This is a genomic window from Clostridiales bacterium (assembly GCA_015243575.1).
Classification (GTDB): Bacteria; Bacillota; Clostridia; order Peptostreptococcales; family Anaerovoracaceae; genus Anoxybacterium; species Anoxybacterium hadale.
In genome coordinates, this window is sequence record CP042469.1 from 2,767,818 (window position 1) to 2,883,160 (window position 115,343).

A 115,343-nucleotide genomic window follows, 5' to 3' on the forward strand; every position below is an offset into this window, starting at 1 on the left:
CTGCAACTTTAAACGGCCTTCTGAGACCTGGTTCTTTTGCACGTAATTGGAAGAAGGAGATCAAGCTGATGAAATACAGACCTACCGATCCGAATACGGACAGTGTAATAACTACGGAGGTCAAGCCTGTGGAAGCTGCGATGATACCAATGATGCCAGCAGTAATCAGCGCTGCGGTTGGGGTATGTCTCTTCTTGTTGACTGTAGCAAGAAGCTTTGGAAGATAACCTGTTCTTGCCATTGCATACAGTTGTCTTGAAGAACCGACAATAATACCGTTTAGAGATGCCACCAGACCAAATAAGCCTAAGAAGTTTACAATCAGAGTGAGTGCTCCTTTGCCATAGACAGCTTCCAACGCAGCAGGAAGCGGGAAGTCCACAGCGGAGACAACATTGTAGTCAACAATACCGGCAGTGAGATATAGAGTGAAGCACATCATGATGAAAAGTGTAAGCATTGCTGTTAAGAAGCCCTTGGGGATATCCTTCTGGGGATTGACCATTTCTTCTGCAGTCATCGCTCCGCCTTCCAGTGCAAGGTAGAACCAGATAGCAAAAGGTACGGAAGCCATCACGCCGGTCCATCCACCGGGGATATACTGCAGAAAGCCTTCAAAGCCGTTGTTCTCTGTCAATGGCTGCAGGAAATTCTCCATGGAGGCATGGGGCGCTGCTGCTGCCCAGAAAATACAAAGTCCTACTAAGGCTATGATTGTAACGACCAGTTCAAAGATAGCCGACGTTCGCATTCCCAGGAAATTGATGAATACGAAAACAACAAATGCAACTATGGTTGCGGGAATTGCAGGAACAGCAGGAACTAGATTATGTATGTATCCGCCTACTGCAAGTGCAATTGCCGGAGGAGCAAAGAGAAACTCAATGAGGCAGCTGATGCCGGCAAAATATCCGGCGGCAGGTCCCATGGCTCTTCTTGCATAGGCCGATGGACCTCCTGCATGCGGAATCATCGTTGCCATCTCCGTATAACAGAAGATAAAGGTTGCATAAAAGATTGTTACCGGGATACAAGCGATAAATAGTCCTAAAGGTCCTCCAGTTCCGTAACCGTAGCTCCAACCGAAGTAGTTGCCTGAGATAACCAACCCCACCGCTAAAGCCCAAAGGTGGAGCGGTTTTAAGGTTCTTTCCAGCTGTTCAGCTTCTTTTACTTTTTCTGACATTCAAATTCCCTCCTTAATAAAAATAAAAAATACCATGGATGCCCTGAAAATAAGAATAGGGCTCACAAAAGCAGATCGTAAATAGATCTGTTTTTGTGAGCCCTATCGCTCTATTTCCTTGTGTGAAATCTCTTTTAAGATATCATTAAAAAATGTCGAATGCAATAATTTTTTTTCAGAATATTACAAATAAATAGGAGCACTGATAAGTAAAAGAGCCCCGCACTAAAGACGGGGCTCTTTTGTATTTGTAATTATTTTACACTTTTGGGTTGGTAAGAACCTTTCTTAATACTTGTCCAGCTCATGCTCTGCAAGAGAAATCACCGGGATCTTCGTGATACGCTCTTCCTTCACGGGCGGCTGTAAGGCTATGTCAGCATGTATTGATTCGGAATTTCCCAGAGCCGCCAAATTTTTATTTATTTTAAATCTACTCATCATTTCTTTCAATAGTTCCGCCTGTCCGGAAAGCTCCTCACTGGCAGCTGCACTTTCCTCCGCTGTTGCGGAATTATTTTGAACAACCAAAGATACCTGCTCAATCCCGCGGTTGATCTGTGCAATACCTGACGCTTGCTCATTTGAGGCTTCTGCAATGCTTCGAACCAAATCGGCTGCCTGCTCGATTCCACCTACAATCACATTGAGGGAGGTAGCTGTTTCATTGGCAATCTTCGTTCCACTTTGTGCTTTCTGAACAGAGCCCTCGATCAGGTCGGTGGTTTCTCTGGCCGCAGCTGCACTTCTAGCTGCGAGGTTTCTAACCTCCTCTGCCACAACTGCAAAGCCTTTTCCGTGCTGACCGGCTCTAGCAGCCTCAACAGCGGCATTCAGCGCTAGAATGTTGGTCTGGAACGCAATATCATCAATTACCTTTATGATCTTTGAAATATTAGCCGAGGATTCATTGATTGCCTCCATGGAGCTCAACATTTCCCGCATCTGGCGATTACCGTCAGATGCCTGCTCACTGGCAGTTACGGCCAACTGGCTGGCTTCATTTGCGTCCATTGCATTTTTCTTAGTCTGCGACGCAAGCTCTGAAATGGAGGCGGTCAGCTGCTGTACGGTGCTTGCCTGCTCCGTAGAACCCTGGGAAAGGGACTGACTGCCGACAGAAACCTGCCTTGATCCAGAAGCTACCTGTTCTGCCGCTGTGTTGATATCTCCCATTACTTGAGATAGTGTGACAATGATATTGTTCAGAGAGTTTTTAATTTCTGTGAAGTCACCTCTGTAGTCTGCTTCCAGAGTGAGATCCAGATTCCCCTCACTAACTCCCGACAGAATTCTCGTGATCTCGCTGACATAATCTTGAAGGCTTCCCAGTGTCCTGTTTAGATTGTCCTTCAGCTTTGCATGATCTCCCCTGTAGTCACCGCTGACTACAACCTGCAGGTTTCCTCTTGCCATCTCTTCAAGAACTGACGAGGCCTCTGTAATCGGCGAAAGAATTGCATCAAGCGTTTGATTAATACCTTCTACTACGCTTCGATACTGTCCGCTGAACCTCGATGCGTCACCTCTGTTCTCAAGCCTTCCCTCCACAGCAGCATCGGAAAGAGATGAGGTCTCGTCCACCAGAGATTGAATGGCCCCCATCATTGTAATAACCGCAGGCATTAGCTCATCCCGCTCACTTAGTCTTCCCATCCCTCTAAGCCGTTCAAGATCGCTTAAATCACCATCTGCAACTCTTCTCATGACAAGAACCAAACGATTGATAAGGCCTGATGCCGCGTTAATAGACCTGCTGATATCCGCATAAATACCCTGATATTCCTCCGATGCGGTTTGGGAATAATCGTTGACACTCATACCCATAAGGATATCCCTGTTTTTCACCAGACCGTCCAGACCTTCAATACAGGCATTGATGCTGTTTTTAATTTCTTCCAGCTCACCTGCATAGGTCTCATTGATCGTCTCCGGCACTTCGCCCCTCCCAATTTGCTCCATATAGCCGGCTGCAATTCTCAAAGGATTTACCACTGCATCAAGAGAATCATTCATTCCTTGCATAATTCTTGCGTATCCGCCTCTCAATCTCCCCACATCTGCACGATGAGAAAGATTTCCCCTTTTCGTTGCTTGAGCCAGACCCATTGCTTCACTGGTCAGACTGTAAAGGGTGTCCCTTACCTGATTGAGATTTTCAATCAGCTTTCCGTATTCACCCTTGTATTGATTTTCCATAAGCTCCATGTTTTCGCCATCCGCCATCTTGGAGATGTATCCCAACGCCACAGACAGCGGCTCTACAATTCCGTCCAGCGTACGGTTAACGCCCTCTATGATTTCTCTGAAACCGCCGTCGAAAGCCTCTGCATTCCCACGGGCTTCCAAATTCCCTTCTGCAGCGGACTCTGTAAGGCCCCGAGTCTCGCTTACCAGCGCCCTAAGGGTTTCAATGACACTCTTCATGCTGAGAGCCAGTACATCCTTCTCCGATCTGGGATCCAGCTCCGCTGTGAGATCGCCCTTGGCAATCCTCTCTGCAGCCAAAGCCTGATCTTTGATGTGATCAGCCATTGTTCCAAATGAAGTCATAAGCTCACCAATTTCATCCCTGGTAGAAACGCTCAGTGAGATTTCCACGTCTCCAAGCGCCAGCTGATCCGCCGCCGCCTTTAGGTTTTTGATTGGTTTGCTGATTTGCCTGCCCACAAACCATGCGCAAAGTACTCCTAAGATTGAAACAACGATGGTTATGATAACGATCGATAATTTTAGGGCCGATACGCCTTCAACAACCTCGGCACGGTAATTTGCAATACCAAGGGTCCACCCTGTGCCGGGCACCGGCGTCAGAGCCGAAAGACGAGCCTCTCCGTCCAGTTCATACTCGAGAACGCCGGTATTTCCTACACCCAAAGCTTCGTACTTGGCTCCAAAACTATTGGCACCGTCATTCAGATCTTTAAAAACATTGATCTGATCGGCAACCACCTGTCTGTCCGGATAGGCGTAATAGGTTCCATCTGCTCCAAGGATGAAGCCGTAACCCTTTTTTCCAAGTCCAATTCCATCAGTCAACTCGCTCAGATATTCCACATCCCTCGCACCCATCAATACTCCTGCAACGGAGCCGTTGATCCTGATCGGCACTGCTTCAACGACACAGGGGCGATTGGTCACCTTGTTTACCACGACATCAGACGCCACTGATTTTCCCTGCATGACCTCTTTAAAGTATTGACGCTCACTGACATTGGCAGATTCTCCGGTGCCTGCATTGATCATGGTTCCATCAGGCTGAGCGATTGCGATGGTCGAATACCCCAATTCGTCCAGCTCGAACAAAAGAAGATCCCTCTGCTGGCTCCAGTCCATGGAAGTAATCACCGGATGCTCCGCAAGTTGATTCAAGACAGCAAGATTTTTTTCCACCTTGGCGCCTACAAATGCGGCACTCCCTTTTGCATACTGCTGCATTGAGTTATTGGTCTGCTCCATGAGAGCAGCTTCACTCATATACCCCGCAGTCAAACTCAAGGCAACCGATGCCGTCACGATGAGAACACCGGCCATCAGTGCTATTTTTCTAGATACACTCCATTTCATTCCTAAACTCCTCTTCTTTCACAGTAATGTAATATTTCATTAACGGCAATTCTGCTCCCTGCAGGCCGATGATGATCTTACTAAAATCAAAATGAACGAAAATAATATTAAAACGGAAAATGTGTAAACATATATTTACAGTTAATATAATCTGGGTAAAATTATGGAAACCTTGAAACCAATGTTAGTATAATGCATTGAAAAAATGGATGCAAGCCAAAATAATGCATAATAATACAAAATATTATCAAATTCGACAAAATGACACATGATCATCCCGCGAAATCATTTATGAAACGAAACTACTGCTTTTCAGACACCAACATTACACTGCAACATTTCAAATGACAAAAAGTGGCTTCGCCACTTCCGCTAGGGAACCCTATGGTTCCCTTCAACGGCCTTTGGCCTCCGACTCGCTTCGCTCCCTGCTGTCCGTTTTTCCATTGCAGCTGAAGCTGCGAAAAAAAGGCGGCGGCTGCCTTTTTGCCCCAAGCTTGCTTGGCTAGGCAAAACGGACAGCGTAGCAAGCTTGCTTGCGTAGGAGTTCCATTTATGGAACGTTGCAAGCAGCCTGAGCACCCTCCTTTATCGGCGAGGGGTGCCCCCTCTGCACTCCCCATTTTTTATATAGTAGGAAACGATATTTCCTACTATATAAAAAAATACCTCAGGAATCGTTAGGTTTGCTGATTCCTGAGGTAATATTTTTTTGGGCTGTCCATAGAAAAGTTCTCTATCGGAGAATCATATGATTCGCTTGGTATTCAATTCATTGGGGTTACCCGTTTCTTATAATTTCATCACATACATGAAATAGTGGCTTACTGCTTGCCATCGATAATTTTAAAATTGCGTTGTGCGCCTCAAACTCGGTGATGCCGTGCTTTAACGCATAGATTCCCTTTGCCCGTTCAATTCTCTTCTGATACTCGATTTTCTTTTTGATCAGATCGATCTCTTTGGAAAGCTTCTGCACCTCTTTCCACCGCCCATAAGCAATATGCAGCGCTGGTATGATGTCCTGCTGACGAATCGGCTTATTCAAGTATCCATAGACCCCGACCTTCTCCGCCCGATTAATAAAAGCCGGCTGATAATATGCCGTCATAAGCACTGTAGGAACCCCCATTAGCTTCAGCTGGCTAGCCACTTCAATCCCATCAAGTCCCGGCATTTTTATGTCCAGCAGTGCAATGTCCGGATTGGTCAGTCTGGCCAATTCTAATACATCCAGGCCGTTTCCTGCTTCGCCGCAGACGATATGTCCTTCCTTTGTTAAATGTTCCCGAATATCAAGCCTGGTCAACACTTCATCATCTGCCAGCAACACTGATAAATAACCCATGAAACACCTCCCTTGTCATTTGGTGAATATTACTTCTGCTTTCGTCTCACCGTTTACCTTACTGAGGGTAAAGGTACCATCCAGCTGCTCTGTAGAGAGCGCCTTAACGATCTGAAGACCCAGCTTATTTTCATTTCTGCTGTCATAGTTCAGATCATTTTTTCCGCTGTCGTAGAACTCCATAATGACCATATTTTCGTTTTCATTAATATTTATGCGGATTTCACCAGTCTCATCACCCTTTATGCCATGCTTCATCGCATTGCTGACAACCTCATTTGCGATGAGCGCGACAGGAATGGCCTGGCTGCTTGAAATTTCAACATTGCGTCCTTCCACCGCTGCCAAAATATTTTGATACTCAAATTTATAGCTTTCCAGCGTTGTGTTCATAACATAACCCAATAATTCTTTGAGTTTGACAGTGTCTATGTTCTGACGAGAGAATACATTTTGGGCTGCTGCAATGGACATAATCCTGCTGATGCTGGCCTGGAAAGATGTCCGCGCCTCTTCAGAATTGGTCCTTCTCATTTGAAGCTGCAGAATTGCCGCTATGTTTTGAAGATTATTTTTCACCCTGTGATGGATTTCCCGAATCAGCATATCTTTTCCCTGAATTTCCCGTTCCTTGATTCTTAGTTCGGTCATATCCTGAGCAATGATAACAGCGCCCTCCAGCTCATCCTGAATTCCGATGGGGTGTATATGGAGATTGTAAACCTCATCTCGCAAGCCTATTTCTGTCGGGCTGCTGATCTTGCTCAGCATATCATTGAGATCCCGGAAGGTTCCCAGCAATTTGGACAGGTCATTGCCCATGGGTTCCTTATTTTCCTCTCTGATATAAAGATCGTGTGCGGCTTTGTTGACATAGATAATTCTGCACTCACTGTTCAGTACAAAAATTCCATTATTGAACCAATCTGCAAAATAGGACTCGACGATATTTAATTCCATGAGAGACTTTTTTAGAAATTCAACCGTCTCCTTCAGTACGTTTACTTCCTGCTCCTGTTCGATTTCACGGGTAATGTCCCGCTCCATAATCAGGACGCCGATGATCTTGTTCCGATTCCTGATGGGGACGACAGTCTGTGCGATAGGAACTCCTTCCTGGCTTACGCCGCTGATTGCCCGGGAGACTTTTCCGGTTGTAATGGTCTTATACACACCGGGCTCATTTTCTGAATAGGCAAGATCCCCCACTACGCTTTTGTTGTAGAGGGACTTCTTTTCCGGTTTGGCCCATGCAAGAACAACGGAATCTTTATGATTGGACGTCAGCGCGTCAATAAAGATATCGTTGGATGTCAGCAGAGCGATGGACCCAATTTTTTCATCATACTCGATAAGGATTTGGATATCCTCGTCCGTAAGGTCTGTATAATCCTTACACAGCTCCATAATTTTGTTTCTCATACTCTGAATATACTACCGGGGTAAATGATGATCAAGTTTTTTATCTAATACAGCATTTTCTAAATAACTGAGCGGAAAACGCCTTTAACGCCCAGTTAATTTAGAGACGGTGTACTACGGAAGAACTGATTAATTCCGTTCGCACACTTCATGAAATCAGCTCTTCCTTGGATGCATCAGAGGCGTCTTCTCATTTTAGCCATTCCCCGTCCATGCATGGAACGAACCGTATTATAGTTCATGTTCAGCATCTCAGAAATTTTTTTGAACGGAAAGCCATAGTAATAATGCAGCACATATAGTTGCCGCTCTTCCTCTTTCAGACTGTTGATCAGTGCGGCAATGGAGACACGATCTTCCACGGATTGGGTGAAATCAATAATGCCGGACAAATTTGATTTCAGTTCATGTTCAGGCACGTGCTGTCTCCCTGCTTTATCTGCCGTTAGAGCTGCATAATAGCGTTTCGCCTCCTCCCTTGCAATGGCAAAAATCCAATCCTTTATCTTTTTTTCCTCCCTGAGTCCGCATATTCCTCGCAGTGCGCTGAGCATCGTATTCTGATAGATTTCCTCCATGGCAAAGGAATCGTTTCTTGTCAATGCGTAGATATACTGCTGCAGTTCTCTTTCATAGGAGGCACAAGCCCTTTCAAGAAGCCGTATTTTTGTTCTTTCATTCTCTTTTTTATTCATAGAAACACCTTGAAAAGAAACAACGAATTAGGGCGCACATGCGGCCTGTGGGCTGCATAGGTCAGGCATAAGCCTGACTCTGAAAGACATTCTGTTCACGATCTGGTTTTTCAGTACGCAAAATTACAATATTTTCCACTATTTGTTTCATGATATATAAAAATTTTTGATAAAGTAATGATAAGGTAGAAATTACTCTATTTTTCGATGAAATTTACAAAAAAAAGAAAACCCTTTTCCGCTTCTCCTGTAATTACTGGCAGGAAAGTGGAAAAGGGTTTGTGTGCTTATTGCTCAAACAGCTTAGTGTTCGCAGCGTTCGTAGTGTTCGCAGCGTTCGTAGTGTTCGCAGCGTTCGTTTCAATAGGACGCGTAAGGAACAATGCCAGAATCCCTATTAAAATGAGAATCATTCCGCCCCATCGGCAGACGCTGATCATCCCCCAAAAGTCACTAAAGAACCCGTTTCCATATTGCTCAATATAATATGCTTCGCCCCACTCGCCTTCATAGAGATAGAGCAGAATGGAACCTGCAAAGCCGGCTATGCCGCAGAGGATAAAATAAATGCTGATATGGGTCAGATCTCCAGCTGCAAGTTTTGTCTTGGGATTGATGGGATATTTAATAGGGTCGATCCGTTCCAATCCGCCATAACGCCATTTGCAGATTAAATAACCAAGAAGACTTATGATAAGCATGATAAATCCAGAGATAAAGTATTCCGTACCGTTTACATAAATAGCGATGATGGCAATCACCACAGGCAAGGCGGTGACAAAATTAAGTCCAGCATTTCCTCCCGGAATCACGTAAAGACCTTTTGCCCTACGCTCCGAAACAGGATGACTTTTCCTCAGCCTTCGAGTCGCTATCGCAAGTGCGATATAAAGATACAGCATTAAAGGCGTGGTAGCCATTACAAGAGTGGTGAAGTCCCAGCGGCACAGAATTACGGTGAATCCTGCCATAACAAGGATACTGACTGCCGGGACTTTTCTTTTTTTGCTCAGTCTAACCAAGAACCGCGGGAACAGGTGGTCATCTGCCATTACAAAAAATCCTCTTGATCCGGATGCAATGTAAGCATTAAAAATAGAGCACTGGGATAATATTGCTATGATCATGAACGCAAATCCAAAGGCTGGCCCCAGATAGGAGATGAGTACATCCATGTATCCAATCGCAGCGTCCCCTCCGGTTGCCCAGCGCTCCCACTGACCCACGGATACAAGTCCCGCAAGAGTAGGCAGAAAATAACTGAGTGCAATAATGGGCATTGCGATCCGGAGACCTTTTGGTATTACCTGCGGGTCTTCAATCTCTCCCGCAACATTGGCCATCGTCTCATAACCACAATACATCCAGATGGCAATGCAGATAGACCCCCCCAAAGCATCCACCAGCCCAGCTTCTGCGGGCATAAACGGCTCCATTGGGCTAAACTGCCAATTTGCCAGGCCTACAACAGTGACTAACGCAAATCCGGCAAGCACAGAGATGGACAGCACTGTGCTCACTTTGGAGACCTCGTGGATACCCAGAAGATTAATGATGGTAAAGGTTGCTATCATCAAAAGCTTTACACCAGTGACTGCCATGTCGCTCATTGGAATGAATTTCTCCATGTAACCTGCAACCAGTACCACGTACATCGCCTGCTGCAGCCACGTTCCAATGGTTCCCCAAAAGCCCACCTGCCAGCCCCAAAATTCACCCAGTCCTTCTTTTGCCCAGACGTATGCGCCTCCTTCTGAAGGAAGAAGTGATCCAAGCTCTGATACAATCTCACTGATGGGATATGCCCAGAAGATCGGAAAGAGGATCAGCATCAGGAGCGTAAGCCCCGGTCCGCTGATGGAAACCATCTCCTCGATGCCGAAGGCGCCTGCCGCTACCAGGCAATAAATCATAAACACAATCCCGCTCGTTTTAATTTTGTGCCTTTTTAAACCTGCCACACCATGAACATGGGTCTCGTTCATTATTCTTCTCCTTATCTTTCTTGCTGCAGCCAGCCAAAGGGAGAAACACGAGGAAACGCTGAATGAAGTCAGCGCTGCCTCAGCTCTGAGTTTTATGTAATCCCCTTTTGATTAAATCCTTGCTGTTCTTCCGTTTTTCAGAGCGTTTTTCGTTTCTTTTTGTGCTTTCGCAGCTTCTTTGTAAATCTGCGCCATGATTTTCTTATCGTTGACGGTTTTATATTCAGAATCCATCTCAACAATACCGTACTCAAATCCCGCCTCATCCATAATCTGCAGATACGGTATGGGGTCAAAATATTCCGGGGAGAAGACGCCTGCATCCTTCCAAATCTCCCTGCCAATCAGTTCAATGGCAACGGCCGCACCGAAACCTGTTTGTGCAACCACAACCTGCATTTCCCAATTCTTCATGGCGATTTGATTGTCAAAGGGCTGGTACATGAATACCTGCCTTGACTTGCCGTCCTTCAGACCTTTGCAGTGAATACCCACGCACATTTTTCCAATCATCTCATCCCCCAGATCGATGGGCTGAGGAGCACAGGCTGCCACCACGTCCCGGGGCACCACCTTCACACCATCCACATCGACGGCCTGCAGGCTTCTCAGACCCAATGCATTAATTACCTTGAGGGCTTTAACAAGATTATCATCCAGCGCAATCTTAAATGTACATCTTCTAAGTCCATACTTTTGCAGATATCTCGGTATGGTCACCGTCTCTTCATGCTCGATCTTCACCAAGGTGTTAAGTCCTACCCCCGCAGGCATTTCGAACTCTTCCTCCCCAGCGAAGGGCCGATCAACGATGAAGCCGTAATCCTTGTTCCATTCCACATTTGGGTTGATGCATTCATCCAGAACGGTCCACACATTAAATCCAAAGGATACGGTATCCTCACTGGCCCCTGGTATGGTTAGATTACCGCCATCCTTGACGTGAACTTCATAAAGCTCGTCAAAGAGGTATTCTGCGGCAAATTTTGCAAATACATTGACTACACCAGGATCAATCCCAAGGCAGATGACTGCCATATTTCCACGCTCTGCCCACGCTTCGTGCCTGTCAAAATTGTACTTGGTCATCGGCTCTTTATAGCAGTTTTCAAGTCCGATTCCATATTGCGGCGGGTCAAAGGGCACGGACCAGGTTCCCATATTTGCATATTTGGCTCCTGCCCTGAAAGACGCGTCAAATATTTTGTTTGTGACAAAGGGCGCTGCCGCATCCATAACAAAGTCACATTTGTGTTTTTTGATCAATGCGATCAGATCGTCTTCACTGTGAGCATCAACAAATTCTGGGATATACCGATCACTGTGATTCAGATGACGGCAAACCTCCTTGGCTCTTTCCAGATTGTAGTCAGATATAACTACATGCTCCAGCCAGTTCCGCTTGGGATCCCGGGTTTCCAAAATCCTCAAAATTGATTCTCCCACTGCTCCTGCTCCGACTAATAACATTCTCATCTTGTTTTCCTCCTTGCTTTTAGCGCCAGACAGCCTGCTTATTTTTGCTGTCCGCCCGCATCGTCCGCAGCACTTCTATGCCTTAGCCGACACTACTTATTCAGCAGTTGGAAACTAAATATTTCTATGACCGGTTCTACGCAAAACCTTCCATTATTTTGATTTATGGTTCTGCATCATACGACTCATAATTCCTCTGTCCTTTCGCCTGTTGGTTATAGCCTCGTTGGCGCCTCAATTCAATGAGATCTCTCCAAAGTATCGTCCCGCAACCTTCCTTTTGCCTGCCAGTTTCCAGTGAATGACTGCCACCACTCTCCTTTGCTGCTTCGGCCTTGCGCACCTAACCTCATTTGCAAAGCAAATGTCTGGTAGGTGCCATACGTTAATGCCCCGGCTTTAGCCGGTCTTTGGCATTTTTCCGTTCGCACCTAACCTCATTTGCGAAGCAAATGTCTGGTAGGTGCCATACGTTAATGCCCCGGTTTTAGCCGGTCTTTGGCATTTTTCCGTTGCGCACCTAACCTCATTTGCAAAGCAAATGTCTGGTAGGTGCCATACGTTAATGCCCCGGCTTTAGCCGGTCTTTGGCATTTTTCCGTTCGCACCTAACCTCATTTGCAAAGCAAATGTCTGGTAGGTGCCATACGTTAATGCCCCGGCTTTAGCCGGTCTTTGGCATTTTTCCGTTCGCAATGTCTAGGGTTGCTTTCTTCCGAAATATTTAGTTTGATGAAATCGCGCTGCAGCAACAAAAACAAAAAAAGACCTTCACAAAGCACGGCAGTGCTTCGTGTTGGTCTGTAGAAAGCTAATCTCAAAAGACTCTCATTCTATTACTGCAACATCATTCCATGGTTCGAGGCGATCCGCCTCTTCGAGATTCTGCACCTCACTCCTGATTTGCAAAATCCATGGATCGATTTTATCATAATTTTCACACAATTGTCAACACGATTCTATCTATTCGTTTTAGACCGTCAACTGCAATGGAGGTCACTCTCATAGGGCAACCAACTGCTTGGGTTGCGCGAGCCTCCAGCATTTCAGTGACTTCCTGGTAAAAAAGCGTTCGAAATTGTTCTGCGACAGCAATATTTCTTCTGTTTGCGCTCACGGTCTTCTCCATAGTCGTCCAAGCTTCCACAGCAAGGAACTCCATACGATCTTCAAAGAGCAGCACCTTAACATCCTGAGGTCCTTTCCCCGAAGTATTTTTCAGTATCCCAAGAAACTCTCGCCGCAGCACATCTTCAATCACCCCTCGCTTTTCAAGACTGATACGCTCAAAAACACGATTGCAGTTCTGCTTTCTCCTGATTTCCTCTGCAATGGCGAAAAGCTTCCGCTCCAAATCCTCAGTATCGATGGGCTTGATGATATAATGGACAATCCCCATATCAACCGCTTCCAAAACGGTATTTACTTCACTTACTGTGGAGGTAATGAGAATGGGGCAGTCCCTGTCCTGTTTCCTGATTTCTCCGATCATCTCCAGGCCCGACATGCCAGGCATTATAAGATCTACTATGAGCAGGTTGGGACAATACTCGCGAAATTTCCCAAGGCCCTCTTCGCCAGATGCCGCTGATGTCATCCTACCGACTCTTAATTTTAAAAATTTAGACAACGCTTCTCTTGTTGCAGCATCATCTTCGATGTAAAGAACATTCAAGTTTTCAAGATCTTTCATGGGTATCCTCCCTGGGAATTATCATTCTGCAGCAGACCCCGGTCTCGGTATTGAACAGTTCGATGGTTCCCGCCATATGTGCTTCAATAATCTCCTTTGTCAGATACAGGCCAATCCCAGTGCCGCCCTTCTCCTCCTTGGTGGTAAAGTAGGGATCGAAAACCTGCTGCAGGGATTCCTCCGGAATCCGGCTCCCGTTGTTTTCAATGTCGATGATCGAAACACCCTTCTGCTTACTTCCCTGTCCGGAGTAAATTTTGATCCGGATTTCTCGTTTATCGATGCCGGATTCAATGATGGCATCCCTTGCATTGTTGAGTACATTGAAGACACCGTGACAGAACTCATTCTTATAACCGTACGCGTTCAAGTTCACCTCTGAATCCTCTATGACCGTAATGCGATTGATCTTAATACTTTCCTGCATCAGGCTAAGCGCCGTATCCACAGCATCAGCGAGAGAGAAATAATCCTTCTTCCTGGAAGGTTTCAGAAAGTCCGCAAAATCATCCACCGTACCCGACATATTTTTGATGTAAGACCGCATATTGCTGATATGCTCCCGCAATTGTTGTTCTGTCAGATTTCCTTGCTTCCAATCATCCCAAAGGTTTGAAAGAGTAATGCTCATCACGTTCAGAGGCTGCTTCCACTGGTGCGCGATGTTTCCCACCATTTCACCCAGTTTTGCCTGCCTGGATTGATGATGCATGATTACGTCCTTTTGTTCATATTCTCTTACGATAGGACTCAGTGAGATTTTAGAGAAATAAAAGGAATATATGAGCACACCTGACAGAATCAAACCGGCTATGGTATAGATCATCTGCTTGAGGTGCAGAATCGGCAGCAGCAGGTGGTTCTCGCTCTGGGAAAGTGCAAGAATCCAGCCATTTGTAGTCTTGGAATAAGCGGTAAGATATCGATCACCCTTCACTTCTGCGTAGGTGATGGCTTCCTCTTCCGAGGCAACCACGCCCTCCTTGTCCGCTGGTGCAATGTGATCTGGAAGATTAAGAATTCCCGCCTGCTTCATCTCCATGAAAATCTCTTCTGAGGTACTTCCAGCAAGGTAGTTTCCAGCCCCATCCATCAGGAAGGCATATCCCCCGGCTTCCATTTGGATATTTTTTACCGTATCGAGCATATCGTCTATGAAAATATCAGTACCCGCCACACCAATGAGCTGCCCGTACTTGTCATTACAGGCGCGTGAGTACGTAACGGAATAGACGCCAAGGTACTTATCATACTCTACGCCGCTCCAGTTTTTCCCTTTCCTGATTGCCTGAAAGTAATATGCATCCGTTTCCTTTCCGTCAACAAGCCAGTCTGTTACAGTATTGTCCGCTTCCATGTGGAATACTTCACCAGCCTCGTTCCTCAAATACCAAACTTCATCATTGCCTCCGCTTGTCTTGGGATTAAATGTGACGTAAAGACTCTTTGTTTCTGGAATGTCCTCCATGGTCAGGCGAATGATATCGGCCAAGTTTTCTTCTATCTTCAAAAACTCCAAGCGATCTTTTGAAACCTTGGAGGCAGTAAAGCCACTTGATACAACCGTACTGATCAGATCCACTGCATTTTCATGGGTCTTCAGTTCTCTGCTGAATTGGCTGGCATATTTCGCAGATGCATGAACAAGTCCTCGCTTGACCTCTTCCTGCATGACCGCTCTGCTCTTACTAATAGCGGTACCGCTGAGGATCAAAGCGATGATCAAAGAGCAGCAAAAGAGAGATAAAATTATTTTTAACGTGATGTGCTTCATAAAAATACCCGCTTGCATACCGATTCTACTTTTTACCAAGGGAGCGCTGTTGGAAGGAAAGGAGCACAGCTTTGAATGAACCAGCGTTACCCTAAAACATAGCAGAGAATTTTTATCCTGTCAACTCACGGAACTGCCGATTCGTTTCCCATACACTTGCATTAGCGGGTCACGTGTCCGACATAATTCGAAGCGATTTTACAAAGAATTTACACGATCTTAAAATACTTTTATCCGTGACAGAATATAATTTTAGTAAGGAAGTAACGGTTCAATGAAAAGTGCGCAAATGATCGAGGAAATTTTTCGATTAGCACGAAAATGTGCGCACGGAATGACTCGGCACTTCCCCAAGAGAGGAAGGAGGTATTCCTTTGATTAAAAATTATATCCTTGATACAAATGTTTTGATTCATTTTCCGGGATCCATCCATACCTTTGCCGACAACAACGTCATCATACCGCTGATCTGCCTGGAAGAACTCGACAACCTGAAGAAAAAAGAAGGGATCCTAGGTTACCATGCCCGTGAGGCTATCCGCGAAATCAGCAACGTAAGACAATACGGCGATATTCGCAAAGGGGTTAAGCTTCCCGGCGGCGGAACGCTGAGAGTAGAAATGAATCACTTGAATCCAGTTGATATCCCCGATGGTGTAGATTTAAATAAAAACGACAACAAAATTATCATTATGGCTCTGAATTTAAAACGAGAATCAAAAAACATCAACACAATTCTAGTGACAAAGGACCTCTGTGTGGCCATCAAGGCCGAATCCCTCAACATTGAGGTTCAGGACTATCAAAATGACAAGATTGACGTGGACCGCATTTATAAAGGCTACCGAGAAATCACACTTCCATCCTCTCAAATCGACAAGATCTATGCAGGCGGTCTAAAGCCAAACAGAAAAACAGGTGCAGACATCAACCCAAACGAATTTTTCTGTATCAAAAGCAGCGACAGCAGCACCCACGAAACCTTAGCCAGATATGACGGCAGTAAGATCCTTCCCCTGAAATATGGTAATGAAAGGGCTTGGGGGCTGTCCCCTAAAAATCGGGAGCAGCGTCTGGCCTTTGAGCTCCTTATGGATGAAGACATTCATCTTGTCACCCTCAGCGGCGGCGCGGGAACAGGAAAATCCATCCTGTCGGTTGCAGTTGCCCTTCAAAAAGTAATAGAGAATAATGTATATGATAAAATTATCTTCGTAAAGCCGGTGGTTTCCGCAGGGGATCCCATCGGTTTTTTGCCCGGAACTGAAAATGCAAAGCTGAAGCCATTTATGGATTCCTTCGGTGACTCCATTGAAAATCTGATGACAGAACGCAGCAGACGTCAATCAACGGATAAAGGGAATAAGATTAAGAAAAATGCAAAAAAACACGGTGAGTACCAAGAAAAGCCTTCCTTCTCAGCGGAAAGCTTTCTCGAGCAGTATCAGGATGCAGGGGTGATTGAAATGAAGACCTTTGCGTTTATGCGTGGCCGAACTCTAGCCAATGCCATGGTGATCATTGATGAAGCGCAGGAAATTACGCCGCATCTTGCCAAACTCATGCTGACAAGAGCCGGTCAGGGCGCAAAGTTTGTCATGATTGGTGATCCTTCAGATAACCAGATAGACAATGCACTTGTGGATTCCAAGTCAAACGGTTTGGTTTACGTCATTGAAAAGATGAAATCCTATGGTATCACAGGCCATATATCCCTGGAAGAAGTAGAACGCAGCCCTCTGGCAAAGATTGCGGAGGAATGTCTGTAGTCATTGTATGAGCCGACTGAAATATCGATTTAACCGAAGGATAGGCATTGCAACAAAAGGCAAAAGTCTATCCTTTCGTTTTCTATCAGTGTTCGGTGTTGCTGCAGCCATTGCTTTTGCTTTTTCTATGAACAGCTCTTGTATATTTATTTCATTCAAATGATCAGGCTGACGCTTGTAGGTTCCGTTCTTCTGCATGATCCGTGCCTTTTCCGTATCGTATAACATCGAATCAAAAATCTCATTAATTCTATCCCTGATTTCTTCTGAATAGATGGGACAGGCAATTTCCACCCGCCTCTGCATGTTCCTTGTCATCAGATCTGCTGAGGAAATATAGAGTTTTTGCTCTTTTCCAATCCCAAACCGAAATATGCGAGAGTGCTCTAAAAACCGCCCTACAATATTGACAATATGTATGTTTTCTGTTTCTCCGGGGACACCCGGGAGGATACAACAGATTCCGCGGACGATCATGGTAATCTTGACGCCTGCGCAGGAAGCTTCTCTAAGTTTATTGATGAGATCAACATCTGTTACGGAGTTTACCTTGATTGCGATTCGCCCCTCCTCTTTCTTCGCAGCTTCTTCTTCAATGAGTTCTATGAGCTTGCTCTTCATGCTGAAAGGAGCCGCAAGCAGATGGAAGTATTCACCGCGCAGATTTGATATGGTCATGTTTTTAAAGAAATCGGATGCATCTTTTCCGATATCCTGATTTGCGGTAATCAATGAAAAATCAGTATAAAGTTCTGTGGTCTTCTCGTTGTAGTTTCCAGTTCCTACCTGGGTGATGAACTGATACTCTCCGTGGATTTTTCGTGTTATGAGACACAATTTCGAGTGAACCTTATATTCTCCGATTCCGTAAATCAACCTGCAGCCCGATTCTTCCAAGCGTTCGGACCAATCGATATTGTTCTGTTCATCAAACCGCGCCCGAAGTTCTATGAGCACCACGACTTCTTTTCCGTTTTCTGCGGCAGCACATAGGTACTCTACCAGCTTCGTCTTGTTGGCGAGACGGTAGATCGTAATCTTGATAGAAATTACACCGGGATCATAAGCCGCTTCCCGAATCATTCTTAGGAATGGCTCCATACTCTCATAGGGGTAGGTCAGGAGCAGATCTTTTCTGACGGCCTGTGCCAGTATACTTTCCCGACCTGAAATCATCGGAGAAGCCTGAGGCTTAAAGGGACGATAATACAGTTTTGCTTTCAGTTTATGATCTATAACGGCAGAAATCTGGGAATCAAAGTTCATCGCGATGGGTGATCTACTGCAATAAATTTGGTTTTGTGTGATGTTCAATTTATCTTTCAGCGTTTCTTTCAGCCATCCGCTGATTTTTTGCTCCGTTTCCAGGCGGACAATCTCCAGGCGGCTTCTCTTTTTCAGCAGTTTCTTCATGGTGCTTCTGAAATCGTCTACAATGTCGATATCCTCATCCTCAAGGGTAAGGTCTGCATTGCGTGTCACATAGAAGAGCACCTTCTCCTTGATGGGATACATATTGAAAATCATGTGAGCGTATTCCCGGATTAGCCTTACCGATGGGAGGAACCTTGTTTCTTCAGAAGGCAAAAAGATCAACTCCGGGATGGTTTCAGGAATAGGAATCAGCCCCAGCAAATCCTTGTTCTTATGTTCCAGCTGAAGCGCCATAAATCCCTTTTTATTCGGTATAAAAGGAAATGGGTGATGGTTGTCCACAATTTGCGGAGACAGAATGGGTAAAATATATTTCAAAAAATACTCACTTAAGTATTGGTTTTCTTCTTCACTCAGATCTTTCATGGAAAGATGGCAGATGCCCTTATCTTTCAGCTGCCGTCTGATATCGAAATAAGTCAAATCTCTCTGGAGGTACAGAGGCCTGACCGCTTCGTAGATTTGATCCAGCTGCTGTCTCGCAGTCATCCCCGTCTTGTTGTCAACTCCCGCTTCCTTTTCACCGGCCAGATCACTGAGACTGCCTACACGTATCATGAAAAACTCATCCAGGTTTCTGGAAAATATCGTGATAAATTTCATGCGCTCAAGGAGAGGCACCTCCGGGTCCTGCGCTTCCTGGAGCACACGTTCGTTAAATCTGAGCCAGGAAAGCTCACGATTTTGCATATACAAATATTGATTGGCGCTGCAATCCTTATGATCCATTTTCCCACCCGATCACTGTCTTGATCAAATATCCTTCCCTCACACCGTATTCGCTGATTATGATATCCTGGCTGTTGAAACAGGAAGTAATGGTTCTAAGTATGATCATCCCCGGAATGATGGTGTGAATTCGATCCGGAACCACACGAAGAATCCGCTGTACCCCATCCTTATCATGATAAAAGGATTTCATCACCTTTTTCAGTTGATCCGGCTGGAATTTTCGGTTGGTCAACGGCTCACCATAGAAATCATTGACCAGTTTACAGGCTGCTCTCGTAGTCCCTCCAACGCCGCAAAGGATTGGGGCGGGGGCAGCTCCCTGGTCGAGAGTCTGGAGCTGCTCCTTAATATATTTCTTCATTTTTTTATACTCATCCTTAGTTGGTGTCAGCCCAGAAACAAAATTTGCATAGAGACTCAGAGAGCCCATTGGAATGGAGTAGGTTTTTGATATTTTTCTATTTTGATAAAAAACAAATTCTGTACTTCCTCCGCCAATATCCACAAGAAGTCCTGAATCAACATTAATATGATAAGCCGCCCCTACAAAACCACAGACCCCTTCCTCTTCACCGGAAAGAACCGTGACCTCAAACCCTGTTTTTTCTCTAAGGAGCGTTAAAATCTCGTCCCGATTTTGAACGTTGCGAAGCGAAGCTGTGGCAAGAACAAAAATGTGTTCCACCTTTGTATTCTCTATTATTTTTTGAAAGCCTGACAATACAGAAATCGCCTTTTGAATTCCTCGTTCTGTCATACATCCATTTTGGTCTACATAACTGATCAGTCCAGCGGTATTTTTTCTGCTGAACATTGGTTTGATTTGGCCGTCTTGAATTGCGTAGACGGACAGCCTTATGGTATTGGAACCGATATCGATTACTGCATACATCTTTTTTACTCCCGGAATCATCTTATACTTGATCTTTGCATGATTCATTACCATAATTGTACCGGAATCATGTAACTCTATTGTTAACCCTGTGTTAAAAGAATGTTAAAAAACTGAATTTCCATCCTCCTTTGGCGACGGGAGGTAAGCAGTTCATCAAAGTGCCCGCAAACAAAAACGCCATCGGCCGAGGCCGATGGCGCGAGCGCTGAATCTCTATCGATCCAGGCTTTCCATAACATTATAGTAAATACCTTCATCCGAATAGTTCGGTATATTTCCAATTCTCCAAAGGGAAACACCGTCAATCCCAAAGAGTCTCGCCAGCATAATTTTATCTCCTACGCTGCGTTCATCCTCATACCAAACAAAGTAGTCCTTCCCATCCTCTGTGGTATAGGTAATATATGGATTTCTGTAAAGCTCTGAATAACCCATCTGTGCTCCGCCTTTCAGCCGGTTATAGATTGTCTGCGGCGGCGGGTTAACGGATTTTGCATTGATCAGTTTTCCATTTTCCAGTTCCCATCCGACACTGTTGAAACTGATGGCGAGCGCAACCTTGGAGAGATCCTCTACTCCTGTGGTTTCATCCGTTACAGCTTTTAGTCCATAGTAAACACTGTAAAACGGTGTTAAAGGAGTATTGCGGTAATACTCGGAGTTTAATAAATTATCCGGCATAACGGTCTCATGATAATCATGGGCCATCAGGATCAGCTTATCTGCGGTCTGCCCAATGGTGCGGAAATCATACCCATCATAATAGTACCCATCTGCTGCTGCTGGGGGTACCGCAACATAGAGACTCTTTCCCAAAGGCTTAAGTCCGGCAGACAGTTCCTTCAGAAATTGATTAAATCCTTCTTTCAGTGCACTGCCTTTCATTCCTTCAAAATCTATGGTTACCCCATTGTACGGGTTATATCCAATTGCGTTGTATGAGACGGTAAGCTCGTTAAGAATGGCTTGAACCGCTTGGGTTCTCTGCTTTCCGTCCAGAAGAATGGCGGAGCATACATCTGTGCTCCCATCTGCCAGCGTCACCTTTGTTGTAGTATCAGCATAAATGCTGAGATTCGTTTTCGTATTCCGTTCTTTTAAGTAGGATGTAATGCTTTCATATCCAGAAGGAATGCTGAATTCATTGTTTTCGGATGAAGTTGTATTCAGATAGGCTCCCTTCACCGGGTCATAACTCATCCTGCTCCAACCTGTTGAGACAGCATCCATTTGATCAATCAATTCTTTCTGAGAATAGGATGAGATGGCATAAAATCCGTGGAGCCACTGGGTTTTTGCTGTGTACTTTTCATAAACTCTCACCATCATCGCCGCGGCTTCTTCCCGTTTGGCGGTTTGATCCGGTGAGAAGGTCGTTTCGCTGGTACCTTTCGTCATTCCGATATCTTTGGCAACCGTGATATATCCAACATTGGTTTTCACATCAGCAAAGGTCGTGCCCAGTGCTGCCGCTGATTGAGCAAGCGAATTATATCCGAGAGCCCGTACCAACATAACCGCCATTTCTTCCCGAGTTATAGCTGCGCCCGGAGAAAAGCTGCCGGTATTTTCGATGGCTTTCTGTTGAAGTGCTGTTTCAACACTGCTGAAGTACCAGTCACTTTTTCCCACATCGGAAAAAGACTGAACTTCAGGCTTTACCTGCTGCCAGCCAAACATTCTTCCCAATACCGTGACAAACTCCGCCTTGGTCATGGAGCTGCCAAAACCAAAGCTTCCGTCTGAGCTTCCTTCCATCAGCCCGAAGTCTCTCGCTGAATGCGCTGCATCCACAGCCCATGCCTCAGCGGGCAGGTCCGTAAACTCAGCCGGTGCTGCCAGTACCGATGTCGGCACGGCAGAAAACAGCAATGCTGCGGACATAATCGTTGCAATCCATTTTCTTTTCATGATAATCTCTCCCTTTTGTAAGACGGATCAAGCAGGCGTATTTAATATTTTTTATATCTCCTGCACTGTATCCGAGTGGGTACACCAATCAATTGAGTCGATTCATCCGTGCTCCCCTAATAAAAATTATATCATAATTTGACTTTAAGTGGTGCAATCAGAAATAAATCAAAGCACAAATTCCTTTCTGTCTCAGGAAACGGTCATCTATGCGCATGTAATGAATGAATGAATGAATCAATGAATGAATCAATCAATCCTTCGTAATGAATATATGACAATAAAAAAGAAAAATATTTTGTAAAAACCGTTGACAAATGTATCGCACTGTATTATTGTATTAATTGCCTAATACAATAATACAAAAGGAGGTTTTTATAGATGACGAATCAGTTTCAATCAAATCTGCCGATCTATTTACAATTGGTCAGCAATTTCAAGCACCGAATCGCCTCAGGGGATTTAACGGCCGGTTCCAAGCTTGAATCTGTGAGGGATCTGGCAATCCGTTTCGAGGTCAATCCAAATACCATGCAGCGAGCATTGGCCGAATTGGAACGGGACGGATTGGTATATGCGGATCGAACAGTGGGGCGTTTTATTACCGAAAATAAGGAGTTGATTAAAGAGATGCGTGAATCAGTGGCAAAGGATATCGTAAGTCAGTTTATTCATCAGATGAGTAGTCTTGGTTTTTCAAGCCGGGAGGCTATGGATTTATTTCAAAAATTTCTGGAGAATGGGGGTGATGTGAATGAACACGCAAACTAACAGCACAGAGAAAGAATTGAGATTGAATCAAGGTGACAGTCTGGTAGAAGTAAAAGGTTTGACCAAATCTTATAAATCTAAAGCAGTTTTAAACAATATCAACCTTACCCTCGAACCCGGCCACATCGTCGGCTTGCTCGGGCCCAACGGAAGCGGCAAAACAACGCTGATTAAGATTCTCACCGGCGCAATCAAAGATTATCAGGGAAGTGTTTCCATCAATGGCTTTCCTGTGGGATCCACTTCCAAAGCCCTGGTATCTTATTTACCGGATACTGCTTATTTCAGCCCATGGATGCGCCCAACCGATATGATTTCACTGTTCAAAGACTTTTATTCTGATTTTGACGAGAAGAAATGCCTCGATATGCTTCACCGGCTGGGACTTTCTGAAACGCAAAAAATCAAAAGCATGTCAAAGGGCATGATAGAGAAATTCCAGCTTTGTCTTGTAATGTCCCGAAATGCCCTGTTCTATGTGCTCGACGAACCCATAGGAGGCGTTGATCCTGCTGCAAGAGACTTTATTTTGGATACGATTCTGACAAATTACAATGAAAATTCCACCATACTGATGTCAACACATCTGATCTCGGACGTTGAAAGAATCTTTGACACTGTAATCTTTCTGAGGGAAGGCGAAATTGTTCGAAAGGGTAATATCGACAACATCAGAGAGGAAGAAGGAAAATCCATCGACCAATTATTCAGGGAGGTATTCAAATGCTAACGAAGCTTATGAAATACGACATCCGCTCCACGTGGAGGGATTTTGCGGGAATCTATATGGCCATCTTGCTTGGCGTCATCATCGTTCCGCTGCTGATCAACAATTTTGATATCCCCATTGCCGGAACATTGGCAATGCTGATTATAACCAGCATCATAATAGGAACTATTGTAGTCACCGTCATCAACCTGTTCCACATCTTTCTCAAGAACGTGTTCTCCAAACAAGGTTATCTGACCATGACACTGCCCGTAAGCTCGGGTCAGCTGGTGTTTTCAAAACTGCTGGTAAGCACCATGTGGATTGTTTTAACCGGGATCGTTTCTGTAATCGGACTATTCATATTTGCTTTCGTCATGAATCCTGCAGCAAATATCAAATTAACTGAAATTATCAGTGAAATCCATGCTGTGCTGAACGGTCAAGGATATCTGTCTGCAGCCCTGATCATTCTCATGACGACTGCATCGGTAGTCAAAGAAATTGCAAAGCTGTTTCTTGCTTGCTCGATTGGCCATCTAAAACAGCTGAGCCGTTTCAGAGTTCCTGTTGGCATCGCAGCCTATTTCGCTTGTTCGTGGCTTGAAACCCTGCTGATCCAGGGAATCGGCAAAGCCGTAAGCTACCTGCCTCAGTCCAGCGAACTGGTAAGGCAGATCAATGCGGTGGCAGATACCGGCCAGCTCCAAGATTTTGTCGGTATTTTTAACGGAGTGCTTTTCACAGGCATCCTATTCGCACTCTTCACTGCCTTTGTATACAGTGCCGGAACCGTTTGGATCCTCAATCATAAATTGGATCTTGATTAATTCAGAAAATCATAAGAGCAGCCAGATTTTGAACCGCTCCCCGTCAAGTAGACAATTAAAAAAATAAAATCTTTTCTGCCAGTAGGTCATACCTGCTGGCAGCTCTTTACGCCGCCTGTAAGTATATTTCGTATTTTTCCATAGGCGTTAAAACGCCTAAGTTTCTTTGCAACCGTTTTGTGTTATAATACTTCATATAATCAGTAATCATTTTCACTACTTCTTCTCTGCTGGTAAATCTTTTTCCATAGTAACGCTCTCTTTTTATAATTCCCCAGAAACCTTCCATCGGTCCATTATCAATGCACTTAGCTACTCTTGACATGCTTTGAGTCATCCCAGCCGCTTCCAGCTTTGCGTGAAATGTTCGGTTGGTATACTGAAATCCTCTATCACTATGAAACAGGGGCTGAGCCTCTGGATTGGCTTTTACAGCTGCATCAAAAGTATCAAAAACCAATGCATTATTATTTATGTCATTTATAATGTACGATACAATACGTCTGTCATGCAGATCAAGGATCGCGCTTAAATAAATTTTCCGTTTTTCAATTCCCATATAATAATGGAATTCCGTCACATCAGTCAGCCATTTCTCATTTGGTTTTTCTGCTGTAAACTCACGGTTGAGGATATTCCCGGCTATATACTGGGGATTTTTTGCCTGTCGTGTACATCCATTGTTGGAATACTTAATGGTTGATTTGATGCCTTGTTTTCGACATATACGTAAAACACGTTTATCATTTACATCTATACCATGGTATCGCTCAAGTTCATCTCTAATACGGCGATATCCTTTATCAGGTGATTCTGTATGTATTCTTTCTATCTCACTAGCGATACATTTATTGAGCATTTCATTTTCAGGTTCTTCTCTACGAAGCCACTTATAGTACGCTGCTCGTGATACGTCTGCAAACTTACGCAGTGAACGTATCGGATAATGATGGATTTCATGCTCCTCTTTTATTGCCTGATAGATATACTCATGGCGAACCAGACTTAGCCCCGCCTCCTCTCTATTTCCCCGAGTTTTTTTAAGAAAGATGCCTCCATTTCAGCACGCTCTTTTTCTGCCCTTAAAATCTTCACTTCAGCCCTTAATTTTTCCAATTCGCTCATATCATCTGGATTTTTCCGTTTTCCACGCTTATCCCGCAACGCTTCCACTCCACCAGATCCGTATTTAACGGTATAATTGCGCACCTGTTGATAAGAAACCAGATATTTTTCAGCGGTTTCAGTATAATTATGTTCATGCGAAATACAATACTCTACGATTTCGACTCTTTCATCAAATGCTGTTTTTCTGCCTTTGGTCATGATAGGACATCCTCCTGTTCCAGAAGTCTTTAGCTTCTCATGACCATTATACTTCAAAATCCAGTTCCGTAGTTGAGTGGAGGAACGAATTCCGTACTTCCTGCAGATAGAAGCATAGGAATCATTCCCATTCAGGTAATCCAGTACGGCTTTTTCTTTGATATGTGAAGAATAGGCAGTATTTTTAGAAGTAGTAATTAATCCTTTTTCTCCTAAGGACTGAAACAATGAAATCCATTCAAGAACACGTGTGCTATCAATTCCTAATAATTTTGCCTCGTGATTTGCAGATGTTTTTCCATTCAAGCACCTCTGAACAATATCTATTTTGACTTCAAAAGAAAACTTTGCTTTTCTGCCCATTATGCTCCCTTCTAAGTGACAAGTTTTTATTATTTCACTTGTCTACCTAGAAGGGAGCATATCATTTCTCATACCTGGCTGCTCTTTATTTTCTTGGATTTCCATCAGAAAGCGCCTCTTCAGACGAAAGGCTGCCTGTCAAATTGCGCTTATCACCTTTATGATTCGAAGCTTACTGCAGCTGATGGTACACTGATATGATGGCGCTCCATGTAATCGGTCCGATCAGTACATCTCCCTGACCTTCTCCCAAATACTTACTGTCAAAGGCACTCACAGCGGCTTCCGTAACAGCATCGAAAACACCTGTAACAGATACCATCGGGATATCAGGATCTTTTTCTGCTATTCCTCGCAAATAGCCCTGAATCAGCCTGACGTTATTGTCTCCCATCCCACGGTATAATAGATATCCCGGATAAACGGGTTCCTCAGGAAGACAATCCTCCGGAATATTCTTTAATTTAACAAGGTAGTCCTGATAAAACCTCGCCAGAACATCAGCATCAATCAATCCGTTCCAGGGAAGCCCATAGATACTCACCAAAGCTTTTGCCGCTTCGCTGGTTTCTGGACCGAAGGTACCCGAAATTTCTACCAGAGGAAGGATATGGTAGTAGCATGAGAGGGAACGCATATAATACTGGATCAACATCACCCAGATTCCTGAATCCCCTTCTTTCCAAGAGGCGTCTGCAGGCCGCTTGAAATCGCCAGACCCCACTCTTCCGGAAAACAGTTCTCCCAGTCCCTTGACACTGTCATAAACATATTTTATCTTGTACCAGGTGCTCTTTCCCACCACACCATCCTCTGGAAGACGAAAGATTCGCTGAAAGGCTTTGATCGAGGCTTCCATTTCTCTTGTAAAATTACCGTCTGGGTTCTGAATTCTTGGTATGACTGGATAGTTTTCAGCAATGCGATTTATTTCATGCTGTATAATACCGACCTCCCGGCCGCTGGAGCCAACCCGCAAAGGATATCGAGGATAGGATTCAAAATTTGCATCTATAGGAATGTCCCGTACTAAATCAATGTCTTCTCCGTAATAAAATGTTAGAATCTCATAAGGTTTTTTTCCCTGTTTCGCCAGTTCTACCGAACCCCACTGTGATAGGCCCTCACAGGTTGTTTCCACACCGTCGCAGTAGGGCGTAAACGCCGCCGCTTTGCTTCCACTTCTGACGATATAGCTGTCAAAGTTTTCATCGACAATCCGGCTGATATTTTCATAGATATCACGACCCGGAACGAAATTCTGTTCATAAGGTTCATGGTTTGTCAAATCGAACAGATAACCTTTGTCCCGATACGATTCCGTTTGAATCCGATTTAACGCCAGACTGATTTGTGCGTATATGTTTGCCAGAAGTGCGGCGTCGGGCCATGTTGGGTTCAGGGTACCGGAAGCAACATTTTTAATATATTCGGGAAAGGGAACGGTTATGTTTTCTGCAGCCGCATCGGGGGCACCCAGATGGACCGTTATGTTTTCGGGGATAGGCGCTACGTCCGGCCTGCTGATGATTGCCATAGCCTCACCCTCGTTTTCCATTGTTCTCAAAGGTATCAGGCATGCAAGTTTCCTGAGGCTGACGGTTCTGAAGCAGCTCCATCTGCTGCAGCGTTGTAACTCCCTCGAAAATCCGAATGTCATAGACGAATTTTTTTTGATATTCCGGTGCTTCTACACTAGCATAGTAGTTTGTAAATCCGTTTCTCTCTCCTGGTCTTTGAGCCTGGTCCTTGCTCACCGTTCGGAGGGAAAGCCGCTCTGTTTCACCGTTTTCATCTGTTGTCATCACCTTAGAAAGGTAGTAATCATCACCCAAAAGCTTGCTTACCGTCACCTTTGCACCTGGGATTGGGATTCGTCCTCGAATGGGGGAAAGTTCATATACCTCGAAGGTAAGATAACCCGTTGCAGGATTCATTTTTAAATATGTGTCAAAATACTCCGGTACAGGCGATTCTCTACTCCGCAGCAGAGGAACCTCAATGCAGTTACAATTCCTCACTTTCATATCTCGCCTCCTAGTTTGCGAATGTATCTGAAGAAAAAAACAGCAGGGAATCCTTTAAGGGACGCCCTGCTTCAGTATATTCAGCCTGGTATGGAATTGACGCTTAGCAGCGGTATAAATAATCTCTGCAAAAAGGAATATCTTCCGTTATATCTTTTGTAAAAAGAAATTGGTGAAGATCAATATTCCCACTGTTGAAAGATGCAGCACAGGAATTCAGGTACATTCTCCACATCCGAATGAAAACCTCATCCTTGGTCTTTCTGATTTGCGGTAAGGCCTCTTCAAAATTTTGGGCCCAATGTTCTAACGTCTTACCATAATGCCTTCTGAGGCTTTCCACATCGACCAGATGCAATTCCTCTCCGGAAATATGTGCAACCAGCTCCTGTATGCTCGGGATGTAGCCTCCGGGAAAAATATACTTATTGATCCACGAGTTGGTTCCGCCTGCTCCCTCGTGAATTCCTGTGATGCAATGCAGAAGCGATACTCCGCCGTCCTTAAGCATGGAGCTCACATGGGAGAAGTATTCCTGTAGATGATCCTTGCCCACATGTTCCAGCATTCCGACACTTACAATCCGATCGAACGTCCTATCCTTCAATTCCCTGTAGTCTCGAAGTTCCACCGCAAGGCTGTCTTCCAGCCCTTCCTCTTTAATTCTTTCCTTCACCTTGTCATGCTGCTCAGAACTCAGTGTGACGCCTAAGGCCTTCACCTTATACTGCTTTACTGCCGTGAGAATCAGTTGTCCCCAGCCGCAGCCAATATCCAGCAGTGTCTGCCCTTCTTTTAGGTTCATTTTTTTTAAGATATAGTCAACCTTGTTTTTCTGAGCCTGGCAAAGGGTATCATCTTGGGAATGAAAGTATCCGCAGGAATAGGTCATGGTCTCATCAAGCCAGAGCTTGTAAAATTCATTTCCAATGTCGTAATGATGTTCTATATTTTCTCTGCTTCGCTTCTTGTTGTTTGAGAGAAGTTTTAATGCTCGATTGTAAAGATGCCCCTGTCTTAGGAAACTATTTTTGTTGTTATACAGTGATTCCACTGCTTCCCGAACACTGCCTTCAATATCGATGATTCCATGCATATACGCTTCACCGAATGCCATGGATGGATCGGCTATAATATCCGCTTTGGGAATCGGCTCATTGAAGGTCAGTCGAAATTTACTCTCACCAGAGCCGTAGTGTTCCTCTTCTCCATCCCAGAAGTGTACTGTGCACGGATCGGCAAACAAATCCTTAAACATAGTCTTATAAAACATTTTGTCGATCCCATGATGCTGTACACCGCTGCTCTTTCTTATTGTTGAATCCATGAGTATCACTCCCCCTTCTGTTCCACTTGAAGGATTCTTGTACTATTCTCCATTTGCATGGAAGACATGATTGTCTTTCCAGATCGTTACCGAGAGGAGAACAGTCTAACAGTTAGCATTGACTCTTTACCAGTATTTTACTCCTTCTTCCTGATTTTTCAATCTATTATTTATTATTTAACAAACAGTCCTAACAAAAGTTAGGACTGTTGCGAATACACGCCATAAAAAAAAGTCCGCATGATCAGCGGACTTCAGTAATTCTTATTCTATTTTCCCTCGTCGAAAGGCTCAACTTTTCACCAGATCGGCAATGGTACAGTCCGATTGACTTGTCAGTGCCTTAAGATTCTTGCGGAATCGTTCATATCTGATATTGCAGTAATCCAGAAAATCATCCCCATTATAGTGTCGTATTAGAGCCCATACGGTCCAGAGCAAATCCTGAACTGCCATGAAAGCTTTTATCTTTACCAATTCTTCCTCCGAGGGCTGCTCTGCATAATATTCCTGAAGTAAATACTGAATGGCATCCTCAGTGAGTCTGGATTCAAGAATATAGGCCGCGACATCCCAGCTTGGGTCATTCATACCGGAATACTCCCAGTCAATAAGGTAGGTTCTGCCATCCTGAGCAATTACGAAGTTTTCCGGCACGGTATCATTATGACAAGGCACAATCAGTGTGCTTGTGATATGCTTCCCTACAAAATCTTTCAGTTTATTTTTCAAGGTGAAGTAGTCGAAGAAGAAATCCCCTTTTTGCTCCCTCACAATCTGTTCATACTTGTTGAGCTCCGCCTCCCAGTCAAACCGATTGGGAAAGGGCTTAGCGCTTTGATGGACTCTCTTCATTAAGCCAGAGACAGCTTTAATATTGACGAAATCGCATGGATCTGCTTGGGCAATGTTTTTGCTGTTCTTTAGATAGACACTGATTTTGATGCCACTGATATCGTCAAAATAATAACATTCTGAGTTCAGTCCCAAATCACAAGCGATCGTATTGTTTACTTTCTCGATTTTACGATCAATCATTTGATTGGTCATGCCACCGGGAAGCCTAACAACATACTCTTTCCCCTGAATCTCCATGATATAGTTATAATTCGTCAGACCACCTGCGAAACGAGATCTGTCAAATATGATGTTGTCATCCTGAAATATGAGCCTCAGTTTTTTTTGTACTAATTCATCCATTTAAAAGTTCACCATGCTTCTCCCTCTTATATCGTGTCAGCCTTGGGCTGTTTAAAATCTCTTTCGGATCTTTAAATTGTAACCTCAATGGCATTTATTTAGACGTCGGCAAAGCAATGCTCCGGCAAAAGAGGTGCTCCGGCGAGACGATGCTCCGGCTTGTTTCAAGCGTCGTAATAAATGTATTGGCAATAAATGCATTGGCACAAAATCTTTGTTTTTGATCCTTTATTGCATTTATTTAGACATCAAGCAAGGCGATGCTCCGGCTTGCTTCAACCGTCGCAATAAATGCATTGGCACAAAATCTTTGTTTTTGATCCTTTATTGCATTTATTATACCAGTTAGTCTACCCAAAATCAACGTATCCTTTCTTGATTCATGGCGATAGTCCAAGAATAGAGATTTAATACAATAATTGTTGAAAATTCAATGGAATTATGCCACAATTATATGACAAATCTTCAATATAAAGCTGTCATACTATGGTATGATATTTTTATAACAAAGATAACATTGAATCTTTCAAATAACAAAGATACTACAAGTTATTCATTTAAGATACAAGAAATCAGACGATAGGAGGGATTCATCATTAAAGAAGATAAGTTTATATTAAAATCAAAGGTTTATTTCAATAATCAGTCCATCCAGCTCCTGGAACAGATCTCCGGAACAAAAGCGTTTATCGTATCGGACGGCATCATGGATAAGCTGGGTTATCTTCAGAAAGCAGTGGATTTTCTTAGCAATGCAGGAATCAGCTCTGTAGTTTTTACAGATGTTCACCCAGATCCTGATGTTAAGGTCATTGCCGACGGCATGAAGCTTTATAAAGACAGCGGTGCTGACGTTTTGGTAGCGCTGGGCGGCGGGTCCGTCATCGATACGGCAAAAGGGATTCTATATTTTGCCTCTAAGCTTGTTGAAACGGAAGGCAAGAATTTTAGAAAGCCGCTTTTTATAGCCATTCCTTCAACGAGCGGTACAGGTTCTGAAGTAACAAACTTCTCTGTCATTACAGGAGAGGATGGAAAAGTTTGTATCGTAGATGAATTCATTGCACCCGATATGGCAATTCTGGATTCTACGTGCATTCAGCATGTTCCTCAGCGCGTGGTGGTGGATACAGGGATTGATGTATTGGTTCACTCAATCGAAGCTTTTGTTTCCAAGGATGCTACCGATTTTACCGATGCTCTTGCAGAAAAATCAATTAAATTGATCTTTGAAAATTTAGAGCTTATTTATAAGGATATTAATAATGCCGATGCAAGAGACCGTGTTTTGAATGCCTCCTGCCTAGCTGGAATGGCCTTCACCAATGCGGGCCTGGGCATCAACCATAGCTTGGCCCATGCTGTAGGCGGCACTTTCCACATTCCCCATGGCCGCTCCAACGCAATGATGCTCACTGCCGTTATGGAATATAACGCTGATTTGGCCGGTACCGCGAACGGATATGCAGCGGAACGATACGCTAAGCTTGCTGAGATGCTGCAGCTTCCTGCCAGAACAAAACGCGAAGGCTGTGTCAGCTTGATCAGAGCTGTAACTCGTCTGAAAAGTGTTTTGGGAATCGAAGATCATTTGAGTGCTCTTGGTATCGACAAGACTGCATTCGAAAATGCTCTTGAATCTATGGCAGAAGCTGCAATGGCGGATCGCTGTACTCCTACAAATCCAAGGCAGCCTTCAAAAGAAGATATCATTTCAATTTATAAGAAATGCTATTGAAAAACATCATTGTGGAAATATCATACTGTTCATACAATCCAATCGGAAACCCCGCAGAGCAATGAGTCCGACGCGGGGTTTTTCCATTTTACAAGCTGTTTACTTTTACGACATTTTATATTACAATATTAACTATGAAAACACAAAATAACCCACTGAAAAACTTAATAGCTTCGAATTTATATGCCCGATACAGCGGGATACTTTCTCTGTCTGATATTGCGCTTTTTCTTGCTGATACCAGCGGCGAAATTCTCCTTGAGTTCATACCTTCTCCTGATTTCTGCACGAAGGTATGTATGGAAAGAGGCGGACGGGTATGTCCTGATTATAGCAGCAGATTTCAACCCGGCGGTGAAGGAAGCTTTGTATGCAGGCACGGACTGGAGAACATTCTAATTCCAATAAAAATAGAGGATGAGATTTTAGGTTATATCGGCGGTATGCAGGTTTATCTGCCGGAAACAGAATATCAAAAATATATGATTGATGTTCAATCCCTTCAAGATGAAAAGAGCGCTGAGCTAGAATTCATTGCAAAAGCGATATCATCCCTGAAGACAATAGAACAGAATAAAATCAGTATCCACGAGCAACTGTGCGGACATATTGCAAAGAATATATCTCTTGACCTTACAGAATCCGTCAACAATACAGATTCCGATGTGGCAAGATTGTCTATTGAAAAGGAAATTCTCGAGAAGAAGATCATTGATTTGGAAGCAAAAAATATGTCTCTTGTAATCAATCCGCATTTTCTATTTAATACGCTGAATTGCATTGCACGTATTGCGTATTTTGAGCATTCCCATACAACAGAAGAGCTTATTTACTGTCTCTCAGACCTGCTTCGATATAATTTGAAGCAGGACGACCAGCTTCATACCATTGGATCTGAGATTGACAATATAGAAAAATATCTCTATATCCAAAAGGTTCGCTTTAAGAACCGCTTGGAATATGACATTGATATTCCGGATAAAATAAGATCCTATCGGATCCCGAACATGGTGATTCAGCCCATTGTTGAGAATGCTCTGATTCATGGTATTACACCAAAGAGAGACGGGGGCAAAATCAGCATCTTTGCCGAAGAGCAGAAGAATGGTATTGTGATTTCCATTTTGGATAACGGCAACGGATTTTCAAAGGAAATACTTGATAAAATCAGAAATTCTGAAAAAGTACAGCAAACGGAAAACAAATCTGGCCTTGGAATTTGGAGTACAGACAACCGTTTGAAACGGTATTATGGAGACGGATACGGCCTGGAGATTGTAAAATCCGACTATAGCGGCAGTACCGTAACCATCACAATACCCACCCAATCTAACGGGAGGTGACAGTTTTGAGCGTGGTCTTAATCGTAGAAGATGAACTGCTTGAACAAGATTTTCTAAGATCGGTCGTACTGGATGAGCTTCTCCCAGAAGATACCTTGCTAACTTGCGAAAGCGGTGTGGAAGCGATCAACCTTGCGAAAGAACACCGACCTGACATTATCATCATGGATGTACGAATTCCCGAGTTGGACGGCATCTCTGCAATCGAGGAAATCAGAAAATTTCTGCCCAATGCATGCATTTCCGTTCTATCCGCATATTCGGATTTTTCCTATGCGCAAAAAGCAGTAAGCCTCAGAGTTTTTGAATATCTTCTAAAACCAATTAAGCCTACTGATTTTAAGGATGTATTCTGCCGTATGATGGGCACTGTCAGTACAAGTGAGGTTCAGCCAGAGCTCAAGCAGGAAGAAAAAACAACAGAAGTGAAGCCGGAGCGGCAATATTTTATAGAGGAATCCTTAAAGTTTATCAAAGAGCATTTCAGAGAGAGGCTTACCCTGGAAACGGTAGCTTCCAAGGTTTTCGTCAACCCAAAATACTTTAGCCATGTCTTTAAACGTGAAATGGGTGTCGCCTTTACAGAATATGTGATTGGGCTGAAAATAGAATATGCCTGCAAGCTGCTGGAAACCACCAACTATCATGCTTACCGAATTTCCATAGAATGCGGCTTTTCTGATCCGTCTTACTTCAATCGAGTATTTTGTGCACAAATGAACATGACTCCGCAGACGTACAGAAAATATGTTGGTTCCCTGAAGTCAGGTCACTAACCGAAAAGTATGATTGATATGATTGATATGAATGAAGATAGATATAGTACGATGTAAATCAAAAGACTTGAATGCAATCTTCAAGTCTTTTTCATTTTTATTTAGCTTATTTCATAAGACGTTCAAAGATTAGTTCAAATATAAATTCCTTCACTTCCTCGCTTTCCCTAATCTCCCCATCTGAAATTTTATTTGCAAAGTTTAACGTTGCATTTATAATGTGCTGCCAGATGTTAACGTATCCGATGATTTGATACGCGGAATCAAACATTTTTCGGCCTTCCATAAGCTCTCTATATTTGACATACGTGCCCAGCCCCGCCTCTTCCGTCGCAGTGTGCACTTTATAATCGTACAGCGCTGACCGGAAGAATGAAGCGTAATACTTTGTCTCTAAGGGACGCTCCAACCAGAAGTCCAGATATGTCCTCCAAATTTCCCAAGCTATCATTCTCTCATCAGGATGATCAAAAAGCTCACGTCTTATTCCAGAAAGGGCTTCCGCCTTTGCTTTGTCAATTATCATAAAAGCGTTTGAGAGTAAATCCTTGATTGTACCGAAATGGAAGAATATCGTACCCTCAGCAATACTGCAAGACTTTGCGATCTTTCGCGTTGTAACAGCACTGATCCCTTCCTGTGCACCAATTTCAATGGCTGCCCTAATGATTTTTTCCCGGGTGATCTCCCTGTTTCTCATCTAAACTTTACCTCCCTGCAGACGAGTCATATGTCACTGAACGACACTGTTTTCGAATAAAACCATAATGATATTGAAAACAATACGATAATAGTAGAATTGCATAAAGGATGAAGAAAATCAATACGTTGGCGTATTTTTCCATATAATTCCTATTCGAATAGTTCCATTAAAGTCCTTTTTATCTGTGGAGAAATGTCCATTCTCCGCAGATAAAAAGGCTCTCTATTAAATATTTGGGGTACATCCAAAAAGAGCAGGCGACATCATTGCCGCCTGCCCTTTTTTTAATGATCGCTTGATGTCCCCGGGGACACCCTGCCGAAACGATTCCATTGAAAGGCCTTTTCAACTGGATCAGTTTTCGTTACTATTTTACGTCTTTTCCAGCGTTTCCTGCAGGAAGAATGCTTTCTACTTCTGCGTGTGGTCTTGGAATTACGTGAACGGAGATCAGTTCTCCAACTCTCTGAGCAGCAGCAGCACCGGCATCGGTAGCAGCTTTAACAGCTCCAACATCTCCTCTAACCATTACAGTTACAAGACCTCCGCCAACGTGCTCTTTACCAACAAGGTATACGTTAGCAGCCTTTACCATAGCGTCAGCAGCTTCGATGGATCCTACGAGACCTTTTGTTTCGATCATTCCTAATGCATCATATTTCATTTCAAATTCCTCCTATTGATTATTTGATAATTTTAATTTTTGATAACGAATTAATACTCATTGCATTTGCCTCTTCGTTGTCGATATGACACTCAAGAGCAGATGTCTTTGTGGCTCTTACGGCTACATTTCCGTAGATTCCACCTCTGGGACCTTCGACCTGAATGGAAACGGTCTGTCCGTCTGCAACTCCAATCCGCTGCGCATCCTCAGGTGTCATATGAATGTGTCTTTGCGCTACGATGAGTCCTTCGGCGGTCTGAACCGAACCCTTCGGTCCGATGATGGTGATTCCCGGTGTTCCCTGGAGATCTGCAGAGAGTCTTGCGGGAGCTTTTGCTCCAAGCTTGAAGCAGTCACCGGCCAGAATCTCAATCTGTGTCTTGCTTCTGACTGGTCCGAGAATCCTCACATTTTCAATGGCGCCCTTCGGTCCGCAAATGGTTACGGTTTCCTTGCAGGCGTACTGTCCTGGCTGGGAGAGATCTTTGATCTTTGTCATTTGATAACCCTCTCCAAACAGCAGGTCTTGATCTGTCTGAGATAGATGAAGGTGCCGGTTTGATATTCCCACAGGGACGATGGATGGGTCCTCCGCCGCTGCTTCCGGTGCGGAGAGAGTTGTCTGTACCGCTTCCATGAAGAGTTTCAGCAGATTTTCATAATTGTTTTCCATCTAGTTTCCCCCCTTCATCGCATCAACCAAGTCATTGATCAGCTTGAGAAGCTGCTCTTTGTCAGTGTCATTAATGGTTGATGTGTATGAAGGACTGGATCCCTGACTGCAGCTCTGGCTGGACTGACTGGCTGCGGAACAGCTTCCTGTATATTGCACTGCCGCTCCTGTCAGTTCAGGATAATTAAAAGATGGATCAGAAGCTAATGAACCGCAATCTTTGATTCCGTAAGCCACTCTCTTGATGTTGATCAAGTGAAGCGGGCTGACGTTTTCCGATACGGAGCTTCCTCCCCATGTTCCGCATCCCAGTGTGAAGGATGGCAGAAGTCCTGTACTTGCTCCGACTGCCCCCTGTGTGCTACCTGTGTTAACCAGGATACGCGCAGCAGGCTTTCTGGTAAATTTCATCACCATATCTCTGTCTTCCGTATGAATACTCATACTGTGTCCGATCCCGTTCTGAAGCAGTTTGATGCAAAGCTCGCATGCTTCTTCCCAGTCCCTTACTGTATAAAACGCCAGTACAGAAGTCAGTTTTTCATAAGAGAGCGGATCTTCCGGTCCGACACCCTTCTGTTCCCCGATGAGAACCTTGATCTCATCCGGTACGGAGAATCCTGCTGCAGATGCAATCACCTGCGGGGATCTTCCTACAAATTTTGCATTCATCGCATGACCGTTCTTGAAAAGCAGGCCGCAGACCTTCTTTGTTTCTTCTGCCGTCATGAAATAAGCGCCTTGCTTTTTGAACTCAGCTACCACCTGGTCTCTTTTGCATTCCTCAACGATGACGGACTGCTCTGATGCACAGATCGTTCCGTAGTCAAAGGTTTTGCTTGCCAGAATGTTGCTGACTGCCTTTGGAATGTCAGCCGTTTTTTCTATGTAGGCCGGGCAATTTCCTGCTCCTACACCCAGCGCCGGTTTTCCTGCGCTGTATGAGGCTTTGACCATTCCGGGGCCTCCGGTTGCGATGATCATTTTCACTTCTTTGCTATGCATCAGTTCATTGGTTGCTTCCATGGTTGGCATTGAGATGCATCCGATGATGTTTGCCGGCGCACCTGCTGCAACCGCTGCTTCATGCATCAGTCTTGCTGCCTGCATGGTGCATTTTGCCGCTGATGGGTGGGGCGAGAATACAATTGAGTTTCTCGACTTCACCGCAATCATTGCTTTAAAGATAGCAGTTGATGTTGGATTGGTGGAAGGCACAATTCCCATAATCAATCCCATGGGCTCTGCGATATCCATAACCTGTGTATTGATATCTTCTTTAATAACACCAATGGTTTTCATTTCCTTGATGGCATCATATAAAACAACAGAAGCCACATGGTTCTTATAGGTTTTATCAGCCACTTTGCCAAATCCAGTTTCTTCAACGGCCATCTTGGCCAGACTTACCGCATTTTCCCTTGCAACTTTCACCATATTTTTTAGTATCGCATCGATTTTTTCTTCGGAATAGTCTGCAATCTGGTCTGCTGCAATTTTGCCCAGGCGCGCAAGATTTCTTACTTCCTGAACTGAGCGTAAGTCATAATCGTAATTTTCCAAGTTGTGATTCCTCCTTTCCTTGTCTCCTCAAGTCATCCAGTCAAAATTCATTTTCCGGAAGTGCTGATTACAAGCGCTTCCTTCGTCATTCTCTATTGTTTATTTCTGACCGTAATATTTGTTAAATTCAGCAAGGATCATCTGTTTGTCGGCTTTGGATATCATTCTTCCGGCAATACCGAAGTCCTTGTACTGGCGAGCCAGATTTCGCAGTTTTACGACTTTCATGCCGTTTAGGACTGCAATTGCTCCCTCAAGCCCTTTTTCCAGGACGATTTTATCAACGGTCTCCTTGTCAAGCTCACCCGGGTCTTCCGTCAGGGTTTGATCTGCAGTATTTGCCTCCGTATCAACCAGAACCGTTTTCTTCGTTACAGCCTCTGGTACCTCAGGAAGTTCCTCCTTATTTACCATTTCTGGTGCAACGGTTTGTTTCACTTCCTCTGCCTTTTCCAGCAGAGGTGCGATCGGTGTAACGGGATCTGCAGCGGGTTTCTGGTTCTCACTCTGTTCCGGCTTTTCGGCCGAAACAATGATGCCCTCCAGTTCCTGATGGGGACGTGGAATCACGTGTTCCGAAATCAATAAGGTGCTGTTCAGTTTTCTGATTGCAGCCGCTCCTGCTTCCACAGAAGCTTTGACTGCGCCGACATCACCGGTTACAGCGATGGTCACCAATCCTCCGCCTACAAGGGTCTTCTCAACAAGACTGACCTCTGCGGCTTTCAGCATGGCATCGGCACTTTCGATTGCTGCGATTAGACCTTTTGTTTCTATCAAGCCAAGTGCCTGCATTTCTTATCCTCCTTACTCTGATTCGGCATTCTAATAGGTTGCGTAGAATGCTTTCATCTTGTTGGGAGATCCAAAGGTCACCTTTGCTCCCTTGGGGAAGAATACTGAATCTCCAGGGCCTGCCGTGTAAACCTTTCCGTCTACTCCCACCGTCAGAGTCCCTTCCACAACGTGGTACAGTTCCTGACAAGCGCATTCCCAGTCGAAGTTGCAGGTCTCGATGGTGATGAAGCCTGCATTCATGGAGCAGCCATCATCGGCATTGATGATTTCCTGATAGAAAACCTTGTCTCCAGGGTTTCCAGTGTCAAGAGCCTCATACTTTACCGAAGCACCGCGGACGATTTTCAGTCCGCTGCTGTCGCGTTCCGCAACATAAGGCAATTCAGGCTGGCCTTCAAAGACGCCTTGCAGCAGTCCCTTCTCCATCATCAATTTCAGTACGTTGTAAATCATGTTGCTATCGATTTCGCCGCCAGCGGCTTTCACCGCTTCAGTTGCCGCTTCACAGCATACGGCTGCTGGAGCCGCTGCAGGAGCTTCGGTAGAAAGTTCAATACCAGCTGATTTTGCAGCATCCTTTGCAGAGGGTGTGACGATGGTGTCACAATCTATGTAAAGTACTTTCTTTCCTTGCTTTATCACAGCTTCAACATCTTTAGCACAAATCAATTTTTTCATGATTTCACCTCCTTTCACATTCTTAGCAAATTTGGAATCATACTACTATTTATTAAAATTTCTATTAGTACGCGATAGAAACCTGCTCGCCTTCTAATACAGGCTTGGGATCAGTCTGTCCGATGGTGACGGAATGACTTCCGCGTTGACCATGAGACCCTTTTCCTCGGAAACAGCCATTCCGGCTTCCACGCCGGTCTGCACTGCGGCTACATCACCGGTAAAAGTGAAGTAGGCTTTCCCTCCCAGTCCATTGCCCAGCCTCAGCTCCAATGGCTCAAGATCTGCTGCTTTCAGCACTGCATCAGCTGCGATAATCATGGTGGCCATAGAGAAGGACTCCATGATGCCAAGGGCTCTGATTCTGTCCGGCATTGTGGTTCCGGTAATTGCAGGAAACACTTGGGGGCTTACATTGGGGATGACGATGGAATCCACCAGGTATTCCTCCGCAGTTCTTTCTCCCACACTTACAGAATCCTGCACCGCAGCCACATCACCGTGGACGATTGCGATGTATTTTCCGGGACATGCAGACCCTGCTGTTACGATTTCCACATCGGAAATCTTCACCATCTGGTCCGCAGCATAGATGCCGCGCGCTATACTTGTAAATTCAACCATGCCGATCGCTTTAGCCATCTTAGTCCCTCCTTATTGCGATGAAGCCGTTTTCCGTCTCAAGGACGGTTCCGGATATGCTTGCATGAATCGGTGCGCCAAGACTTCCCTCCGGCACTGTACCGATAAGCTGTCCTTCCGTTACTCTGTCTCCTGCTTTTACAGCGGGAACCGCCGGAGCACCAACGTGCTGACAAACAGCGATCTGTACCGTTTCAGGCCTTAGCTCAAGCTCCGTCACAGGAGCAGGTTTATCAAAATCCTTCAGTCCCAGTCTAGCAACAAGGCGTTTGCTGGGAAGCAGGCGATACGCTCTGGCGGTTCTTACCGCATATTCTTTCGGTTTTGCCTGGAAGCGAAGATTCTGCTCCATCAGACTTTGTTTCACCATCATATTGGCCGACTTAGGATACAGGCCGGCAGGACAGGCAAACAGTTCGCAAAGATTGCACTGACAGCACAAATATGCTATTTTCTGCTCCTCCATATCCTTCAGCGAGTAAGCCAGGGTTCTCATCATCTTATGAGGCTGCATGTTGTGTCCCAGCAAATACCGCGGACATAGGTCGGTGCACATACGGCACTGTTCACAGGTAGCCCTGTTGATTCTTCTCGCCTGTTCCGTCTTAACAGTCTTTCTCCGAATCAGGTGATGCTGTTTTTTTAAAATGACATAACCTTTACTTTTCTTTGTAACAAACCCGTTTAGATTTGCCATGACAGGCCCCATCATGGGACCGCCGTCAATTACGGCATAGTCGTCAAAATTCTCAATTCCTGAAAGCTTCAGGACATCCATGACCGGCGTACCAACCGGTACCTTTACGGTCAATCGATTTGGAATGTCTCCTGCAACGGTGATATATTTCTCCGTTACCGGTTTTCCCTGAATGGCTTTATATATATTCAGAGCCGTTTCCGAATTTACCACCACGCATCCCACGTGAATGGGAATGCCTGCTTCCGGAACAATTCTTCCGGTTAATTCGTAAACCAGCACCTGCTCATCTCCTGCGGGATAAACGTCGGGCAATTCCTTTACCGCTACATATTCACCAAGCTGCAGCGCTTGGATCTTATCGCGCAGGATGGCAATTACTTCCTTGTGCTTGCCCTTGATTCCTATGATGGCCTGCTGCGCACCGGCAAGCTTTCCTGCCGCTTCGAAGCCTTTGATGATCTCTTCGGGATACATCGCCATCAGCTGCTGATCGACTCTGAGAAGCGGTTCGCATTCGGCGCCGTTCATCAGGATATATTCAGCTTTTGACGCCAGCTTCGCGTGGGTGGGAAAACCTGCCCCGCCAGCACCGATAATTCCAGCATCCTTTATCATATCAAGAAGATTCATTTCTGCCTCCACAATTCAATCAATCCACTCTTCATCTGCCCGACGTATGAAATCAGCATCTATATTTTGCTTCTTTTATACGCTGCTACAGGGCTGACTCGTTCCTTCTCAGCCAAACTGGCAGTCTTCATCAATGATTCCAACAACCACAGCGTCAACAGGCAGATTGTCGTCTCCCAGCATTCTTCTCGCAGAAGAACCGGTGCATACGATGACTCTGTCGCCTATTCCGGCACTGATGTTGTCAACAACGATCATGCGCTGTCCGTCTTGGCTGCCGCCGCCGATGACCTCTGCAAGCATAAACTTATATCCGCTCAGAGTATCCGCTTTTCTGGTAGCCCATACATTGTCAATCAATTTTGCTGTTAACATATGTTTTTCCCTTCTTCCAGTTTGTACTTGATCTCCTGGATTGCCGATTCAACGGAAGCCGTGTCGCCGAAAATAGCGATCAGTATCATGTTTTGCGGGCAGCTGCCCTTCACATCTTCCACTGTGACTCCTACTGCTTTCTCTGCAATGTCTGCCGCACAGATCATTTCGATCATCCGGCCCTGAACCAGACCCACCGCATCGGCATGTCTCAGCTCTTCGTTCACTTTGGGTCCCATTCGTCTCATCAGGATATCAACGGTTCCTGCAGACGGGGATTTAATAATTCTAAATTCCATAACAACCTCCCTGTAAGCCTGCTAATAGCTGCTTTCCTGCGTGCAGGAAAGAGCGATTCCAAGCGGCGTCACAAACATGGGATTTTGGGGTTTATGTGTAAACACTCCGGTTTGTTTCTCAATGATGGTCTCGATTCCCGTCAGGCAGCATGTTCCGCCTACCAGTGAAATTTCTTGGACATCAAAGTCCTTGATATGCTGGCTGATGATGGAAGCGACCTTTTCAACCACCGGCTTCAATACCGGAAGAAGCTCCTTGTGGTTATCCGGATTTCGTTTATATACATCCGCATCTTCAAAGGACTTTCTGTAGGCTCCTGAGATCACCAGAGAAAAATGAGTACCTCCCGTGGGCTCGTCGGCAATATAGATTACCTTGCCGTCCTTCATGATAGAGATTCCGGTGGTTCCTCCGCCGATGTCCACCACCGCGCCGTTCTTCATTTTCAGAACCTCATTTGCGGCGGTAGATTCATCTAGAAGAGCGGTGAGTTCAAAGCCAGCCGCCTGAACCACGTTTTTCACAGCTCCGCCATCCAGCGAATCGGTTCCCGGAGGAATGGCTGCCGCTGCGTAGATCAGCTCTGTTCCAAGCTGTTCTTCCAGCTGCTGCTTCATCTCTCTGACGATCTGTATGGCACCGATGTAATCAACAACCATACCATCCCGTACTACATCCGCATATCGGTAAGCTCCTGCAACGGGCCTTTTGTTCTCATCCAGCACTGCAACTACCACGCAGGCTGTACCGAGATCCACTCCCGTATAATACACTGATGATTTGCTTTTCACCGGTCTTTCAATGACCTGTTCAAACTCACTAACCAGTTCATCGCAGTATTGAAATGTTTGATTTATCTCTGACATTTTTCTCCTCCGGCGGTGCAGCAGATCAACTGTGATATGGTGTTGATGATCTGATTTACCTTTCCAGTGATTCCTTCACACAGTGTTCTGTCCTCGTCGCATGTGAGCAGCATTGGCAGCTCCAGCTGCAGTTCTCTCAGCGCACAGCGCAGTCTGTGGAGGTGAATGATTTCTTTTCCTTTCGATAACTGAATATGAAATTCCGTGATTTCAAAGCAATCTCCCAAATCTTCCGAGTAGTTCACTTCGCTGATCCCACTGCAGGCCTCACAGCCGAGGGGTTCACAAGGTTTTCCGTCATTCAGCGTCTCTCTGATTTGTGCAAAGTTCTTTTTTAGTTTGATGACCTTCTGGGCCAGCAGAATATCCCTGCTCAGAAGCTCCTCTGCAACCAGCAGAAACAGTGCTTCTACCGACTTTACCTTGCTGGCAGCCAGTGGCTGGCAAGCTGCAGGCGCCGGAGTCAGTACCGATATCGGTGACGTTTCCGTCACTGCTTTCTTTCTCGGATTCTCTGCATCGTAGAGGACGATTTGCCGATCCGCCAGAAACTGACGTGCACCTGGAGTGATTCTTGTGCCTGGTTCCACATCATATTCGGTGAAAGCTCCCGCTCTGTACAAATCTCTCAGATCATCTTCCGTTATAAATATCATCTTTGATCCCCCTTCATTCGCTCCAGACGTTTCTCAGGTTCTTTCTTCAGCAGCCGGTCTTTTAAGGCCGCCATACCCGTTCCGTCAGGAACGGAGATTCTATAATAGGGTTCTTCGATTCCAAGCCGTTTCAGTTTCTTTACCGCAGCATCTTCGTTGGATGGCTGCAGATCACACTTCGTGATCACTCCGATTACCGGACACCGAAAGGTTTTGGCAAACCCCGGTGAATAAACATCGCCGGCGTCTGTGGGATCGACTAATATTAAAACATGGGATGCGTCCTGAGCCGCAGAGATGAGGTGTTTATACATCCATGCGTTTTCTATGTAAGACCCGGGCACATCAATGGTGTTTTCTCCATAAATCAGGTTCTGAGTTCTCCTAAGAGGTCCCTCATAATGGTTCAGCGCATTCACCAGACTGGTTTTACCGCAGCCTGTAGGTCCTATGACCATGATTCGCTTTCTTCTCATGTGAGGGTAACCGCAGCTGTTTCAAAACCCAGCATATTTTTCAACGTGTCATTGACTGCATTCAGTGCGGTCTTTACGCTCTGAACATCTCCAGAAATCACCACGGATCCTGTAAAGCGGTCCAGAAATACGATTTCGACGTCTGCTGTCTTTGTTGCAATATCCGCTGCTATAATGGAGGTTTCGTAAGGTGACAGAGTTAGAATGCCGATGGCACCTTTCTCGTCTATGCCGAGTCGCTCGTAGAGGTCAGGCATGGGCGAGGCGATGACATGGGCCAGCGTTACCTGTTTTCCCGGAACCGACTCTTGAATGATGCGTTCTATTCCTTTTTCACCGAAAGCGCTCATGTAACTGTCCTTTCTCGTACAAATGCTCGTGTTATGATTCGGGCAATGGGGTTTATGCCGAACTTCGTATCTATACAATCATCTATTTTAACTAGTTATCTTCTATATTAGTGGCTGAGTGCCTGCACCTGGATTCCTTCATCCTGAAACTGCTTTTCGATTCGTTCCAGGTCTTCAGCGGTTAAATAGGGATCTTCCATTCCTTCCAGCGGATATTCCATTCCCAGCTGGCAGTATTTGTTCACTCCAAATTTATGATATGGCAGCAGGTCAACTCCTTTAAAGTTTTTATAATCTTTGAAGGGTTTCAGAAATTCAACGACTCCCTGAATATCCTTTTCACTGTCATTGAGCCCTCTCAGCAAAGGCATCCTGATCTTTACATTAAATCTTCTGTTCAAAAGCTCTGTGATATTCTTCAGGATCTGCTCATTGTGAACTCCTGTCAGATCATAGTGCTTTGACGAATCAATCTGCTTAATATCGAAGAGAAACAAATCGGTAAATTCAGCAACCTGCAGCACTGTTTCAAGTTTTGCATAGCCGGAGGTTTCCATTGCTGTGTTGAATCCCTCTTTTTTGCATGCCATGAGCAGGTTTGTCACCGGTTCCGGATGCATGATGGGATCACCGCCTCCTATGGTAACGCCTCCCCCTGACATGTCATAAAACATTCTATCTTCTTCGATGATCGCCAGGATCTCTGAGATAGTCATTTTCTTTCCGGCGATGGAAAGCGCATTTTGCGGACATGCTGCTTCGCAGGCATGGCAGCCGATACACTCAATGGTTCGATCCACTTCATGAACTCCGGATGGAGACATCCTGTGGATTCCTACGGGACAGACCGGCACACAGGCTCCGCAGTCTACGCAGGCATTCCGGTTATACATCACCTGGAATTTCCGTTCCAGATTTTCGGGATTTGAACACCACTTGCATCTCAGGGGACAGCCTTTGAAAAATACCAGCGTCCTCACACCAGGGCCGTCATGCATGTTATATTTCTGAACATTGGTTACCAATGCTTTTCTTTCAATTGTTCCTGTATTGCCCATACTGTAAAATCTCCTGTCACAAGAGCCGGTGCTCTTAAATTACTCTCTGGTTTAAGCTCCGTCCGGCGTGAGGCAGCCTCCCGCCGGATCAGAACTTAATGAAGGGTTATTGCGATTGCGTTTTTAGATCTGTGTCAGCATGGTTCTGCTGATGATCTCATCCTGCACGTCCTTGCACAGTTCTACGAAGAATGCACTGTATCCGGCAACACGAACGATCAGATCTCTGTAGTTTTCAGGATGCTTCTGCGCTTCAACCAAAGTGTCGTTGCTCAGATAGTTGAACTGCATCTCTCCGTTTCCAAATACAGATGCGGTACGGAGCAGTGTGATGATACCATCTTCACCTTCCTGCGTGTCCAGCAGACCGGACATGATTTTGAAGTTGTGTACCATACCAATGTTCATGCTGTCTACTGCCATCTTTGAGATGGATTTGATGATGGCGGTAGGTCCTTTGTAGTCTGCACCCTGAGTTGGGCTGATTCCGTCGGACAACGGTGTCCAAGCTCTTCTTCCGTTTGCGGAAGCTCCGGTCAGCTGACCGAATGGTGTATTGTTGGAAATGGACAGAGTTCCATGGCTCAGTACAGAGTACAGGGTCTTGTACTTTCTGTGATCCATTTCTGTAAAGTGCGTAATGTCAGCTGCGATCAGATCTGCGTAGTCATCGTCATTTCCGTATTTCGGAGCATTAAGACAATCCTGCAGGATTTGGTCATAGCCTACGAAGTCTGCTTTCAGTGCTTCGTTGATCTGCTCAAGGGTATATTTTTTATCATCGAATACCAGCTTCTTGATAGCAGCCATGGTATCCGTATAGGTTGCAAGTCCTGACCATACGACTCCAGGTCCGAAGTTGTACATTGCGCCTCCGGCAGATACATCCAACGCCTTTTCCATACAGCCTTCATACATGATGGACATGAGCGGCTTCGGTGCCAGTTCTCTGTGAATACGCTGTGAGATAACCGTGGCAACGCTGGTCCATTTTGTGACCCATTTGATCTGCTCCTTAACGGCAGCATCAAACTCTTCGAAGGTTTTGTACTGGGAGAGATCTCCCTGATCAGGTGTAACCTGTTTGCCATACCAAAGCGGAACACCATGGTTCAAGGTCAGTTCGATACAAATCGGCCACTGGGTGTATGCGGTGGAGGTCCACTGATACAGACGTCCTGCCTTTTGAGGTTCTACGCAGCCCATGAGGCAGTAATCTCTCGCATCTTCGATGGAAACGCCCTTAGCAAGCATCATCTTGATGTGAGAGTCGTCGAAGTGGCAGGCTGGGAAGCCCATTCCGGAACGGATTACGTCGACGATCTTCTTCATATATTTCTGAGGCGACTTGTTGTGGATACGGCAGGCCAGTGAAGGCTGATAAATCTTTACATGGCGAACTGCATCCATCAGCAGATATGTCAGATCATTGGTTGCGTCACGGCCTTCACGGGTAACACCGCCTACGCACATGTTGACGAAAGGCTGATATCCTGCGAAGAATTTGGAACCGCCTTCGCTGGTGATCCACATCATCTCAGACATCTTGATCAGCATACAGCCTGCAAGCTCAAAGGCTTCAAAGTCGTTCATGCGGCCTTCTTCGATGTCTGCCTTGTAATAAGGATACATGTACTGGTCAACACGGCCGATGGACATACCTGTTTGGTTTTCTTCCACAACCAGCAGGGATTCAATGGTCCATACGGACTGAATTGCTTCCCAGAAGTTTCTTGGCTTGTGCGCCGGTACCCATGCGTTGACTTCGGAAATTTTCTGCAGTTCTGCTTTACGCTTCGGATTGGTTTCCTTAGCAGCCAGCTCAGCAGCATAGTCCGAAAGACGCTTCGCATAGATCATTACACCCTCTGTGGTGTCAATGATGGATTTATAGAAATATATTTTTTCAATATCATCCGGATTTTGATAATCCAGCTTTTCAAGATGATCCTTGGCTTCCTGCTGAATATCCAGCATCCCTTTGTTCATCAAAATTACGTCATACCCTGGGTTGGAGTCTCCGCCGCCGTTTACCGCATGGTAGGAGCAGTCGGAAACAAAGGATTCGCCTGACATTTCCCAAACACCCGCTTCACGATACTGGTCTTCGCAGTACTCATCTACGGATTTTCCCTGCCAGAATGGGAAAAGCTCTTCCTTCATAATCTTCTTGTCTTCTTCGGAGATATAGAACGGGTCCTGAGCCCGATTTCCGATGGAGTCGATTTCATCAACCATCCATCTCCAAGCAATATCAGGGGAGAATGCTCCGGCTCTTGGAGCTCCGTTTGGTGCTCCGACGATGAGTTCATCATCCTGTATGACAAGAGGTGCTGTTTCGCAGCAATAACGGAAGCACTTTGCACGGAGCAAAATCTTCGGCATGCCGGGGTTTTCTTTTGCAATCTTGGTGATCGCTTTAGCACGGTATGTAGTGATGGAAGGAACATGCTTCAGGTAATTTGCCTTCAGCTTTTCAAGACGGGGTGTGATTCCATCGGGTATTTCTGTTCCTCCTTCCGCGATGCCTGCAGTATATCCGGCTGATGCGGTGATCGGTTCTTCTTTCGTAATTTCTTTAGAAACGCTCTCAAACATCTTCATTAAAGACGCACGTTCTTCAGCAGACATATTTTGGGTTACTTCTGCCAACTTGTTTGAAAATTCACGAATATCCAAAATTCTACCTTCTTTCTAATAAATTTCAGATCCTTATATCTGATCGTTCAGGCCCCGTTAAGGAGCCGTAATATCTATGTTTTACATGCCTTCGCTTCGGAATTATCTCTTTAATTCACTGATAACTCCCTCTAAAATTCGCTGCAGCATTTTCATATTTTCTTGATTGATCCCAGGCTGCTGTACCGGCAGTTCAGCGGAGAAAACACGTTCTTCCGATAATCCGATGGCTTCAGGCTTTCTTACACCGTACCCGACTTTTCGCACATAGATCAGATTCATAGGAGAGACATTATCCGTTGTAATCCCTTCTCCGGCTGATCCGCTTCCCAGTGTCATTGCAGGGAACAGATTCGTCGTCACGCCCATACTGCCGAAGGTTGCCGGAGTGTTAACTAAAACTCTCCCAACTGGCTTTTTCAGGGCAAATTGACGGATTACGTCCTCGTCCTTGGAATGGATCACCAGCGTATGTCCGTTTCTTTCGCTGAGCAAAAGTTCAATACATTTTTCGCATGCATGCATCCAATCATCTTCGATGTAATAGGCCAGAACCGGGCAGAGCTTTTCTTTGGAGTATGGATTCTTATCGAACACATATTTCTGCTCCGATAGAAGCAGAACCACATTGCTCGAAACAAAGAATCCAGCCTTTTTCGCCAGCTCCCGGGCATTTTTTCCCACCATTTCCGAATCCAGACTTCCGTCAGGTCGGAAGAGCAGCGCACCAAGTTTGTTGGCCTCCTCGTCAGTCATGAAATACGCACCGTTTTGTTCCAGTTCTTTCTTTACTTCCTGGTGAATACAGCTGTCCACCACGATGGACTGTTCCGCTGCCGATACGATTCCATTGTCGAAGGTTTTGCTGATGATGATGTCTCTGACAGCCTGCTTGATATCCGCAGTACGCTCGATGAACGCCGGTCCATTGCCGGCTCCGCCGAAAATTACGGGTTTGCCTGATTGATGTGCCGCCTTGAGCATTCCCGGAACGCCTGTGTTAATAATCAGCGAAGTAGCCGGATGATTCATCAGTTCAACAGTACCGCTCTGGGTAACTGTATGCAGATACGCGAGGGCGCCTTCCGGCAGTCCGCTTTCCTCTGCGGCGCTGATGAGAACATCAAGGGTTCGGCCCATGACATTCTTTGCTCTTGGGTGAGGCGAAAAGATCATCGCATTACCAGATTTCACAGCGATGAGCGCTTTATAGATGGTGGTTGATACCGGGCTTGTTGCCGGGCATAACGCCGCAATCACTCCCACCGGAACACCTACATCCATGGTTTTATTCTTTTCGTCTTCCCTGATAATGCCAACACAGCGCATCCCCTGCAGGGCAGCAGGTAAATACTCACAGACAAATCGATTCTTTATGTACTTGTCTTGCCAGATACCATAATCCGTTTCGTCACTGGACAGTTTTGCAAGTTCATTGGCATAATGGCTGATTTCACGCGCCATATTTTCAACAATCTGATCCAGCTTTTCCTGTGAAAAGGTCGCCAGTTTTTTCTGTGCTTCACGGGCATTTTCCGCAAGAATTCGAGATTCTTGGATGGAGAGCAAATCATTGTCTATAATATTCATTTTGTAAACTCTCCTTTTTCTTTTAACTGCTGACGCAGTCTATTGATAACGATTTACCGCCGCTTACGCGAGCAGCTTATCAAGAGAATAACGTGCGATAATCTTTTCCAAATCCTGGTGAGGTCTGGCGATTACGACGGAGCTGTAAACTTCGGCGCCCATATCATTAACGGCTTTCACACCTGCTTCTACAGCTGTTTTGCATGCTCCAACATCTCCCCGTACCAGTACGGAAATATATCCAGAAGCAACATTTTCATATCCGATCAGTTCAACGTCTGCAGCTTTGCACATTGCGTCAGCTGCTTCCAGAATGAAAACCAGACCGAATGTTTCGATTAATCCTAACGCTTCAAATCTTTCCATTTGTTGTCGTCCCTTTCCTTAATAAATCATATTTTGAATTCTTATCTGCCGTACTACAGATCAATATCATGAACCGAAACGATATCGCCAACGCCTTTGATTGGTCTAGGCATAACATTATGGGCGGTCAGCTTTCCGATTGCTGCTGCTGCTTCCGCACCTGCTTCCACTGCTGCTCTTACTGCGGCAACATCACCTTTTACCATAATGGTAACAAGTGTGGAACCAACGTTTTCATAGGAGATCAGTTCTACTTCAGCTGCCTTAAGCATTTTATCAGCAGCTTCGATCGCAGGTACCATTCCTAATGTTTCAACAAGACCTAATGCTTCTTCACCGTAATATCTCACTTCTTCTTCCTCCTTTTTCAAGTTTGAACATTTATCTTTCTATCTATTTATCAGAGGCTGGTGCAGGCAGTCCGCCTGCACCCTTCCCCCGTAAGATTTGATTTTACAACCGATCTGCAATACTAGTCCGGGATGTAGCTGTTGATGGTAGCTGCACCTTCTTCATGCGCTCTGTAATAAACTCTCAGCTCTCCTTTAGAATCCACATCAAATCTGGTTTCTTCCAGAAGGCCATTTGCTTCCGCAGTCATGATTGCTTCGATTACAGCAGGCTTCTTCAGTGCCTTAAAGCTGCCATACTCGCCTTTTAATGCATTGATCACGTCATCTGCGCAGGCTTCTTTTACCTTGGTGAAATATTTCAAAATTGCGTAATTCAGTGGTTTCATTGGATTAAGCCTCCTTCTTTCTGAACAGGTCTAATGGATTCATAGAAATGATAAGGATACCGATAACCATTACGATTGCAGCAGCCCAAGCGATAGGAGCCAGTGCCCAGCCTTCCTGACCAACTACTACGCCCAGAACGATCCAGCAGAAGAACGGTCCCCAGAAGGAGTACGCACCGTTACAAGCCATACCGAGAGCAGCTCCGCACATGCTGTTTCCTTTGTACCATAAGCTATACGCAAATACTGCGAAGAATCCGCTGACGATGAACCAGATCATTGCAGGTCCGCTTGTGATTGCATCAACAACCAATCCTGTGGAAAGTCCGAATCCGCCTCCTGCGATGATTCCGAAGATAGGAACTAAGATGATTAAGTTGGACAGACCGGAGGTTACCTGACGAATGGTGATTCCGATTTCATAGTCGATCATGGATGTACCATAACCAGCTACGCAGCCTTCAAGTCCCCAACCAAATGCGGCGATAAACGCAATAACGATACCCAGCGCCAGACCTTCTGGAGCATCTCCGCCAAGGCTTGTGCTTCCGATCATCAAGGTTGCAGCGAAGCAGATGATGATACCGAGAATCATACGAGCATTTAATTTCTGTTTGAATAGAATTCTTGCAAGTATTGCTCCGATAGCGGGGCAAAGAGCAGTGATTGGAATAACGATGGAACCAGCCATCTGTAACGCTACAACATAAGCTGTGCTGGCTACAGGTCCGCCGATAACAGCAGCAAACATCATTACTCTACCCGGTTTTGTCTTAAGTGTTCTGAAAAAGTCTCCCAGCTTACCTTTGAAAGCTGCGATACCGATACACCAGATTGCACTGATGGTATCATTGATGGCGCTGCCTAGTGCTCCGAGCATGTATGTAATTACAAATGCAGACAATGCAGCAGTGTTTACACCATACCAGTCACCCCAGATACCGCTGGACATTCCAAGGGTCAAAAATGCAGAATAGAGCCCATAGCACATACCGGAAAGTATGGCTACACTAACACCCTTCTTAAAAAATTGAGATGATAACTTTTTTTTCGCAGCAACTGCAGATGCGTTAACTGATCCTGAAACTTCGCTCATAGAACAAAATTCTCCTTTCATTATTAAACGGCTTTTGCTTTGGATGTATTATCATTTATTAGAAATAATAATGACCGGTAATTGTTTTGCCACGTCGGGCTGGGTAAATCATAAACGTGCCACATCTAAATAATAACCGACCTCATACTTTTTTCATGGTATTAAATGAAATAGTTTACTGCATAATATCCTTTATTTTTTTTGATACAATTGCATTATCGTTATATTTTTGCACTTTAGCCAGTCAATTATTTAAAAAAATCAATTCAGGGAGCACGACGAGTACAAGATGAGGTCCAGGCCGTTACGTCTATGCCCAAGGCTTTAATTTCCAACGTTTAGGTGGGAATATTTCTATTTTTTTCTAAAAAAATTTATTGGATAATCTCCATGGACTCAACGGCACAATTTGTGCGAATTGTCTGATTTTTTTATTTTTCGAAGTAAAACAATCAAAAAAACAAGAGACTGCCAGGAGGCAGTCCCTACGATAGGCATGTGCAAACAAGATTGTTATCCTGTTACAAAATGAATGATGCCTTTTACCATATAATGAGCCATCTTCATGGCCTGATCCTGAAGTGGGCCTATCCTTTCACCGGTGCTCCATAAAGATTCAGTACGATGACTCCAGCGGTTATCATGATGAGTGCTGCGATTCCCGCAGGGGTAATTCCCTCTCGGAAGATGAAAACCGAAATACATGCAGTGATGATAAGTCCTACCGCTGACCAGGTGGCATAAGCGATGCTCAAATTGATTGTTAGAAGCGACTTTGAAAAAAGATAAAAGCAGATCCCATAAGCAACAATGCTGACAATTGTGGGAAGCGGCTTGGTATATCCCTCTGAATACTTGAGATATGTGGTTCCGATCAGTTCTCCGGCGATGGCCAATGCCAAATATAAGTATCCCATATTCTATTTCCTATGCTCCTTTTCCTTCTATTCCGCGGGCTGCGGTTCGTGCATCTTAACAAGGCAAAGTATAGCAAAGGTAGGCATTTGCTGTCAAATAGGAAATAGAGCCGCCGTGAATTTGAATTACAGGGTTATTTTTGCAATGGCTCGGTCTAGAATATCCATTCCCTCATGGAGCTGCTCGTCGGTGATTACCAGCGGCATCAGGAATCGGATGCAGTTGTCCCGAACTCCAGCACCCAAAACGACAAGTCCGTTTTGAATACACTCGGCAATAATGGCTTTTGTTTCTTCCTTCGCCGGCACCTTGCTGGTTCTATCCTTTACCATCTCTATCGCAAGCATGGCGCCCTTTCCCCTCACATCTCCGATGATGCTGTACCTTTCCTGCATTTCATGCAGGCGCTCCATTGCCATCTCGCCGATGTGATTGGCCTTCGCACAAAAATCATCCCGTTCCATAATCTCAAGAACCTTCAGCGCAGAAGCGGAAGCCAGTGCGTTGCCGCAGTAGGTTCCTCCCAACTCTCCCGGCGATACAGATTCCATAATATCTTTTCTTGCGGTAACACAGGCGATGGGGATTCCTCCGGCAACCGATTTAGCGCTGACGAGAATATCAGGACGAACACTCCAGTACTCACAGGCGAACATCTTTCCCGTTCGGGCATACCCTGCCTGAATTTCATCATCGATGAGTACGATTCCGTACTTATCGCAAAGTCTGCGCATCTCTGTTAAGAATTCATTAGGCGGTACAACGAAGCCACCCTCTCCCAGAATCGGCTCAAGAATTATAGCGGCAACCTGATCCGGTGCAACATATTCTAAAAAGAAGCTATCTTCAAACATTTTGGCGCAGTGCAAGCCACAGCTCTCACGTTCCAAACCGTAAGGACAGCGATAGCAATAAGGGAATGGGAATCGGTGAACCCCTTGAGGAAGAGGACCAAATCCTGTTTTATAGGGTCGGCATTTGCTGGTCAGCGCCATGGTCATATAGGATCTGCCATGAAATGCCCCTGCAAAGCTGATAATCTCGCTTCTGCCAGTAAATCTCCTGGCAAGTTTCACCGCATTTTCATCCGCCTCCGCCCCTGTATTGACCAGGATCGTCTTCTTCTCGCCTTCGATGGGGATGAGCTCGTTGAGTTTTTCCGCCAGACGCGGATACTGTTCATAATTGAAGACATTGATGTTTGGCGCGAAATATTTCTCACATTGTTCCTTCACCGCCTCAATCACTTCCGGGTGAGAATGACCGATATTCAGTACGCCAATTCCAGCGACAAAATCCACAAAGATATTCCCGTCCACATCCTGAACCATAGCGCCTTCCGCTCTGTCCACAAATACAGGGGCAAGCATGCCCACCGCATCCGTCACATGATCCTTTCTGATTTTCAAAAGCTCTGCGGATTTTGGCCCCGGAACCGCATCCGTCACAATCCTTGGCAGACTTGTTCTCAATGACATCTTTCTTCCTCCTTATCCTGTTTTCACCGAAGACACAGCTTTACTGCAGAGATCTCCATGAGATTTAACCAGCTCCATCTTCATAAATTATGTTATTTTTAAAGTAACAAGGTTCTGATTAGTAGGTTTCTCTATAAATTTCAACAATGAGCTCTCTGGTCAATGGTACATAGGAATTGATGACCAGGCGCTGCTGATTCATTAGTACGGAATCAGCAAAGAGTTCAATATCCTCCTCTGTAAATCCGTATTTCCGCAAGGGCCTCAAAGGCAGGATTTTATTCTCCAAATCTGCAAGGTTTTTGATGGCATCCTCTTCCGATCCGCCCAGTATCCTGGCAATGGTCTTTTTCAATTTTAAAAGCTTTCCATCTGGCTGAATCGTGTTGTATTTCTCAAGCACCTTCCCAAAAAGAGCATAATTTGCCTCACCGTGTGGGACATGATAGGTGCCGCCCAGTGGAAAAGACATGGCGTGAACCGTTGCACATCCGGCTTGCAGGAAAGCGATTCCTGCATAACAGGCTGCAGTAAGAAATTCATCCAGATACTCGAATCTGGCTTCAGGCCCCGACTCCCCAATCATTCTGAACCCTTCAAGTATTAATTCCATGGCCTTCACGCCAAAAAGCTCTGAAGTCATGGTTGCTCGGGATGGAGACAGGTAGGATTCCACCGCATGGATCAGGGCGTCAATGGCCGATGAAGCAAAAGGTTCATAAGGAAGAGTCTTAAGGAATTCAGGAATCAAGCAAACATCTGTAGGGATTAAAAGATCAGACACCAACCCCAGCTTTGTCGTCTTACCCATTTCATCCCTGACGATGGCCACAGATATGTTGGTCACTTCAGACCCCGTTCCGCAGGTGGTAGGCAGCGCAATATGTTCCTTTTCAGGCACCACCTCGGCAGTTTTGAAATACAGCTCATGAACGGTTCCAGTCCTCTTTAAGGAAAGGAGTTTCCCTATATCCATAATTGCACCGCCGCCCACAGAAATCACCCTGTCATAGTCCTTTGGGTCAATGTCCGAAAAGAGATTCGTAATCATTTCTTCGGAGGGTTCTCCCAATCCGAATTTCTCCTGAAATACATATTTACAGGGAAGCTCCAGGTCTTTCATAAAGGGTATGTAAAGGGACTCGTTCGTTAAAACCAGATCCCGTGAATCCAGTTGAAACTCCTGAGCAAATTCTTTAAAATCACCGAACTTGTGAAACTGAGGCTTGATTAATATTTCTCTCATATCCTGTATCCTTTCTCTCATTGATGCTTATTGAATGGTTCATTCCGATTCCCACTGAGAAATGATTTCCCGTATAAGATATAACAGATCTCTTAGTTCTTGCAAAATATCGTTCCTATTTGAAAACGTCTCCTGATATGACCATCTTCATTACTTCCGAGGTTCCTTCGTAGATTTCTGTGATCTTCGCATCTCTCATCATTCGTTCAACGGGATAATCTTTGATGTAGCCATATCCGCCGTGAAACTGTACTGCTTTGGTGGTCACATACATTGCTGTCTCCGAACAGGCGAGTTTTGCCTGTGCTGCTTCAACCGTGCTGGGCAAATCTTTCTGCCTTCTGTCACAGGCATAGTAAAGCAGCAGGCGTGAGCTGTCGATTCGAGTCTTCATTTCAGCCATTTCAAAAGCCAGTGCTTGGAACTGGTCCAACGTCTTTCCAAACTGCCTTCTCTGCTTCATATAAGATACCGTCTGATCAAAGGCACCCTGTGCGATACCCAGAGCCTGAGCTCCGATTCCCAGCCTTCCCACGTCAAGGGAGGTCATTGCAACCTTAAACCCCTTGCCCAACTCCCCAAGGAGATTCTCCTTGGGGACAAGACAGTCTTCAAAAACCAGCTCTGCTGCAATGGAGCCTCTGATTCCCATCTTGTTTTCCTTTTTACCTCTTGAAAATCCAGGCATTCCTTTCTCCACAATAAAGGCGCTGATTCCCCTGGTCCCCTTAGATCGATCCGTCATAGCCATGATGACATAGACATCAGCGATGCCGCCTCCCGATATAAATACCTTCGTTCCGTTCAGGACCCAATGATCCCCCTTATCTTCTGCCTTTGTCTGCTGCATGGCAGCATCGGTACCTGCATTGGGTTCCGTCAGCCCAAAGGCGCCAAGCTTTCTTCCTGCCAACAGATCGGGCAGGTACTTTTGTTTCTGTTCCTCAGTTCCGTATGTGTAGATGGGCCAGCAGCAAAGGGCATTGTGGGTCTGCACGATAACACCATGGGACGCACACACCTTAGAAAGCTCTTCCACCGCCATGATATACGAGATATAATCTGCTCCGGCACCACCATACCCTACAGGAAAGGGCATGCCCATAACCCCTAGTTTTCCAAGCTTCGCCACTGTTTCTGCAGGGAATTCCGCTTCTGCATCGATATACGAAGCAATAGGAGCGACCTCCTTTTCCGCAAACTCACGCATCATCTTTTTTATCATCTGCTGCTCTCTTGTTAAACTAAAGTCCATTCTCCTCCTCCTCTGCAGCCTCCACAATGCTTCTCAGTTTTTCTGCGATTTCCGGAGGAACTGGATCGTTTTTTTGATTTTCATAAATCGTAAGAGCCTTTTCTCTTGCGCGCTGATACGAATCCTTGGAGCCATCTCTGACCCAAACGTCGTTCATTCTTCTCTCAAAGAGCGATGAGGTTGAAAGCTCTTGTCTCATATGGGTCCTGGTGTGCTTTTGCCCCAGGAAATTCCCGACGGGCCCTACCGCCTTGATTACTTCCTTGGCTAAAGTTTCCTCATTGACCGCCATACCCTTCAAGATTCTGCGAACCATATGCACGATTTCACTGTCGATGACCAGCTGCTCGTAGCACATTGCAATTCCGCTGTCGATCATACCCATGCCATACAGCAGACTGGCTCCCGATAAAGCGGGAAGCATTGCCGTTAGCGTCTTTTCATGACCGATCTGCGCGTCGCACAATTTGCTGTCAGCCTAAGTACCGCCAGTATCTGCCGGTATTCCGTAGAATTTTCCCATTGCAGCTACGGCAGCACCAACCATCGCATGCTCGGGAGCTCCCACCGGCGTGGTCGCCCATTGCATATCCATGATGGTGGTTGAACTGCCGTAGATCATTTTGTTTCCTTTATTGACCAGCTGTGCCAGCACCATTCCCGCCATGAATTCAGCATTGGTAACAACCAGCGTTCCGGGTATGGTAACCGGGGAGGTTCCTCCGCAAAGCCCCATAGAGAGAACGTCGATGGGCAGACCCGCTCTGGCACACTCTATTATTATTTCACCGATATGTTCGGTTATTTCCAAAGGGCTGTTAGGACAAAGCACCATGGTTGTGATGGGCTTTTCTCTGAGCGTTTCTTTTCCGCCCACCATAGCTGCCGCCATTTCGATCCATCTTCTCGTATTTTTACCGCAGTTATTGTGATGAATAAAATGCTTTGTGGTATTAAGCAGCGCTGCCTCTCCTTCGTGGAGATCCTTTAGAAACGGCGTCACATCAGAGGCTGTTACCGGAACATGGAAGATATCAATCTCATCTAATCCACTGATAAAGCGCGCCAAATCTGCAATATCCTGTTTTGTAGAGGACCTTCGTTCTCCTGTCCTGATATCCTTTACTTCAACACCTGTGCCGAAGTTCATATATTTGGGCCGGCCATCACCCATGATGACATTATGTTTTGGGTCACGGGCATACAGTTCAAACTGAGGAGGACAGGCCTCAATACAGTCTATGACCAGATTTCCTGGGAATTTGACAATACCGGTTTCCCCATCGCATTGGCAGCCTGCCGAAGTATAGATTTCATGGGCTTCTTTTCCCGGCACCTTGACGCCTACGGTCTCCAGGATGTCTAACGTCGCCTCATGAATCATCTCTGCATCTGATTTTGTAATCATTGAAAAACCCAGAATCTGGTCCTGATAAGAATCCATTTTACTCATACTATTCCTCTTCCCTTTCCTGGATAGATGTTCTGAGTCCCAGTTCCCGTTCAAAATCTGCAATCAGCTTAGCAATTGCTTCCTCCGCACCGGGAATCAACGGAGCTACCTGATGGGTGTTCAGAATTCGAGCCGCTTTATCATAGGCCATGTCAGCTGCATCTTTAGCACCTGCTGCAGTCCATGCAGATCTCGTGCTTCTGGTAAACACCTCCACCTGAGAATGTGACCGCATATGGTCGAAGGTATGCTTCTGATACAGAAACTCACCGCCGGGTCCTGCCTTATGGATGATGTCAAGTGCCATGGTTTCCTTTGTCACTTCAATGCCGCCAAGAATCTTTCGTATATAACTCATCCCTTCACAGTCCAGAACCAGCTTCGCATAATCAATGGTCAGAGCTGCCTCCAAGGACCCAGCTCCGTAGACAATGTTTGCACCGGATAGCGCACCGTTCAGTGCATTGATCCCAAACTCGCAGCCTGCCTGAGCATCAGGCAGCATGCTGTCAGATAATCCAGCGCCAATCCAACTGGGCAGATGATAAAACTGGGCCATCTTCACTGTGGCTGCACTGATCATGCTCTGTTCAGGAGAACCGGTAGCAGAGATCATGTGTTTCAAGTCCATGATGGTACTCATGGAGCAGTACGTGCATCTGGCACCTTTCTGTACCATCTGCGCAAGCATGATCGCCGCCAGAACCTCTGCATTGTGGCTGATAACAGTCCCCGCGAGAGTTACCACCGAGGTCGCTCCCGCCAGTGCCATGGGAATAATTGCAATTCCTGCGCCTCCTCTGGCTGCCTCAATAATCTGGGCTGCGCACTCTTTTCCCAGCCTCAGCGGACTTGTGGGACAGACGAAGATATTCAGGAAAGGTCGTCTTCGAAAAGCATCCTTGCTCCCTGATGCAATGCAAGCCATCTCGATCATCTTTCTGCAGTTGACACCATTGACAGCACCGATAAAGATTGCCTTAGAGGTGTTCTTCATCATCGCTTCCAGATTGTGCAGCGGCTGTACCTCACTGGGATAATCCAGCGACCCGCATGCCCTTTCCACAACTGCAATTTCATCCATGTAATCGCAAACCTTTGTAATTCCTGCCAGATCCTCCTTGACGCAATCCCGAATCTCTCTCGTTTTAGGATCGATAATCTTGACGCATTCTCCGAAGGTACTAAAGCCCACATGGTTTTGAAAGGCTGCGAAATCCTTATCCGGTGTCCGTCCGTAGAAAATCAGCGGCCTTGCCGCCCATCGAATGGCATCCTCAACAAGATAGGATGGGAACTTAACAATGGCATAGCGTTCTCCATAAGAAACCTCCGCACCGTAATCCCTGTAGATATCCGCTGCCTCCATATGGTCTACTCTGATGCCGGTATGTTTCAGCAGGTCTAACGTCGCTTCGTGGATCAGCACCACCTGTTCCCTGCTGAGAATGTCTGCGGAAAAACCAATCTTCCAGGATTTTGCTATCGGATCATTCTGCCCACTTCTGTTATGAGTTATCATATCTTCTCCTTCCTGCCTGTTTCACTTGGTTCATTTGCCGCAACTCTGCCACACGCGAATTCACATTGTGAACGGAGTTGTCCCGGCGGGAGCGTTGCTCCCGCCGGCGCTAGTGTTAAAGGATTCCGTTATAGGGAAGTGCCCATCCGAACAGAAGAAAAAGCGTCACGCAAAGCCCTACTGCAACCATCACATTTCCGTATGCCCGGTCTCTCTTGTAATCCACTGCCAGCGTTTCTGCTTCCGGAAGGATGTGGAGCGTTTCGCGGTATGCGGTTTCTTCCTGCGTCAGAACCGATGTCTTCGTTCCGATTACGGCAAATACTGCGCTGGCATATAGGCCGATAAAGAAGGGGTCAAGCCAGTTCTGGAGAGAAACCCCGCCAAATACTGCAGCGCTTTTGGCTGCCAGGAACCCAATAAATCCTGCCGCCATGGACCATCTGGCTCCTTTCGCTGTAAGAGTTTTGCTCCATACGCTTCCAAAGCCGGATACACACCAGGATGCTGCGATAAGAGTGCTGGCAAACCAGGTAATGACTCTGATTCCCCCAACATTAAACAGCGCAAGCACCAATGCGATGATACCGACAATGATCATAACAACCCGGCTATAATAGAGCTTCTGTTTGTCGTCCTTAAAATCTATTTTCACTATATCAGAGGTTACACTAAATCCCACCACCGACAGGAAGGTAACAGCAGAGGACAGCCCTGCCGCCATAATTCCGGTTAATACCAGCATCCCAACAAACTTAGGAACTACATTGTAGGATGCCCAGATGAGAACCCGCTGGGAATCCTCCATACCTGGATTGATATTAATGACTGCGATAGCCATCAGATAGGTCAATCCGCAGAATACGGTGGTCAGCATACAGGCAATGGAGGAGGAACGGATTGCTACATGCTCATTCTTTGCCATCATCACCCTGCCAGCCTGCCATGGGCTGATTCCCACAGTTACCAGCCAAACGATACCAAACGCAATGGCATACATAACCGCACTAAAAATGGTGGTTCCTTCACCATAGGTCCCTGCAGGGCTTCCATGATAATCAAGAAGACCCTCAGGGGTATTGGGATTGTTCATCAGGTTGGTTAGAAGTTCTCCAATCCCTCCCTGAGCGTTAAATACGTAAGGTGCCGCAATGATGGAAGCCCCTACAAAAATCATGAACATTGCCGTTTCTGTTAGAATCGCACCTTTTGAGCCGGAGTAGAACGTAAAAGAGGTAAAGGCCGCCCAAGCAATGATGATACAAGCGGTCCTTGATAATCCCGTCAACTCCTGAAGGAGAATCCCCGTACCGGTCATGCATGCCAGCAGATATGCCGTCAGCGAACATACGAGGATTACTGCAGCAAGACGCCTGTTTTTCATATCATTAAATCTAGTTCCAAAAAATTCAGGCATGGTTTTGCATTCTGATCTTCTCAGATATCTGCCAAACCACAGAGCCCCAATAACATATCCACTGCCGCAGAGCGCATTGAGAAGGATAATGGAGGTTATATTTCCCGTATAGCACCAGCCCGTATCCCCCATAAATGCGTTGGTACTAAGCATGGAAGCAAACAGAGTACCCGCTATCAGGATCGTCGGTGCATTTCGTCCTGCTACGTAATAGTCAGTGGTGTTTTTCACCTTTTTTCCTGCGTAAAAGCCAAGGAACAGATACAGCGCAAAGCTGACCAAAACGCCAATCATATAGATGGTCATTTCTTAATTCCTCCCTTCCGCAGTTTTTTTCTGACGCGTATTCTTTTCCTCCCGAAGGAGCCACCAATTCATAAAAATTCCGGTAAGTATCATCCAGCCGCCTACAAATAACGAAAAAATAATTTCTCCCATAAAGCTTACCTCCTAAAACTAGCAGCCTGGCCCATGCCTCAGAAACCCTCGAATATGTGCCTGCGCTGCTTCTATTTGGCAATAACAGATAAAGTTTTCAGGTTGAATGTAAGGTTAAAGAGATATCCCTATCTTTTTCTTAAACAGTTCCACACTTGGTATTTTGATATCCAGCAGTTCTGCAATCTTAATCTTTGCTGCCATGCCGCTGCTTGCCCGGGGTCTCAGTACGACAGTGCCAATGTCCAGAGATTCCCTGATCTCTTTCATCTTCGCACTATCGGAAAGATCAAATACTGAACAGCCCAGCTTGCCTGCCACATATTCCTTCGCGGCATGAATCTTCATACCTTTCATGACCATTCTGGCAACCATGTCACCTGCAGTTCGGATTCCGCCCATTCCCGCAGCCATTTCATGCATGATGGCCATGCCGTAGGTATCACCGTGGCCTATCTACAATCCGTCTGCTTTTCCGATTTCCAGCATGGCTTTTGATGCCCTGGTTGAACAGTCTGTGGGAGAGGTAGTGGTCAGCGGAATTCCTCCAACCCCCATACCCACATTGGGAAGGACCGGTATGGAGGCGACTCTGGTTGCCTCCTGAACATGTGTGAGTGACCGAGCAAGATTCCATGCAAAGGATTTGCTGCTGTTGGTATTCACCACTGGGCCATAGCTATGTACACCTGCCGCAGCTACGGTTTTCACCTGCTTGGCTGGATACTGACCAGCGAGCCGTTCACCCTCAAATTTCAGTTTTCCATGCATACCAAGGGTGAATTCATTTGCCATCCCCATGGTAATGCTCAGATCCGGGTATTTCTCCGATAGAATTTTTGAAGCCTGCAAAGCTGCCAGAAGGTCTGCATCCCCGCTTGCTCCTGCTGTATCAAACTGAATCCCGCAAGCGCCCGACTCTGCCAGAACCGACCCAATATAGACCATGTCATTGGTGCAAAGCTCTGCTGCCTTCTCCTGAGCATCCATGGCCTCCAAGACCTTGCCCTGGGGCAGGAGTTCTGACCAGTTGTCAACTGGGCCGTCTGGTTTCGTATAAAGCCCCATATTGGGCATGGCTCCGTAAAAGATTGGCATAATACAGTTCATCTGCGCTCGTTCCATGGCCATAGCTTCTTCGTAGACGATATTTTTCAGCTGCTTGTAGCTGTAGTCCGTATTGCATAGTTCCATGGTATCTGAGCAAAGAGCTCTCTCGTGGATCAAGAGCGCTGTGGTACTGTCAATGGGAAGTCCGGATCGCACAGCCATCTTCAGCGTACCTGCATCAAAGGTTGTAATTCCTTCACAACCTCTCTCCACGCTTACATTCTTTTCTGGCATGGTGAGAATTTCAATGAGGTAATCGACATCACCACCGGACATGGGCTGAGCTTTTCCTTTGTTTACTGCATCCTCAATGCCTGCAAGAACCTCTTCGGTGATCTGTGTTTTCGACATCCATATTCCTTCTCCGTCTCCCATTCTGGTGAAGTAGTTGTCTTTCAAATGGTTCACACTCCTCTCATCCTCTATCAGCTGTTACCTTCCGTCTAAGAATTGTTTCGCTCTGACACAACATTCGGAAGCATCTTCCGTATAAGCATCCGCACCGATTCTATCAGCCCACCGCTGTGTAACTGGCGCACCGCCAACCATGGTTTTAAACCGCTCCTTTAGTCCTCTTTCCTTTAGTTTGTCTTCCAATTCCTGCTGATAGATCATCGTCGTTGTAAGGAGCGCTCCTGTACCAATGATGTCGACTTCGTATTCCATAGCTTTCTCTATGATCGTATCCGACTTGACCTCTCTGCCCAGATCAAAGACTTCAATTCCTGAGGTCTTTAGCAATGCGCAGCAGATCCCCTTGCCGATATCGTGTACATCTCCTTCTACGGTGGCCATGATCATTCTTCCTTTTTTCTCCATTTGTTTGCCGCTTTGTTTCATCTCCTCTTCAATCCTGCCGGTGACCGCCTTCATGACCTCTGTCGCAAAAATCAGCTCAGGAAGAAAAAGTTCTCCCCTTCCAAACCGCTCTCCAAGCTCTGTAATTCCTGCAGTAAATCCATCTTTCAGCAGCTCCAGCGAATCCATGCCCATTTCGGCCCCCTGGTCCAGTGCCTTCAAAGCCATGTCCTGATCGGCTTCGAGAATCGAATCAAATGCCATCTTGATAATTTCCTGTTTATCCATTACAAACTTCCTTTCTACACAATATCCGGAATCCTGATCTGTCGCAGCGCCGGCAGCCCAGACAGATCGGATTCAAGGTCTGCCAAACAAGCTGATTCGTTGGCAGGCTTCCCCAAATAAATGAGTACAAAAGAATCAATAGCAATAACCGTGCCACCAACCGCGGTTTTTTGAATATTATAAAAACTCCTTGAAATTGTAGTATTTTTAACAATTCAAGTCTTCATCAGCTGCTCGTTAGCATCGCAATGCACAAGCTAAAACAATAAAAAAACAATGAAAAAAATCATTGCTGTGATGAATTTTTTCATTGTTAGTGATATAAGATCATACGCATTTATGTTTGTGAAGCAGCTTGACAACGGTGGATTGATCTACACAAAGAACCTCTGCCACCTTATAAGTCGAACGATACTGCTGGTATGCAGAGCTAACCAGTTGCTTTTCAAGCTCCCACTTTGCCTCTTTTAGAGGGCGGAGACTTTCCGCCGGAACAAGAGAAGCAGAAGAAGTGTATGTGAAGCTACCAGAAACTTGACTATTTTCCCGAAGTACATTGATGATCGCATCCTTTCCGATTACATTTTCTTCGGTCATAACAAACAGTCTCTCTATTACATTTTCCAGTTCTCTGACATTTCCTGGCCAGCTATATTGGGTCAAAATCGGCAGATGCCCTCCCTCTAATTTTTTATAGCACCGATACCGTGAATTGCATCTGGATAAAAAATATTTAGCAAGAACACCAATGTCTCCGCTTCTATCCCTGAGCGGAGGAACCGTAATAGGTATTACGTTAAGCCGATAGTACAAATCCTTCCGAAAGTTCCCTTCTTCAGACATCTTCTTTAAATCTCGATTTGTAGCAGCAATCACCCTTGTGTTTACACTTAGGCGCTGGGTGCCTCCCACCCGTGTAAAGGTTCCATCCTGAATAAAATCCAAAAGCTTCACTTGAAGCTGAAGCGGAAGTTCGCCGATTTCATCTAAAAACAAGGTGCCCATATGTGCCATTTCTACCTTGCCCTTTTTTCCGCTGGTGCTAGCGCCAGTAAACGCTCCTTTATCATATCCGAACAATTCCGATTCAATAAGCGGCTCCGGTATAGTAGCGCAATTAATCTTTATGTATGGTCCATTGATCCTGCTGCCGAAGCGGTGAAGCGACTTGGCTACAAGTTCCTTGCCCACTCCTGTTTCGCCCTGTATCAGTACAGAGACATCCAAGGGCGCCACACGAATCAGAGTATCCTTCAGCTCATTCATGATGGGATCACCTGATATAAAGCCCTCCGCCTCAAACATGGATTCTCGTAGGTTATGGATTTCTGCTTTTGTTTTTTCTATTTCAACAGCCTGTTTTTCTACCGTATGCAGCAGCTCGTTTACTGCATCTACATCCTTTGAGGTACTGATGATCATCACGATCTCATCCTGCTCTTTATCAAAGATTGGCACGCTGGTGGCAAGAACAGTTCTGCCGTCCTTCAATTTCTGAAGCAGATTTACCGTTCTTTTTTGGCGAATTACCTCCATAGTGCTGCTGACGGAAAAATAACCCTCCTGCTCCAGTTGCTCCGCAGTTCTTCCAACGATTTGATCCACCGGCAAGCCGATCATCTTAACCGAAGCCGGATTTACAAACAAAATCTTTCCTGATCCGTCTGCAACGAAGATTTCTTCTCCCAAATATTCAACCATGACCTTGTAAAACTCACTGTCATATCCAGCCGATACCATCCGCTTGAGTTCCTTGCGCTTTAATACGTCCATGTTCCGCCTCTCTTTCTTTCTCGAGTCAGCTTAGTCCATTTCGGTCAGGGTCTGTCCCATTTTTTCCTTCTGCTCGGGCCCTTGGTGATTCCGCAGGTCGGACTTTCACCGACTTGTAAGTGATCAGCTTTGCCGGACACACTCGTATTAGAAAAAAAACGATGAGGCATAACCCCATCGTTGTCTGAAAACCCTTTCTGGTCAATATTTTAACATTGAATATTTTTTGATGCAATAAGAAATGTCCATTTGTCGCAATATTTGTAATTTTCAGTAATTTTGTCGATTATTTCCCGTCAAACATGACAGGAAGGCCCTTGATCCGCGGATCTTCAATCCTGCTCATAAGATCCCGGCAATGATTGTTGAGAAATGCGTCGTTACCGAAGATCAAACCCTGCCGCTTGAGCTCATCTCTCACTTTCATGCAGACCGATTCAATGAGATCCGCCTTTGTGGTTGTATTCTGCGGAATATCCGGCATTGCAGCCAGCTGTTCCAGCATAGGCTTAATTTCTTTCAGATGCTCCAGTTTGTCCATACCGCGGAACATCCATTTATAAAACGGCATATAACTTCCGTTCAGCAGATATACTGCTGAAATGGTATTCTTGATAAATTCCCCGCAGGATAGATATGCCGCTGCCGTTTCTCCCCGTTTCATACATCGTTCATAATTATATTGCCCCGCTTGTGACATCATGGCAATTCTTGCAGCCAGCTTCTTCAAAAGAGTATCCTGGGGATAGAAATTTAAAAGTCCGCTGCGAATTCTGCTGAACTCCCCCCAATGATCCACGAAGACCTTTCCGTTGGTGACGGTTGCCAGACTGGTTTCCGGCATAAAGAGCCACTCCACCGGATCCTTCGGAATATCTCCAGCACCAATATATTTTTTATAGTAATCATTGATACTGAAGACGCCTAATCTTCCGCCCCCCTCGGCAGTGGTCACACGGGATTGGTTCCGATATGTCTTCGGTAAACGGTTGTAAGCCTCCTGAATTTCTGCCCCCACAGCTCTATAAATATCATCGGGCAGCCAAATACAAAACCCGGGACCGAAATCGTGGCTTTCAGAAAATTCATCATCAAAACCAAAGCATTCGGAGCCTTCACCCACCAGGCCGACAGCCATGTATTTTTCGTACTGAAAAAATTGCTCTCTTATCATTGCCCTTCCGATCTCATCGAAATAGGCTTCCGAGAGCCCTAATCCTGTCATGCGCATATTCAGGCTGTGATTTTGCTCCCTCAATCCAGAAACATCAGGTGATGCTTTTTTTTGCAGCAGCAAATTCCTGGCTTTTTCTAAATTCTTCTGCGATACCTCCGCATAAGAACTTTTTTTACCATAATTTTCGGTTATAATGTTCAGTGCCTTTTCAAAGAACGATACCGCATCAGCATACCGCTGCTGACGAAAACGCAAGTCCCCAAAGGCATTCAAGGTAGCTGCGTAATGCACGTTCGACTTCCCTGGTAGTGAGATAAAGATCCGCTCTGCTTCTTTCAACGCCTCTTCAGCCTTAGCTTCTTCTTGCAAATTCAGGTATCTCACCGCGAGGGTCGAATAGGTCGTTGCTAACTCAACCTCCTGCCCTGAAAGCGTCTTAACAGCGGCCAATGATTTTTCCGCACAATGAAGCGCCTGATCCGCCTTCCCGAGCAAATCGTATACATGACTCAGGTTATTATACAAAGCTGCCATCCGGTAGTCTTGCGCCAGACCCTTTTTTGTAAAAATCTCTGCTGCCTGCTCGTAGAGGTCCAACGCCTTTGAGGCTTGCTTTCCTTCAGAATGAACACTGGCCAGATTCATCAGAGTTGTCCCATGCTGTTCTGTACCCTCCAGCTTGAGAAGACGTATTGTCTCCAGTGCTACATGATAAACCTTCTGTGCCTCCTCCAGCCGTCCGGTAACGCGAAAAACACCGCCCAGTTCGTTTGCAAGGGAAATGAGTGCCGGAAGATCATTCTCCTTCTGCACCTGCTCCATGGTTCTGATGATATAGTTCTCCGCTTCTTGGATACTTCCACTACGGAATAGCTCATCCAGCTTGTTGTAAAAATATTCCGATTTCATCTTGAAATCCGCCTTTTATTCTCCCATTTTTGCTTCTGCATCATCAAGGGATGCATAACCATACATTTTAACCATTTTATCCTTAACCAGAAAGGCAAAGTTTGCTCCGCTCTCCTTGCAGCCCCGGATATAATCGACGAAGTGTCTCAGGGTGTACTTCGAATAGGTTCTTAGTTCTCCCTTGGTATATGTCTCGGCAGAAGTTGCCGCCGAATTGTCCCTTGCGGCTTCAATTGGTCTGCCCTTTTTTCCAATCTTGGGGTATCTTGCTGCAAATTCTTTATCACAACCTACCAGATATGCTGCGATTTCATCGATAAGACGTCTTGTTTCCTCATCGATCGCAGGCAGATAGGGCTGTAGTCTGGTATTGAAATATTCCGGATCGGTGTACTCCATCATATAAGCATACTTCTCCGTAATTAAATTCCGCTCCGCATTCATTGCTTCTTCCAGATCTCTAACGTAACTTAGAATCATGCTGTTGCTCCAGGCGTTATAATAGGAGTATCTCATAATGTGGAAGGTGTGCCAGTCCTCCTGGCATTGAACCTTGCCATCGGTGCTTCCGACTCTCTGAAACATATCCCACTCAACTCTTAGCAATCGCTCAATAATAAAGTTCCGTTTTTCAGGTTTCATTGTATCATACATCAAAGGAACCTCCTTTTCTCGATATCTTTTACCGTGCTTCCGCTGCTTTGATTTTAGTCATTATTCGCTTTATTTCGGATTGATAGCGGCCTTAAATATATTGTTTGAATGTATGGCTGCCTGTAACATATTACTTTGGATTTAACTGTATGATAGCACATTTCCTTTTCAATTCAACGGAATTGAAAAATTGCTAGTTTTAGTACAATGAAAACTGGAGGGAATACAAGAAATGAAGAAATGAATTTTTATGCAAAATAATGTATATTATGTATTGAGCTTTGCATGAAAATCTGTTATGATATACGGAAATACTTTTGTGCGATAGGAAAGGAAACAGTATGATTATCAGAAAGGCTAGATTGTCCGACTCGGAGGCAATACATAAATTAGTGTATCATTATGCAAAGAAAGGTTTAATGTTAGCGCGCTCCAGAAGCGCCATTTATGAGGATATTAGAAATTACTCCGTGATGGAGGAGGATGGCGAAGTAGTGGGAATCGGTGCCCTTTCCATCCTTTGGGTTGATCTCGCTGAGGTAAGAACACTTGCTGTCAAGGAGAGCTTTTCGGGACAAGGAGTCGGGAAAAAGCTGGTACAGCATTTTTTAGAGGAAGCAAAAGAGCTGGGGATACAAAAAGTATTTACGCTTACGTATCAGACCGCATTCTTCGAAAAATGCGGTTTCAAAGAGATCAGCAAGGAAGGAATGCCTCATAAGATCTGGAAGGATTGCTTGAACTGTCCAAAGTTCCCCAATTGCGATGAGGTGTTGATGGAAATGGAAATTAAATAAAAACGAAAATCCTTGCTAAATTTGGTCATAAAAAAGTACACCTCCAAATGGTAGATTTCATCCAACATTTGGGGTGCACTTCTAGGCCGCCTTTTAGAAGGTCTTTATTACTGTTCCTCGAAGGTCTTCTTTTATTTGAGATACTCAACGCTGACCTTAGAGACGGTTAAATCCCGCTCTTTCAGCGGCTGGGTTGTTGCTCCAAGAGCAATGGCTGAGGCCGGAATAAAATCAGCTGGGATTTTCATATCTTGTTTCAGATCCGAGTCTCCACCAAGTGCCATGATGGATCCCATGAGATATACACTTCCAAGCCCCAGATCTGTAGCTGCAAGTGCCATATTTTCGATCATACAAGCCGCATTGCAAAATCCAACCATTCTCCTGTCAATTCCTGTATCCTTGGCAGACGCTATGATTACCGTCGGAGCTCCATATAATGGATGCATATCGGGATTCCCGTAAAATTTGGCTCCTGCCTCATCCAGTTTTTCAAGCAGATCCTTTTTCTGTACGACAGTAAGCATCATATCCTCAAATTTGCCCATGCCTACCGGAGACGCATTTGCCGCCTCCAAAACAGTCTTGAGCTCTGATTCAGTCAGCTGCTCCCCCGTGTATTCCCTGCACGATTGTCTCATCGCAATGGTCTTCATTGTTTCCATGAATCTTCCTCCTTCTTTTCATTAACACCCGATCCATTGATCAGGATCGAGCTTTCCATCTTATTTTACGGTTTTCATTACGGGCATATCACACCGATGAAGGACACCCTTGGATAGCCAAAAGCATCCCATTCCTGCTGCCAGCTCCCACAATGCGAGAACCGCCATCCCCAGCAAAACACCCATACCTCCAACCATGGTTCCAATCACAATTGCCGCAGCCAAACCTGGCAGCATAATCAAGACCACAGCAATCATATAGATCAAAATCATCAGACCGCCGCTGATATCCGCTCCGGTCCACCGCAGAGATAAATAATTGATTCCCAGCAGCAGAAATGAGAACAGGACATAAACCGCAGCGGATGCCAGAGTCATAAGGAACGACGCCCTTAGAATCAATCCTGCCGCAAGAAAAATCACAATACTTTCAGCCAATACTTTAAAAGCGATTTCAAAATTGCTCCACAGAATCTTTCGGAAGGAGCTCTCAGGAATCAGATAAATGTAATGCATGTAAAGCTCTTTCAGCCCGCGCCCGGTACCGATTAAGAAAATCTGCAGCCACATCAGCGTCTGAAGAAGTACTAATATCCCGTTGCCTCCGGCTTTTCGAAGAAACAACGACATTAGAATTACACCGGACACTGTGAGGATGGAGGACATTCCCCAAAACCCAAGAGTGCCTGCCCGAAATGATTCTCTCCAATGCTTATAAAAGATTGTGTTTGCACCAAGTCCCCCAATGCCCATTCCGACGATTTTTACCTTTTTCCCGGAAATCGCTTCTGTATTGATTTGACCTTCAGACAGCCCCCGTTTTTTCTCAAAGGTTGTCTCCGTTGCAACCAGGACGTCTTCATAATAATCTGGATTGCTGAGAGCAATGTAGAGAATCAGGAATGCCCCGGTGATTATAATGAGCCCGAAAAACATCAGCCCAGCACCAGTATTCCCCGAAATGATCGAAACAACTCCCTCTGCCGCCCATCCCACCACAGGCGTCCAGGATGCAACCGGTGCCTTTAACGTATTTTCAGCCGCCAAGAGGGGATCTCCTGTTCTGACCAGCGCTGACACCAGAGAAACTGCCAGCGGCAAAAATACAATCGCAGTCAAAATGCGGACTTTACGTTTCCGCTTAGGTTTCCCGTTAGCCAGGCTGTAAATTAAGAGCGAAATAATTTGAAGCAGGCTGACGGCAAGTACAAAAGCAAACAGCACAAGAAATACTGCCCAGAAACCGACCCCAAAATTTGAACTGAGTGAGTTGCTCTGAAATAAGATAAAAAAACCGGCTAACAGTGCCATTTTCGCCATTCGCAGGATTCCATACATCAAGATCTTACGGGAACTGACAGGCGATACAAACAGCAGGTTCACATCATTCATATCAAAGATGACATCACCGTTTGAAAGTCCCTTCTGCACTGCGATCACTGCAAAAATAAGCAGCAGCAGCATCAAAGCCCCCTTGAGCCACACAAGATCTGCGTAAGCTCCCCCACTCTTCTGGGTATACATCGTCAAAACGAATAGACCTATCATTAACCCAACCAAAACGAGCCAGAGAATGAGTTTTGCCGGCTTTCTCATCAGTTCTAGGAAAGTGTTTTTTCCACTTCTCACCAAAAGAAAAATCAGGCTGTTCACAGTACCGCCTCCTTCTCTTTTCCTTCGGTGATGGAGAAGTAGACGTCAGCTAGACTCTGGTCTGCGCCGATATCCTCGCGCCTGCAGACACGCTCTATCCGGCCTTTTACCATAATGTAAGTCACATCCCAGTTTTCTTCCATGCTTTCGATCATATGGGTACTGACAAGGAGTGCACATCCGCTGGCTCGAAGTTCAGAGATTACCCCTTTCAATTCCCTGATTCCGTGAGGATCCAGGCCGACAAGGGGCTCGTCAAAGATAACAGCTTGAGGCTGAGGAAGCAGCGCACAGCAAACACTTACTTTTTGTTGCATTCCCTTGGAAAGTTCCTTACCCAGCTTTTTCTTTTTATCATCAAGCTCGAACCTGGCAAGCAGTTCCTCGGCTCTTTTTTCCCATTGGTCGAGCCTGTACGCCTTTGCAATAAACTCCAGATGCTCTGTGACAGTCAGAATCGGATAGAGCACAGGAAATTCCGGAACATACCCCAAAAGGCGCTTTGCTTCCACTGTATGGTTCTCATGGCCTCCAATTTTAATATCTCCTTGAAAACGCAGCAGCCCGCAAACAGACTTGATCAGCGTTGATTTCCCCGCTCCGTTGGGCCCCAGGAGTATGGCCAGCTCCCCCTTTTCCACAGACAGTGTAAGCCTGTCGTTGGCCTTAAATTTGCCGTATTTTTTCGTCATCTCAAGTACATCAATCATAAATCCCCCGATTCCCTTCTGAATTTTTATACGCTCCTCTTTCAAAGGAGGGTGTCTTCCTTACATAGTATGCCCGGCTCATGCAGTTACGATTTCACATATTATACACCATTTAAGATGAAAATTCCATATCATGGCAGCACCCATAGCAAGAGGATCTATCCACCATCCATTTCACTGTACCAGTGAAGATAACCTGGAAAACACTTTAAGAATGTTGAACTTTCGGAACTTCCATGCTACACTCGTCTCATAGATAAAAGAAGACGGCACATCTTTCTTATTCGAATCATATCGGCAGGCTTAAAAAGGAGCTTTTCATGAACAGAAGACCCACATTGGATCAATGGATTCGTAATAAAATTAATGGTTCAAAACCCTTCGGCTTGAGGGAACTTGCTGCTTATCAGCTGAACATGATCAATCAGACACTGGAGCATGCCTGCAGAAACAGCCTTCATTACCGCACCCGAATTGGTAATCGCCAGCTGTCATCACTGACTCAAATGAACGAACTGCCATTTACAATACCGGGTGATCTGCAGGCTGATCCCTACAGCATGCTTTGTGTCCACCCCAACGAGATCGCACGAATCGTGACTTTAAATACCAGCGGGAGCACCGGCCCGTCAAAACGAGTCTTTTTTACAGAAGAGGATCTCGAACTTTGCCGGGATTTTTTCCACTATGGAATGCAGTGCCTTGTGAGTGAAGCAGACACAGTCGGCATTCTCTTCCCTCACGAAACGCCCGCATCGGTAGGCGACCAGCTGATCAAAGGTTTAGCGCGTTTTGGTTGCGCTGCAGTGCCCCTCTATTCGCTGTCTCTTGAAGACATCGTGTTAAAGATCGAAAAACATAGGATCACTTCCCTTGCCGGAATGCCGGGGCAAGTGTCCCTTCTTGCAGAAAAATTTCCCCAGTGCTCTTCTGTGAAAACCGTACTGCTCAGCGCAGATTTTGTCTCGGACAAGGTAAGGGAAACCATTGCAAAAGCGTGGGGTTCAGAAGTATTTGAACATTACGGCATGACAGAAATGGGCCTGGGCTGCGGGGTAAGCTGCGAGCATCAGCAGGGATACCATGTACGGGAAGCTGACCTCTATCTGGAGATCATCGACCCAATATCAGGACAACCATTGCCTGACGGTGAATGGGGCGAAATCGTATTTACCTCCCTCACCAGAGTCGGCATGCCCTTTATCCGATACCGCACCGGGGACATCAGCCGCTGGAAAAACGAGCAGTGCCCTTGCGGGAGCACCCTAAGGCTTCTGGACTATATCAAGGACAGAAATGTAATAAAGCGGCTGCCCCTCCGCTATGAAGGTTGAAAATAAAAAATGCCAGAGATAATTCTGGCATTTTGATCTTCCATCTATTATTTTATATTATTTGCCCAGAGCTTCCTCGTCAGCAACGACGATCAGACGCGGATGCATCTGGAGCACCGATCCCGGAACTTCAGGAGTTACTGGTCCATAGAGAACCTTTTGAAGGATATCTGCTTTCTTTGCCCCGCTGGCACAAAGTACAATGGCTTTTGCCTGCATGATTGCTTTGATTCCCATGGTAATGGCCCTCTTTGGCACATCTTCTCTTGTGGCAAAATACCGGGAATTCGCCTCAATGGTTCCCTCTTTGAGGTTGATGCAGTGGGTCATCTGTTCAAAGGCCTCATCCGGTTCATTGAAACCGATATGTCCGTTTTCTCCAATCCCCAGCAGCTGCATGTCAATCCCGCCCAGCTTTTCAATCAGTCTGTCATATCTGGCACATTCCTCATCTATGTTATCCGCCATACCGTTTGGAAGATGGCAGTTTTTCTCTTTCACATTGATCTGGCTGAACAAATGATAGTTCATAAAATAACGGTAGCTCTGTTCATTGGTTCCGTCAAGGCCTACATACTCGTCCAAATTAATGGTTGAAACAGAAGAAAAATCGATGTCCCCCTTTCGATACCATTCCACAAGCTGCTCATAGATGCCCTCTGCTGTACCGCCAGTGGCAAGTCCTAATACACTGTTTTCCTTAAGGATGACTTGTGCCGATAAAAAATTCGCTGCCTTGCGGCTCATGTCCTTGTAATCTTTTGCTCTTATTAATTTCACTTTTTCTCCCCCGCTTATCGCTATTTTTATGATTAGATTAGACTTAATTGACGTCTAATACACTTCCCTTTGATGCTTCCTCCAGAATTTTTTCAATCCAACGTTCTACAAGCAGCAAGACACATCCTTTCATTGCATAATGGTTTTTTTCCATTGGAAGAGTAACACTGACATGATTCCCAATAGGAGCAGATCCCAGACGTTCACATTTTTTCATTGTAACAAACCGGATCAATTCAGCAAGAATTGGAATACTCGAATCGATTACGATCATGCCGGGATTCAAAATCCAGCAAATATTGTAAAGGAATTCTCCTGCGAGGCCTAATATGGGATCAATCTTCTTTTTTTCTATTGTCCCCATGGCCGGATACCGCTTCAGAGTCTCCTCCAGTTCATCTTGTCCGGAAGCACCCAGCTGTCTGCATAGACCTGAGATGGAAAGGATACTTTCATAAGTGCATTCTTCCCCCTCAAATGAAGTAATCCCTTGTCCTATTTCACCCGCAGCATAGGAGTCTCCCTGTATCAGCTCCCCTTTTCGAACATAGGCACTGCCCAGTCCGTCACCCAGATAGAAATAATACAGGCTGTCGGTGTGAGCAAGCCGGTATTCTATCCCAGCAGAGGCGCATACGTCGTGAATAATGGTTATATTTTCAATGCAAAAGGATTCTCTCAGCAGCTTTTTCAATCGAATGTTCTCAAGCCCCGGAATCAGATCACAATTTACGGCATCCTCCTGCTCGTAATATACACTGGGAACAGATACGCAAACGCCCAGCAAAGGCATAGCCATCTGCCTGGCAGCTTGGCCGATTTGAAACAGACACTCTCCCAAAGCAGTATGAAAATCAGACTCTCGTTCGACCCGAACCAGTCCTTCTGAAAGCGGCTTGGAGTGGATATCATAGATAAAGTACCCGATCTGGCTTATTTTGCACAGATTGATACAGCAAAAAAACCCCAAGTCCTGTGGGAATGTTAATTCCTTCGGTTTTCGTCCAATACTGCTTTCGGCTGTAGTTTCTGTGAGAACCCCCGCAGCCAGCAGCTTATCCACTATTTTGTTTACAGTTATAACACTAACCTTACTGTAAACAGTAAGTTCGCTGCGCTGTAGCCTTTGCTGATCAACCAGAGCTTTCAGGATATTATAACTGTTATTGTTTCTGATGGATCTGCTTGTCAAGTTATCTTTAATCATGGGTAAATCAAAACCCTCTTATTTTTTAATAGAATTAATTAATACAATTAAATAATACGTTTCGGAGCTCTGATTGTCAAGAACCAATCCGGTTGTCAGGACTTGACCAGCTGTTTGACAATGATTTCGAAACACTGCATATGCAAAATATCATCCATAACAAAATCGCCCTGCGAGCTGACAAAGGCAGGGCGATCTTGTATTGAGGGTCTGTCATCTGCTATGCAGAGAACATATTGGAAAGGACAGTTTGAATTGAGGAGAAATGTCCATTTTCCCTTTGAATTTCAATGATATCTGCTTTAATTGATCCAGTCATTTACCGCCAAAGAACTGCCGCGATTACGCTCTGTTGCAGATAAGATCAGTTCCTGATTCTGCGTAACAAACACACCAGCTCCATACCGGAAATGTACACCAAACGTACCAATTCCACCACCGTTACTGATCATATGAATCTGATCGAGCTCTTGACCGATGGTCCAGTTTTGCGTATTGATTTGATACAGATATGCATAATCAGCATAAGAAGCTCCTGAATTCTGAGACCATAGACCGATCAAGTAAACAGCATTCGTTCCTTCTTCCGTAACCAGACCAAATCCCTGAAAGTCTTTTGCAAAACCAAAGCTTCCCACTTCAGTAAACGACGCATTTTCAAGCCCTCCGGAAGCCGGAGCGCGGTAAACATGATAAACGCTGTTACTTTCATCCAGATGGGCTACTATCATCAGGTAGTACTCTATTCCTGCCGCTTCATAGGTAGTAATACCCAAGGCACCAGCTTTATGGTTCACAGCCAGATCAAAGGGTTCCACCCTGCGCAGTTCCTGTACCGGCAGCGAGCGAAGATCATAAAGCGAGATATGGGCCTGCGTATCTTGCTCTGTGGGAACGAGCAAATAATCTCCGATGCTCTGGATTCCTCCCGGATGGTTCCAATTGCTCAGATACGTTTTAAATCCGTACTGATCGCTGCCGTTTTTCTTACCAGCAACGATGTGAGCATAGGAAGCAGATGAAACACTATGGGTCAGAAGAGCATAACGATTGCCTTCCGCATTATCATACTGTGTATATCCTTGGACATGACAGGAAATCGAATCATAGTTACCGGTAAAGCCCTGTAGGTTTGTCAGACTGCCATTAACTGGAAGTCCCCGGAAGGCTGCTCTGACATCAGGTATTGGAACCGCACGGTCTTTTGCGGTACCCGGAACATACAGCGCTTCCAGAGAGATTGTGCTCACATCATTCCCTCCCCGTAAAAACGAGGCATAAACCGTACGGCCGCTGGTATCGGTACCAAACACAAGAACACGTTCGGGGCCGTCACTATCACGGGTGTGCTGGCCTTTTTTCTGTCCAAACCACCAATTATTGCTCACTCCTGATTTCCCCTGTGCAAAGGCGGCATCAGGAAAAGTAACTGTAATCCCTTGAGAATAACCAGGAGCGGTAATAGCAAGTCTCAGATCCCCGATAAATGCAAAATTAAGATCTCCGGCCGAGTGATCAAAGGTTGTACGATCTCCGTTCACACTGTTGTCATTGTAACCCGAAAGCCGTGTATTAAACCAGGACGCTACCGTTCCCGATCCGCTGCGGCCGACTTCAAAAGAAAATTTTCCATTGGACAAGGTATGTACCTTTCCGACATAGTTTTTCCCATTGGGATCTTGACCCGAGGTGATACTGAATTCCTTTACTGTAAAAGTTCCGCTTGTAATCTGAATCCCGTCGGAACCCTTAACCGTCACTTCATTGTTGTGATAGGACATCGCGACGCTTACCTCCCCCGCAGGCGCAGCTGCTTCCGACAAAGAAGCTTCTTCCAACGGAATGGCTTCTTCCAATGAAGCAGCATCTCCCAACGGAATGGCTTCTGCCAATGAAGTAGATTCTCCCGATGGAATGGCTGCTTCCAACGAAGCAGCAGCTGCCATGCCTCCCATGCTGAAAAATAACCCTGTTGCGAGTAAAATGCTAAAAAAACGTCTGGAATGGTTTTTCATTGCGTTCTTCCTCCTAATTTTATTGCGCTTAAGCCAGCGCCTTCTTCTTGGCCCGTGAATTTCTCCAGGCAAACAGCAGAACAGAGCCTAATGCAATGAGCAGAAATCCAAGGCTGATGGGTCGAGTGACGAAAATACTAAGGCTGCCATCAGATAGAATCAAAGCACGTCTGAAATTCATTTCTGCGAGAGGTCCAAGCACGATCCCCAGAAGAATCGGCACTAACTGGAAGTCCATTCTCCTAAGGAAATATGCCAAAATACCAACCACGATAATGATATAGACATCATACAGACTGTTGCTGGTGGAATAGGCACCGGCAATGCAGAAGGTCAGCACAATACACGCCAGAAGTTCGTAAGGAATCCGTGTTATGTGTGCATAGAATCTTGTGAAGACACTACCGATGAGATACATGAAAATATTGACTACGAAAAGTCCCAGCATGATGGCATATAGAATATTGCCTTGTTCCCGAAACAGCATAGGACCAGGCACCATGCCATGAATCATGAAAGCGCCCATAAGAATCGCGGTTGCTCCGTCACCGGGCACACCAAGGGTCAGCATGGGGATCATAGTTGAGCCGCAGGCACCATTATTTGCAGATTCGGAAGCAGCGACTCCCTCAATTTCACCTTCGCCGAAGGTCTCCGGGTGTTTCGAGGTAGTTTTAACCTGATTATATGCGATAAACGCAGCTAATCCGCCTCCGGTACCCGGCGTTGCACCAATGATTACTCCGGTGAGAGATCCAATTCCAATGGGCTTCCGGCATCGTTTGTATTCCTCTCGCGTGATTTTGCTTTTGGTAATACTGGATGCATCAACAATTTTTCTGTCTGTACGCGGGTTATACTGAGATTTCATCATAATCTCAGAGATCGCAAATAATCCAATCAATGCAATAATAAGATTGATGCCGCTCATAAGGTTGATCTTTCCAAAAACAAAGCGTGTTGTTCCGCTAATATTGTCCATTCCGATGGTCGATATAAAGATTCCGATACAGGCACCGATCAAACCCTTAAAGATACTTTTATTTGATACGCTTGCAATGACGGAAAGGCCGAATATTGCAAGGGCCAGGTACTCTGCCGGGCCGAAAAGCAATGTAATCTTTGCAATCTGAGGTGCAAGAAACAACAAGGAACCTGCACTGATCAGTCCGCCGATTGTCGAGGCAAACAGTGCCATAGAAAGTGCCTTGTATGCCTCACCTTTCTTGGCCATGGGATAGCCATCAAAAAGTGTAGCAGCATTTGCCGACGTTCCCGGTGTATTAATGAGGATTGCGGTAATCGAACCCCCATATGTACCCCCGCAGTAGATCGCAAGCAGCATCAGAATCGCCATGGTAGGATCCATTCCATAGGTTAACGGGATACAGAGAATAATTCCCAGATCTGATGTGAGCCCGGGAATTGCTCCAACAACAATGCCTAGGGCCAAACCCACTGGGATAATCAAGAAATTTTGCCACTGCAAAAGTGTCTCCAGACCAGCAAAAAATAAGTCCATTTTTCTCCCCCTTTCTTGTTTACGGCAATGAAACCCTAAGCAACATCTTGAATATGAAATACACGACTCCTACCATGGCAAGCGGGATTGCATAATAATACCACCTGCGGGCGCCGTAAAAAACTAGAATTGCAATGGTCAGCAGCATAGTGGAAATCAGAAATCCCACCCATGTAAGCGCTACGAGATAAGCCAAAAAGATAGCCGCGTATATGATGCTTTTGAGTTCCTTTTGAAAGTGTTCTGAACTCAGGGTTGTCCTTGTTATGACAACTTCTTTTTTTGGCGCTGTAAAGATGCCTTGCAGGAGCAAACAGAATGAGAATATTCCCATTCCTCCGATTACAATTTTGGGCACCGTCTGCGCGTTGATCGCAGAGGTTTCCATTGTATCGATCTGACTTGGGATCAGCAGCCACAGCACCACAGCTGCGACCAAGAAAACAGATCCCGACATAATTTCCGAATTGTATTTCAGTTTCATGCTATCACCTCGGTTTCACAGGTGCGGAAGAGAGGCCCCATCGGAAAACAGGCCCCCCCACCGCACAGTAAGCTTGATGTTATGTTATTTGAGGAGCGTGATATAGTCTTCCATCGCCTTGCTTTGTTCATCGATCTTTTGCAGAATTTCGTCCTCCGTGCCGTCCCATGCTTTCATTCCCATTTCGGACATAAACTTCTGGAACTCAGGATCCGCATAAACCTTCTGAAGAAACTCAGTCAAAACCTTTTTCTTTGCATCATCCACACTGGATCTTACTGCAAAATAGTCCATACCGATAAACTCCGCATCAATTCCCTGCTCCTTGAAGGAAGGAATCCTGCCGATTCCATCAACCTCTATGCCATCGGGAATAAAGGTCCCAAGGCAGGCGAGCTCTCCGCTCTTGACATAATCGCGATAGACGGGAGGGGATCCAATGGCAATATCCACATGTCCGCCAGCCAGAGCATTGATTGCATCCTGACCGCCGTCATAAGGTACCGCTTCTGCCGGCAGACCCAACCTCTTGAAGAGCACTGAGATCATCGTATAGCTATCGTTGCCCGGACCACCGGTGGTTGCATATTTTATGGTTTTTCCCGATGCTGCATACTCCTTGAGCTGATCCAGGGTTTCGATACCACTTTTGCCCGGGTTTGACAGAACAACGAACTCAACCTCACGCATACCGATAAGAGGCGTTATATCATCGATTGTATAATTGACGTTCTGAAAGCTTGGTGTCAGTGAAAATAACGGGCCGTTTGCCACGATCATGGAATAACCGTCGTCCGCAGCCTGAAGCGCAGCAGCCATTGCAATTGTTCCTGCGCCACCAGTTTTATTCTCCACGATAACAGGTACACCCAAGTATTTTTCACCATAGGATGCGATTTGGCGTGCAATGGTGTCCGGTCCGCCGCCGAGACTCCAAGGCATAATGATGGTAACCTGCTTTTCAGGGAAGCCGTCTGCAGGTTTTTCACTATCTTCCGGCGTTGAGCCATTTGCCGCAGGCTTTGCACCACAGGCAGTCACCGATATCAGCAGCGCTAATGCCAAAAGGACGGTGAAGAATCGTTTCATCGAGCTTTTCATTGTAATTCCTCCATTCTTATCAAAACAAATTTATCTGATAAATTCCGTGTGAATCCCACGGGAATCAATCACAAGCTTTATGGCGCGAGCGCCGTCCGGGTTTTGGAAATAAGGGGGATAGTCTCGTTCATCTGTAAAAAGTAGAGTTACATTGGGATGTAAACGCAGTAAGGTGTTATATACCTCTGGGTTCGCACTGTGATAGCGTCGATCAGAAGATGCCGTTGTAATGACATGGGTCAGCGGCATTTTAGAAAATACTTCCTCGCTAATGCTGTCCTTTTGACCATGGTGCGGCAATTTGAGAACGTTTACATTTTGGAGCGCTGAAAAGAATTCCGGAGACCATTTGTCAGGGCAATGGTCTGCTGACAGCAACAATGCGGTGTTTTCGGCACTAACCTTGAGAAGCAGACTGCTTTCGTTTGCAGTACGATCAAGATCAAGAAGCGCTTTTGTCGAGTCCTCCGCTGTCAATGCCTCTGTCAGCAGATTCTCAAAAGACTGCTTCGTTTCAAAGGATGGTGCAAGTACATCAAGTTCTATGCCTGATGACAGAAGGATACGATCCCCGTTCTGCAGGACTTTCACTGGAATTGCCTGATGTTTTGCCAACTCCAGAATACGAATTGTAGCAAGGAGGGCTGAAGTGAATAGATGAACGCTGGGCGGCACGGATCGAGCAGCAGCCAACGTCGTTCCTTTTAGAAACAAAGCTGGGTCATAAGGCAAGCGAATCTCACCCACAGAAACCTGATCGAAAATAGCCTCTAATCCACCGATATGATCCTCGTGAATATGAGACAGAATCATCAGATCAATCTTTGACAGCCCTGTTTGCTTTATGTACTCCGCCGCAGGGATACGAAACGGAAAGTCTTTAAACTCTCCTGTCAATGCACTGCCGCCGTCCAGCAGCAGTGTAAATCCATTCGATTCAACTAAAATAGCGTCTCCATAGCCTACATTGATAAATGTTACTTCCAATACACACCTCACCATAGTTCATTTTTCGCCAAACAAAAGATGCCAATCCACGTTTCTAAGTAGTCTGTCGAATCACCAGCTCCACTGGTGTTTGAATTACTTGCTTCGGAGGAGTCTCCCCTTCTATTTGAGCAATCAGCTGCTCTGCTGCAATGCAGCCCATGGCAGCCTTATCCACACGCACCGTGGTTAATTCCGGTTCTACCAAATGACTGATTTCACTATCATCAAAACCAATGATAGCAACATCCTGAGGAATCCGTAATCCTGCGCGCAGCGCCGCCTTTAAAGTTCCGACGGCAATTGTATCATTGGTACAGAAAATGGCCGTAGGGCGATCGGGTAAGGACAGCATCATTGACGCACATTGGGTAGCTTGCTCTGCTGTTGGTTCTATGGTCTGCACAAAACGAAGATCAATCGTCTGTCCGATCTCCCTCAGTGCATCACAATAGCCATTGTAACGGGAAGTGCATACATGAGGCGAGAACGCACCTGCGATGATCGCGATTTTGCGATGTCCCCGCTCGGTCAGATGCCGCATAGCAAGCAGCGCACCACCATACTGATCGGTCGTAACGCAGGTCAAATCATCCACATCAATTGCGTTATTCAGCACTACAACCGGCATATTCTGGCGTCTTAGATCCATTACCATCTGTGCATCAGATTGACCGGCAAGAATAATACCATCCATTTGCTTTTTCACGCAGGTCTGCCCGTTAGGCAAGCGTAAATCCCGGTCAGACGAGATAAAAAGGCTATAGCCTTTTCGAGCACAGGTCTGCAGTACACTTTCAAATATCGGCGAATAAAAGGGATTCAGCACCACAGGATACTGCTTTTCATAGATAACAAACCCAATATTATCCGTACGACCTCGAACCATTGCCCGCGCTATAGCATCAGGTGTGTAATTCAATGCACGTGCAGCTTCATATACTCTCTGGCGCGTTTTTTCCGCAACCTGATCCGGGCTGGCAAACGCACGGGAAACAGTCGCCTTGGAATATCCGCACAAATCTGCTACATCTAAAATTGTTGCAGCCATATCCAACCACCTTTCCATGAAAACGTTCTCATTTTTTTATAAAAGAAAAGTTCTATAAAATGTTTATTAATCAGCGATTTCAACTTATAGAACTAAAATTACCATACATGAGAATGCGATCGTTCTCATGCTGCTATAATATCGCTATTTAAATTCGTTGTCAAGGGGTGTTTATTCATTATTGTTATTCATTATTGTTATTCATTATTGTTTATTCATTATTCTGTTTCTTTATTTTTCTGAACCACGTTTTCATTTTGGATTCATGACGGCTTCTATGGTCGGTTATCTCACTTTGCAGAAAGCGGACACAGATACCCCCATCCCGTCTTTTTAAGCCATTGAATCTGGCAGGAATCAAATTCTATAATGAAATTATTCTACTATCACTTGATTGAAATATTGAATAAAGGAGGATTTATTTATGAAAATCAAAGCTGCTGTAACTTACACGAAGGGGTCACCTTTCAAAATTGAAGAAGTAGAGCTGGCTTCCCCCAAGGATGACGAGATTTTAGTAAAGATCGTTGCATGCGGGGTTTGCCATACGGATCAAGCGGTCCGATTTCAGCACATTCCAGTCCCGCTTCCCGCGGTTTTGGGACACGAAGGCTCAGGTATCGTTGAACAGATCGGCAAAAATGTTACACAATTTGAGATTGGCGACAAGGTGGGGATTTCATTCGGGTTCTGCGGCAAATGTACCAACTGCATAACCGCTCACCAGCATGCTTGCGAGAATTTCAACGCAATTAACTTTGGGGGAGTCCAGCCCGACGGCACCACACGGCTGTCAACAGCAGAAGGAAAGCCGCTATCCACTTTCTTCGGCCAGTCTTCCTTTGCAACCCATGTTGTAGTTAATGAAAACAGTGCAGTTAAGATCCTTCATAATGACATCGATCTTGCTCTGATCGGTCCCATGGGCTGCGGCATCCAGACCGGCGCTGGTGCGGTTCTAAACCGCCTGCGGCCGCAATTCGGCTCCACCATAGCCGTATTTGGCTGCGGCACTGTTGGAATGAGTGCTATCATGGCTGCCAAAATTGCCGGCTGCGAGAAAATTATCGCCGTGGGGGGCAACCCCAAGAGTTTGGCATTGGCCAGGGAGCTGGGCGCAACTCATACGATCAACCGCAAGGAAGTAGAAGATATTGTTGGCACCATCCGCAATGAGATAACCAATGGTGGTGTCAATTATGCAATCGATACCACCGGTGTGCCTGATTTTGTAAAAAGTGCCCTGGCCTCTTGCCGTGTCATGGGAACCGCTGTAGTGCTGGGTGCTACTGGCGATTTAACTCTTAATATCCAAACCGAGCTTATGGGTGATGCCAAAAGTCTCATCGGCATTGTGGAAGGTGACTCCATTCCCAAGCTGTTCATTCCCCAGCTGCTTGATTACTATGAGAAGGGAATGTTCCCCTTTGATAAACTCATAAAGTTCTACCCCTTCGGACAGATTAACGAGGCCTTTGCCGCATCCGACTCCGGCGAGTGTATTAAAGCCGTATTAAAGATGGAAGGCTGAGAAAGCCAGCTGTACTCATAAAAAAACCCCCAGGAATGGCACCAAGTCCATAATCCTGGGGTATATTTTTTTAACCAATTACCTGGCATTTTTAACCAATATCGGATATTCCTTTAATCAATCATCGGGTATTACCTTAATCAATCGTTCCGACAAGGGGCATTGAAAATCAATTTTAGAGGGTGGTAAAAAAACCGCCGTCAATATTGATATCCACACCATTAACGTAGTCAGAGGCTTTGGATGCCAGGAACACCACGGCACCCATCAGGTCGTCAAGATTACCCCAGCGCCCTGCGGCGATGCGGTTTGTGATCTTATTGTAAAACGCCTGATCCTCACGCAGCTGGGCATTTACCTCAGTAGCAAGAAAGCCAGGGCAAATAGCGTTCGTCTGGATATTATACTGCCCCAGTTCATTGGCAAAGTTGCGTGTAATACCAAGCACACCGGTCTTGGCAGCAGTGTAGGGCGGGCAGTTTTTGTCAGAGGTATAGGACAATGCAGAGCCGATGTTTATAATCTTTCCGCCTCCCTGCGCTTTCATAATCTTTGCAGCTTCCTTAGAGAGATAATATACCACATTGAAGTCGAGATTGATGCACATCTCCCAATATTTGTCAGGGTAATCATCAAAATCTGCGAATGCACTGATTCCGGCGTTATTGACCAAAATATCCAAACAGCCGTATTGATTCATGCACTCGTCTATGCAAGCTTTACGGTAATCTTTGTCCGTCAGATCACCCCGCAGGAAAAAAGCCTTACGCCCTTCCTTCTCAATTAGCTGCTTAATCTCCGAAACATCCTCGGTAAAGTGCGGAATGAACAGGTCGGCTCCAGCCTTGGCAAAGGCCGCTGCATACGCCATTCCCAACCCTTGATTGGCACCGGTTACCATTGCGACCTTTCCCTTCAGGCTGAACCAGTCCATATTAAAGCGTTCAGTTGTCATCGTTAGACACTTCCTTTCTGAAACGAATGCTTCATTCCTTACCCAGCATTTTTCTCAACTCAGCAGCAATACCGGTTCGATCCATGCCATAATAATGATAGATTTCATCCGGCGTTCCCAGTACAGCAAATTCGTCGGGCATGCCGATGCGTTTGAAGTTGCCCTTATAGCTCGCTTCACAAAGGGTTTCTGCCACTGCACCGCCCAAGCCGCCGTTAATGGAATGATCCTCCACTGTAACAACATTGCCGGTCTTTTTACCCACACGAATGATCGCTTCGGTATCCAGAGGCTTAATGGTGTGCATATCCAATACCCCTATGCTCAGGCCATTTTCATTTTTCAAGGCTTTCGCTGCCATCAGACACTCGTAAAGATTAGAACCACAGGAAATGATATAACCATCCGTACCCTCCAGTGTTTCTATCGCTTTCCCAATCTCAAGATCGTAATCATCCACATAGACGTTTGACGAACCTGCGCGATCAATCCGGATGATCATAGGGCCGCTGAATTCCATGGACTGACGGATGAATTTGCAGCACTGGTCCGCATCGGCAGGCACCACAACTGTCAAGTTTGGGATCGCCCGATAAAGCGCCAGATCCGCAATGTCGTTATGAGTCGGGCCGCCGCCTGCGGTAACACCGGAGTGGGTTCCGATCAATCGTACGTTTACGTCATTATATGCGATATCCGTGTGCACCTGATCCGCGGCGCGCAGCGGCAGGAACGGTCCGAACACCTGAGAAAACACAATACAGCCAGATAGAGCCAGTCCGGCGGAAGCTCCCACCTGATTTGGTTCGGCAATGCCGAAATTAAAACACCGCTCAGGAAATTCTCTCAGTAGTTTTCCTGCTGACGAAGAAGGAGCTACATTGTCACTATAAGTAAATACGAATTCCTTGCCTTCTTTTGCCATCTTATAAAGTTCCTCGCCGAATGCCTCCCTGGCATTGGAAAGCATCATATCAAAATCATAGGTTGTCTTTACTGCCATATTAATCACACCTTTCTCATCTTTGACACATCTGCCAATGCAATTGCCAAATCCGCTTCTCCGATACCGCCGCCATGCCACTTGTGGTTGCCTTCCATGAAACTGACACCCTTACCCTTTATTGTGTTGCTGATGATAAATGTAGGCTTCGCATGTTTCTGGCAATCACGCTCCGGAAGCTGATCCAGTGCCGCGCATACCTGAGACATGTCATTCCCGTCCTCAACATCGATCACATTCCATCCAAATGCTCTGACTTTATCATCCACTGGATCGATATTCATGATATCGCAGGTTTTTCCGGTCATCTGAAGCTGGTTTTTGTCCAGGATGCATACCAGGTTATTCAATTGATAATGGCCTGCAGACATAAGAGCTTCCCAATTGGTTCCCTCATTGAACTCACCGTCTCCGATCATGCAGATCACGCGATAGTTTTCATTACGAAATCGTGCTCCCATTGCATAACCCACAGATACTGGCAGACCATGCCCCAGTGAACCTGCCGAAACCTCAATCTGGTCGCACTTTTTACGGTTGGAGTGCATACCAAATTTATAGTTATTCAGGCATTCAAAGTTCTCTACCATGTAGTCCTGTGTGTAAGCGCCCAAATCAGAGAAGATGGTGTATAGTGTCTCAGAACAATGTCCCTTGGAAAGAATAAATCGGTCACGTCCTTCTTTGCAGGGATTCATGACATCATAGTTTAAATACTTGTAGTATAGAGCCACCGCCATCTCCACCATAGACAGTTCCCCGCCCAAGTGACCCATTCCGATGCGGTAGATGAAATTCAACAGATTGGAGCGAATGTCTGCACATTTGTTTTCCAGTTCTGGAATCGTTGTAAGTTTCTTTTCAATCATAATTCTTTTCCCTTTCTATTGACTTTTTCTAATTGATTTGACTCTGGGATTGACTCTGGGATTCTACTCACCTTCTATTTCGTTGCAACGGATTAGTATTTTAAAGTATTTACCAGAAACCTGTGCCTCCATGGCTGCGACAGAATCATCAATATCAAATACTTTGACGGTAAAGTCCTCAAGATCAAATCGGGACATGATCTGTGCTGCACGCGGAAAACAATAGGGAGCTACATAATAACCAGATATCGTAAGCTCATTGAAGTAGCAGTACTTGTACAGATTCAGCGGCATTTCAAAATCGTTGGGATACATTGCACCATATAGCAGCATACCTCCTCGTGCGACCAACGGTGGAAGCTTATGAAGAGAAGGTGCAAAACCAGAGCAATCCACCACCGCATCAAACCCCCGCCCATTGGTAATCCGTTTCGTAGCTTCTTCGATATCTTCCCGGGTGGGATCGATCACATGATCGGCTCCGTATTTTTTTGCCAGGGTCCTTCGATCCTCAATAGGTTCAAACAATGTTAGATCGGTTGCGCCCATCATCTTAAAGCCCTGAAGACCCAGCAAACCGATGGGGCCACCTCCATTGACGGCTATTTTCATTCCGAGCTTCGGTTGTACCTTATCCATCATACGAACAGCAATGGAAACAGGCTCCAGCAAGCAGCCGGTCTTCAGCGAAATACCATCGGGAAGCTTATACACCTGTGATTCATGCCATACGATATACTGGCTCATCCCAGCTCGATTGTACTCATCACCGTGCTCACAGAATTGCTGCTGCCCATTCTGACAGTAATAACAAGTGCCGCAAAACTTCAGAAAGTTGCCGGCAACGCGATCTCCAATCTGCAGGCCCTTCTTTGTAGCTTTTTCTCCTAGTCCAACGATGACACCCGACACCTCATGACCGATACCAAACGGCGGTACCCAACCAAAGATGCCTTCTACCAGATGTGGGTCTGAGCCGCAGACAGCACAGTAAGCAACCTTTATTTTTACATCCTCCGGTCCCATTTCGTACTCCGAAACTTCCAATGTGGCAACAGCACCTTTTAGATTCGCATCTTTCTCCTTCAGACTGCCGGTCTTTATAACGTTGATTTGTTTCATAACTTACTCTCATACTCCTTCCAAAAATCAGCGGGGAATTTTATACAACAGATACGCTTGCCTACTTTACAGAAGCGCGCTCCGCATTTCGCTCTGCAATCTTTTCCTGAATGTGGGCAATCTTTTCCTCATTTAGTTGATAGAACAAGCCGTAAATCAGTGCCGAAATAATGACCGCGCCCAGTGGCAGCAGTGTGGTCATGCTCCGGATTGCAGCGATAGCCTGTGCGGATTGCTCCTGATTCGCTACATATCCGACAGCACCCAGCACCAAATTGGGGACGGTACCGCCTATGATCATAGAGAATTTAATACCAAGACCAACGAGTGTCATGACAATGGCAGTATATCTCTTTCCGGTTTTCCAATCTGCATACTCTACCGGATCGGTAATGACAGACCAAAGAACTCCCATCAAGACACCATAGCCGAAACCGGTAACAGCACGGGATGCCATCATACCAGTTATTGCGTCCGGAGGCATCAGATACAGGAGAAGACTTCCCAGCCCAGAAATCACCAAGCCAAACATTACCGTACCCTTTTTATGAAGCTTTTTGGTGAGATACGGTACACATGGCACTCCGATCACTGAAAACAGCATCATGATCATGGAGAACCAGGACAACATATCTACGCGCCCTGCATAATACTTAATGTAGTAAGCACCCATCGTAGATTGGACTTGGCTCATGGTGTATACGCCGAGGAAAAGGATAAACGTGACAAAAACGGGGCCCACCCGAAACAGTAGATAGAATACATCCTTGATTCCGGCTTTATGATTCGGATCAATAGGTTGTGGCGGGATACGTTCCACAATCTGATGGGAGGCCCATAGCAGAATGCAGACCATAATGATAGCCATGATAATGGTGGTAACCATATAACCCTGCGCCAAGGTCATATACCTGCTTAAAAAACCAGACAGTTCTGGCAGCATAATCGCACAGACGACACCGCCGGTTTGCGCCATTGTCATACGGACGGATTGCAGACGCGTTCGCTCATTCTGATCGTTTGTCATCAAGGTGGCCGCCGAGATATACGGCTGAATGATGAAGGTATACAGCATATTCAAAAGATTATAGCTGATAGCCGCCCAAATCACCTTACCCGCATAGCTGAAATTCGGAGTGGAATAGGTCATGACAGCGGCAAGTCCAAAGGGAATGGCCCCCCACATGATATAAACCCAATATTTTCCTTTTTTCGGTTGGAGGCGCTCACAGATTGTCCCCATCATAGGATCATTGATAGCATCCCATACCCGGGATATCGCAAACAGGATTGCTACATGAGCTGGCTTCAGGCCAAAAATGTCAGTGTAAAAATAACTTATGTACAGTGCAATGCATTGAAATACAAGATTCATTGCAAAGTCTACAGAGGAATAACCAATTACCTCGCGAGTACCAAGCTTGTAATAACCATATTGTTCTGATGTTTTTTTCCAACCTTTCAAATCGTTTGAACTACAGTCTTCCATTTCACTTTTCCTCTCTCATTCCCTCATTATTTCAGGGACCACCTCCATTGACCTTCCATCCTCTTTGGCAGTGATTTACCCTTGATATGGTTATCGTAACGGAAAGTATTTGCCCTTTCAATTGATCAAATAGACGTAAATTCTGAAAAAATGGTCCATTTAAATCAAAATATCCTGACGCAAGCTTTTTTCCTTTTTCGTTTTATGATATAGTGAAATCGCAATACATGGTAGAGAGGAGAAAAAATATGCTGTATCAGCAGAAACAATATCCCTTTTACAATCCAGTCCTGGTCCGAATTTCCATAGGAACTTGTGACCTTACTGTCAACTATGTAGAATCTCTGGATCAAAGCTGTGTGGAGTTTTCTCACAGCCATGATTGCTATGAGGTTTATTATTGTCTTAGCGGAGAACAGCATATCTACATCAACGGCACAATTCATACGCTAAGAGCCGGTGACTTTTCCGTGATCCGCCCTGAGATTCGCCACAATACGAATTACGAACCAAACACTCTAAAAAGTTATTTGGTTTTTGTATTTACCCCTCCCACTTCAAGCGTATCAAAATCCAAGAACGCTCATGCTGAGGGAGATTTTTTTTCTGAAATTCTAAAGTACTTTGAAAAAAATCCCTTCTATGTTGGCAGCGACAAATTTAATTGCAGCTCCATTATCTCTAAAATGGAGTCAGAGATTCAGAAGAATTATCCTGGTCAAGATCAAATGATATGCGCGCTATATCAAGAGTATCTGATTTCTATTTTTCGAAATCTCGATCATGTTGAGAATAACAAAAGCATCTCCTCCAATAGGAACCTTGCCATTCAAATTACCAAATATATGCATTCTAATTACTATAAACAGATCTCACTTCAAGATATTGCTAATGTGTTTTATGTTTCACCCCGTCATATCAATCGAGTATTCGAAGAGTATTTCGGAACGAGCTTTAAGCGATCTTTAAATATTTATCGACTAAATTATGCAAAAAACTATTTAATCGATACCGACTATTCAGTGGAAAAAGTTGCGCTTTTAGTAGGCTTTTCTTCACCAAAAATGCTATATCAGCTTTTTAGAGAACTAGAGGATATGACTGTGGCGGAATACCGCAAACTGCATTGCAGGGCATCACTCCCGCCTTCAGACACTTGCTCAGACGACTGCGCAATTTGCACATGAAAAGGGCGTTGATGCAATAAGGAGCTGACGGAATAAAAAAGCGTTCTGATTTTCGGTACAAATCAGAACGCTTTTTTATTTGAGGAGCTGTTATTGCTGCAACGTAGAGAGTACGAATCTTGTAACAGATTTATTTTGAGGAGAAAAAGGCTATTCTTTGACACTTCCTATTGCAATACCCCTGATGATATATTTTGAAAGCAGCAGATAAACGATAATAATCGGAACGATAGCAATTGTAATCAACATATAGACCTGCCCCATGTCAAACTTCAGAAAGTCTGCATTCCGCAGCTGTGCTACCAGGAGCGGAACGGTCTTGTTCTCGGTTGATTTCAAGATTAGTGATGGTACAAAGTAGTTGTTCCATGCCGTGACAAAACTGAAGATCCCCTGCACTGCAATGGCTGGCTTCATAATGGGAAGTACAATAAAGTTGAAGGTACGAAACTCGCTGGAACCGTCCATTCTGGCGGCCTCAACAATTGCAATGGGCAACGACGCCTCCATGTACTGCTTCATAAAGAAGAACACGATGGGACAAGCTACAGAAGGTACAATCAGCGGAATGAATGTATCGATCAGGTTAAACGTCCCCATAAGCCGCACAAAACCAAGTGCGGTCACCTGAGACGGAACCATCATAATCATCAGAATAAAAGCAAATGCGGCCCGTTTGAACCGGAAATTATATGCGTGGATGGCAAAAGCCGTCAGGGCCGAGAAGTAAGTCGTTACCAAAGCAGTACAGCCCGATACAAACAAACTGTTGAAAATCGCCCGGACGACAGGCAGATTTGCATTTGCCATCAGGCTTTTCAGATTATAGAAAAACGACTTTCCGGGCAGGAAGGAAAATCCTCTGAGGATATCCGGATGCGACCTGGTAGAATTGATGATGAGTACATAAAAGGAGATAAGGCACATCACCGAAATCAAAGTTAAAATGATGTAACATACAGCTCTTGAAAGTCTCAGCTGCAAACGCGCGGCATTGCTAAGATTTTTATTCATTTCCCGCACCCTCCTTCATCCGTTTCTTCTCCCTCTGCGCCATCCGTTGTTCCCTGGTCATGGAATCATACACAAGCAAACTTAAGACTGCGCTGACAATGAGAAGAATGACGCTCAGCGCTCCGCCCAATCCATAATTCTTACTGTACAGATGATTGTTCAGCAGCATGATCAGCGTTGTGCTGGTTCTGTCTGGGCTGCCACTGCCGTTGGTTAGAATTTGGGGAACGTCGAAAAGCTGGAGGCCGCCGATCATAGAAGTGATCATTACATAGATGAGAATCGGCTTTAACAGCGGCATCGTAATCAGTCGGAACATCTGAAAGGATTTGGCCCCGTCGATTTCAGCCGCTTCTATCAGGGAGTTATCAATTCCCATAATTCCTGCCATGAGCAGGATTGTGGTGTTGCCGAACCATAGCAGAAAGTTCATGGCAATAACCAGGCCCCTCGTGCCTGCAACCTCGGATAAAAAGCGATATGGCTGATCGATGATTCCAAGATGCATTAATACATCATTCACCGGTCCTGCATCAGAAAACAGTACGAAAAAGAGCAGTGCAAAGGCGGATGCCATGATCAGATTCGGCAAATAAATAATGGTTTTATACAGTCCCGTTACCCGCAGGCGTAAACGCAGGCTTGTGAACCAGCTTGCCAGAAGCAGCGAGATAGTAATCTGCGGAATGAAGCCGAGTACCCAAATCAGCAATGTGTTGTAAAAGTATTTACCGAGATTATTGTTAAAAAGTGTGGCATAATTTTCAAGCCCGACAAAATTGGGACCAACCTGTTTAAGTCCCGACATATAGTTTTCAAAAAAACTATTGTAAAACACAGAAATCAGGGGTACAAACGAGAAAATAACGTAGACGAGAAAGAACGGAATCAGAAATATGTAACCCCATTTTGCATAGCTGATGGATCCGTTTTTTTTGCGGACAGCTGTCACCTGGTCATGAACGGAATTCATTTTTTCACCTCAATCGTATTAATCCGCCATTGGCATCAGTGAAAGAACATTTTCCTCTGCAAACTTGCACTTTTATGTATGGTCCTTCGTCACGCGATGCCTGGATATCTGAAATAAAGTTGAAACGGTCTGGAATCAGTATTTTAAAGCAGCAGAACGATCTGGAATAAGCACGCACGATAGAGCATAGATCTGCCATATCGTGCGTTATCAGCTTTTGTTACCGTCCCCTTTGGACGGTTTCCGTTTTATTTGGTAAGCTCAGGATGCTTCTCAATAACTGCTCTGTAGAAGTTATCAAAAGCTTGTTCCTTTGTTACCTTACCGTCAAAGTAATCTTTGAAAGCCAGCCGAAGCTGTTCCGTCATAGCCTGGTCATAAGGCGAAATGTTTTTCATGTTAATTTTTGGTGCGGCCTCTGCAAAGAGAGCAATATGATTCTGTCCTCCCAGGAAGTCCGATTTGAAATCGCTCTTTGCAAGCTCGTTCATAGCTGTGATGTTATTTGTGTAATCCTGTGTGTCCTCTGTAATTTTCTTCATGGTTACAGGATCACAGGTCAGGGTGTACATGATGCTGCGAACGAGATCCACATTGTCTGTTCCGGCGGCGGCACAGATCCACGTTCCGCCCCAGTAGTAGTTCTGCGGCCCCTGGCATACTGCATAATCGCCATAGATTCCGTTGCCAACTTCTAGTTTGCCTCCTTCGGACTCAGGCGTTGCCAGCGAGTTTCCGAGAAGTGTGAAGTTGATTCCCCATGTAGAGTAGAAGAAACCAAAGACCTTACCTGCAGGACCCTGGTCAGCGGACCATTCCGGAGCCCATAGAGACGTTTTGTTATTGTAACCTTTGTCTGTATAAAGCTTGGTCTGATCGATCCAGCGCATCACATTGGGGTCAATGACAATCTTATTGCTTGAATCAACCCACGGCTTTGAGATGTTGTTGTTGAAAGTACGGAAGGAATCATCATAACCGGACAGCATTTTGTACCCTTTGGCTGCAGCCTGCTCGGCGACCTTGTCAAATTTATCCCAGTCTGCAAGTGCAGCCTGAACCTGAGTCGGATCATCGGTTCCAAGAACATCCTTGGCGATGGAGCGGCGATAAGCGAATAAACCGGGTGTGGCCTGCCATGTCGTTCCCTTTTGCTTGCCATTGCTGTCGGTAACGATATCACGAGTATACTGATATTGATCTGCAAGGTCAGCATCTGTGAGCCCGATATCGTTTACGACATCCAGCGTATAGTCGGTGTTTACATACTTGAGAGCATTGTCAGCTTCGACCAGGAAAATGTCAATCTTATCATCTGCTGCGGCGCTGTCCTGCTTGAGCAGTGCTTCATCCAGAGCATTTTGATACGCATTCCCCTCATTTGGAGTGATAACAAAGTTCACCTTCACACCTTCAGGAATCAGACCTGGCTTCTCGAAATAATCGGTGAAGCGGGATTGAAACTCTTCATTCCAGCAGTAGATGTTCAGAACCTTACCTTGTGCATCCCCTCCGTTTTCGGGCGCAGCAGGTTCTCCGGACGAGCCGCAGGCCGCCATTGATACCAGCATAATCAACGCCAGAAACAGTGCAAGCATTTTCTTTACTTTCATAGTTCTTCCTCCTCCTTATTATAGCATGCTTTATTTAGGTGGTTATTACCCAATGATGCTCTGCTTCATATTGGAGGCACCTACTTTCAAAGCCTCCGATTGTCAGGTGATCCGCTTTACCGAGGTTCCCGTAAGCAGCTGTCCGTCTATCATAACCTGCTCGGCCACAGCTGCCTTGGGGTTTTCTATGCTTTCTATCAGTCTGGCGGCCGCTTCCCTGCCCATGCTGATGGTATCCTGCCTGACCGTGGTAAGGGCTGGCTGGAGAATTTGCGACAGAAAGATGCCGTCATACCCAGTAACACTGATATCATCAGGAATTTTCAAACCCCTTTCATCCAGCACATTCCTGCCTCCCATAAAGGAAAAGTCATCAGGGTACATGATGCAGGTAGGCCGATCCGTTAGAGCAAGCAGCTCCTTAGTGGCTTCAGCACTGGAAGCTGGATCGTGATACAGTGCGCTTTTCACATAATGATCCGGAACCGCTATACCAAGTTCCTGGCAGGTACGGTAGAAGCTTGCAATCCGCTTTTGTGTAACGGATGTATCCTCACCGTGGATAAAGGCGATCTTTCTATGTCCTTGTTCTGCAAGGAATTCAACCAGATCCTTTATCCCTTTGACGTTATTTGAGAGAATAGAAGTTTTATCATTGAACACATGGTCTATGGTGACCACCGGTATCTCACTCTGCACCAGCTCGACTACGCTTGGATCGTTGAAATCAGCACAGGCGATGACTACGCCATCACAGGCGCGGTAGCGGCAATGCTCCAGATAGCTCATTTTCGACTGTCCGATATTGCTGCTGATGAAGGTAACATCATAGCCGTTGCGTTCCGCTTCGGCTTTGATACTGTTCAGTAAGGAAGAAAAATATTCGTGCATGAGTCCGCTTTGCATGTTATCAACAAACAAAACGCCAAGGTTATTTGTGCGGTTGGTCTTCAGCGCACGGGCAGCCGCGTTGGGAAAATACCCCATTTCTTTGGCGACCTTTCGAATATGCAGTGCTGTCTGTTTGCCTATATCACTCTGCCCGTTCAGCGCTTTGCTGACAGTGGCAACCGATACTCCGCATTTTATTGAGATGTCCTTCATCGAAACCATAGGCAAACCCTCCGTGATATGTATTGGAATTTATCTCAATTCATTATAGCCTATGGGATGAAAAAGGACAAGATGTTCTTAATCGTTTACGTAAACGAGTATATCTCATTGTCTCGAAAATTGCAATACCCTTTTATAATTTTTTCAAAAATCCAAGTATCCTTATTTTCCAACATATTATTTATATCTTTCACCAAAAAAAGTTCTTGTAATTTGGCAATTTCTTATGTAAAATATCAGTGAACTTAAACGATTACGTATATTTTAAATATCATCGATTAGCATATAAACGTCTGAAATTCAAGCTTTGTTTGAGTTTTCATTCAGAATACACCTCGTTTTAAAGGAGAAAAAGCAAAATGCAGTACGGAATGTTCGACGACGTCAATCGAGAATATGTCATCACTACCCCAAAGACGCCTCTGCCATGGATTAATTATCTAGGCAGCGAAGGCTTTTTCAGTCTCGTATCAAATACCGGCGGAGGCTATTCCTTTTACAAGGATGCGAAGCTCAGACGCTTGACCCGCTACCGTTACAACGGAATTCCAGCGGATACCGGCAGTCGATTCTATTACATAAATGACGGCGCCTGCACTTGGAGTCCCGGGTATCTTCCTGCAAAAACGGAGCTCGACAGTTATCGCTGCCGCCACGGCCTTGGGTACACTGTAATCGAAAGTGAAAAGGATGCCCTTGCTTGCAGCCTTACACTTTTTGTTCCTTTGGGGTTCGATTGCGAGCTAAACTATATGAAGCTCACAAACCATTCGGATCAGGAAAAAAGCTTAACTGTATTCAGCGCGGTCGAATGGTGCCTCTGGAATGCGGTGGATGATGCGCAGAACTTTCAGCGCAATCTCTCCATCGGCGAAATCGAGCAAGATGGCAGCACCATTTATCACAAGACAGAATACAGAGAGCGCCGAAACCACTACGCTTTTTTCCATGTGAATGCTGATGCAAAAGGCTTCGATACTGATCGTGATTCATTTCTCGGACCCATGGGAGATTGGAATCTTCCCGCAGCAGTAAAAGAAAACAGGAGCCGCAACAGCTTAGCCAGCGGATGGTCACCCATTGCCTCCCAGTCGGTAGAAGTGATACTTCAGCCTGGCGAGAGCACGACCCTGCTTTATATTCTCGGTTATGCAGAGAATGATCAGCAAGAAAAATGGGAAGGCTCAAATCAGATCAACAAATCAAAAGCAAAGGAAATAATCGCATCCTTTTCTACTGAATCCGCCGTTTTGTCTGCACTGGATCAATTAAGTATGCACTGGACGGGGCTTTTGGAAAAATTCTCTCTTCGAAGCGGCTATGTGGAGTTGGACCGTATGATGAACATCTGGCATCCTTATCAATGCATGGTTACCTTTCTCATGAGCCGGAGCGCCAGCTATTTCGAAAGCGGAACAGGGCGCGGCATGGGTTTCCGCGACAGCTGCCAGGATCTCCTGGGCTTTGTCCATCTCATACCCCACCGCGCACGAAGAAGGATTCTGGATATTGCTTCCATTCAATTTGAAGATGGCAGCACGTATCATCAGTATCAGCCATTGACAAAACGGGGCAATGCAGATGTCGGATCAGGATTTAACGATGATCCCCTCTGGCTCGTAGCCTGCACCGCCGCATACATCCGGGAAACTGGAGATAGTTCCATTTTGGAAGAGCTGGTGCCCTTTGACAATCAGGAAGGAAGCGAGCGCCCTCTTTTCGAGCACCTTCGGCGCAGTATTACCTATACAATAGAGCACCGCGGTCCTCACGGTCTGCCTCTCATCGGGAGAGCCGACTGGAACGACTGCCTCAACCTCAACTGTTTTTCCACCATTCCAGGCGAGAGCTTCCAAACCTGCGCGAATTTTGAAAGCGGCAAGGCAGAAAGCGTCCTCATCGCAGCCATGTTCGTTCTCTATGGCAGAGAGTACACAGAACTTTGTAAACGCTATGGCAAGGAACGCCTTTCCGATTATGGAAAGGATCTGGAACCCGTGCAGAGAGCTGTATCAGAAATCGAAACGGCAGTGCTGGAGCATGGATGGGACGGAAATTGGTTCCTGAGGGCTTATGACGCTTTCGAGAATCCTGTGGGAAGCCAGGTTTGCGAAGAAGGTCAGATTTTCATCGAGCCCCAGGGCTTTTGTGTCATGGCAGGGATTGGCGTCAAGGAAGGCTATGCCGCTAAAGCGTTAATGAGTGTGAAAGAACGGTTGGAAGGAGATCACGGTATACAGCTCCTGAATCCGTGCTACACCAGATATCACGAGGAGCTGGGCGAAATCACCAGCTACCCCCCCGGATATAAAGAAAACGGCGGAATCTTCTGCCACAACAACCCATGGGTCAGCATTGCTCATACGGTACTGGGTGACGGAAATGCAGCATTTGACGCATATAGACGCATCTCCCCTGCTTATACTGAATACAAAAGTGATGTCCATCGAACAGAACCATACATATACAGCCAAATGATTGCAGGGAGGGAAAGCAGCAGAAGCGGCGAAGCAAAAAACAGCTGGCTTACCGGAACTGCCTCCTGGGCATATGTGAACATCAGTCAATACATTCTGGGGATCAAAGCCCACTATGACGGACTTGAAATCTCGCCCTGCCTGCCTGATGAGATCGACCAATTCGAAGTCGTGAGAAATTTCCGCGGAACCCGCTACAACATTCGCGGAAGAAGAACAGGAGTGTCCGTTCCTAAGCTTCTTGTAAACGGCACTCCGGTTGACGGTAACATTATTCCTGCAAACCTCAGCAGCGAGGTTTCTGTGGAAGTAGAATATTAAGGAAGCACCTCCTTCGTGCAGCGCCGGTTAATACACGGCAACACCACCGTTTCCTCTTGGCTGCTGAACATCCAAAGCTCTGTGCAGCGGTCGTTCAGCAGTTTTTTATTCCTTATTTGGAGGTTTTTTATGACATTTCCAACTGATTTTCTTTGGGGCGCAGGAAGCGCCGCCTATCAGATCGAAGGCGCCTGGAACAAGGACAAAAAAGGCCCAAGCATCTGGGATGATTTTTGCCATACTCCCGGCCACATCCGGGGAGACGAAACCGGCGATATCGCTGCGGACGCATACCACCGGTTCGAAACAGACCTAGCCGTCATGAAAGAAATAGGGCTGAAGTCCTATCGATTTTCTATCAGTTGGCCCCGCATTTTTCCAGATGGCAAGGGCCGCCTGAATAAAAAGGGTTTTGTTTACTACGACCGGATTGTAGATGACCTGCTGAACGCAGAAATCACCCCCTTTATCACCCTCTATCATTGGGATCTTCCCCTAGCTCTTGAACGAAGCGGTGGCTGGCGATGCAGAGATACCGCTGACGCGTTCATTCGTTATGCAGAAGAGATCGCTCGTCATTTTGACGGACGAGTGAAGCATTATATCACACTCAACGAACCCCAATGCTTCATCGGCCTTGGGTATGTTTCGGCGCTTCATGCTCCGGGAAGGATGCTGTCACAGCAGGCCGCGGTTCAATGTATACACCATGCCCTTTTGGCACATGGCGGTGCTATTTCAGCCATGCGCAGTGCCAGTTCCTCATCTCTTCAGATCGGACTTGCCTCAACAGGTAAGATATGCTTCCCTGAAGCGCAAAATGCAAAAGCCCTTTCTCCTCAGTGTCATAACGCTGCAGCGAACGAATTGCTGAACACTGCCGAGAAAGCGGCATACGATGCCACCTTCCGTCTGGACAAAGATTGGACATTTTCCCATACATGGCTTCTGGACGCGGCCGTTACCGGAATCTATCCTGAGGAGATGGCCGCATTCCGTATCCTTAACGAAACCATCTCCGATGCGGATCGAAGAGCAATTAGCGAACCAATGGATTTGATCGGGCTGAACATCTATAACGGCGTACCCGTTGACAAAAAAGGAAACAGAATCAAAAAAGCCCCCGGGTTTCCCAGAACGGCTTTAAAATGGCCCATCACTCCTGCATGTATGTACTACGGACCCAAATTCCTTTACAAACGATATGGCCTGCCCATCATCATAACGGAAAATGGACAGAGCTGCAACGATCGAATCTTTTTGGACGGTTCCGTGCACGATGTCGACCGTATTGATTTCTTAACTCAATATCTGTTAAAATTAAAGGAGGCAGTCGCGGAAGGAATTCCCCTTCGGGGTTATTTCCACTGGAGTCTCACCGACAATTTTGAATGGCACTCCGGCTATGACGAGCGCTTTGGCCTTACCTATATAGACTATGAAACCCAGCGACGCATCATCAAAGATTCCGGCTATTGGTATCGGGAATTGATTCGAATAAACGGAGACTTAGAATAGGATGCAGCAAATAGGGAAAGAAGCGCCAGCGTACTGCGATTCTTTGACCTTACAGATTTTTAGAGACAATAGCAAAGGAGCTTGTGAATTATGAGCAACCCATGGATGGATATTCATTTAGAAGATTATGAAGGACATATGCAGCTGGACACTGTACGGCAGCTTCCGGTTTTAAACCAGATGATGGAAGATCAGCTTTGTCGCTATTCTTCCCCGACCATCATGATCCTGGGGATCGCTGGGGGAAATGGCCTGAACCACATTGATCCGAATAAAATCAGCAAAGTTTATGGAGTAGACATCAATCCAAACTACCTCGCTGTCTGCAAGGATCGTTATCCCTCTCTGACAAGCATCTTTCATCCCGTTCAGGCCGATCTCAGCGATTCGGAGGCGTCACTGCCCCCTGCCGAGCTGGTCGTTGCCAATCTTCTGGTGGAATACATCGGATGTGCCTGCTTTCAGCAAGTGATCCGCAAGGTCAATCCTGATTTTGTTTCCGCCATTATTCAAATAAACGAAGACCCCTCAGAGACTGAAGCAGGTGCAGAGTCGAACGCTAAGGCAGGCTTTGTCTCTGCTTCGCCCTATGCCTGTGCCTTCACCCGCCTGGATGAAGTCCATCACCAGATGTCAGAGGCTTTGATGATGGAATGTATGAAGGAGATCGGCTATCTTCTATGCTATTCGGACCAGAAGGTTCTTCCCAACGGAAAAAAGCTAGTGCGACTGGATTTCTCACTTTAGTAAAAAAACATGCCCCGGCAAATTGCACGGGGCATGCACAGATAGCTGCACTTTCCTGCGTGTTTCCTCATGGCCGAAACTTAATGTTTCAACCAGCACGGATGCCACGCATGCTTACTCGGTAAGCCTGGCATCCTCAGTGTCTGAAGCATTGTGCAGCAATTAAGATTCACAATGTTTTCAAACTAATCTGAGCATGCCTCGATGCGGCAGCAATGGCATATCTATATAAGCTTCTAACACCAAGCATGACGCATTCTATTAAATCATTTATTATATGCGCCCACGCTTCCTGCCAGTTAAGGTAATGTGCTTTATTAGATGAAGTTATTAGATAAACGTAATATGCTTCGTTATGTCATCGTAACTCTCAATCTTCTGGATCAAGCTCCACTTTTTTCGGTATTCTCTTCTGCCCATCCTGTAAATCCCGCTGTCCTTGGCCTCCTGAATCAGTTCTTTTATATTGCGGTTCAAATGAACCATGACGTCCTCGGTCCCCGTCATCTCCATATTAAGTCCCAGGATTTCGTTGCTCAGTCTGATTCCGGAAGCTTCATTGATGACTTTAATCTTAATATCGTCCCTCTGGTATTTGATCAGCTTATTGGACAGGTTGATGCTTCCCAAGTATTTAAGCTGATAGGCCGCCCCGCAGGAAACGCAGAGAAACATCTCCTTTGAGGTCACACTTTTCTTTGAGTTCAAACCGCATTTCGGGCAGGTAGAAAAGATTCCAAAAGGGCTGACCTGAACCGGTGTAGGCAGTCCTGCAAAATCAAGCTTGTAACGCAAAATCCGTTCAAAGGCTTGATAGGTGGATTTTCGAAGAACCCGTTGGTCTTTCCCTTTGCCAAAGTCCAGGTCCGATGCCTTGTCTGTGTATTCCGCCAAGTTTTCCAAAATAACTTTGCAGCGATAGTAAAGTGCTTTTTCTACGACTCGTTTTGCAGCCAGATAGATCTCTGCAGGAGGCCTTCCGCCCCGTAGCCGCCTTCCAGCCTGCAGCACCATTGTTTGGACTTCCACCACCGTACCGTCGGTGTCAGTAACAGTAACACTCAGACTATTTCCCGGCCCCCGCGAAACCCCCATGAAGTTCTCCGGTTCAAGCCTTTCTTCATCGGGAAGTTCCAGATTGACAGCCATATAAAACGCGCCGCTCCTCTGCATCAATCGGGCCGTCTTCAGCATTTCGGGCTGCTCAAGACATCGTTTCAGATAAGCTTCCTGGTGAACACCGAAAGAAAGAGGAAGGATGACAAACCTCTCCCTGGAGGCATTCAGCTCCGGAGGCTGGTCCTTTTTATGGACATAGCTCAGCCTGCTCTCTCCTGCTCTGCCGGGCTCTCTGACAAGAGCCGACCTCTGATTAAGCAGGTAGAGCTTTATAAAGTATTTGTTCTTTTCTTCATCGTACAACAGACAATAGTCCCTGTTGATATCACAACGGCAGAAAAAAATGGGGCGCAAACTTTTAAGCCTGCCTTCGGAATCCTCATAGGTACCCGGGAATCCCACCTTTCTTCCTTGATCCTTCAGTTCCAGATAACTTGACATCGTCATAGCGAAATCCAGCTTGAGAGAATCTTTAAAAGGTTGGATGTCAAACTGGTTCAAACGAGCCGACATGTCCTTGTCCACCCATTTTGTAAGCTTATATTTTCCGCCGGTCTTAAATTCTTCTGTCTCAAGGCTTCCATCCTCGGCTTGCCTGAGCAGATAATCAAAGGCCCGCGTATAATTTTCCATTGCGCTTTGCAGAATTTCGCGCTTTACCCTGCTCGGCCGATGTAGTTTTAAGGTAATTGTATAATAGCCCATCCTGAGCTCCTTTTAGTGATATTGAATCGTCACCTGTTTTCCCAGTTCTCTGAGATAGGATGCAATTTTTTCGACCAACTTCAGTTTGGCACTCAAGCTAATCGCAGCTTCCGGAGTCTGATGGGCTGGATTTGCAGCCCGACCAACAAAGAAGTTGATGCTGGTGCTTTCTTCCAAAAGAATTTTTGACAGCATAGAGGCCCCGTCTTTTTCATTGAGTCCCAGAAGGTCCTTCATGGTCGAGTCAGAAGAAGAGTAAATGCGAATCTGCTCCAGAGCCTTGCCCAGTGTCAGCACCCCCTCTGTGGTGAGATCGATTCCCTCAATCTTTGCCGTAGGCGGTATCTCTGGGTTAAAGTAGTCAAAGCTCGTAACGATTTCTCGTTTTAATACACGAGATGCCACCTGTGCGGTGGTTCCTCCGCAGATAACTTTTTTCCCTTCAAGGTTTATAAAATCATGGATAAAAACGTCATCCTCATCTCGATCCTTGGGTGGACCAACCATAATGTTGAGTGTAACCGGCTTTTTGATTTTGATGGCAGCCACGGTTGTATCGTCGCCGGGCTTATGGGCATAGAGATTGTCACAGGCAGAAATCAGCAGCTTTGCAAGTCCCTTGGCCGACATATCGGTCTTGTTCGTCTTCCTGATATATTCATCCACGTGTTCCCACTGCCAGCCAAGGTTCAACGTCTGTCCGATACCGGCATGGACAACTCCGTCGCTGACCATGATAAACAGATCATTGGGCTTTACCGTAAAGCGGCTCTCTTTGATGATCTTGCCTCCGATAACTCTGGTCTCTTGATCAAATTGTGCAGTCTTTCCCCTTTTCAGTGCAAACACAGCAGGATTATCATACTCAACCAAGTACCCTTCACCGCTGTAAAAAATCTGCAGGATGGAAAAGGTCGAGTAAGCGATTCCCCGATCTTTACAGACCGGCAAGGTATCTGCAATGGTCTCAACTGCCTCGTCAATATTGAGTCCATTGATCATAAAGGTTCCGATGATCTTGGAGGTCATGGTAGCAAGGATATTGGCCTTAACTCCGCTGCCAAGACCGTCCGCAAGAACAATTACAACCGAATCCTTGTTTCTTATAATCTCTATTTTGTCTCCGCAGAGTTCTTCATTATATTTGTTAAGACTCTCATAAGCCGCATCGATGTAGAAGCTCATGACTCATCACTCATTTCTGCCATAATGGATTTTTTCAACCTAGTCAGGGTGACTTTCGTCTCCGCTGTGGTTTCACCAAGCAGGCTGGCAATCTCTTGCGCTACCCGCATCTGCTTGTCGATTACTTTTTGTGCAATATCAACCGTTTCCCGACGAATTTCAAAAAGTTCCCGCCGCTTCTCTTCTTCCATACTCACATTTCTGCAAATAATTACTGCGATATTATGCTTTTCCACCCAGATCACCGACTGCTCAACCGTGATGTTGTAGTCCACATAATAGTATTTCTTATCATAAAAGTTCTCTTTTCGCTTCAGAGCTCTGGCGATATCCTCACATGCCAGGATATCAAAGATGCTGCTTCCTTCCGCAATTTTACCGCCAAGACGGAACATCTCTCTTGCTGCTTTGTTGATTTCCTGAATACCCAGCTTATTATCCAGTGCGATGATCGCATTTGGAGTGGAATTGATAATCAGGTTTGAGATAGACTCAGCTCTGTCTCGCATATACGGCATACACATGGTAAGCTGCGCCTTTTCTCTAAAAACGGCGATGGCTTTTTCTCTGCAGTTTGCGTAGCCGCAGGCTCCGCAGTTCAGTTCATCAGCCTCGGTAAACTTCCCCGTACTGTTGAGGATACCCTGAATCACGCCTTCCGACGGAAGAGGCGTCTTGGAGGACCGATCTGCAAAGACTTTACTCAGATCAAGATTTCGTTCTTCAATGCTCCCATGGACATCTTCCCGCATTCCCTCTTTCACATAATTCAGAAGCTTTCTTCTTGCTTCGAGAAAACCTCCCGGAAGCTGCTGTCTGTAAGGACCCCCAATACACCCTCCGGTGCAGCTGCTCATCTCGATAAAGTAGCCTCTTAGTCCGTCATGCTTCATGGACTCAAGAAGTTCCATGCATCGCTCAATACCATCAACGGTGATACATTGGTAATTCTTACGGCTCTCCTTGTCAAAGGTTTTAATAATGCCGCCGGGCGTCGGATAAATTCGCGCCATATTTTTTTCAACACTCTTCAACTCTTCCGACAGATCCGTATCCTCGTCGATTCCTTCTGCTTTAATCCAATCCAGCAATTCCTCATAGGTCAGAATTGCATCAACCGCACCGCCATTTCGAAAATCTTTGTACTCTTCGATCTTTGCAATGCAAGGCCCTATGAATACGACCCGTATCTTTTTACCATGGGTCTCCCGCAGCATTTTCGCGTGTGCAACCATGGGAGAGACCACCGGTGCCAGAGAGGACACCAGTTCGGGATAATGTTTTTCCACCAGCATTACGGCGGACGGACATGCAGTTGAGATGATGTTGGTCATCTTCTGCTCACTCATCAATCGTTCATATTGTTTCGACACTTGGACTGCACCGGCTGCCGTTTCCGCCACGCCGGTAAACCCCAGCTTCATTAGTACTGCGAAGATCCAGCTCGGACTCTGTTCAAAGGATGATACGAAGGAAGGAGCCAGACTGACATAAACCTTTTCCTTTTTATGTATGTACTTTTTAACAATATCAGTATAATTCCGTATTTTCTTCGCATCCTGAGGACAGACGCTTAAGCATTTCCCGCATAATACACATTCATCCTCTACGATTGCAGCCTGACGTTCGAAAAACGTTATGGCTTTTACCGGACAGTTTCTCAGACACTTATAACAGTTCTTACAGTTTGACTCTTTAAACTCTATCGTACTCATACTCTAACCTTCTTTTGCTGCGCATCGTAATCCGAATGATTCTTCATTGCGCTGCCGCTCTCTTATTTTTTTACAGTTTGATCCCGTCAAGCTCTTCCGCTTTACTTCTTACATTCTTCTGTGACATGCCGAAGAAACATGTCCTCAGCATTTGTCGGTGTAACATGTTCGAGAAAATGCTCTCCCACTTTCACCGAAACACCGTCAGTGCATCTCCCAAGGCAGAAGGCGGCTTTCAGCACCACCCATTCTTCCAAGCTCTGGGCTTCTATCATGGCTTCGAATCTTTTTATGATTTCATAGGAGCCTTTTAAATGGCACGAGCTGCCAACACATACCGAAACTTCAAGCACCCTAATTTCCTCCTATCAGTCCTGTATTTCATACTCCCTAACCCCCCCATTCCGAAAAAAAAGTTCACGAAAAGTACCGTATCAAACGGTGCACCCCTTCGTGAACTGTTTTCTAAGTTTAAATAAACTTGAACTATCCTTTATTAAACCACTATTGCACTGCTCAGTCAAGCAGTTCACGTTTTTTCCATTTATTGCAGCCTTTATGCTATACTGATTCATTCCAGGCGCATATTTGTCCGGTAATTTCTTTGCTTAAAGTACCTGAAAGAATGCTTAGTACTCCACATGGAGCAATTCATGGACGCGTCCCTTCAAGATTCCTCCGTAAAGCTCATTCATCAGCGGATTTTCCTCCGAACGTTTTATTGCAGAGAGCTTGTCGGCAGAGTATAGCCCCTTGCCTCTTGCTGCAACTTCAGAGGATGATCCATAGGGCTGGCCTGCACCGTTGATGCATCCGCCAGGACAAGCCATTACTTCAATGAAGTCAAAATGCTCTTCCCCTGATTTCATTTGTTTTACAAGCTCAGATGCGTTTTTCAGTCCGCTTACGATTGCGATCTTCAGTTCCTTTTCTCCAACCTGAATCGTCGCCTTTTTCACGCCTTCCAGTCCTCTTACATCCTTATAGGTAATAGCAAACAATCCTGCCATCGACTTCTCTGCATATAAACGTCTCAATACCGCTTCCGTCACACCGCCTGTAACACCAAATATGACTCCTGCACCAGTGTTAATCCCAAGAGGCAGATCCATTGCCTCCGGTTCCAGCTCGGAAAAAACAATTCCCGATTCCTTGATCATCTGAATCAGTTCCTGCGTGGTGATCACATAGTCCACGTTGGGACTTCCATCCTTGGTAAACTCGCTTCGTGACGCTTCGAATTTCTTTGCCGTACAAGGCATTACCGCCACATGGACGCGCTTCTTATTGGGCAGGTCCTTTTGCTCCTTGATGACAGAGGCAAGCATCTGCATAGGCGATCTGCAGGTTGAGATATGAGGAAGCAGATCTGGGTGGCTTTTTTCGCAGTAATTTACCCAAGCAGGACAGCAGGAGGTAAACATGGGCATGGTGCCGTTTTCAGCGGAAAGGCGCTCCAACAATTCTTCTGATTCTTCAAGAACCGTCAAATCCGCTCCGGTGGAGGTATCATATATTCTGTCGAAATTCATTCTTCTCAGTGCTGCTGCGATTCTTCCGATGGCGTTCTCGCCGTCAGGCAGACCAAACTCTTTTCCAATAGCGACTCTTACAGCAGGAGCAACCTGGACGGTCACTGAGGTATTTCTGTCGTCCAGTGCTTTCCAAACCTCATCCGCATCGTTTTTAACCACGATAGCGCCGGTAGGACAAACTGCTGCGCACTGCCCGCAGCCTACACAAGGAGAATTGGCAATGGGTCTGTCAAATGCGGTGCTCACCTTCATCTTTGCTCCCCTGTGGGCAAAATCGATGGCCCCAACACCCTGAATTTCATTGCAGACACGAACACAGTCACCGCAGAGAATGCATCGGTTCTGGTCTCTGGTGATACAGGGGGAGGAATTGTCGATTTCCGGTTCTGTTACTCCATTGGGGAACCTGACGTCGCTCATGTTGAATTTCATCGCCAGATCCTGCAATTTACACTTGCCGTTGTTTCCGCAGGTGGTGCAGTCACGGCAGTGGTTAGCAAGCAGAAGCTCCAAAATCATTTTCCGGTATCTTCTCAGCCGTTCCACATTGGTTCGGATTTCCATTCCGGCTCTTGGAGGAGTGGAGCAGGCCGCTTCCAGTTCACCGCGCTTGTTTTCCACCATGCACATACGACATGCTCCGTAAATCGAGAGCTCAGAGTGATAACAAAAGGTCGGAAGCTTAATTCCCACTTTCCGAATCAGTTCCAGGAGATTCTTCTCTCCGTTTATTTCAACGGGAATCCCGTCAATGATCATATATTCCTTTTTATCCATATCAGACTACCTCCTCAATTGCTCCGAAGGGACATTGATCCAAACAAGCTCCGCATTTAATGCATTTGGACACATCCAGTACAAAGGGCTTCTTAACCATGCCCCGAATAGCTCCTACCGGGCAGACCTTTGCACACTTGGAGCATCCCTTGCAAAGATCCGGAAGAATCTTGATGATCTTCAGCTTCTGACAGTTGCCAGCCGGGCAGCGCTTTTCGTAAATATGTGCTTCGTATTCCTCACGGAAATTCTTAATCGTGCTGATGACGGGCAGCGCAGCAGTCTTACCCAGACCGCAGAGCGCCGTCTGGCTTATGGTGTCTGCCAGCTCAAGAAGAAGCTCAATATCCCCTTCTTCTCCCTTTCCCTCTACGATATTCTCAAGGATTGCCAGCATACGCTTGGTTCCTTCACGGCAGGGGACACACTTTCCGCAGGATTCGTTCTGTGTAAAGTTCATAAAGTAACGAGCAATCTCCACCATACAGGTGCTGCTGTCCAAAACAACCAGACCTCCTGAACCGATCATCGCACCCGCTTTTTTTAAGGAATCAAAATCCAAAGGCAGATCAAGGTGGTCAGTGGTCAGACAACCTCCCGAAGGACCTCCGATCTGAACAGCTTTGAATTGATCGCCGCCCCGCATGCCGCCGCCTACATCAAAGATGACTTCTTTGAGAGTGGTTCCCATGGGTACTTCGATGAGTCCTGTATTTTCTATATTTCCTGTCATTGCGAAAGCTTTCGTTCCGGGGCTGTTCTCTGGTCCGATCCCGCGGTACCACTCTGCTCCCTGGCTGATGATCAGCGGTACGTTGGCAAAGGTTTCTACGTTATTCAGTACCGTTGGCTTATCAAAGAGTCCCTGTTCTACCGTTCTGGGCGGTTTTACTCTTGGCATTCCGCGTTTTCCTTCGATGGATGCGGTCAGGGCGCTTCCTTCGCCGCAGACAAATGCACCTGCGCCGCGGCAGATATGCAGAATAAAGGAGAACTCTGTTCCCAGAATCCTGTCACCCAGCAAGCCGTATTCGGTAGCCTGCCGAATAGCAGTTTCCAGTCTGCTTACCGCCAGAGGATACTCGGCTCTGACATAGATATATCCTTCCGAGGCTCCGCAGGCCAAAGCTGCAATCATCATACCTTCGATCATGCGATGGGGGTCTCCCTCCATGATGCTTCTGTCCATGAACGCACCCGGATCTCCTTCGTCACCGTTACAGACGATATATTTCTGCTCGGTCTTCTGAGATCTGACTTGCGTCCACTTTCTTCCCGCCGGGAAGCCTCCGCCGCCTCTTCCTCTCAGGTTGGAGTCAGTGATTTCCTGAATGATCTCCTCCCCGCTCATGTCAAAAAGTGCTTTTTCAAACGCCTCATATCCGCCAATGGCAAAATACTCTTTGATGGATGTGGCGTCGATATGACCACAATGCTCTAGTACCAGCCTTGTCTGCTTTTCGTAAAACGGAATTTCTTCCTGACGGGCGTAGATCTTACCGTCCTTTTGATAGGCAAGGCGCTCGCAGCATTCTCCTCCCACTATGGTCTTTTCGATAATCTCTTCGCAATCATCAAGGCTCACCTTGGTGTATAGGTAACCCTGCGGCTCGATCAAAAGCAGCGGACCCATTTCACAGAAGCCATGACATCCGCTCTTCTTTACACCCACTGGATCGGCGCTTCCGTCACCATTGCAGCCGTCCTCCTGCAGTTCCACGCTGCAGGGAATGTTCCTCTCTTCCAAAAGCGCAATCAGTCGATCAAATATTTCCAAAGATCCGCTGGATACGCAGCCGGTACCGGCGCAAACCAGGATTCTTTTCTTTTCCACCGTCAGCAGTTTTTCATATGTATCTCGGCATGCTTTTAATTCTTCTCTGTTATTAAGCATCTTTCTTCTCCTCTCGCAACTCTCGAAGCAGAAGCTCTGCCTTATCCGGCGTCATTGCGGGATATACTTTGTCATTCACAGTAATGACCGGTGCAAGACCGCAGGCTCCTAAACAAGATACGGTTTCTACCGTAAACATCAGATCATCTGTGGTAGATTTCTTTTCTGTCAGCTTCAGCTCTTTTCTCAGTTTTTCGAGGATCGGAATGGATTTTCTGACGTGACATGCAGTACCGTCACAGATCTTGATGACGTATTTTCCTTTCGGTTCAAGTGAGAAATTCTCATAAAAAGTGGCAACGCTGTAGATGCTGGCTTCACTGACCCCAAGCTTCTCCGAAAGATACGGAAAAATTTCCTCGGGGAGATACCTGCAGCGCTCCTGTACGCCCTGCAATATGGCAATGATGGCGCTCGGCTTACATCCAAGCGAATCAATAATTTCATTCACAATGGACAAATCAAATGTAGTGCTCAAATGGGACCTCCTCTGTAACATTCGGAAAGCGTTGATCCAAGGAGACACTTTGGATCGCTCAGGTTTACTCAATGCTTTGCGAATCCGGTGTGGTCTCCGGAAGAATCAACGTTTCCCTTATTAAAACAAATTTCCTGCTTACCTATTCCCTCAGACAATATGCCTGCGCTCCGGTCTGCGTTCACCCTCTTCTTCGTAGATCAGTGTACTGATCATGCGGGCAGCGTTTTCAATAATTTTGGGGAGAGGGATGCTCTTATCCACTCCCACGATTTCAATATTCCCGCTGCTTAAGGGAATCAATATTTTTTTGGCGTAACTGTCGGAGATCGCCTTGGCCATCGCCGGTGTCACTTCACCATGCATCGCATTTGCGGTGATAATGCCTACGGAACCCAGAATATAATCAACTCTCTGAGAGGAATAAACAATTGCATTTTCTCCGGTGGCCCCTTCCTTCGCCCCTGATTTCATCATGGCGGCAGTAGCCAGTGAGGTTGTTCCAAGGGCAAGAATCTCGACATTCCAGTGAAGCTCCCGTCTGAGTGCTTCAATAATCTGTCTGCCGATTCCTCCTCCTTGCCCGTCTATAACTGCTATTTTAATCATCTTGAATCACCTGTTCTTTTTTGTATACAATATACATGAAATAACGCAAAAAAAAATATAAATGTTTGTGTCGGCTGTTGATTACTAAGCCGACACTCTTATTCTGAGTCCCTCACGCATCGAATTCAGGTAATCCTGATACGTGATCCCCTTACATGGATTCTCAATATCGATGTCTTCCACATCTGAAGTAAAAATATAGTCGGCAAATTCACAATAGGCTCTCGTCTCTGCGGATTCCGGCTTTACTCCCATCTCTGAGTAGTAATCGCAATATTTGCAATACATCATGACCATCACTCCTTAATCAATGTATTAACCGCATTACATTGGCTATATTAATTGTTTATCATCGTCATTGTACTTCGCAAATTTCTTTGCTTCAATGGCTGCAAGTTAAGAGTTTTTTGAAAGCTTTTTTGTTTTTTATAAGTAGATACGGTTTTATTTGATATGATAAAATCTAATGCTTTTAGAAGATCGATACGAAAGGATTTCGCGATTGGAAATACGACATGTTATAATAAGACAAAATGAAAACCAAAGGTTTTACGGAGGGAAGGATATGACGAAGAACAGAACACCTAGAAGAGTCATTTTAGATTTGGCAGTTACTTTAGATGGCTTTATTGAAGGAAAAAACGGCGAGGTTGATTGGTGCATTATGGAGCCAGATATGAGCTTTCCTGATTTTTTAAATCAAATTGACACGATCCTATATGGCAGAAAAAGTTATGATCTATGGGGACAATATATCCCAAAGGATGAGGATCCTGCCGCTGAAAAGGAAATTTGGAATCTGGTTCACAGTAAAAAGAAATATGTATTCTCCCGAACATCAAAAGAGTCCGATCAGAAAGCAACGTATATCAAAGATAATATTCAAGAAGCAGTAGATCAAATCAAGAGCGAACCTGGCACAGATATATGGCTGTATGGCGGCGCAAGCCTCATTACAACATTCATCAATCTTAGACTTGTGGATGAGTTCAGACTATCGATTCACCCTGTTGTTCTGGGAGAAGGCACTCCGTTATTTACGGATTTAAAACAGCGGCTCAATTTAAAGCTGGTTGATACAAAAGTCTTCTCCTCTGGGGTGGTACAAGTAATCTATCATTGGAACGAACATTCATAGGATATTAAATAAGCTTATTTCTCAAGCTACTGCCCATAAATTTAAATAAATTAAGAGTAAGGGGTGTCTCTGGAGGGACATCCCCTTCTCTTATTGCTAGTTACAAAATCACTGTTCTGACGAAATACCCGAAGGACGAATGAAAAGGATTACGATCAGATCAGCTTTAGAATTGCGCCGGTGGGACACTTGGCGGTGCAGGTTGCCTCGCTGCATATGGTCTCGCAGATATGCGGATCAACCACAGCCAGATTGTCTTCCATTTTTGCTGCCCCGTGAGGACAATTTTTCACGCACAGGCCGCAGGCGATACAAGCGGACGCGCAGAGTTTTCTTGCAGCTGCACCTTTATCTTTGGAGCTGCAGTCCACAGTGACTTTTGCACCCAGAGGCTGCATGGCGATGACTTTTTTCGGGCAGGCGGTCTCGCACGCCCCGCAGCCGGTACACAGTTTTTGATTGACAACGGGCAGTCCGTTCGCTCCCATTTCAAGCGCATCGAAAGGACATGCCTTGACGCAGGTGCCAAATCCAAGACACCCATATTTGCATCCCTTGTGTCCCCCCTGGGTATAGTTCGCCGCAACACAATCCTGGATTCCGCTGTAACGAAAGGCATTGACCGCCTTGTCAGCACTTCCGCCGCACTTGATCCGGGCAACTCTTGGTTCTACCTCAGCAGCTGCCTTTCCTGTAAGCTCTGCCACCATCTTGGCAACAACAGCTTTACCAGGAATACAGAGGCTGGGTGAAACGTCGGGGTCTGTAACTACGGCCTCTGCATAAGCAATACAGCCCGCATAGCCGCAGGCACCACACTGTCCTTTGGGAAGCGCTTCCTCCACCAGATGGATCAGCGGATTTGATTCAATGGCAAATTTTTTATTGGCAACAGCCAGGATTAGCCCGAAGATCAGGCCGACCACAACCATTATGATTAATATCATGAAAGCAGTATACATAGATTCTCACCCCTCCTATATCTTGATCATTCCCGAGAAACCGAGGAATGACAGTGCCAGCATGCCGGCAAGAATAAATGCGATACCCATTCCCTGCAAAGGTTTTGGTACGTCAGCATACTCCAGCTTTTCTCTCAGGCTGGCCATCAGCACGATGGCGATGGCAAAGCCCACACCGGAACCAAGGGCGTTCACAACACTTTTCATAAACGTGAAATCCGATTCCGCATTGATAAGCGGAACACCGAGAACCACGCAGTTTGTTGCGATAAGAAGCAGGTAGATCCCCCACATCCCGTAGAGTGCCGGGGCATACTTCTTAATAACCATCTCCAGAAGCTGAACGAAACTGGCAATCAGAAGTACAAAAACAACAGTCTTCAGGAAAACCAGATCCAGAGGCAGCAGCACAAAGGTATACACGACCCAGGCCAGCATGGAGCTCAGTGTGATTACCGAAGTAACCGCCATCCCCATACCAAGGGACGCATCCAGTCGTTTCGAAACTCCAAAGAAGATACACAGTCCCAAAAAACGGGTTAAAACGAAATTATTTACGATGGCAGCACTGATAAACAGCAAAAGATATTCCGTCATTGTGCGTCAACCTCCCTCAATTTTTTTGCTTTCTTTGCCTCATAGATTTTGAGGCCGCCGATCATGTAACCGATCAGGAGGAATGCTCCCGGAGGAAGAATCATGATCAGTGCAGGGTTGTACCAAGCACCAAGAATGGTATGTCCAAGGATGGTTCCGCTGCCCAAAAGCTCGCGGATTACACCGATGATTACCATGGCTAGAGTAAATCCGCTGCCCATGCCGAGTCCGTCAAAGAAGGAAGGAATGACCTTATTCTTTGATGCAAAAACCTCTGCTCTGGCAAGGATGATGGCAAATACTACCACGAGCGCCAAATAGATGCCCAGTTCTTTGTAAAGCAGCGGTGCAAAAGCCTCAAGCACCAGTTCTACAAAGGTAACGATGGTGGCGATGGACGTAATGTAAACCGGTACCCTGACCTTGGGGTTGACCAGATTTCTGATCAGGGACACAGAGACGTTGTTTGCAGTAATAACAAACATAACCGAAAGTCCCATGGTAAAAGCGTTGACCACGGAGGTGGTAACAGCCAAGGCAGGACATAGGCTCAAAGCCAGTACAAAGATTGGATTTTCGTCGATTAGTCCCTTTTTATAGATATTCCAAAGGTTTCTCATTCTACTTCCCTCCCGTAAATTCAATCACCTCATCCACAGCGGCCCGAACTCCTTCGGTTACTGCCCTGGAAGTGATGGTGGCTCCGGTAAGTGCCTGGACATTCTCTTTGTTGGAAGGATCTTTTACGACGATCAAATCATCTGAGGTTTTCCCCTTAATTCTGTCTCTGAAGAAGTCCTTTGCCGCACTGTCCCCGAGTCCCGGAGTTTCATTCATGGACAAAATATTGTAGTCAATTACCTTTCCATCCGTCGATACGGCTACCATGATCTTGATGGTTCCGCCATATCCCTTGCTTTCGCTGGGAACGATATAGGCGATGATGCTGCCGGCCTTTTCGGCGGCAAACCAGCCTTCCTGTCCCTCTACCGCATTGAAGCTATCTGCCTCAGCCACAAGGTCCTTCATTGCCTGTTCCTCCAGCATTTTGGCCTTCTCCACTGCAATGGGATGGGTAATAAAATATGTAGTTGCCAGAATAATTCCCGAAACCAAACAGGCTATGGTCAGATTCATGGCAATCTGCAGGATTGAATATTCTTTTTCCACATGGGCTGCATGTGTATCATGTGTTTCTGACATTTCTCTACCTCCCTGTTCCGTAAATTCTAGGCTTGATCACAAGATCAATCAGAGGCGTCACACAGTTCATCAACAGGATGGAGTAACAAACTCCTTCAGGATATCCGCCTTTGAGACGAATCAGTGATGTGATCATGCCCGCTCCGATGGCAAAGATGATCTGTCCCCTTTTGGTGATGGGGGCAGTAACCATATCAGTGGCCATAAAGAATGCTCCGATGATCAGACCGCCTGCCATCATGTGAAATACCGGATCGCCTGTGAAAAAGCCTTCCGGCCCGAATATCCAAGTCAGTATGCCTACTGTTGCAATCATAACCACTGGAATCTGCCAGTTGATAATCTTTTTCCAAACCAGAAACAATCCGCCAAGAATCAGCAGAACGGTGCAGGTCTCGCCAATGCTTCCATTTCTCATTCCAAGAAACAGTGCTTTGTAAAGCTCTGTCTGGCCCCCAAATGTCTCAAGAAGCTCCGAATAGCCCTGAAGCTTTAAGATACCAAGCGGTGTTGCGCTGGTCACTGCGTCAACAGGTGTTTTTATGACAGACCAGGTTGTCATGGCAATGGGCCAGGAAACCATCAAAGCCGCTCTTCCGATGTGCGCCGGGTTGAAAATATTCTGACCCAGCCCCCCCATAGAATGCTTTGCAATGACGATTGCAATGACAGAACCGATGGCTGTCATATAGGGCGGCATTTCCGGTGAGATGCACATAGCCAGCAGCAAGCCTGTTAAGAAAGCGCTGCCGTCGAAGGCAGTAATTCTCACCTTTCTGATCTTCTGGACCGCATACTCCGCTGCAACTGCAGCGATGATGGAAACGACGATATTGATCAGTGCGGGTAC

The 115,343-nt window shown here is 45.8% G+C and carries 100 protein-coding genes and 1 pseudogene (2 of these 101 cut by a window edge); 15 read left to right on the forward strand and 86 right to left on the reverse strand.

Translation table 11 applies throughout. The annotated features are described in order from the left end of the window. The 9 genes from eat to FRZ06_12350 all read right to left on the reverse strand — a co-directional run. Positions 1-1,186, reverse strand: the 5' portion of a protein-coding gene (eat, locus tag FRZ06_12310) for an ethanolamine permease (GenBank protein QOX64061.1). The gene continues 254 nt to the left of window position 1, outside the view; 1,186 of the gene's 1,440 nt are visible here — the first part of the coding sequence; the start codon lies at positions 1,184-1,186; its stop codon lies beyond the left edge, outside the window. Positions 1,187-1,474: 288 nt separating this feature from the next. Continuing rightward, positions 1,475-4,753, reverse strand: coding sequence for a HAMP domain-containing protein (locus tag FRZ06_12315; GenBank protein QOX64062.1), 3,279 nt, complete (start codon positions 4,751-4,753; stop codon positions 1,475-1,477). A 781-nt stretch (positions 4,754-5,534) separates the two neighbouring features. After that, the gene (locus FRZ06_12320) at positions 5,535-6,101 is read right to left on the reverse strand and encodes a response regulator (GenBank protein ID QOX64063.1); all 567 of its coding nucleotides are present in this window, start codon (positions 6,099-6,101) and stop codon (positions 5,535-5,537) included. Positions 6,102-6,116: 15 nt separating this feature from the next. Beyond that, on the reverse strand, positions 6,117-7,523 hold the full coding sequence (locus FRZ06_12325; GenBank protein ID QOX64064.1) for a histidine kinase: 1,407 nt from the start codon (positions 7,521-7,523) through the stop codon (positions 6,117-6,119). Between the two features lie 176 nt (positions 7,524-7,699). After that, positions 7,700-8,218, reverse strand: a complete 519-nt coding sequence (locus tag FRZ06_12330; protein ID QOX64065.1) for a sigma-70 family RNA polymerase sigma factor — start codon at positions 8,216-8,218, stop codon at positions 7,700-7,702. A 287-nt stretch (positions 8,219-8,505) separates the two neighbouring features. Further along, a complete protein-coding gene (locus FRZ06_12335) occupies positions 8,506-10,203 on the reverse strand; it encodes an APC family permease (GenBank protein ID QOX64066.1) in 1,698 nt (565 codons plus the stop codon). 111 nt (positions 10,204-10,314) lie between these two features. Next, entirely contained in the window at positions 10,315-11,673 is a 1,359-nt protein-coding gene (locus tag FRZ06_12340) for a hypothetical protein (protein ID QOX65924.1), read from the reverse strand. A 943-nt stretch (positions 11,674-12,616) separates the two neighbouring features. Then, positions 12,617-13,372 (reverse strand): response regulator, encoded by a 756-nt coding sequence (locus FRZ06_12345; protein QOX64067.1) that lies wholly within the window; start codon positions 13,370-13,372, stop codon positions 12,617-12,619. Next, entirely contained in the window at positions 13,359-15,164 is a 1,806-nt protein-coding gene (locus FRZ06_12350) for a sensor histidine kinase (protein ID QOX64068.1), read from the reverse strand. Before FRZ06_12350 ends, FRZ06_12345 begins: the two co-directional genes overlap by 14 nt. A gap of 356 nt (positions 15,165-15,520) precedes the next feature. Between FRZ06_12350 and FRZ06_12355 the strand changes: the two genes are divergently transcribed. After that, the gene (locus FRZ06_12355; GenBank protein QOX64069.1) at positions 15,521-16,915 is read left to right on the forward strand and encodes a PhoH family protein; all 1,395 of its coding nucleotides are present in this window, start codon (positions 15,521-15,523) and stop codon (positions 16,913-16,915) included. Here FRZ06_12355 and ppk1 read toward each other — a convergent pair whose 3' ends face one another. The 3 genes from ppk1 to FRZ06_12370 form a co-directional block, all read right to left on the reverse strand. Then, a complete protein-coding gene (gene ppk1, locus FRZ06_12360; protein ID QOX64070.1) occupies positions 16,916-19,078 on the reverse strand; it encodes a polyphosphate kinase 1 in 2,163 nt (720 codons plus the stop codon). Continuing rightward, positions 19,068-20,027, reverse strand: coding sequence for a phosphatase (locus FRZ06_12365; GenBank protein ID QOX64071.1), 960 nt, complete (start codon positions 20,025-20,027; stop codon positions 19,068-19,070). Before FRZ06_12365 ends, ppk1 begins: the two co-directional genes overlap by 11 nt. A gap of 162 nt (positions 20,028-20,189) precedes the next feature. Continuing rightward, complete coding sequence (locus FRZ06_12370; protein ID QOX64072.1) at positions 20,190-21,887, reverse strand: hypothetical protein; 1,698 nt, start codon at positions 21,885-21,887, stop codon at positions 20,190-20,192. Positions 21,888-22,268: 381 nt separating this feature from the next. Here FRZ06_12370 and FRZ06_12375 point away from each other — a divergent pair, with 381 nt between their 5' ends. The 3 genes from FRZ06_12375 to FRZ06_12385 are packed head-to-tail and all read left to right on the forward strand — an operon-like array spanning position 22,269 to position 24,197. Further along, the gene (locus FRZ06_12375; GenBank protein ID QOX64073.1) at positions 22,269-22,658 is read left to right on the forward strand and encodes a GntR family transcriptional regulator; all 390 of its coding nucleotides are present in this window, start codon (positions 22,269-22,271) and stop codon (positions 22,656-22,658) included. Next, positions 22,642-23,388 (forward strand): ABC transporter ATP-binding protein, encoded by a 747-nt coding sequence (locus FRZ06_12380; protein ID QOX64074.1) that lies wholly within the window; start codon positions 22,642-22,644, stop codon positions 23,386-23,388. The genes FRZ06_12375 and FRZ06_12380 overlap by 17 nt, the downstream gene beginning before the upstream one ends. Continuing rightward, entirely contained in the window at positions 23,382-24,197 is an 816-nt protein-coding gene (locus FRZ06_12385) for a hypothetical protein (GenBank protein ID QOX64075.1), read from the forward strand. Before FRZ06_12380 ends, FRZ06_12385 begins: the two co-directional genes overlap by 7 nt. Before the next feature lie 106 nt (positions 24,198-24,303). Here FRZ06_12385 and FRZ06_12390 read toward each other — a convergent pair. From FRZ06_12390 to FRZ06_12410, 5 genes and pseudogenes are all read right to left on the reverse strand, one after another. Beyond that, a pseudogene (locus tag FRZ06_12390) lies at positions 24,304-25,946 on the reverse strand (IS3 family transposase). A 112-nt stretch (positions 25,947-26,058) separates the two neighbouring features. Continuing rightward, on the reverse strand, positions 26,059-27,546 hold the full coding sequence (locus FRZ06_12395) for a spore cortex-lytic protein (protein ID QOX64076.1): 1,488 nt from the start codon (positions 27,544-27,546) through the stop codon (positions 26,059-26,061). After that, a complete protein-coding gene (locus tag FRZ06_12400) occupies positions 27,428-27,913 on the reverse strand; it encodes a hypothetical protein (protein ID QOX64077.1) in 486 nt (161 codons plus the stop codon). Before FRZ06_12400 ends, FRZ06_12395 begins: the two co-directional genes overlap by 119 nt. A 103-nt stretch (positions 27,914-28,016) precedes the next feature. Further along, positions 28,017-29,240 (reverse strand): class I SAM-dependent methyltransferase, encoded by a 1,224-nt coding sequence (locus tag FRZ06_12405; protein ID QOX64078.1) that lies wholly within the window; start codon positions 29,238-29,240, stop codon positions 28,017-28,019. A 291-nt stretch (positions 29,241-29,531) separates the two neighbouring features. Beyond that, the gene (locus tag FRZ06_12410) at positions 29,532-30,440 is read right to left on the reverse strand and encodes a phosphotransferase (GenBank protein QOX64079.1); all 909 of its coding nucleotides are present in this window, start codon (positions 30,438-30,440) and stop codon (positions 29,532-29,534) included. Positions 30,441-31,035: 595 nt separating this feature from the next. Here FRZ06_12410 and FRZ06_12415 point away from each other — a divergent pair. The 3 genes from FRZ06_12415 (at position 31,036) to FRZ06_12425 (ending at position 34,297) form a co-directional block, all read left to right on the forward strand. Then, complete coding sequence (locus tag FRZ06_12415; GenBank protein QOX64080.1) at positions 31,036-32,178, forward strand: iron-containing alcohol dehydrogenase; 1,143 nt, start codon at positions 31,036-31,038, stop codon at positions 32,176-32,178. Between the two features lie 134 nt (positions 32,179-32,312). Beyond that, positions 32,313-33,521, forward strand: a complete 1,209-nt coding sequence (locus FRZ06_12420; protein QOX64081.1) for a sensor histidine kinase — start codon at positions 32,313-32,315, stop codon at positions 33,519-33,521. Positions 33,522-33,526: 5 nt separating this feature from the next. Next, positions 33,527-34,297 (forward strand): response regulator, encoded by a 771-nt coding sequence (locus tag FRZ06_12425; GenBank protein QOX64082.1) that lies wholly within the window; start codon positions 33,527-33,529, stop codon positions 34,295-34,297. A gap of 106 nt (positions 34,298-34,403) precedes the next feature. On the opposite strand, the gene FRZ06_12430 is transcribed toward FRZ06_12425, so the two are convergent. The 35 genes from FRZ06_12430 to FRZ06_12600 all read right to left on the reverse strand — a co-directional run bounded on the left by FRZ06_12430 (position 34,404) and on the right by FRZ06_12600 (position 68,338). Beyond that, positions 34,404-34,997 (reverse strand): TetR/AcrR family transcriptional regulator, encoded by a 594-nt coding sequence (locus FRZ06_12430; GenBank protein QOX64083.1) that lies wholly within the window; start codon positions 34,995-34,997, stop codon positions 34,404-34,406. Positions 34,998-35,367: 370 nt separating this feature from the next. After that, on the reverse strand, positions 35,368-35,664 hold the full coding sequence (gene eutM, locus FRZ06_12435) for an ethanolamine utilization microcompartment protein EutM (protein ID QOX64084.1): 297 nt from the start codon (positions 35,662-35,664) through the stop codon (positions 35,368-35,370). Between the two features lie 19 nt (positions 35,665-35,683). Then, complete coding sequence (locus FRZ06_12440; GenBank protein QOX64085.1) at positions 35,684-36,340, reverse strand: phosphate propanoyltransferase; 657 nt, start codon at positions 36,338-36,340, stop codon at positions 35,684-35,686. Beyond that, entirely contained in the window at positions 36,341-37,903 is a 1,563-nt protein-coding gene (locus tag FRZ06_12445) for an acetaldehyde dehydrogenase (acetylating) (GenBank protein QOX64086.1), read from the reverse strand. It abuts the gene before it with no gap. A 99-nt stretch (positions 37,904-38,002) separates the two neighbouring features. Continuing rightward, on the reverse strand, positions 38,003-38,698 hold the full coding sequence (locus tag FRZ06_12450) for a BMC domain-containing protein (GenBank protein ID QOX64087.1): 696 nt from the start codon (positions 38,696-38,698) through the stop codon (positions 38,003-38,005). 30 nt (positions 38,699-38,728) lie between these two features. Beyond that, on the reverse strand, positions 38,729-39,379 hold the full coding sequence (locus FRZ06_12455) for a DUF861 domain-containing protein (GenBank protein QOX64088.1): 651 nt from the start codon (positions 39,377-39,379) through the stop codon (positions 38,729-38,731). A 93-nt stretch (positions 39,380-39,472) separates the two neighbouring features. Beyond that, the gene (locus tag FRZ06_12460; GenBank protein ID QOX64089.1) at positions 39,473-40,021 is read right to left on the reverse strand and encodes a BMC domain-containing protein; all 549 of its coding nucleotides are present in this window, start codon (positions 40,019-40,021) and stop codon (positions 39,473-39,475) included. 1 nt (position 40,022) lies between these two features. Continuing rightward, on the reverse strand, positions 40,023-41,351 hold the full coding sequence (locus FRZ06_12465; protein QOX64090.1) for an electron transport complex protein RnfC: 1,329 nt from the start codon (positions 41,349-41,351) through the stop codon (positions 40,023-40,025). A 108-nt stretch (positions 41,352-41,459) separates the two neighbouring features. Then, positions 41,460-41,726: an ethanolamine utilization protein EutN gene (locus FRZ06_12470; protein QOX64091.1), complete on the reverse strand. Its 267-nt coding sequence runs from the start codon at positions 41,724-41,726 to the stop codon at positions 41,460-41,462. Next, positions 41,720-42,025 carry a BMC domain-containing protein gene (locus FRZ06_12475; GenBank protein ID QOX64092.1) on the reverse strand — a complete coding sequence of 102 codons (306 nt, stop codon included), beginning with the start codon at positions 42,023-42,025 and terminating at the stop codon, positions 41,720-41,722. Before FRZ06_12475 ends, FRZ06_12470 begins: the two co-directional genes overlap by 7 nt. Before the next feature lie 21 nt (positions 42,026-42,046). Then, positions 42,047-42,892, reverse strand: coding sequence for an ethanolamine utilization protein EutJ (gene eutJ / locus FRZ06_12480; protein QOX64093.1), 846 nt, complete (start codon positions 42,890-42,892; stop codon positions 42,047-42,049). Beyond that, complete coding sequence (locus FRZ06_12485; protein ID QOX64094.1) at positions 42,880-43,548, reverse strand: hypothetical protein; 669 nt, start codon at positions 43,546-43,548, stop codon at positions 42,880-42,882. The genes eutJ and FRZ06_12485 overlap by 13 nt, the downstream gene beginning before the upstream one ends. Continuing rightward, the gene (locus FRZ06_12490; protein ID QOX64095.1) at positions 43,545-44,024 is read right to left on the reverse strand and encodes an ethanolamine utilization protein EutP; all 480 of its coding nucleotides are present in this window, start codon (positions 44,022-44,024) and stop codon (positions 43,545-43,547) included. The genes FRZ06_12485 and FRZ06_12490 overlap by 4 nt, the downstream gene beginning before the upstream one ends. Further along, entirely contained in the window at positions 44,021-44,374 is a 354-nt protein-coding gene (locus tag FRZ06_12495) for a BMC domain-containing protein (GenBank protein ID QOX64096.1), read from the reverse strand. The genes FRZ06_12490 and FRZ06_12495 overlap by 4 nt, the downstream gene beginning before the upstream one ends. Positions 44,375-44,481: 107 nt before the next feature. Beyond that, positions 44,482-45,432 carry a choline TMA-lyase-activating enzyme gene (gene cutD, locus FRZ06_12500; protein QOX64097.1) on the reverse strand — a complete coding sequence of 317 codons (951 nt, stop codon included), beginning with the start codon at positions 45,430-45,432 and terminating at the stop codon, positions 44,482-44,484. A gap of 123 nt (positions 45,433-45,555) precedes the next feature. Beyond that, on the reverse strand, positions 45,556-48,063 hold the full coding sequence (gene cutC, locus FRZ06_12505; protein QOX65925.1) for a choline trimethylamine-lyase: 2,508 nt from the start codon (positions 48,061-48,063) through the stop codon (positions 45,556-45,558). A 150-nt stretch (positions 48,064-48,213) separates the two neighbouring features. Continuing rightward, positions 48,214-49,701, reverse strand: coding sequence for an aldehyde dehydrogenase family protein (locus FRZ06_12510; GenBank protein QOX64098.1), 1,488 nt, complete (start codon positions 49,699-49,701; stop codon positions 48,214-48,216). A gap of 63 nt (positions 49,702-49,764) precedes the next feature. Next, positions 49,765-50,067 carry a BMC domain-containing protein gene (locus tag FRZ06_12515; GenBank protein ID QOX64099.1) on the reverse strand — a complete coding sequence of 101 codons (303 nt, stop codon included), beginning with the start codon at positions 50,065-50,067 and terminating at the stop codon, positions 49,765-49,767. A gap of 53 nt (positions 50,068-50,120) precedes the next feature. After that, the gene (locus FRZ06_12520) at positions 50,121-50,417 is read right to left on the reverse strand and encodes a BMC domain-containing protein (protein QOX64100.1); all 297 of its coding nucleotides are present in this window, start codon (positions 50,415-50,417) and stop codon (positions 50,121-50,123) included. Positions 50,418-50,539: 122 nt separating this feature from the next. Then, positions 50,540-50,806 carry a hypothetical protein gene (locus FRZ06_12525; protein ID QOX64101.1) on the reverse strand — a complete coding sequence of 89 codons (267 nt, stop codon included), beginning with the start codon at positions 50,804-50,806 and terminating at the stop codon, positions 50,540-50,542. Positions 50,807-50,810: 4 nt separating this feature from the next. Next, positions 50,811-51,902 (reverse strand): hypothetical protein, encoded by a 1,092-nt coding sequence (locus tag FRZ06_12530; protein QOX64102.1) that lies wholly within the window; start codon positions 51,900-51,902, stop codon positions 50,811-50,813. Between the two features lie 587 nt (positions 51,903-52,489). Then, positions 52,490-52,819, reverse strand: coding sequence for a multidrug efflux SMR transporter (locus FRZ06_12535; protein QOX64103.1), 330 nt, complete (start codon positions 52,817-52,819; stop codon positions 52,490-52,492). A 126-nt stretch (positions 52,820-52,945) separates the two neighbouring features. After that, positions 52,946-54,298, reverse strand: coding sequence for a 4-aminobutyrate--2-oxoglutarate transaminase (gabT, locus tag FRZ06_12540; GenBank protein ID QOX64104.1), 1,353 nt, complete (start codon positions 54,296-54,298; stop codon positions 52,946-52,948). Between the two features lie 118 nt (positions 54,299-54,416). Further along, the gene (locus FRZ06_12545) at positions 54,417-55,565 is read right to left on the reverse strand and encodes a 4-hydroxybutyrate dehydrogenase (protein QOX64105.1); all 1,149 of its coding nucleotides are present in this window, start codon (positions 55,563-55,565) and stop codon (positions 54,417-54,419) included. A gap of 94 nt (positions 55,566-55,659) precedes the next feature. Continuing rightward, entirely contained in the window at positions 55,660-56,799 is a 1,140-nt protein-coding gene (locus tag FRZ06_12550; GenBank protein ID QOX64106.1) for an acyl-CoA dehydrogenase, read from the reverse strand. Then, positions 56,789-57,265, reverse strand: coding sequence for a hypothetical protein (locus FRZ06_12555; protein ID QOX64107.1), 477 nt, complete (start codon positions 57,263-57,265; stop codon positions 56,789-56,791). Before FRZ06_12555 ends, FRZ06_12550 begins: the two co-directional genes overlap by 11 nt. A gap of 12 nt (positions 57,266-57,277) precedes the next feature. Beyond that, the gene (locus tag FRZ06_12560) at positions 57,278-58,252 is read right to left on the reverse strand and encodes a hypothetical protein (protein QOX64108.1); all 975 of its coding nucleotides are present in this window, start codon (positions 58,250-58,252) and stop codon (positions 57,278-57,280) included. Position 58,253: 1 nt separating this feature from the next. After that, positions 58,254-59,774 (reverse strand): Trimethylamine methyltransferase MttB, encoded by a 1,521-nt coding sequence (locus FRZ06_12565; protein ID QOX64109.1) that lies wholly within the window; start codon positions 59,772-59,774, stop codon positions 58,254-58,256. Between the two features lie 115 nt (positions 59,775-59,889). After that, positions 59,890-61,497: a sodium:solute symporter family protein gene (locus tag FRZ06_12570; GenBank protein ID QOX64110.1), complete on the reverse strand. Its 1,608-nt coding sequence runs from the start codon at positions 61,495-61,497 to the stop codon at positions 59,890-59,892. Between the two features lie 246 nt (positions 61,498-61,743). Continuing rightward, entirely contained in the window at positions 61,744-62,061 is a 318-nt protein-coding gene (locus FRZ06_12575; protein QOX64111.1) for a hypothetical protein, read from the reverse strand. Between the two features lie 24 nt (positions 62,062-62,085). Beyond that, positions 62,086-63,147: a [dimethylamine--corrinoid protein] Co-methyltransferase gene (locus tag FRZ06_12580; GenBank protein ID QOX64112.1), complete on the reverse strand. Its 1,062-nt coding sequence runs from the start codon at positions 63,145-63,147 to the stop codon at positions 62,086-62,088. Between the two features lie 24 nt (positions 63,148-63,171). Next, a complete protein-coding gene (locus FRZ06_12585; protein QOX64113.1) occupies positions 63,172-63,825 on the reverse strand; it encodes a dimethylamine corrinoid protein 3 in 654 nt (217 codons plus the stop codon). 327 nt (positions 63,826-64,152) lie between these two features. After that, positions 64,153-65,598, reverse strand: a complete 1,446-nt coding sequence (locus FRZ06_12590) for a PAS domain-containing protein (protein QOX64114.1) — start codon at positions 65,596-65,598, stop codon at positions 64,153-64,155. A 286-nt stretch (positions 65,599-65,884) separates the two neighbouring features. Beyond that, positions 65,885-67,684: a DUF4037 domain-containing protein gene (locus FRZ06_12595; GenBank protein ID QOX64115.1), complete on the reverse strand. Its 1,800-nt coding sequence runs from the start codon at positions 67,682-67,684 to the stop codon at positions 65,885-65,887. Between the two features lie 15 nt (positions 67,685-67,699). Continuing rightward, a complete protein-coding gene (locus FRZ06_12600) occupies positions 67,700-68,338 on the reverse strand; it encodes a DUF4125 family protein (GenBank protein ID QOX64116.1) in 639 nt (212 codons plus the stop codon). Between the two features lie 341 nt (positions 68,339-68,679). On the opposite strand from FRZ06_12600, the gene FRZ06_12605 reads away from it, so the two are divergent. Then, positions 68,680-69,135 carry an N-acetyltransferase gene (locus FRZ06_12605; GenBank protein QOX64117.1) on the forward strand — a complete coding sequence of 152 codons (456 nt, stop codon included), beginning with the start codon at positions 68,680-68,682 and terminating at the stop codon, positions 69,133-69,135. 131 nt (positions 69,136-69,266) lie between these two features. Here FRZ06_12605 and FRZ06_12610 read toward each other — a convergent pair whose 3' ends face one another. From FRZ06_12610 to FRZ06_12620, 3 genes are read right to left on the reverse strand one after another with little or no spacing between them, the layout of a single operon-like run. Further along, entirely contained in the window at positions 69,267-69,800 is a 534-nt protein-coding gene (locus FRZ06_12610; protein QOX64118.1) for a nitroreductase, read from the reverse strand. A 60-nt stretch (positions 69,801-69,860) separates the two neighbouring features. Further along, the gene (locus FRZ06_12615; GenBank protein QOX64119.1) at positions 69,861-71,453 is read right to left on the reverse strand and encodes a hypothetical protein; all 1,593 of its coding nucleotides are present in this window, start codon (positions 71,451-71,453) and stop codon (positions 69,861-69,863) included. Beyond that, a complete protein-coding gene (locus FRZ06_12620) occupies positions 71,450-72,163 on the reverse strand; it encodes an ABC transporter ATP-binding protein (protein ID QOX65926.1) in 714 nt (237 codons plus the stop codon). Before FRZ06_12620 ends, FRZ06_12615 begins: the two co-directional genes overlap by 4 nt. A gap of 320 nt (positions 72,164-72,483) precedes the next feature. Between FRZ06_12620 and FRZ06_12625 the strand changes: the two genes are divergently transcribed. Beyond that, positions 72,484-73,497 carry a phenylacetate--CoA ligase gene (locus FRZ06_12625; GenBank protein QOX64120.1) on the forward strand — a complete coding sequence of 338 codons (1,014 nt, stop codon included), beginning with the start codon at positions 72,484-72,486 and terminating at the stop codon, positions 73,495-73,497. Positions 73,498-73,554: 57 nt separating this feature from the next. Here the strand turns inward: FRZ06_12625 and nagB are convergent, their stop codons facing one another. The 8 genes from nagB to FRZ06_12665 form a co-directional block, all read right to left on the reverse strand. Beyond that, on the reverse strand, positions 73,555-74,277 hold the full coding sequence (nagB, locus tag FRZ06_12630) for a glucosamine-6-phosphate deaminase (protein ID QOX64121.1): 723 nt from the start codon (positions 74,275-74,277) through the stop codon (positions 73,555-73,557). A 43-nt stretch (positions 74,278-74,320) separates the two neighbouring features. Next, positions 74,321-75,484: an ROK family protein gene (locus tag FRZ06_12635; protein QOX64122.1), complete on the reverse strand. Its 1,164-nt coding sequence runs from the start codon at positions 75,482-75,484 to the stop codon at positions 74,321-74,323. Positions 75,485-75,786: 302 nt separating this feature from the next. Next, a complete protein-coding gene (locus FRZ06_12640) occupies positions 75,787-77,499 on the reverse strand; it encodes a hypothetical protein (protein ID QOX64123.1) in 1,713 nt (570 codons plus the stop codon). A 28-nt stretch (positions 77,500-77,527) separates the two neighbouring features. Then, a complete protein-coding gene (locus tag FRZ06_12645) occupies positions 77,528-79,021 on the reverse strand; it encodes a C4-dicarboxylate ABC transporter permease (protein ID QOX64124.1) in 1,494 nt (497 codons plus the stop codon). A gap of 19 nt (positions 79,022-79,040) precedes the next feature. Continuing rightward, positions 79,041-79,505: a tripartite tricarboxylate transporter TctB family protein gene (locus FRZ06_12650; protein QOX64125.1), complete on the reverse strand. Its 465-nt coding sequence runs from the start codon at positions 79,503-79,505 to the stop codon at positions 79,041-79,043. An 84-nt stretch (positions 79,506-79,589) separates the two neighbouring features. Beyond that, complete coding sequence (locus tag FRZ06_12655; protein ID QOX64126.1) at positions 79,590-80,606, reverse strand: tripartite tricarboxylate transporter substrate binding protein; 1,017 nt, start codon at positions 80,604-80,606, stop codon at positions 79,590-79,592. Positions 80,607-80,636: 30 nt separating this feature from the next. Next, positions 80,637-81,608: an MBL fold metallo-hydrolase gene (locus FRZ06_12660; GenBank protein QOX64127.1), complete on the reverse strand. Its 972-nt coding sequence runs from the start codon at positions 81,606-81,608 to the stop codon at positions 80,637-80,639. 40 nt (positions 81,609-81,648) lie between these two features. Further along, positions 81,649-82,644: a LacI family transcriptional regulator gene (locus tag FRZ06_12665; GenBank protein ID QOX64128.1), complete on the reverse strand. Its 996-nt coding sequence runs from the start codon at positions 82,642-82,644 to the stop codon at positions 81,649-81,651. Between the two features lie 424 nt (positions 82,645-83,068). Between FRZ06_12665 and FRZ06_12670 the strand changes: the two genes are divergently transcribed. After that, entirely contained in the window at positions 83,069-84,175 is a 1,107-nt protein-coding gene (locus FRZ06_12670) for an NAD(P)-dependent alcohol dehydrogenase (GenBank protein ID QOX64129.1), read from the forward strand. Between the two features lie 175 nt (positions 84,176-84,350). Here the strand turns inward: FRZ06_12670 and FRZ06_12675 are convergent, their stop codons facing one another. The 5 genes from FRZ06_12675 to FRZ06_12695 all read right to left on the reverse strand — a co-directional run bounded on the left by FRZ06_12675 (position 84,351) and on the right by FRZ06_12695 (position 89,613). Further along, entirely contained in the window at positions 84,351-85,130 is a 780-nt protein-coding gene (locus tag FRZ06_12675; protein QOX64130.1) for an SDR family oxidoreductase, read from the reverse strand. Between the two features lie 31 nt (positions 85,131-85,161). After that, on the reverse strand, positions 85,162-86,133 hold the full coding sequence (locus FRZ06_12680; GenBank protein ID QOX64131.1) for a transketolase: 972 nt from the start codon (positions 86,131-86,133) through the stop codon (positions 85,162-85,164). A 5-nt stretch (positions 86,134-86,138) separates the two neighbouring features. Then, entirely contained in the window at positions 86,139-87,002 is an 864-nt protein-coding gene (locus tag FRZ06_12685) for a transketolase (GenBank protein ID QOX64132.1), read from the reverse strand. A 63-nt stretch (positions 87,003-87,065) separates the two neighbouring features. After that, the gene (locus FRZ06_12690) at positions 87,066-88,124 is read right to left on the reverse strand and encodes a zinc-binding dehydrogenase (protein ID QOX64133.1); all 1,059 of its coding nucleotides are present in this window, start codon (positions 88,122-88,124) and stop codon (positions 87,066-87,068) included. 61 nt (positions 88,125-88,185) lie between these two features. Beyond that, positions 88,186-89,613: an MFS transporter gene (locus FRZ06_12695; protein ID QOX64134.1), complete on the reverse strand. Its 1,428-nt coding sequence runs from the start codon at positions 89,611-89,613 to the stop codon at positions 88,186-88,188. Positions 89,614-89,840: 227 nt separating this feature from the next. Here FRZ06_12695 and FRZ06_12700 point away from each other — a divergent pair, with 227 nt between their 5' ends. Then, on the forward strand, positions 89,841-90,800 hold the full coding sequence (locus FRZ06_12700) for a helix-turn-helix domain-containing protein (GenBank protein QOX64135.1): 960 nt from the start codon (positions 89,841-89,843) through the stop codon (positions 90,798-90,800). Positions 90,801-90,950: 150 nt separating this feature from the next. On the opposite strand, the gene FRZ06_12705 is transcribed toward FRZ06_12700, so the two are convergent. The 4 genes from FRZ06_12705 to FRZ06_12720 all read right to left on the reverse strand — a co-directional run bounded on the left by FRZ06_12705 (position 90,951) and on the right by FRZ06_12720 (position 95,513). Then, positions 90,951-91,814, reverse strand: a complete 864-nt coding sequence (locus FRZ06_12705; GenBank protein QOX64136.1) for a carbohydrate ABC transporter permease — start codon at positions 91,812-91,814, stop codon at positions 90,951-90,953. Beyond that, a complete protein-coding gene (locus tag FRZ06_12710) occupies positions 91,807-92,787 on the reverse strand; it encodes a sugar ABC transporter permease (protein QOX64137.1) in 981 nt (326 codons plus the stop codon). The genes FRZ06_12705 and FRZ06_12710 overlap by 8 nt, the downstream gene beginning before the upstream one ends. A 248-nt stretch (positions 92,788-93,035) precedes the next feature. Further along, complete coding sequence (locus tag FRZ06_12715; protein QOX64138.1) at positions 93,036-94,400, reverse strand: carbohydrate ABC transporter substrate-binding protein; 1,365 nt, start codon at positions 94,398-94,400, stop codon at positions 93,036-93,038. A gap of 102 nt (positions 94,401-94,502) precedes the next feature. Continuing rightward, the gene (locus FRZ06_12720; GenBank protein QOX64139.1) at positions 94,503-95,513 is read right to left on the reverse strand and encodes a LacI family transcriptional regulator; all 1,011 of its coding nucleotides are present in this window, start codon (positions 95,511-95,513) and stop codon (positions 94,503-94,505) included. A gap of 359 nt (positions 95,514-95,872) precedes the next feature. Between FRZ06_12720 and FRZ06_12725 the strand changes: the two genes are divergently transcribed. From FRZ06_12725 to FRZ06_12735, 3 genes are all read left to right on the forward strand, one after another. Beyond that, complete coding sequence (locus FRZ06_12725) at positions 95,873-98,311, forward strand: glycosyl transferase (protein ID QOX64140.1); 2,439 nt, start codon at positions 95,873-95,875, stop codon at positions 98,309-98,311. Positions 98,312-98,440: 129 nt separating this feature from the next. Next, positions 98,441-99,829 carry a family 1 glycosylhydrolase gene (locus FRZ06_12730; GenBank protein QOX64141.1) on the forward strand — a complete coding sequence of 463 codons (1,389 nt, stop codon included), beginning with the start codon at positions 98,441-98,443 and terminating at the stop codon, positions 99,827-99,829. Between the two features lie 90 nt (positions 99,830-99,919). Continuing rightward, the gene (locus FRZ06_12735; GenBank protein ID QOX64142.1) at positions 99,920-100,576 is read left to right on the forward strand and encodes a class I SAM-dependent methyltransferase; all 657 of its coding nucleotides are present in this window, start codon (positions 99,920-99,922) and stop codon (positions 100,574-100,576) included. A gap of 330 nt (positions 100,577-100,906) precedes the next feature. Here the strand turns inward: FRZ06_12735 and FRZ06_12740 are convergent, their stop codons facing one another. The 9 genes from FRZ06_12740 to FRZ06_12780 all read right to left on the reverse strand — a co-directional run bounded on the left by FRZ06_12740 (position 100,907) and on the right by FRZ06_12780 (position 110,884). Further along, a complete protein-coding gene (locus FRZ06_12740) occupies positions 100,907-102,400 on the reverse strand; it encodes a hypothetical protein (GenBank protein QOX64143.1) in 1,494 nt (497 codons plus the stop codon). A 12-nt stretch (positions 102,401-102,412) separates the two neighbouring features. After that, positions 102,413-103,585: a SpoIIE family protein phosphatase gene (locus FRZ06_12745; GenBank protein QOX64144.1), complete on the reverse strand. Its 1,173-nt coding sequence runs from the start codon at positions 103,583-103,585 to the stop codon at positions 102,413-102,415. Beyond that, positions 103,582-105,300 (reverse strand): 4Fe-4S dicluster domain-containing protein, encoded by a 1,719-nt coding sequence (locus FRZ06_12750; protein QOX64145.1) that lies wholly within the window; start codon positions 105,298-105,300, stop codon positions 103,582-103,584. The genes FRZ06_12745 and FRZ06_12750 overlap by 4 nt, the downstream gene beginning before the upstream one ends. 101 nt (positions 105,301-105,401) lie before the next feature. Beyond that, the gene (locus FRZ06_12755; protein ID QOX64146.1) at positions 105,402-105,653 is read right to left on the reverse strand and encodes a (2Fe-2S) ferredoxin domain-containing protein; all 252 of its coding nucleotides are present in this window, start codon (positions 105,651-105,653) and stop codon (positions 105,402-105,404) included. 276 nt (positions 105,654-105,929) lie between these two features. After that, positions 105,930-107,612, reverse strand: coding sequence for a 4Fe-4S dicluster domain-containing protein (locus FRZ06_12760; GenBank protein ID QOX64147.1), 1,683 nt, complete (start codon positions 107,610-107,612; stop codon positions 105,930-105,932). 1 nt (position 107,613) lies between these two features. Further along, positions 107,614-109,506 carry an NADH-quinone oxidoreductase subunit NuoF gene (locus tag FRZ06_12765; GenBank protein QOX64148.1) on the reverse strand — a complete coding sequence of 631 codons (1,893 nt, stop codon included), beginning with the start codon at positions 109,504-109,506 and terminating at the stop codon, positions 107,614-107,616. Continuing rightward, positions 109,499-110,005, reverse strand: coding sequence for an NAD(P)H-dependent oxidoreductase subunit E (locus FRZ06_12770; GenBank protein ID QOX64149.1), 507 nt, complete (start codon positions 110,003-110,005; stop codon positions 109,499-109,501). Before FRZ06_12770 ends, FRZ06_12765 begins: the two co-directional genes overlap by 8 nt. A gap of 129 nt (positions 110,006-110,134) precedes the next feature. Continuing rightward, complete coding sequence (locus tag FRZ06_12775; protein QOX65927.1) at positions 110,135-110,590, reverse strand: DUF3842 family protein; 456 nt, start codon at positions 110,588-110,590, stop codon at positions 110,135-110,137. An 87-nt stretch (positions 110,591-110,677) separates the two neighbouring features. Further along, a complete protein-coding gene (locus FRZ06_12780) occupies positions 110,678-110,884 on the reverse strand; it encodes a hypothetical protein (GenBank protein QOX64150.1) in 207 nt (68 codons plus the stop codon). A gap of 274 nt (positions 110,885-111,158) precedes the next feature. On the opposite strand from FRZ06_12780, the gene FRZ06_12785 reads away from it, so the two are divergent. Then, positions 111,159-111,731, forward strand: coding sequence for a dihydrofolate reductase (locus FRZ06_12785; GenBank protein ID QOX64151.1), 573 nt, complete (start codon positions 111,159-111,161; stop codon positions 111,729-111,731). A gap of 155 nt (positions 111,732-111,886) precedes the next feature. On the opposite strand, the gene FRZ06_12790 is transcribed toward FRZ06_12785, so the two are convergent. The 5 genes in view from FRZ06_12790 to FRZ06_12810 are tightly spaced (at most 15 nt apart) and all read right to left on the reverse strand, a layout consistent with a single transcriptional unit that may run on beyond the window. Further along, positions 111,887-112,693: a Fe-S cluster domain-containing protein gene (locus FRZ06_12790; GenBank protein ID QOX64152.1), complete on the reverse strand. Its 807-nt coding sequence runs from the start codon at positions 112,691-112,693 to the stop codon at positions 111,887-111,889. A gap of 15 nt (positions 112,694-112,708) precedes the next feature. Beyond that, the gene (locus FRZ06_12795) at positions 112,709-113,290 is read right to left on the reverse strand and encodes an RnfABCDGE type electron transport complex subunit A (protein ID QOX64153.1); all 582 of its coding nucleotides are present in this window, start codon (positions 113,288-113,290) and stop codon (positions 112,709-112,711) included. Then, a complete protein-coding gene (locus tag FRZ06_12800; protein QOX64154.1) occupies positions 113,287-113,910 on the reverse strand; it encodes an electron transport complex subunit E in 624 nt (207 codons plus the stop codon). Before FRZ06_12800 ends, FRZ06_12795 begins: the two co-directional genes overlap by 4 nt. 1 nt (position 113,911) lies before the next feature. Next, a complete protein-coding gene (locus FRZ06_12805) occupies positions 113,912-114,493 on the reverse strand; it encodes an FMN-binding protein (GenBank protein ID QOX64155.1) in 582 nt (193 codons plus the stop codon). A gap of 4 nt (positions 114,494-114,497) precedes the next feature. After that, on the reverse strand, positions 114,498-115,343 hold the 3' portion of the coding sequence (locus FRZ06_12810) for an RnfABCDGE type electron transport complex subunit D (GenBank protein QOX64156.1). It continues 147 nt past the right edge of the window; only the last 846 of its 993 coding nucleotides appear in the window; its start codon lies beyond the right edge, outside the window; the stop codon is at positions 114,498-114,500.

Excerpts from the sequence above, each read along its gene's own strand:
- FRZ06_12315 (QOX64062.1), bottom strand. The coding sequence starts at position 4,753 with ATGAAATGGAGTGTATCTAGAAAAATAGCACTGATGGCCGGTGTTCTC.
- FRZ06_12320 (QOX64063.1), bottom strand. The coding sequence starts at position 6,101 with ATGGGTTATTTATCAGTGTTGCTGGCAGATGATGAAGTGTTGACCAGG.
- FRZ06_12325 (QOX64064.1), bottom strand. The coding sequence starts at position 7,523 with ATGAGAAACAAAATTATGGAGCTGTGTAAGGATTATACAGACCTTACG.
- FRZ06_12330 (QOX64065.1), bottom strand. The coding sequence starts at position 8,218 with ATGAATAAAAAAGAGAATGAAAGAACAAAAATACGGCTTCTTGAAAGG.
- FRZ06_12335 (QOX64066.1), bottom strand. The coding sequence starts at position 10,203 with ATGAACGAGACCCATGTTCATGGTGTGGCAGGTTTAAAAAGGCACAAA.
- FRZ06_12340 (QOX65924.1), bottom strand. The coding sequence starts at position 11,673 with ATGTTATTAGTCGGAGCAGGAGCAGTGGGAGAATCAATTTTGAGGATT.
- FRZ06_12345 (QOX64067.1), bottom strand. The coding sequence starts at position 13,372 with ATGAAAGATCTTGAAAACTTGAATGTTCTTTACATCGAAGATGATGCT.
- FRZ06_12350 (QOX64068.1), bottom strand. The coding sequence starts at position 15,164 with ATGCAAGCGGGTATTTTTATGAAGCACATCACGTTAAAAATAATTTTA.
- ppk1 (QOX64070.1), bottom strand. The coding sequence starts at position 19,078 with ATGGATCATAAGGATTGCAGCGCCAATCAATATTTGTATATGCAAAAT.
- FRZ06_12365 (QOX64071.1), bottom strand. The coding sequence starts at position 20,027 with ATGGTAATGAATCATGCAAAGATCAAGTATAAGATGATTCCGGGAGTA.
- FRZ06_12370 (QOX64072.1), bottom strand. The coding sequence starts at position 21,887 with ATGAAAAGAAAATGGATTGCAACGATTATGTCCGCAGCATTGCTGTTT.
- FRZ06_12375 (QOX64073.1), top strand. The coding sequence starts at position 22,269 with ATGACGAATCAGTTTCAATCAAATCTGCCGATCTATTTACAATTGGTC.
- FRZ06_12380 (QOX64074.1), top strand. The coding sequence starts at position 22,642 with ATGAACACGCAAACTAACAGCACAGAGAAAGAATTGAGATTGAATCAA.
- FRZ06_12385 (QOX64075.1), top strand. The coding sequence starts at position 23,382 with ATGCTAACGAAGCTTATGAAATACGACATCCGCTCCACGTGGAGGGAT.
- FRZ06_12395 (QOX64076.1), bottom strand. The coding sequence starts at position 27,546 with ATGACATTCGGATTTTCGAGGGAGTTACAACGCTGCAGCAGATGGAGC.
- FRZ06_12400 (QOX64077.1), bottom strand. The coding sequence starts at position 27,913 with ATGAAAGTGAGGAATTGTAACTGCATTGAGGTTCCTCTGCTGCGGAGT.
- FRZ06_12405 (QOX64078.1), bottom strand. The coding sequence starts at position 29,240 with ATGGATTCAACAATAAGAAAGAGCAGCGGTGTACAGCATCATGGGATC.
- FRZ06_12410 (QOX64079.1), bottom strand. The coding sequence starts at position 30,440 with ATGGATGAATTAGTACAAAAAAAACTGAGGCTCATATTTCAGGATGAC.
- FRZ06_12420 (QOX64081.1), top strand. The coding sequence starts at position 32,313 with ATGAAAACACAAAATAACCCACTGAAAAACTTAATAGCTTCGAATTTA.
- FRZ06_12430 (QOX64083.1), bottom strand. The coding sequence starts at position 34,997 with ATGAGAAACAGGGAGATCACCCGGGAAAAAATCATTAGGGCAGCCATT.
- eutM (QOX64084.1), bottom strand. The coding sequence starts at position 35,664 with ATGAAATATGATGCATTAGGAATGATCGAAACAAAAGGTCTCGTAGGA.
- FRZ06_12440 (QOX64085.1), bottom strand. The coding sequence starts at position 36,340 with ATGGAAAACAATTATGAAAATCTGCTGAAACTCTTCATGGAAGCGGTA.
- FRZ06_12450 (QOX64087.1), bottom strand. The coding sequence starts at position 38,698 with ATGCAGGCACTTGGCTTGATAGAAACAAAAGGTCTAATCGCAGCAATC.
- FRZ06_12455 (QOX64088.1), bottom strand. The coding sequence starts at position 39,379 with ATGAAAAAATTGATTTGTGCTAAAGATGTTGAAGCTGTGATAAAGCAA.
- FRZ06_12460 (QOX64089.1), bottom strand. The coding sequence starts at position 40,021 with ATGGCTAAAGCGATCGGCATGGTTGAATTTACAAGTATAGCGCGCGGC.
- FRZ06_12465 (QOX64090.1), bottom strand. The coding sequence starts at position 41,351 with ATGAATCTTCTTGATATGATAAAGGATGCTGGAATTATCGGTGCTGGC.
- FRZ06_12470 (QOX64091.1), bottom strand. The coding sequence starts at position 41,726 with ATGTTAACAGCAAAATTGATTGACAATGTATGGGCTACCAGAAAAGCG.
- FRZ06_12475 (QOX64092.1), bottom strand. The coding sequence starts at position 42,025 with ATGGAATTTAGAATTATTAAATCCCCGTCTGCAGGAACCGTTGATATC.
- eutJ (QOX64093.1), bottom strand. The coding sequence starts at position 42,892 with ATGTCAGAGATAAATCAAACATTTCAATACTGCGATGAACTGGTTAGT.
- FRZ06_12485 (QOX64094.1), bottom strand. The coding sequence starts at position 43,548 with ATGATATTTATAACGGAAGATGATCTGAGAGATTTGTACAGAGCGGGA.
- FRZ06_12490 (QOX64095.1), bottom strand. The coding sequence starts at position 44,024 with ATGAGAAGAAAGCGAATCATGGTCATAGGACCTACAGGCTGCGGTAAA.
- FRZ06_12495 (QOX64096.1), bottom strand. The coding sequence starts at position 44,374 with ATGAGCGCTTTCGGTGAAAAAGGAATAGAACGCATCATTCAAGAGTCG.
- cutD (QOX64097.1), bottom strand. The coding sequence starts at position 45,432 with ATGGGCAATACAGGAACAATTGAAAGAAAAGCATTGGTAACCAATGTT.
- cutC (QOX65925.1), bottom strand. The coding sequence starts at position 48,063 with ATGTCTGCTGAAGAACGTGCGTCTTTAATGAAGATGTTTGAGAGCGTT.
- FRZ06_12510 (QOX64098.1), bottom strand. The coding sequence starts at position 49,701 with ATGAATATTATAGACAATGATTTGCTCTCCATCCAAGAATCTCGAATT.
- FRZ06_12515 (QOX64099.1), bottom strand. The coding sequence starts at position 50,067 with ATGGAAAGATTTGAAGCGTTAGGATTAATCGAAACATTCGGTCTGGTT.
- FRZ06_12525 (QOX64101.1), bottom strand. The coding sequence starts at position 50,806 with ATGAAACCACTGAATTACGCAATTTTGAAATATTTCACCAAGGTAAAA.
- FRZ06_12530 (QOX64102.1), bottom strand. The coding sequence starts at position 51,902 with ATGAGCGAAGTTTCAGGATCAGTTAACGCATCTGCAGTTGCTGCGAAA.
- FRZ06_12535 (QOX64103.1), bottom strand. The coding sequence starts at position 52,819 with ATGGGATACTTATATTTGGCATTGGCCATCGCCGGAGAACTGATCGGA.
- gabT (QOX64104.1), bottom strand. The coding sequence starts at position 54,298 with ATGTCATTGAGAACAAGTCTGCCAAGGATTGTGACGGATGCGGTTCCG.
- FRZ06_12545 (QOX64105.1), bottom strand. The coding sequence starts at position 55,565 with ATGAGAGAAAGGATACAGGATATGAGAGAAATATTAATCAAGCCTCAG.
- FRZ06_12550 (QOX64106.1), bottom strand. The coding sequence starts at position 56,799 with ATGGACTTTAGTTTAACAAGAGAGCAGCAGATGATAAAAAAGATGATG.
- FRZ06_12560 (QOX64108.1), bottom strand. The coding sequence starts at position 58,252 with ATGAGTAAAATGGATTCTTATCAGGACCAGATTCTGGGTTTTTCAATG.
- FRZ06_12565 (QOX64109.1), bottom strand. The coding sequence starts at position 59,774 with ATGATAACTCATAACAGAAGTGGGCAGAATGATCCGATAGCAAAATCC.
- FRZ06_12570 (QOX64110.1), bottom strand. The coding sequence starts at position 61,497 with ATGACCATCTATATGATTGGCGTTTTGGTCAGCTTTGCGCTGTATCTG.
- FRZ06_12575 (QOX64111.1), bottom strand. The coding sequence starts at position 62,061 with ATGGCCATCATGCATGAAATGGCTGCGGGAATGGGCGGAATCCGAACT.
- FRZ06_12585 (QOX64113.1), bottom strand. The coding sequence starts at position 63,825 with ATGGATAAACAGGAAATTATCAAGATGGCATTTGATTCGATTCTCGAA.
- FRZ06_12590 (QOX64114.1), bottom strand. The coding sequence starts at position 65,598 with ATGGACGTATTAAAGCGCAAGGAACTCAAGCGGATGGTATCGGCTGGA.
- FRZ06_12595 (QOX64115.1), bottom strand. The coding sequence starts at position 67,684 with ATGAAATCGGAATATTTTTACAACAAGCTGGATGAGCTATTCCGTAGT.
- FRZ06_12600 (QOX64116.1), bottom strand. The coding sequence starts at position 68,338 with ATGTATGATACAATGAAACCTGAAAAACGGAACTTTATTATTGAGCGA.
- FRZ06_12605 (QOX64117.1), top strand. The coding sequence starts at position 68,680 with ATGATTATCAGAAAGGCTAGATTGTCCGACTCGGAGGCAATACATAAA.
- FRZ06_12610 (QOX64118.1), bottom strand. The coding sequence starts at position 69,800 with ATGGAAACAATGAAGACCATTGCGATGAGACAATCGTGCAGGGAATAC.
- FRZ06_12620 (QOX65926.1), bottom strand. The coding sequence starts at position 72,163 with ATGATTGATGTACTTGAGATGACGAAAAAATACGGCAAATTTAAGGCC.
- FRZ06_12625 (QOX64120.1), top strand. The coding sequence starts at position 72,484 with ATGAACAGAAGACCCACATTGGATCAATGGATTCGTAATAAAATTAAT.
- FRZ06_12635 (QOX64122.1), bottom strand. The coding sequence starts at position 75,484 with ATGATTAAAGATAACTTGACAAGCAGATCCATCAGAAACAATAACAGT.
- FRZ06_12640 (QOX64123.1), bottom strand. The coding sequence starts at position 77,499 with ATGAAAAACCATTCCAGACGTTTTTTTAGCATTTTACTCGCAACAGGG.
- FRZ06_12645 (QOX64124.1), bottom strand. The coding sequence starts at position 79,021 with ATGGACTTATTTTTTGCTGGTCTGGAGACACTTTTGCAGTGGCAAAAT.
- FRZ06_12650 (QOX64125.1), bottom strand. The coding sequence starts at position 79,505 with ATGAAACTGAAATACAATTCGGAAATTATGTCGGGATCTGTTTTCTTG.
- FRZ06_12655 (QOX64126.1), bottom strand. The coding sequence starts at position 80,606 with ATGAAAAGCTCGATGAAACGATTCTTCACCGTCCTTTTGGCATTAGCG.
- FRZ06_12660 (QOX64127.1), bottom strand. The coding sequence starts at position 81,608 with ATGGTGAGGTGTGTATTGGAAGTAACATTTATCAATGTAGGCTATGGA.
- FRZ06_12665 (QOX64128.1), bottom strand. The coding sequence starts at position 82,644 with ATGGCTGCAACAATTTTAGATGTAGCAGATTTGTGCGGATATTCCAAG.
- FRZ06_12670 (QOX64129.1), top strand. The coding sequence starts at position 83,069 with ATGAAAATCAAAGCTGCTGTAACTTACACGAAGGGGTCACCTTTCAAA.
- FRZ06_12675 (QOX64130.1), bottom strand. The coding sequence starts at position 85,130 with ATGACAACTGAACGCTTTAATATGGACTGGTTCAGCCTGAAGGGAAAG.
- FRZ06_12680 (QOX64131.1), bottom strand. The coding sequence starts at position 86,133 with ATGGCAGTAAAGACAACCTATGATTTTGATATGATGCTTTCCAATGCC.
- FRZ06_12685 (QOX64132.1), bottom strand. The coding sequence starts at position 87,002 with ATGATTGAAAAGAAACTTACAACGATTCCAGAACTGGAAAACAAATGT.
- FRZ06_12690 (QOX64133.1), bottom strand. The coding sequence starts at position 88,124 with ATGAAACAAATCAACGTTATAAAGACCGGCAGTCTGAAGGAGAAAGAT.
- FRZ06_12695 (QOX64134.1), bottom strand. The coding sequence starts at position 89,613 with ATGGAAGACTGTAGTTCAAACGATTTGAAAGGTTGGAAAAAAACATCA.
- FRZ06_12700 (QOX64135.1), top strand. The coding sequence starts at position 89,841 with ATGGTAGAGAGGAGAAAAAATATGCTGTATCAGCAGAAACAATATCCC.
- FRZ06_12705 (QOX64136.1), bottom strand. The coding sequence starts at position 91,814 with ATGAATAAAAATCTTAGCAATGCCGCGCGTTTGCAGCTGAGACTTTCA.
- FRZ06_12710 (QOX64137.1), bottom strand. The coding sequence starts at position 92,787 with ATGAATTCCGTTCATGACCAGGTGACAGCTGTCCGCAAAAAAAACGGA.
- FRZ06_12715 (QOX64138.1), bottom strand. The coding sequence starts at position 94,400 with ATGAAAGTAAAGAAAATGCTTGCACTGTTTCTGGCGTTGATTATGCTG.
- FRZ06_12720 (QOX64139.1), bottom strand. The coding sequence starts at position 95,513 with ATGGTTTCGATGAAGGACATCTCAATAAAATGCGGAGTATCGGTTGCC.
- FRZ06_12725 (QOX64140.1), top strand. The coding sequence starts at position 95,873 with ATGCAGTACGGAATGTTCGACGACGTCAATCGAGAATATGTCATCACT.
- FRZ06_12730 (QOX64141.1), top strand. The coding sequence starts at position 98,441 with ATGACATTTCCAACTGATTTTCTTTGGGGCGCAGGAAGCGCCGCCTAT.
- FRZ06_12735 (QOX64142.1), top strand. The coding sequence starts at position 99,920 with ATGAGCAACCCATGGATGGATATTCATTTAGAAGATTATGAAGGACAT.
- FRZ06_12740 (QOX64143.1), bottom strand. The coding sequence starts at position 102,400 with ATGGGCTATTATACAATTACCTTAAAACTACATCGGCCGAGCAGGGTA.
- FRZ06_12745 (QOX64144.1), bottom strand. The coding sequence starts at position 103,585 with ATGAGCTTCTACATCGATGCGGCTTATGAGAGTCTTAACAAATATAAT.
- FRZ06_12750 (QOX64145.1), bottom strand. The coding sequence starts at position 105,300 with ATGAGTACGATAGAGTTTAAAGAGTCAAACTGTAAGAACTGTTATAAG.
- FRZ06_12760 (QOX64147.1), bottom strand. The coding sequence starts at position 107,612 with ATGGATAAAAAGGAATATATGATCATTGACGGGATTCCCGTTGAAATA.
- FRZ06_12765 (QOX64148.1), bottom strand. The coding sequence starts at position 109,506 with ATGCTTAATAACAGAGAAGAATTAAAAGCATGCCGAGATACATATGAA.
- FRZ06_12770 (QOX64149.1), bottom strand. The coding sequence starts at position 110,005 with ATGTTACAGAGGAGGTCCCATTTGAGCACTACATTTGATTTGTCCATT.
- FRZ06_12780 (QOX64150.1), bottom strand. The coding sequence starts at position 110,884 with ATGATGTATTGCAAATATTGCGATTACTACTCAGAGATGGGAGTAAAG.
- FRZ06_12785 (QOX64151.1), top strand. The coding sequence starts at position 111,159 with ATGACGAAGAACAGAACACCTAGAAGAGTCATTTTAGATTTGGCAGTT.
- FRZ06_12790 (QOX64152.1), bottom strand. The coding sequence starts at position 112,693 with ATGTATACTGCTTTCATGATATTAATCATAATGGTTGTGGTCGGCCTG.
- FRZ06_12795 (QOX64153.1), bottom strand. The coding sequence starts at position 113,290 with ATGACGGAATATCTTTTGCTGTTTATCAGTGCTGCCATCGTAAATAAT.
- FRZ06_12800 (QOX64154.1), bottom strand. The coding sequence starts at position 113,910 with ATGAGAAACCTTTGGAATATCTATAAAAAGGGACTAATCGACGAAAAT.
- FRZ06_12805 (QOX64155.1), bottom strand. The coding sequence starts at position 114,493 with ATGTCAGAAACACATGATACACATGCAGCCCATGTGGAAAAAGAATAT.